Annotated in this window: 100 protein-coding genes, 2 tRNA genes and 3 pseudogenes (1 of these 105 only partly in view); 60 read left to right on the top strand and 45 right to left on the bottom strand. The window is 48.4% G+C overall.

Features of this window, described 5'->3' with window-relative positions:
- Window positions 1-11: 11 nt before the first annotated feature.
- The 4 genes from CIP100161_RS06270 to can all read right to left on the bottom strand — a co-directional run bounded on the left by CIP100161_RS06270 (window position 12) and on the right by can (window position 4613).
- Window positions 12-281 carry an ACT domain-containing protein gene (locus tag CIP100161_RS06270; protein ID WP_155872856.1) on the bottom strand — a complete coding sequence of 90 codons (270 nt, stop codon included), beginning with the start codon at window positions 279-281 and terminating at the stop codon, window positions 12-14.
- Window positions 282-369: 88 nt separating this feature from the next.
- On the bottom strand, window positions 370-1089 hold the full coding sequence (locus CIP100161_RS06265) for a glutamine amidotransferase (RefSeq protein ID WP_155872854.1): 720 nt from the start codon (window positions 1087-1089) through the stop codon (window positions 370-372).
- Window positions 1090-1123: 34 nt separating this feature from the next.
- Entirely contained in the window at window positions 1124-1696 is a 573-nt protein-coding gene (locus tag CIP100161_RS06260) for a TetR/AcrR family transcriptional regulator (protein ID WP_155872852.1), read from the bottom strand.
- A gap of 112 nt (window positions 1697-1808) precedes the next feature.
- Window positions 1809-4613 (bottom strand): aconitate hydratase, encoded by a 2805-nt coding sequence (can, locus tag CIP100161_RS06255; RefSeq protein ID WP_155872849.1) that lies wholly within the window; start codon window positions 4611-4613, stop codon window positions 1809-1811.
- A 423-nt stretch (window positions 4614-5036) separates the two neighbouring features.
- Between can and CIP100161_RS12565 the strand changes: the two are divergent.
- The 3 genes and pseudogenes from CIP100161_RS12565 to CIP100161_RS06240 all read left to right on the top strand — a co-directional run.
- A pseudogene (locus CIP100161_RS12565) lies at window positions 5037-5821 on the top strand (IS3 family transposase); the annotation flags it as partial.
- A gap of 561 nt (window positions 5822-6382) precedes the next feature.
- Entirely contained in the window at window positions 6383-8092 is a 1710-nt protein-coding gene (locus CIP100161_RS06245; protein ID WP_155872848.1) for a DIP1281 family NlpC/P60 protein, read from the top strand.
- Between the two features lie 92 nt (window positions 8093-8184).
- Entirely contained in the window at window positions 8185-9318 is a 1134-nt protein-coding gene (locus CIP100161_RS06240) for a ferrochelatase (RefSeq protein ID WP_155872846.1), read from the top strand.
- Here CIP100161_RS06240 and CIP100161_RS06235 read toward each other — a convergent pair.
- Complete coding sequence (locus CIP100161_RS06235; protein ID WP_155872844.1) at window positions 9291-10076, bottom strand: hypothetical protein; 786 nt, start codon at window positions 10074-10076, stop codon at window positions 9291-9293. The genes CIP100161_RS06240 and CIP100161_RS06235 overlap by 28 nt on opposite strands.
- Before the next feature lie 35 nt (window positions 10077-10111).
- On the opposite strand from CIP100161_RS06235, the gene CIP100161_RS06230 reads away from it, so the two are divergent.
- The 3 genes from CIP100161_RS06230 to CIP100161_RS06220 all read left to right on the top strand — a co-directional run bounded on the left by CIP100161_RS06230 (window position 10112) and on the right by CIP100161_RS06220 (window position 12585).
- Window positions 10112-10954, top strand: coding sequence for a DUF3097 domain-containing protein (locus tag CIP100161_RS06230; protein WP_155872842.1), 843 nt, complete (start codon window positions 10112-10114; stop codon window positions 10952-10954).
- Between the two features lie 66 nt (window positions 10955-11020).
- The gene (locus CIP100161_RS06225; protein ID WP_166443153.1) at window positions 11021-11455 is read left to right on the top strand and encodes an NfeD family protein; all 435 of its coding nucleotides are present in this window, start codon (window positions 11021-11023) and stop codon (window positions 11453-11455) included.
- Window positions 11452-12585: an SPFH domain-containing protein gene (locus tag CIP100161_RS06220; protein WP_155872838.1), complete on the top strand. Its 1134-nt coding sequence runs from the start codon at window positions 11452-11454 to the stop codon at window positions 12583-12585. Before CIP100161_RS06225 ends, CIP100161_RS06220 begins: the two co-directional genes overlap by 4 nt.
- 83 nt (window positions 12586-12668) lie before the next feature.
- Here CIP100161_RS06220 and CIP100161_RS06215 read toward each other — a convergent pair whose 3' ends face one another.
- Window positions 12669-13235, bottom strand: coding sequence for a MarR family transcriptional regulator (locus tag CIP100161_RS06215; protein WP_155872836.1), 567 nt, complete (start codon window positions 13233-13235; stop codon window positions 12669-12671).
- A 60-nt stretch (window positions 13236-13295) separates the two neighbouring features.
- The gene (locus CIP100161_RS06210) at window positions 13296-13997 is read right to left on the bottom strand and encodes a TVP38/TMEM64 family protein (protein ID WP_155872834.1); all 702 of its coding nucleotides are present in this window, start codon (window positions 13995-13997) and stop codon (window positions 13296-13298) included.
- 249 nt (window positions 13998-14246) lie between these two features.
- Here CIP100161_RS06210 and CIP100161_RS06205 point away from each other — a divergent pair, with 249 nt between their 5' ends.
- The 4 genes from CIP100161_RS06205 (at window position 14247) to CIP100161_RS12365 (ending at window position 20593) form a co-directional block, all read left to right on the top strand.
- Window positions 14247-16058, top strand: coding sequence for a methylmalonyl-CoA mutase subunit beta (locus CIP100161_RS06205; RefSeq protein ID WP_155872832.1), 1812 nt, complete (start codon window positions 14247-14249; stop codon window positions 16056-16058).
- A 2-nt stretch (window positions 16059-16060) separates the two neighbouring features.
- Entirely contained in the window at window positions 16061-18268 is a 2208-nt protein-coding gene (scpA, locus tag CIP100161_RS06200) for a methylmalonyl-CoA mutase (RefSeq protein ID WP_155872830.1), read from the top strand.
- A gap of 86 nt (window positions 18269-18354) precedes the next feature.
- On the top strand, window positions 18355-19458 hold the full coding sequence (gene meaB / locus CIP100161_RS06195; RefSeq protein ID WP_155872828.1) for a methylmalonyl Co-A mutase-associated GTPase MeaB: 1104 nt from the start codon (window positions 18355-18357) through the stop codon (window positions 19456-19458).
- A gap of 1009 nt (window positions 19459-20467) precedes the next feature.
- Window positions 20468-20593 (top strand): hypothetical protein, encoded by a 126-nt coding sequence (locus tag CIP100161_RS12365; protein ID WP_269472945.1) that lies wholly within the window; start codon window positions 20468-20470, stop codon window positions 20591-20593.
- Window positions 20594-20656: 63 nt separating this feature from the next.
- On the opposite strand, the gene CIP100161_RS12150 is transcribed toward CIP100161_RS12365, so the two are convergent.
- Entirely contained in the window at window positions 20657-20854 is a 198-nt protein-coding gene (locus tag CIP100161_RS12150) for a hypothetical protein (RefSeq protein ID WP_232053109.1), read from the bottom strand.
- On the opposite strand from CIP100161_RS12150, the gene CIP100161_RS12560 reads away from it, so the two are divergent.
- Together CIP100161_RS12560 and CIP100161_RS12555 are read left to right on the top strand one after the other, a co-directional pair.
- Window positions 20795-20995, top strand: a complete 201-nt coding sequence (locus CIP100161_RS12560; RefSeq protein ID WP_408609473.1) for an IS3 family transposase — start codon at window positions 20795-20797, stop codon at window positions 20993-20995. The two genes, CIP100161_RS12150 and CIP100161_RS12560, sit on opposite strands and share 60 nt — an antisense overlap.
- Window positions 20964-21167: a DDE-type integrase/transposase/recombinase gene (locus CIP100161_RS12555; RefSeq protein WP_408609472.1), complete on the top strand. Its 204-nt coding sequence runs from the start codon at window positions 20964-20966 to the stop codon at window positions 21165-21167. The genes CIP100161_RS12560 and CIP100161_RS12555 overlap by 32 nt, the downstream gene beginning before the upstream one ends.
- A 369-nt stretch (window positions 21168-21536) precedes the next feature.
- Here CIP100161_RS12555 and CIP100161_RS12140 read toward each other — a convergent pair.
- Together CIP100161_RS12140 and CIP100161_RS06170 are read right to left on the bottom strand one after the other, a co-directional pair.
- Window positions 21537-22550 (bottom strand): annotated as a pseudogene (locus CIP100161_RS12140) (SDR family NAD(P)-dependent oxidoreductase); the annotation flags it as partial.
- A 72-nt stretch (window positions 22551-22622) separates the two neighbouring features.
- A tRNA-Leu gene (locus tag CIP100161_RS06170) sits at window positions 22623-22708 on the bottom strand.
- A gap of 194 nt (window positions 22709-22902) precedes the next feature.
- On the opposite strand from CIP100161_RS06170, the gene CIP100161_RS06165 reads away from it, so the two are divergent.
- Entirely contained in the window at window positions 22903-23442 is a 540-nt protein-coding gene (locus tag CIP100161_RS06165; protein ID WP_155874546.1) for a YbhB/YbcL family Raf kinase inhibitor-like protein, read from the top strand.
- A 43-nt stretch (window positions 23443-23485) separates the two neighbouring features.
- The gene (locus tag CIP100161_RS06160; protein WP_232053108.1) at window positions 23486-23803 is read left to right on the top strand and encodes a hypothetical protein; all 318 of its coding nucleotides are present in this window, start codon (window positions 23486-23488) and stop codon (window positions 23801-23803) included.
- Between the two features lie 58 nt (window positions 23804-23861).
- On the opposite strand, the gene CIP100161_RS06155 is transcribed toward CIP100161_RS06160, so the two are convergent.
- Both CIP100161_RS06155 and CIP100161_RS06150 read right to left on the bottom strand, forming a co-directional pair.
- On the bottom strand, window positions 23862-24977 hold the full coding sequence (locus CIP100161_RS06155; RefSeq protein ID WP_155872820.1) for a quinone-dependent dihydroorotate dehydrogenase: 1116 nt from the start codon (window positions 24975-24977) through the stop codon (window positions 23862-23864).
- Between the two features lie 39 nt (window positions 24978-25016).
- Window positions 25017-26015 carry a YncE family protein gene (locus CIP100161_RS06150; protein ID WP_155872818.1) on the bottom strand — a complete coding sequence of 333 codons (999 nt, stop codon included), beginning with the start codon at window positions 26013-26015 and terminating at the stop codon, window positions 25017-25019.
- Between the two features lie 182 nt (window positions 26016-26197).
- Between CIP100161_RS06150 and CIP100161_RS06145 the strand changes: the two genes are divergently transcribed.
- The 10 genes from CIP100161_RS06145 (at window position 26198) to CIP100161_RS06100 (ending at window position 39666) form a co-directional block, all read left to right on the top strand.
- Window positions 26198-27046, top strand: coding sequence for an undecaprenyl-diphosphate phosphatase (locus CIP100161_RS06145; protein ID WP_174775788.1), 849 nt, complete (start codon window positions 26198-26200; stop codon window positions 27044-27046).
- 45 nt (window positions 27047-27091) lie between these two features.
- The gene (gene mshC / locus CIP100161_RS06140; RefSeq protein ID WP_155872814.1) at window positions 27092-28336 is read left to right on the top strand and encodes a cysteine--1-D-myo-inosityl 2-amino-2-deoxy-alpha-D-glucopyranoside ligase; all 1245 of its coding nucleotides are present in this window, start codon (window positions 27092-27094) and stop codon (window positions 28334-28336) included.
- Window positions 28337-28732, top strand: coding sequence for a hypothetical protein (locus CIP100161_RS06135; protein ID WP_155872812.1), 396 nt, complete (start codon window positions 28337-28339; stop codon window positions 28730-28732). It begins immediately after the preceding gene.
- A gap of 75 nt (window positions 28733-28807) precedes the next feature.
- A complete protein-coding gene (gene metH, locus CIP100161_RS06130; RefSeq protein ID WP_155872810.1) occupies window positions 28808-32410 on the top strand; it encodes a methionine synthase in 3603 nt (1200 codons plus the stop codon).
- Window positions 32411-32453: 43 nt separating this feature from the next.
- The gene (locus CIP100161_RS06125; RefSeq protein WP_155872807.1) at window positions 32454-33149 is read left to right on the top strand and encodes an HAD family hydrolase; all 696 of its coding nucleotides are present in this window, start codon (window positions 32454-32456) and stop codon (window positions 33147-33149) included.
- An 18-nt stretch (window positions 33150-33167) separates the two neighbouring features.
- Entirely contained in the window at window positions 33168-33431 is a 264-nt protein-coding gene (locus CIP100161_RS06120) for a phosphoribosyl-ATP diphosphatase (protein ID WP_155872805.1), read from the top strand.
- A gap of 80 nt (window positions 33432-33511) precedes the next feature.
- On the top strand, window positions 33512-34357 hold the full coding sequence (gene hisG, locus CIP100161_RS06115; protein WP_155872803.1) for an ATP phosphoribosyltransferase: 846 nt from the start codon (window positions 33512-33514) through the stop codon (window positions 34355-34357).
- 360 nt (window positions 34358-34717) lie between these two features.
- The gene (locus tag CIP100161_RS06110) at window positions 34718-36025 is read left to right on the top strand and encodes an anaerobic C4-dicarboxylate transporter (RefSeq protein ID WP_155872801.1); all 1308 of its coding nucleotides are present in this window, start codon (window positions 34718-34720) and stop codon (window positions 36023-36025) included.
- A 276-nt stretch (window positions 36026-36301) separates the two neighbouring features.
- On the top strand, window positions 36302-37876 hold the full coding sequence (aspA, locus tag CIP100161_RS06105) for an aspartate ammonia-lyase (protein ID WP_155872799.1): 1575 nt from the start codon (window positions 36302-36304) through the stop codon (window positions 37874-37876).
- Window positions 37877-38013: 137 nt separating this feature from the next.
- Window positions 38014-39666 carry a formate--tetrahydrofolate ligase gene (locus tag CIP100161_RS06100; RefSeq protein WP_155872797.1) on the top strand — a complete coding sequence of 551 codons (1653 nt, stop codon included), beginning with the start codon at window positions 38014-38016 and terminating at the stop codon, window positions 39664-39666.
- A gap of 60 nt (window positions 39667-39726) precedes the next feature.
- Here the strand turns inward: CIP100161_RS06100 and CIP100161_RS06095 are convergent, their stop codons facing one another.
- Window positions 39727-39996 (bottom strand): HigA family addiction module antitoxin, encoded by a 270-nt coding sequence (locus tag CIP100161_RS06095; protein WP_155874545.1) that lies wholly within the window; start codon window positions 39994-39996, stop codon window positions 39727-39729.
- 93 nt (window positions 39997-40089) lie between these two features.
- A complete protein-coding gene (locus CIP100161_RS06090; RefSeq protein WP_155874544.1) occupies window positions 40090-40956 on the bottom strand; it encodes a RecB family exonuclease in 867 nt (288 codons plus the stop codon).
- A 192-nt stretch (window positions 40957-41148) separates the two neighbouring features.
- Between CIP100161_RS06090 and CIP100161_RS06085 the strand changes: the two genes are divergently transcribed.
- From CIP100161_RS06085 to tatC, 10 genes are all read left to right on the top strand, one after another.
- Window positions 41149-42417, top strand: a complete 1269-nt coding sequence (locus CIP100161_RS06085) for a M18 family aminopeptidase (RefSeq protein WP_332068168.1) — start codon at window positions 41149-41151, stop codon at window positions 42415-42417.
- A 6-nt stretch (window positions 42418-42423) separates the two neighbouring features.
- Window positions 42424-43260 carry a tRNA (adenine-N1)-methyltransferase gene (locus CIP100161_RS06080; RefSeq protein ID WP_155872793.1) on the top strand — a complete coding sequence of 279 codons (837 nt, stop codon included), beginning with the start codon at window positions 42424-42426 and terminating at the stop codon, window positions 43258-43260.
- A 97-nt stretch (window positions 43261-43357) separates the two neighbouring features.
- Window positions 43358-44887, top strand: a complete 1530-nt coding sequence (arc, locus tag CIP100161_RS06075) for a proteasome ATPase (RefSeq protein ID WP_155872791.1) — start codon at window positions 43358-43360, stop codon at window positions 44885-44887.
- Window positions 44884-46410: a depupylase/deamidase Dop gene (gene dop / locus CIP100161_RS06070; RefSeq protein ID WP_155872789.1), complete on the top strand. Its 1527-nt coding sequence runs from the start codon at window positions 44884-44886 to the stop codon at window positions 46408-46410. Before arc ends, dop begins: the two co-directional genes overlap by 4 nt.
- A gap of 58 nt (window positions 46411-46468) precedes the next feature.
- Window positions 46469-46663, top strand: coding sequence for a ubiquitin-like protein Pup (locus tag CIP100161_RS06065; RefSeq protein ID WP_155872787.1), 195 nt, complete (start codon window positions 46469-46471; stop codon window positions 46661-46663).
- Window positions 46641-48107, top strand: coding sequence for a Pup--protein ligase (gene pafA / locus CIP100161_RS06060; RefSeq protein ID WP_166443150.1), 1467 nt, complete (start codon window positions 46641-46643; stop codon window positions 48105-48107). Before CIP100161_RS06065 ends, pafA begins: the two co-directional genes overlap by 23 nt.
- A gap of 24 nt (window positions 48108-48131) precedes the next feature.
- The gene (locus CIP100161_RS06055) at window positions 48132-49109 is read left to right on the top strand and encodes a helix-turn-helix transcriptional regulator (RefSeq protein ID WP_155872783.1); all 978 of its coding nucleotides are present in this window, start codon (window positions 48132-48134) and stop codon (window positions 49107-49109) included.
- Complete coding sequence (locus tag CIP100161_RS06050; protein ID WP_232053107.1) at window positions 49102-50133, top strand: helix-turn-helix transcriptional regulator; 1032 nt, start codon at window positions 49102-49104, stop codon at window positions 50131-50133. Before CIP100161_RS06055 ends, CIP100161_RS06050 begins: the two co-directional genes overlap by 8 nt.
- Before the next feature lie 34 nt (window positions 50134-50167).
- Window positions 50168-50434 (top strand): Sec-independent protein translocase subunit TatA, encoded by a 267-nt coding sequence (gene tatA / locus CIP100161_RS06045; protein WP_003851463.1) that lies wholly within the window; start codon window positions 50168-50170, stop codon window positions 50432-50434.
- A gap of 72 nt (window positions 50435-50506) precedes the next feature.
- A complete protein-coding gene (gene tatC, locus CIP100161_RS06040) occupies window positions 50507-51601 on the top strand; it encodes a twin-arginine translocase subunit TatC (protein WP_155872781.1) in 1095 nt (364 codons plus the stop codon).
- Between the two features lie 84 nt (window positions 51602-51685).
- Here tatC and CIP100161_RS06035 read toward each other — a convergent pair whose 3' ends face one another.
- Window positions 51686-52156 (bottom strand): tRNA (cytidine(34)-2'-O)-methyltransferase, encoded by a 471-nt coding sequence (locus tag CIP100161_RS06035; protein ID WP_155872779.1) that lies wholly within the window; start codon window positions 52154-52156, stop codon window positions 51686-51688.
- Window positions 52157-52255: 99 nt separating this feature from the next.
- Here CIP100161_RS06035 and CIP100161_RS06030 point away from each other — a divergent pair, with 99 nt between their 5' ends.
- Genes CIP100161_RS06030 through CIP100161_RS06005 form a run of 6 tightly spaced genes read left to right on the top strand, consistent with a single transcriptional unit; the run spans window position 52256 to window position 59833 of the window.
- The gene (locus CIP100161_RS06030) at window positions 52256-55048 is read left to right on the top strand and encodes a DEAD/DEAH box helicase (RefSeq protein WP_155872777.1); all 2793 of its coding nucleotides are present in this window, start codon (window positions 52256-52258) and stop codon (window positions 55046-55048) included.
- 50 nt (window positions 55049-55098) lie between these two features.
- Window positions 55099-56238 (top strand): M24 family metallopeptidase, encoded by a 1140-nt coding sequence (locus tag CIP100161_RS06025; RefSeq protein ID WP_155872775.1) that lies wholly within the window; start codon window positions 55099-55101, stop codon window positions 56236-56238.
- Window positions 56235-57011: an SDR family oxidoreductase gene (locus tag CIP100161_RS06020; RefSeq protein ID WP_155872773.1), complete on the top strand. Its 777-nt coding sequence runs from the start codon at window positions 56235-56237 to the stop codon at window positions 57009-57011. The genes CIP100161_RS06025 and CIP100161_RS06020 overlap by 4 nt, the downstream gene beginning before the upstream one ends.
- Before the next feature lie 21 nt (window positions 57012-57032).
- On the top strand, window positions 57033-58313 hold the full coding sequence (cbiE, locus tag CIP100161_RS06015) for a precorrin-6y C5,15-methyltransferase (decarboxylating) subunit CbiE (RefSeq protein ID WP_155872771.1): 1281 nt from the start codon (window positions 57033-57035) through the stop codon (window positions 58311-58313).
- Window positions 58314-58340: 27 nt separating this feature from the next.
- Window positions 58341-59114, top strand: a complete 774-nt coding sequence (gene cobM / locus CIP100161_RS06010; protein WP_155872769.1) for a precorrin-4 C(11)-methyltransferase — start codon at window positions 58341-58343, stop codon at window positions 59112-59114.
- Window positions 59102-59833: a cobalt-precorrin-6A reductase gene (locus tag CIP100161_RS06005; RefSeq protein WP_155872767.1), complete on the top strand. Its 732-nt coding sequence runs from the start codon at window positions 59102-59104 to the stop codon at window positions 59831-59833. Before cobM ends, CIP100161_RS06005 begins: the two co-directional genes overlap by 13 nt.
- An 81-nt stretch (window positions 59834-59914) precedes the next feature.
- Here CIP100161_RS06005 and cobJ read toward each other — a convergent pair whose 3' ends face one another.
- The 3 genes from cobJ to CIP100161_RS05990 are packed head-to-tail and all read right to left on the bottom strand — an operon-like array spanning window position 59915 to window position 63239.
- Window positions 59915-61411 (bottom strand): precorrin-3B C(17)-methyltransferase, encoded by a 1497-nt coding sequence (cobJ, locus tag CIP100161_RS06000; RefSeq protein WP_155872765.1) that lies wholly within the window; start codon window positions 61409-61411, stop codon window positions 59915-59917.
- Window positions 61408-62058 (bottom strand): precorrin-8X methylmutase, encoded by a 651-nt coding sequence (locus CIP100161_RS05995; protein ID WP_155872763.1) that lies wholly within the window; start codon window positions 62056-62058, stop codon window positions 61408-61410. Before CIP100161_RS05995 ends, cobJ begins: the two co-directional genes overlap by 4 nt.
- The gene (locus CIP100161_RS05990; RefSeq protein WP_155872761.1) at window positions 62055-63239 is read right to left on the bottom strand and encodes a precorrin-3B synthase; all 1185 of its coding nucleotides are present in this window, start codon (window positions 63237-63239) and stop codon (window positions 62055-62057) included. Before CIP100161_RS05990 ends, CIP100161_RS05995 begins: the two co-directional genes overlap by 4 nt.
- Window positions 63240-63615: 376 nt before the next feature.
- Here CIP100161_RS05990 and cobN point away from each other — a divergent pair, with 376 nt between their 5' ends.
- From cobN to CIP100161_RS05970, 4 genes are read left to right on the top strand one after another with little or no spacing between them, the layout of a single operon-like run.
- On the top strand, window positions 63616-67242 hold the full coding sequence (gene cobN / locus CIP100161_RS05985; protein WP_155872759.1) for a cobaltochelatase subunit CobN: 3627 nt from the start codon (window positions 63616-63618) through the stop codon (window positions 67240-67242).
- A 38-nt stretch (window positions 67243-67280) separates the two neighbouring features.
- Window positions 67281-67814: an FxsA family protein gene (locus CIP100161_RS05980; protein WP_155872757.1), complete on the top strand. Its 534-nt coding sequence runs from the start codon at window positions 67281-67283 to the stop codon at window positions 67812-67814.
- 9 nt (window positions 67815-67823) lie between these two features.
- Window positions 67824-69383, top strand: a complete 1560-nt coding sequence (lnt, locus tag CIP100161_RS05975; RefSeq protein ID WP_155872755.1) for an apolipoprotein N-acyltransferase — start codon at window positions 67824-67826, stop codon at window positions 69381-69383.
- 25 nt (window positions 69384-69408) lie between these two features.
- The gene (locus CIP100161_RS05970) at window positions 69409-70212 is read left to right on the top strand and encodes a polyprenol monophosphomannose synthase (protein ID WP_155872753.1); all 804 of its coding nucleotides are present in this window, start codon (window positions 69409-69411) and stop codon (window positions 70210-70212) included.
- 79 nt (window positions 70213-70291) lie between these two features.
- Here CIP100161_RS05970 and CIP100161_RS05965 read toward each other — a convergent pair whose 3' ends face one another.
- Complete coding sequence (locus CIP100161_RS05965) at window positions 70292-70681, bottom strand: RNA polymerase-binding protein RbpA (RefSeq protein ID WP_014301899.1); 390 nt, start codon at window positions 70679-70681, stop codon at window positions 70292-70294.
- Window positions 70682-70945: 264 nt separating this feature from the next.
- Between CIP100161_RS05965 and CIP100161_RS05960 the strand changes: the two genes are divergently transcribed.
- The 3 genes from CIP100161_RS05960 to CIP100161_RS05950 are packed head-to-tail and all read left to right on the top strand — an operon-like array spanning window position 70946 to window position 72198.
- A complete protein-coding gene (locus CIP100161_RS05960) occupies window positions 70946-71275 on the top strand; it encodes a hypothetical protein (protein WP_155872751.1) in 330 nt (109 codons plus the stop codon).
- 13 nt (window positions 71276-71288) lie between these two features.
- Entirely contained in the window at window positions 71289-71987 is a 699-nt protein-coding gene (locus CIP100161_RS05955; RefSeq protein WP_155872749.1) for a YceI family protein, read from the top strand.
- 16 nt (window positions 71988-72003) lie between these two features.
- Window positions 72004-72198: a hypothetical protein gene (locus tag CIP100161_RS05950; RefSeq protein ID WP_155872747.1), complete on the top strand. Its 195-nt coding sequence runs from the start codon at window positions 72004-72006 to the stop codon at window positions 72196-72198.
- Between the two features lie 379 nt (window positions 72199-72577).
- On the opposite strand, the gene CIP100161_RS05945 is transcribed toward CIP100161_RS05950, so the two are convergent.
- Complete coding sequence (locus tag CIP100161_RS05945) at window positions 72578-73552, bottom strand: bile acid:sodium symporter family protein (RefSeq protein WP_155872745.1); 975 nt, start codon at window positions 73550-73552, stop codon at window positions 72578-72580.
- Window positions 73553-73725: 173 nt separating this feature from the next.
- Between CIP100161_RS05945 and CIP100161_RS05940 the strand changes: the two genes are divergently transcribed.
- Entirely contained in the window at window positions 73726-76647 is a 2922-nt protein-coding gene (locus CIP100161_RS05940) for an FAD-binding and (Fe-S)-binding domain-containing protein (RefSeq protein WP_155872743.1), read from the top strand.
- 14 nt (window positions 76648-76661) lie between these two features.
- Here the strand turns inward: CIP100161_RS05940 and CIP100161_RS05935 are convergent, their stop codons facing one another.
- Complete coding sequence (locus CIP100161_RS05935) at window positions 76662-77957, bottom strand: SAM-dependent methyltransferase (RefSeq protein WP_155874542.1); 1296 nt, start codon at window positions 77955-77957, stop codon at window positions 76662-76664.
- 177 nt (window positions 77958-78134) lie between these two features.
- Between CIP100161_RS05935 and CIP100161_RS05930 the strand changes: the two genes are divergently transcribed.
- Complete coding sequence (locus CIP100161_RS05930) at window positions 78135-79499, top strand: NAD(P)/FAD-dependent oxidoreductase (protein WP_155872741.1); 1365 nt, start codon at window positions 78135-78137, stop codon at window positions 79497-79499.
- Window positions 79500-79575: 76 nt separating this feature from the next.
- Here CIP100161_RS05930 and CIP100161_RS05925 read toward each other — a convergent pair whose 3' ends face one another.
- Window positions 79576-80205 (bottom strand): class I SAM-dependent DNA methyltransferase, encoded by a 630-nt coding sequence (locus tag CIP100161_RS05925; protein ID WP_155872739.1) that lies wholly within the window; start codon window positions 80203-80205, stop codon window positions 79576-79578.
- 6 nt (window positions 80206-80211) lie between these two features.
- On the opposite strand from CIP100161_RS05925, the gene CIP100161_RS05920 reads away from it, so the two are divergent.
- Complete coding sequence (locus tag CIP100161_RS05920; RefSeq protein ID WP_155872737.1) at window positions 80212-81312, top strand: magnesium and cobalt transport protein CorA; 1101 nt, start codon at window positions 80212-80214, stop codon at window positions 81310-81312.
- Here CIP100161_RS05920 and CIP100161_RS05915 read toward each other — a convergent pair.
- Entirely contained in the window at window positions 81309-81794 is a 486-nt protein-coding gene (locus CIP100161_RS05915; RefSeq protein ID WP_166443149.1) for a PaaI family thioesterase, read from the bottom strand. The genes CIP100161_RS05920 and CIP100161_RS05915 overlap by 4 nt on opposite strands.
- Window positions 81795-81875: 81 nt before the next feature.
- Between CIP100161_RS05915 and gndA the strand changes: the two genes are divergently transcribed.
- The 6 genes from gndA (at window position 81876) to CIP100161_RS05885 (ending at window position 89579) form a co-directional block, all read left to right on the top strand.
- Complete coding sequence (gene gndA / locus CIP100161_RS05910) at window positions 81876-83330, top strand: NADP-dependent phosphogluconate dehydrogenase (protein WP_155872733.1); 1455 nt, start codon at window positions 81876-81878, stop codon at window positions 83328-83330.
- A gap of 103 nt (window positions 83331-83433) precedes the next feature.
- The gene (locus tag CIP100161_RS05905) at window positions 83434-84792 is read left to right on the top strand and encodes a DEAD/DEAH box helicase (protein ID WP_155872731.1); all 1359 of its coding nucleotides are present in this window, start codon (window positions 83434-83436) and stop codon (window positions 84790-84792) included.
- Window positions 84793-84816: 24 nt separating this feature from the next.
- Window positions 84817-86211: a hemolysin family protein gene (locus tag CIP100161_RS05900; RefSeq protein WP_155872729.1), complete on the top strand. Its 1395-nt coding sequence runs from the start codon at window positions 84817-84819 to the stop codon at window positions 86209-86211.
- Entirely contained in the window at window positions 86208-87260 is a 1053-nt protein-coding gene (locus tag CIP100161_RS05895; protein ID WP_155872727.1) for a hemolysin family protein, read from the top strand. Before CIP100161_RS05900 ends, CIP100161_RS05895 begins: the two co-directional genes overlap by 4 nt.
- Window positions 87257-88135, top strand: coding sequence for a 3-methyladenine DNA glycosylase (locus CIP100161_RS05890; protein ID WP_155872725.1), 879 nt, complete (start codon window positions 87257-87259; stop codon window positions 88133-88135). The genes CIP100161_RS05895 and CIP100161_RS05890 overlap by 4 nt, the downstream gene beginning before the upstream one ends.
- 31 nt (window positions 88136-88166) lie before the next feature.
- Window positions 88167-89579 (top strand): vWA domain-containing protein, encoded by a 1413-nt coding sequence (locus CIP100161_RS05885; protein WP_155872723.1) that lies wholly within the window; start codon window positions 88167-88169, stop codon window positions 89577-89579.
- A gap of 73 nt (window positions 89580-89652) precedes the next feature.
- Here the strand turns inward: CIP100161_RS05885 and CIP100161_RS05880 are convergent, their stop codons facing one another.
- The 5 genes from CIP100161_RS05880 to secA2 all read right to left on the bottom strand — a co-directional run bounded on the left by CIP100161_RS05880 (window position 89653) and on the right by secA2 (window position 94716).
- Entirely contained in the window at window positions 89653-90213 is a 561-nt protein-coding gene (locus CIP100161_RS05880; RefSeq protein ID WP_003851402.1) for a MerR family transcriptional regulator, read from the bottom strand.
- 151 nt (window positions 90214-90364) lie between these two features.
- Window positions 90365-90952: a bifunctional nuclease family protein gene (locus tag CIP100161_RS05875; protein WP_155872721.1), complete on the bottom strand. Its 588-nt coding sequence runs from the start codon at window positions 90950-90952 to the stop codon at window positions 90365-90367.
- A 22-nt stretch (window positions 90953-90974) separates the two neighbouring features.
- Window positions 90975-91745, bottom strand: a complete 771-nt coding sequence (gene ftsR / locus CIP100161_RS05870) for a transcriptional regulator FtsR (protein WP_155872719.1) — start codon at window positions 91743-91745, stop codon at window positions 90975-90977.
- A gap of 77 nt (window positions 91746-91822) precedes the next feature.
- The gene (gene odhI, locus CIP100161_RS05865; protein ID WP_088267009.1) at window positions 91823-92254 is read right to left on the bottom strand and encodes an oxoglutarate dehydrogenase inhibitor Odhl; all 432 of its coding nucleotides are present in this window, start codon (window positions 92252-92254) and stop codon (window positions 91823-91825) included.
- 167 nt (window positions 92255-92421) lie between these two features.
- Entirely contained in the window at window positions 92422-94716 is a 2295-nt protein-coding gene (gene secA2, locus CIP100161_RS05860) for an accessory Sec system translocase SecA2 (protein ID WP_155872717.1), read from the bottom strand.
- A 268-nt stretch (window positions 94717-94984) separates the two neighbouring features.
- Here secA2 and CIP100161_RS05855 point away from each other — a divergent pair, with 268 nt between their 5' ends.
- Window positions 94985-96172, top strand: a complete 1188-nt coding sequence (locus tag CIP100161_RS05855) for a bifunctional alpha/beta hydrolase/OsmC family protein (RefSeq protein WP_155872714.1) — start codon at window positions 94985-94987, stop codon at window positions 96170-96172.
- Window positions 96173-96178: 6 nt separating this feature from the next.
- The gene (locus tag CIP100161_RS05850; RefSeq protein ID WP_155872712.1) at window positions 96179-96553 is read left to right on the top strand and encodes a YchJ family protein; all 375 of its coding nucleotides are present in this window, start codon (window positions 96179-96181) and stop codon (window positions 96551-96553) included.
- Window positions 96554-96746: 193 nt separating this feature from the next.
- On the opposite strand, the gene CIP100161_RS05845 is transcribed toward CIP100161_RS05850, so the two are convergent.
- Together CIP100161_RS05845 and CIP100161_RS05840 are read right to left on the bottom strand one after the other, a co-directional pair.
- Window positions 96747-96820 (bottom strand) — tRNA-Pro (locus tag CIP100161_RS05845).
- A gap of 104 nt (window positions 96821-96924) precedes the next feature.
- Entirely contained in the window at window positions 96925-98175 is a 1251-nt protein-coding gene (locus CIP100161_RS05840; RefSeq protein ID WP_155872709.1) for an alpha/beta hydrolase, read from the bottom strand.
- Here CIP100161_RS05840 and CIP100161_RS05835 point away from each other — a divergent pair.
- Window positions 98174-99177 (top strand): annotated as a pseudogene (locus tag CIP100161_RS05835) (class I SAM-dependent methyltransferase). The gene CIP100161_RS05840 and the pseudogene CIP100161_RS05835 sit on opposite strands and share 2 nt — an antisense overlap.
- A gap of 30 nt (window positions 99178-99207) precedes the next feature.
- Here CIP100161_RS05835 and CIP100161_RS05830 read toward each other — a convergent pair.
- The 8 genes from CIP100161_RS05830 to CIP100161_RS05795 form a co-directional block, all read right to left on the bottom strand.
- Window positions 99208-100593, bottom strand: a complete 1386-nt coding sequence (locus CIP100161_RS05830; protein WP_155872707.1) for an anaerobic C4-dicarboxylate transporter — start codon at window positions 100591-100593, stop codon at window positions 99208-99210.
- A gap of 231 nt (window positions 100594-100824) precedes the next feature.
- Complete coding sequence (gene der, locus CIP100161_RS05825) at window positions 100825-102468, bottom strand: ribosome biogenesis GTPase Der (protein ID WP_155872705.1); 1644 nt, start codon at window positions 102466-102468, stop codon at window positions 100825-100827.
- Window positions 102465-103190 (bottom strand): (d)CMP kinase, encoded by a 726-nt coding sequence (gene cmk, locus CIP100161_RS05820; RefSeq protein WP_155872703.1) that lies wholly within the window; start codon window positions 103188-103190, stop codon window positions 102465-102467. The genes der and cmk overlap by 4 nt, the downstream gene beginning before the upstream one ends.
- Window position 103191: 1 nt before the next feature.
- On the bottom strand, window positions 103192-104145 hold the full coding sequence (locus tag CIP100161_RS05815; RefSeq protein WP_155872701.1) for a pseudouridine synthase: 954 nt from the start codon (window positions 104143-104145) through the stop codon (window positions 103192-103194).
- A 103-nt stretch (window positions 104146-104248) separates the two neighbouring features.
- On the bottom strand, window positions 104249-104803 hold the full coding sequence (gene scpB / locus CIP100161_RS05810) for an SMC-Scp complex subunit ScpB (RefSeq protein WP_155872699.1): 555 nt from the start codon (window positions 104801-104803) through the stop codon (window positions 104249-104251).
- 18 nt (window positions 104804-104821) lie between these two features.
- Entirely contained in the window at window positions 104822-106396 is a 1575-nt protein-coding gene (locus CIP100161_RS05805; protein ID WP_155872696.1) for a cation:proton antiporter, read from the bottom strand.
- Between the two features lie 115 nt (window positions 106397-106511).
- Window positions 106512-107180 (bottom strand): dethiobiotin synthase, encoded by a 669-nt coding sequence (gene bioD, locus CIP100161_RS05800; RefSeq protein ID WP_155872694.1) that lies wholly within the window; start codon window positions 107178-107180, stop codon window positions 106512-106514.
- A 12-nt stretch (window positions 107181-107192) separates the two neighbouring features.
- On the bottom strand, window positions 107193-108506 hold the full coding sequence (locus CIP100161_RS05795; protein WP_155872692.1) for an adenosylmethionine--8-amino-7-oxononanoate transaminase: 1314 nt from the start codon (window positions 108504-108506) through the stop codon (window positions 107193-107195).
- 59 nt (window positions 108507-108565) lie between these two features.
- Here CIP100161_RS05795 and CIP100161_RS05790 point away from each other — a divergent pair, with 59 nt between their 5' ends.
- Complete coding sequence (locus tag CIP100161_RS05790; protein WP_155872690.1) at window positions 108566-110062, top strand: peptide MFS transporter; 1497 nt, start codon at window positions 108566-108568, stop codon at window positions 110060-110062.
- On the opposite strand, the gene bioD (CIP100161_RS05785) is transcribed toward CIP100161_RS05790, so the two are convergent.
- The 7 genes from bioD (CIP100161_RS05785) to steA form a co-directional block, all read right to left on the bottom strand.
- Entirely contained in the window at window positions 110063-110668 is a 606-nt protein-coding gene (gene bioD / locus CIP100161_RS05785) for an ATP-dependent dethiobiotin synthetase BioD (protein ID WP_155872688.1), read from the bottom strand.
- A 112-nt stretch (window positions 110669-110780) separates the two neighbouring features.
- Window positions 110781-111599: a segregation and condensation protein A gene (locus CIP100161_RS05780; RefSeq protein WP_155872686.1), complete on the bottom strand. Its 819-nt coding sequence runs from the start codon at window positions 111597-111599 to the stop codon at window positions 110781-110783.
- 42 nt (window positions 111600-111641) lie between these two features.
- Complete coding sequence (locus CIP100161_RS05775) at window positions 111642-112511, bottom strand: ParA family protein (protein ID WP_014310396.1); 870 nt, start codon at window positions 112509-112511, stop codon at window positions 111642-111644.
- Between the two features lie 191 nt (window positions 112512-112702).
- On the bottom strand, window positions 112703-113638 hold the full coding sequence (gene xerD / locus CIP100161_RS05770; RefSeq protein ID WP_155872684.1) for a site-specific tyrosine recombinase XerD: 936 nt from the start codon (window positions 113636-113638) through the stop codon (window positions 112703-112705).
- A 2-nt stretch (window positions 113639-113640) separates the two neighbouring features.
- A complete protein-coding gene (locus tag CIP100161_RS05765) occupies window positions 113641-114279 on the bottom strand; it encodes an NUDIX domain-containing protein (protein ID WP_155872683.1) in 639 nt (212 codons plus the stop codon).
- 21 nt (window positions 114280-114300) lie between these two features.
- Entirely contained in the window at window positions 114301-115251 is a 951-nt protein-coding gene (locus CIP100161_RS05760; protein WP_155872681.1) for a copper transporter, read from the bottom strand.
- 24 nt (window positions 115252-115275) lie between these two features.
- On the bottom strand, window positions 115276-115343 hold the 3' end of the coding sequence (steA, locus tag CIP100161_RS05755; RefSeq protein WP_166443189.1) for a putative cytokinetic ring protein SteA. The gene runs 1126 nt beyond the window's last position; the window shows 68 of its 1194 coding nt (coding positions 1127-1194); its start codon lies beyond the right edge, outside the window; the stop codon is at window positions 115276-115278.

Raw genomic sequence — 115343 nt, 5'->3', positions numbered from 1 at the left:
TATGAATCTTCCTAGATGATATTCATTGCGTCGAAGATTGCCTGAGACTGTATTCGAATTACCAGGTTTTGGTCCTGCTCTACACCTGCCATTGATTCCTGAATTGTGGCAATATCCGTTGCCGAATCATCAAAGGATACATGCAGGATCATGGTGAAGTAACCGTCCATGATCGTTTGAGAAACGTTGTTGATGTTAACGCCTAACTCGGCGCATTTTGTAGCTACAGCAGCGATGATTCCGGTGTGGTCTGCACCGGTGACAGAGATAATGGCAAACATGGAGGTTATATTACTTCTTTCAAAAGAATTAAACAGGAAGAGGGCAATGGCTTTAATACGTCGGGTACCCCACACGGGGTAACACTATCTACCGTTTTCCTTCACATACCTCGATAAAATTACGAAGCACTCGATTGGAGTATGTGGTGTCGATGCTCGGTAGTGAAGATATGATCGCGTCATAATCTTCAGGTGAGAAGTATCCATAGTCTTTATAAAAGTCCATTCGAGTTTTCATAGCCTGCGCATCCATTTCTGCGTGAAATTGACATGCCCATGTGGTTTCGTTAGCTCTAATCATTTGAATAGGACACGAGTCTCCAGTGGCTAATAAGACTGTAGTATCTCCTAAGGAAGTTGCATTTTCCGTGTGTCCGGTCAGCGATGTGAAAGTAGTTGGAAGATCACGAGTAATACGATCAGTTAAACCTTCGGCCGTTAACGAAACCGTAGTGGCCCCAGAATCCTCTGGATGAGTAAGTCCGACTGTTCCACCAGTTAGATCGACGAGGAATGAATTTCCGTAGCAAATAAAAAATGATGGAATGGCGGAGTAGACAATGTGAGATAACTCGGTGTGGACATGTTTTTGCCAATCCGAATATGTTTCATTACTGATATTAAGCGGGCTTCCACCGACGATGATGCCATCGAAGCGGGACATATCAGGGAGGTGCTTCTCGACATCATCTATAAGTACCTGCTCTAATTGTTCGGGTGCAAGTCCAGTGGCTCGAAGTACGTCGTTACGTTCAGCGGCTGCCACATCGTGGCCAGGCCGCGGCGATACCAGCAAAATTGAAACCATATATGCCACTCTAGACTACTTTGTCTATATTGGCCTAGCTGGGTGGCGATGACCGAACAGATTCTTCAACCAAGTCCAGTACTCGTTCCAAATTCTCGGTATCACCGCCTGAGGCTAGTCGTGAAATAAAGCCATCTAAAACTGTTTCTAAGTATGTATGTAATACATCAATGGGTACGTCGTCACGCATGCGGCCCAAATGCGCATTTCTTTGAAGTCTCTCTAATACGGCGTCGTCGAGGACGCGCTGGTGCTCTATCCAACGATTTCGAAAACTTGGATCGGTGCGCAACATCTTGGTTATTTCAAGTCTTGTTGCTAACCAGTCATGCCGTTCTGGGTGGGCTAGCATATCGCGCATGACTTCCACGAGTCCGTTTTCTGCGACAACCTCAGCCATCCGTGCCGCATCTTCGCGGGCAAGCGCCAAGAAGAGATTTTCCTTGTCACTAAAGTGATGAAAAATTGCTCCACGGGATTTGCCCACAGTTTCTTCTAGTCGGCGCACAGTTGCACCTTCGTAACCATGTTCGGCAAAGCATCGACGTGCGCCTTCAAGTATCTCTTGTCGACGCATCGATAGCTCTGTGTTGCTCACAACGGGCATAGTTTGTTGGCAGCCCCTTCTCGTTAGAGAGACAATAAAAATCATGTTAGGGGGCTCCACCTCGTTTTTTGAGATAGAGCCCCCTATGGTTACGACATAATCAGCTTAGAAATTAAGCACTGATCATGTTGCGAAGCACGTACTGGAGAATACCACCGTTACGGTAGTAATCAGCTTCGCCTGGTGTATCAATACGAACGACTGCGTCGAATTCAACTTGGTCGCCGGATTCCTTAGTAGCTGTCACATGAACAGTCTTAGGGGTAACACCGTTGTTGAGTTCTTCGATGCCTTCGATATCGAAGGTTTCCGTACCGTCCAAGCCCAAAGATGCATGCGATTCACCTGCAGGGAACTGCAGTGGAATAACACCCATACCAATCAGGTTGGAGCGGTGGATACGTTCAAAGGACTCCGTGATGACGGCCTTGACGCCTAGAAGATTGGTTCCCTTCGCAGCCCAGTCGCGAGAAGAACCAGTGCCGTATTCTTTACCTGCGATTACAACAAGGGGGATTCCCGCTGCCTTGTAGTTTTGGCAGGCATCGAAGATGAATGCTTGTTCGCCATTCTTGGTGAAGTCACGAGTGTAGCCACCTGCGATGTCGACTAGCTGGTTTTGGAGTCGAATGTTCGCAAAAGTTCCGCGCATCATTACCTCGTGGTTACCACGACGAGATCCCAAGGAGTTGTAGTCGTTACGAGCAACACCGTTTTCATCCAAGTACTGTGCGGCAGGAGTACCAGGTTTGATGGATGAAGCAGGGGAGATGTGGTCGGTGGTGACGGAATCTCCCAATTTAGCCAAGACGCGTGCGCCCTTGATATCTGCCACTGGAGCAGGTTCCATCGTCATACCGTCAAAGTATGGCGCTTTGCGGATGTAGGTCGACTTCTCATCCCAGTCGAAGGTCTTGCCTTCAGGCGTAGGAAGATTCTGCCATTGTTCATCGCCCTTGAAGACATCCGCATAGTCTGCTTCATAAAGCTCGCGAGAAATTGCATCAGCGATGGTTTCTTCAATTTCTTCAGTGGAAGGCCAAATATCCTTCAAGAAGACATCGTTGCCATCAGTGTCCTGGCCAAGAGGTTGCGTTTCGAAGTCGAAATCCATAGTGCCGGCGATTGCATACGCAATAACCATGATGGGCGATGCCAAGTAATTCATCTTGACATCAGGGGAGATACGACCTTCGAAGTTACGGTTACCAGACAAAACTGCTGTTGCAGTTAAATCATTTTCATTGATTGCTGCAGAAATTTCTTCTGGCAATGGGCCCGAGTTGCCGATGCAGGTAGTGCAGCCAAAGCCGGAAAGGTAGAAGCCTAGAGCCTCGAGATCTCTCCAAAGGTCTGCGCGCTTGTAATATCCATCGACGACTTGCGAGCCAGGTGCACAAATGGTCTTAACCCATGGTTTTGCCTTGAGGCCCTTTGCCGCAGCCTTACGTGCAATCAATCCTGCGCCAATCATGACTGATGGATTAGAGGTGTTAGTGCAGGACGTGATCGAAGCAATTGCGACCATGCCATGGTCTAGAGTGTATTCGCCACCATTAGGGGAGGAAACTACAACTGGGTTGGACTGGCGGCCAGCTGCACCTTCAGCAGCGGATTCGCCGTGGCCTGCACGTGAAGAATTGTAACCGGCGATGTCTTCGCCTTTTTCTTGTGCGGCACCTTCAGCATCCATGCGCTTAGCTGGGAGCGACTCATCAACAGGTTCTGCTGAGCAGTAATCGGGAAGATCCTTACGGAATTGTTCCTTCGCTTCGGTCAGCAAGATGCGATCTTGTGGACGCTTAGGGCCAGCAATTGAAGGTACAACAGTGGATAGGTCGAGCTCGAGGTACTCAGAGTATTCTGCTTCAGGTGCGTCCTGCTCGAGCCACATGCCCTGTGCCTTGGCATATGCTTCTACGAGAGCAACCTGTTCTTCTGAACGTCCGGTCAAGTGCATGTACTTGACGGTTTCTTCGTCGATAGGGAAGATTGCGCAGGTGGAACCAAATTCAGGGGACATGTTTCCGATTGTTGCGCGGTTGGCAAGCGGAATCGACTTAACGCCATTTCCGTAGAACTCGACGAATTTTTGGACTACGCCATGTTCGCGAAGCATTTCGGTGATGGTGAGAACAACATCGGTTGCTGTTACACCAGCAGGGATTTCACCGGTCAACTTAAAGCCGACAACGCGTGGAATGAGCATCGACACGGGCTGCCCAAGCATTGCAGCTTCGGCCTCAATGCCGCCAACGCCCCACCCCAAAATGCCAAGACCGTTTTCCATGGTGGTGTGCGAGTCGGTTCCGATGCAGGTGTCAGGATATGCCAAACCATTGTTATCAAAGACAACTCGAGCCAAGTTCTCAATATTCACCTGGTGGACGATGCCGGTTCCAGGAGGAACTACGCGGAAGTTGGAAAAAGCCTTTGAGCCCCAGCGTAGGAATTGGTATCGCTCTTCATTGCGCTCGTATTCAATTTCAACGTTCTTTGCCAATGCTGAGGTTGAACCGAATGCCTCAATGATGACCGAGTGGTCAATAACCATTTCGGCGGGATTGAGTGGGTTAACTTTGTCTGGATCGCCACCGAGCGTATTGACCGCCTCACGCATGGTGGCAAGATCTACGACGCAGGGGACGCCAGTGAAGTCCTGCATCAACACGCGAGCAGGGGTGAACTGGATTTCAATGCTTGGTTCCGCTGATGGATCCCAATTTGCGATCGCATTAATGTGATCCGCAGTGATGTTTGCGCCATCTTCAGTGCGTAGAAGATTTTCGCCGAGAACCTTTAGAGAATATGGCAGCTTCTCCATGCCTTTAACAGCGCTGAGTGCGAAGTAGTCATACGACTTGTCGCCGACCTCGAGTGTTTGTTTGGCATTGAAGGAGTTCTTGCTTTCAGTCACAGTGAGCTCCACTTCGTTTTTGGGGTGATCAGTTAAATGTCTGTTCACAACTCTGCTTCATAATGGGGTAGAAGCAAAGCGTTAAAATCGCGCAGATGTAGCAGAAGACTTTTGTTGTGTAATACCGCAAGAGCAATTCCACATCGTCGCCTGACGCACATCCTAACAGTACGGGCGTAATGTTGCCTACCTTTCTGCCTGATTGGCTACTATAATCACCCCCACATGGAGTAATTGAACTGCTCCCCATTAGTTGGACTGAGAAATCAGTTTCCGACTAGTGGGGAGCATTTCTTTTGAGAGTACAAAGTTCTCTGAGCCAGTTGCAGCGAGAGTAGCTGGTTGAATTGTTTGAGCAGGGCTTAGGGTACAAGACAGTGGTCCATCGGTTAGGAGTCGGCCCTTATCCGGTAAGAAGGTGTGAGCGTCGATTCAAGCTTTATGGCAGGCTATGTCTTGTGAAAAAACCAACCAAGCAGCAGCATTCTGTCGAAGTGAAAAAGGAAATCGTCGACCGGTTTCACGCCGGCTAGTCCATGATGGAACTGGCCAGTAAATTTAGTGTGTCTTCGGATCAGTTGGTCAAAGATTGGGTTCGTGCGTGGCGTGCCGGTGGTGATAAGGCATTGCGGCCGAAGCTGCAGGGGGCGACTGAAAAGGCTGTTCATCTGCGAAAACCGTTAGCTGAGGAAGATCGGTTGCGCCGCGAGGTAGAGAAATTGCGGGACTTGAAGAATCAACGACGAGGTCATTGTCATCTGCTAAGTCAACTCATCGATTGGGTGATCTGTTGGTTGTGGCAGGTCTTGCCTCGGTCAATCCTGTTGTACAGCGTTATCTCCCTTACCCACTACAGTCTCTGCGTGGCGCCATTGCGCAGCAATCATCAGGGCAGAGACTATTTGTGCATACAGGTCAAGGGGTCCAGTACCAGCATTTCAGCTGATGTGGGCTCATCGCAAGCATCGGTGGAGTGCAGTCAATGTCAAAGAAAGGCAACTGCTATGGCAATGCGGTGATGGGAAAACTTCTTCGGGTACTTAAAGATTGAGATGTGCCACGGTGAATCTTTTAGCAGCCTGTAGGAGTTCTACAAAGCAATCGATGATGATATCTACTGGTACAACCATGAACGCATGCAGAAGCGACTCAAAGGTCTGACTCCGATGTGCTACCGGAACCAGACCCTTGAATCCTTCACCGCATAGAATAAAACCAGTCTAATTTCCGGGGCCAGTTCAAAGGCTGGGGCTATTGAATTTGAATTCTGGAGTTATGCGCCCTTCATGTAAAGGGAGAAGACTTGACTATAGTGTGCCGCAAATCAATCGCTGCACCATTGTTAACTCTGGAACGATGGATTGAAAATTGCCCATCCTATGAGATGTGAGGCATTGTTTAGCCAAGCTTCTAGACTTGATCAGCGCTTCAAATCTGTAACAACACGCGATTTTTTCCAAAAAGTGGGCCATGTCACATTAATTATTTTGGCAAGTCTTTCGGCAGGTCACATCCATGGAGGGGTATATGTGAATAATGTGATTGCATTGATAATTGCATCGTAATGGGGACGTAGGGGTCTTAGTGCACTATTGTTCTGAGAATGACTCGTGTGTCGATTCTGGTAACTTGACTTGAAGTTTGTCACGCATGTGGGGAAGCACGCGGAGATTGTTCGAGTAATAATTCGAAGATCGAGATTCGAGTCACTCAACTTTGTTATTGGTTCGTATGGAAACACCATGTGAAAGGTTTATAGGAGTAGCCCTGTGACTAAACGATCGTCTATGTCTAGGCGTACCACTACGAAAGTGATGCACGGCTTGATCGCATCTGGATTATCGATTGCATTTCTCGGGGCTACTTCTCCCGCAGTAGCACAGCCTGCAAACCCTTCAGACACTGAAATAGCCTCCGCAGATAACCAAGTAGGTGTAGCCCAAGATGAGGTGTCAAAGCTAGTAACATCGGTTTCTAATTCAGACTCTGAAATTGCAGCTTTGGAACTTGAAATGGGCGGTTTGCGCGAGGCAGTTAACAAAGCGCTGGTTGATTTACATGACGCACAAAGTTCAGCTGAGCGGGCTAGGCAAGGCGTGTCTGCGGCGCGCAAAAAACTTGACGATATTCAATCGGAGATATTAAAAGCTCAAAAAACGCTCGATGAAATATCTCGTAGTGCTTATCGGCAAGGAGCAATACCAAGTGGTGTTGCGGGTGTTTCGGGTAAGGCTACTTCAGAAGAAGCGTTGGATCGCCAAACTTATCTACGTACTAATGCTCAAAAACAACGCGAAGCGGTAGATGCTCTCGACAGACTGCGAACCGAGCAGGCCAATGAGGAGTCTCGACTTCGCGAGGCCAAGAATCTCGCAGAAAAGCGAGAATCTGAAGCCGAAAGCGCTAAGGTCTCAGCTCAACAGGCAATTGATTCTTCCAATTCAAAACTGGAAGAGAATCTCCGTAAACGTGCTGAATTAATCAGTAAGCGTGAAGAAGCCCAGCGTGGTCTCGATTCTGCTCGGGGGAATGCCGATTCATTACGTCAACAACGATCAGAATACGAAGAATACAAGCGGGCAGAAGAGGCTCGAAAGAAAGCCGAAGCAGAAGCCGCTGCAGCCGAAAAGGCGCGTCAGGAAGCTGAAGCAGCTCGCAAGGCGAAAGAAGAAGCTGCGAGGATTGCAGCGGAAGCTGCACAAAAAGCCGCTGATGAAGCTGCTCTACAGGTCGCAGCCGAAAAGGCTGAAAAAGCACGTCAAGATGCAGAAAGCGCTGCTGAAGCAGCTCAGGCGCGTGAAAGAAAGGCTTCAGAGAATCGCCGTTCTACAGCCAACGATTCTGCCCGCGCAGCTGCCGCGTTGATTGAAGCGGCAACGCCGGATCATGCGTCTTTAGATAATCCGTATGATTCGAATCATCAAGATGGAAACTACATTGCTGCTGTAGAAAACGAAGATAACGATTCTTCCATTCTTGACGACCTGGACGTAGCTCAGGTTGATTCGATGGAGGATGTATCCGAAAAAGCATCTGCGTTAGTAGGAAACGCGAGCCGTAGCGAAAAGATTGAAACAGTAATCTCAAGGGCCATGGCTTATGTCGGAACTCCTTACGCGTGGGGCGGCGGAAATGCTAGTGGCCCAACGCAAGGCATTCGAGATGGCGGTGTAGCGGATTCCTTCGGTGACTTTAACAAAGTCGGATTCGACTGTTCAGGGCTAACTTTATACGCGTTTGCTGGTGTGGGTATAGCGTTGCCTCACTACACGGGTTACCAGTATCAAAAGGGAACCAAAGTTGATCCCTCCAATATGCAGCGCGGAGATCTTATTTTCTATGGACCTAATGCTGAGTACCATGTGGCAATCTACCTAGGTGATGGCACAATGCTTGAGGCTCCGCAATCAGGATCAAGCGTTAAAGTTTCTCCAGTTCGTTGGTCTGGAATGAGTCCATACGCTGTTCGCCTTATTTAGGCAGTGAAAACTGGATAGCAAGGGTGAAAGTCTAGACCGTCAGGATAACCGTTGGTCTAAACTTTCCCCCTTTAGTGTTAAGCTCACTGCTTATGGTTGAACCTGTGCACTCTTCGCTACTATCGCTGCCTACGTGGACGTTATCGGACGTCGACGCAATATTAGTGCTCTCTTTTGGCGGCCCAGAGGGGCAACAAGATGTTATACCCTTTCTTGAAAATGTAACTCGAGGCAGAGGAATTCCTCGAGAACGTCTTGAAGAAGTCGCGGTACATTACCGACACTTTGGCGGTATAAGTCCACTTAATGCGCTTAACCGAGAAATCATTGGCAATATCATTCAAGTGTTGTCGTCGCGTGGACTAGACATTCCTGTGTATTTTGGCAACAGAAATTGGCATCCATTTGTCAATGAAACTGCTGAAAAAATGGTTCGCGATGGTATTCGGAATGTCGCAGTTTTTGCGACTTCGGCTTGGGGCGGATATTCAGGATGCCGTCAGTATGATGAAGATATCATCAAAATGAATAATCATCTGACAGAAAAGGGGCTCACGACTCTTAACTGTTTGAAGCTACGCCAGTTCTTTGATCATCCATTATTTATCGAGGAAATGTCCTCGGTTGTTTTCCAAGCGGCAAGAGAATTGGGAATTACGGCACTTGATAAGCTCCAGATGCATCAAAAGGTCGTTTTTACCGCACACTCCATACCTGTAGTTGCAAATGAAAATTCAGGACGTAAGGAAGATGGGCCGTTATACTCGCGTCAAGTGCACGAAGCGGCAGCGCTCGTCGCAAAGCATCTTGGCATACACCAAGGGCGTTACGACGTAGTCTGGCAATCTGCTTCAGGAAATGGTCAGATTCCTTGGTTAGAACCGGATATTTTAGATTATGCGACATACCAACATGAACAAGGCATTTCCGAACTTGTTGTCGCACCTATTGGTTTCATTTCAGACCATATGGAAGTTGTGTGGGACTTGGATCATGAACTCCAAGACCTAGCTTCAGACTTAGGAATGTCAATTTCTAGAGCGGCAACTGTTGGACATACAGATACCTTCGCAACCATGATCGTAGAACTAGTTGAAGAATCGTTAGGAGTAAAACCGCACCAGAATCTCGGAACTGTTCCGTCGAAAGGATGCTCCTTCAACGGTGAACCATGTGAAGTCAATTGTTGTAAGCCGGTTCAGCGACCCCATTCTGCAAAAGCGTAAGAAACCGCTGCCATTCGAGCATGGCGAACGTGTTGTGCTAGGGGAAATAGATGCGGGTCAAAAGCATGCTCCTGTAAAGATTGCGTCACGCCTTCAACAATTGACGCTACCGTGTCTGCCCGAGCGATCAGCTTTAACGCACGTGGGGCCACTTGCTCAGGTAACCCTGGGTTCTCATAAAAGTCAGTCAAACGTCCAACAGTAAGCCTTGGATTCCGAGCTGGAGTGCGGAAATTTGGATGTTTCTCGATGAAGACTGCACTGTGCCGAGTAGCTTCCGCCAAATTGAAGTCAGCTTCGCCTGGGCTTAATACCGCGGGTAGCCTCATCGGTTCGTCGGAAGTAATCCAGTTCCATTGGGTGCTGCCTTGGCTATTTGCATCTCGGGGTATAAGAAAACCGTAGATATGTGGTTGTGCCAGGGCTACGGCTATCGCAGCTTGTGGAGCAGATTTGGCTTGGCTTCTTATTTTTGCACGCACGTCTTCTGGGAAATAAATAGGATCGCCAGGACCTCCTAGGAGTAAACGAAGCAATGGTTCTTCGTTGGGTACTGATCTATGAAGCGGTCCTGTATGGTTTTTCAATATTCGGAAGATTTCATAATTACCGTTACCGAAACCAACAAGTTGGCCTTGACCAAAGAGCTCGGTAAGACTGTAATCAGCATCGTCAATACTGACATGCCCATAAAGCCATGCACCGATCCAAAGACTAGCGTTTTGCAATGGGCTGTAGAGATTGTCGCGGATATTCATAGCTTTAAAGACTTTAGCGGATAGGCTGTGATGTTATGACTTACCACGATCCATATACCGGAAATATTCTAAAAGGACATTCACGAAATGTTCCACAACAATTTCCAGAAATCCCAGCGAAACCTGGCTTGGTAGTTGAGGTACTCGCCGATGGTTTTGTTGGTGCAGTTATTAATTTTGAACGCACCTACGACGGAGATTTCATTCGTCTTGAAGATCGCTATCAACATGAGCGTCTTTTTAAGCTGAGAAAAGGAGCGTTCCTCCTTGATGGGAATCGGGTCACGTTAACGCGTTTCGTGGAAAAGAAACAGCCCGAACGATCAAATTCAGGTTCTCGAAAAGTAAAACAAGTTGAAGCGAAAGTTGCGGCACCATCGCGGATTTGGGTTGAAGGTATTCATGATGCAGCAATCGTCGAAAAAATATGGGGTCATGATCTGCGAGTTGAAGGTGTAGTCGTGGAATATCTCGAAGGACTTGATAATCTTCCACACCAGTTAGCCCAATTTAAGCCTCAACCAGGACGGCGAGTCGGAGTATTAGCAGACCACTTGGTGGAACGGTCCAAAGAAACAAAGCTGACCGAAAGCGTCGGACCAGATGTTCTTGTAACGGGCCATCCCTACATTGACATCTGGGCCGCAGTAAAACCTGAAAGACTAGGCTTGCGAGAATGGCCAGAAGTTCCATACGGCGAGGATTGGAAAAAAGGAATCTGCCGTCGAGTTGGCTGGGCTGATCCAAAAGAAGGCTGGAATCGTGTATACAATGCCGTGAATTCATTCCGCGACGTCGATTCCACTTTAATTGGGGCTGTTGAGCGACTTGTTGATTTTGTAACAACCCCAGAGATAAAGAAAGAAGATCTTTTGTAGCACGCCTCGCTCATATTAGGGGCTAGGTTTCCTCGGGGCGATTTGGTTTTCAGTAAGCTAGAGACTGTGGGATCTTTGGAATGGTTTGTAATAGGTGTGGCGCTAGTTGTCTTAGAGCTGTTTATCGGTGAACTGACATTCTTCATGCTTGGCCTTGCTGCCATTTGTGCCGCTGGGGTTGGCTTGGTTACAGACAACGTCACACTACAAGCCGCCGCTTTTTCAGTCTCTGCGATTTCTTTATTATTGTTCCTCAAACCTCTGATAAAGAAACATTTTGAACTACCGACTTCATTGGAGCTTACTCCACGGGCTCTCGTCGGAATGAGTGGGGAAGTTGTTGAAAAGATCACGGAGCATTCGGGGCAAATCAAGCTGGATGGTTCCATCTGGTCTGCTCGAAGCCTTGATCCCGCCGTTAATTTCCAGTCAGGACAATCCGTCTACGTAGTAGAAATTGACGGCCCAACTGCCGTTGTATGGAAGGAGAGTAAAACATGATAGTTCTTGCAGTTATCATGGTGTTTTTTGCAATTGTTATTGCTAAATCCATTGTAATTATTCCGCAAGGTGAAGCCGCCGTTGTCGAGCGCCTTGGCCGGTACACCAAGACTGTTGCAGGCGGGATTAGTTTGTTAGTACCATTTATCGACAGAGTACGGGCGAAAGTAGACACCCGTGAACGGGTTGTGTCCTTCCCACCACAAGCTGTTATCACTCAAGACAATCTTACTGTTGCTATTGATACTGTTGTCACTTTTCAAATCAATGATGCAGCAAAAGCAATTTATGGTGTTGACAACTACATTGTAGGCGTCGAACAAATTTCGGTTGCAACTCTCCGTGATGTAGTTGGTGGAATGACATTAGAGGAGACTCTAACTTCTCGAGAAGTAATCAATCGTCGATTGCGCGGTGAGCTCGATGCGGCTACCACAAAGTGGGGCTTAAGAATTAGCCGAGTAGAGCTCAAAGCGATTGATCCTCCTCCATCGATCCAGCAATCGATGGAAATGCAGATGAAAGCTGATCGTGAGAAACGCGCTATGATTCTGACTGCTGAGGGACGTCGCGAATCTGATATTCGAACTGCTGAAGGCGAAAAACAAGCAAAGATCCTCGCGGCTGAAGGCGAAAAGCATGCAGCAATTTTGGCGGCAGAAGCAGCAAAGGAAGCCAGGATTCTAGAAGCTGAAGGTCAACGCGCTGCGCGTTATCTTGAAGCTCAAGGTGAAGCTCGGGCGATTCAGAAAGTTAACGCCGCAATCAAGGCGTCTCGGTTGACACCTGAGGTATTGGCATATCAGTATCTCGAAAAATTGCCGCAACTCGCCGAGGGCAAAGCTTCAACAATGTGGATGATTCCATCACAGTTCGGCGACTCGTTGGAAGAATTTGCGAAGGCGCTCGCCAATAAAGGAGACGATGGTGTATTCCGTTACGAACCAAGTGAAGTTGATGAGCACAGTAGCCGATTAGTTGGCGAAGACAATCATGAAGATTGGTTCAAAACTGAGTCAAACCCAGAAATTGCTGCCGCGGTAGCAGCAGCAAATGCTGTAGCTAATAAGCCTGTTGAGGATCCTGATCTTGGCGCTGAATTAACTTCATTAACCAATAATGAAAATTAGATATTGAGAACAGGTCTCTACATTGCCTGCGATGCACAGTACGCTCGCTTTGAACGCATAGTGTATCGCAGGCAATTTGTTGGCTAATCAACATTTGCACGCTGTAGAAGATCAATGGCAAGTTGATAACCTGCAAGCTCAGCTTGCCAGCCTGCCGCTTGCAAACGCTGGCTTATAGCTTGTTTCGAGATACCTAATTCTTCAGCTGCCTCTATTTGATTTAATCCGGAACGCATCAAACTCGTTGCTTCGCGACCTTCTGCAGTTCTTTTTGAAAGTATGTAAGCGAGCATGACAAAGGTTGCTTGGATGGGGGCAGCCCACTTCTTGTCTTTCTTTACCCCAACTTTTACTGTGCCAGCTCGTGCGCGTGACCCTAGTACTTTATGGACAAAGGCAAGGGCATCTTCCGAAGCTGCTGTTGTGGTATCCATAACTGCGATAGCTACAGCCCAATCGCCTGCGGCTAAAAGAGCCAGCGCTGTATCGCAGGTAGCTTCCGCAGTATCAATTATTGACGCTATATCTTCCACGCCCACTAAAGTGAACTGCTCAACCCCCTCCAACGTCGACAACGCGGCTGCAGCCTTACTAACGTATTCGGCGCGTTTGAGTTCTCGACCTCGGTACCGAGCTTGGATAGCGTACATGCCTGAATGATCCTCTCGACTAAAGCATCATAGTGTTAGTTCAACACCCTACCTTAATGTCTATGTTGATGACTTGACTAGCAGTCTCGAATCGATAATTAATCCGCATAAACCGAGGATTGCTAAACAGATGGTTGGGATAAGAAGCATTGCATCGTAGGTTTGTGTAAGCCCATTTCCAATGAAAACTGTAACTATTGTTCCAGGTGCAGATCCGATACATGTAGCTAAACCGAAACTCGTTAAAGAGATGTTGGTCATTCCTGCTACGTAATTCAATAGCGAAAAGGGCACTGCAGCGATCATTCGCAGAGACGCTATGGCAAACCAACCCCGTTGCTCAATATGATGATTTACGCGAACGGCATTAGGCGATGTTAGCTGCGATCGAGCCCAATCGCCCAGAATGCTTCGAATGATGAGCAATGAAAGCATTGCAGACGCTGTTGTACTTAACAGAGCGATGATAATTCCAACCAGTGGGCCGAAAAGAATTCCAGAGGAAAGGGTTAGCAGTGTGCGGGGTATTGGAAACTGTGTTATTGAAATGTATAAAGCAATAAAGACCACAACAAACCATGCGCCAGTGTTGTCTGCCCAAGTGCGTAAAACAGTTAGTGGGGGTACGTCGATAAGCACAGTTGCTGCAAGAAAAATGCAGCACAGTAGTGCAAAACCAAGTTTCTTAACGGTGCTCCACCCTGAAATCGTGTTGAATCCATCACGAAAAAGCTCAAGAAAAAAAGAGAAAATCGCGCTCACGTGGGCTAACTTTAGTCCGATCGGACACATTCGGTTGGAAATGTTCATCAAATACTGATGTATCGGACTACACTTAGTAGTTGTTATGAGGCGCCTATCACCTTGGCCTGGTGTGGGAACCTTATGCCACGAAAATTTTGTTCACAACCACATAGGTGCGTAAACGCATAAAGTCGAGACGATTCATTTGTCCGATTTATATCTATGCGCTTCTCGTTCCTTCTACTGTGAGGGGAGTGGGTCCCACTCGTGACTGACACACGAATCGCCCAAACTGAAGAGCTCGAGGCTCAGCGACAGGAATGGTATAAAGCTGTTGCTAAAGTTTTCGCTCGCGTACAGAAAAAAGATGTTGCTGACGTTCCGCTTGATATTTGGCAGCGTCTAATTCGCACCACGTACGATGACATCAAAGTCAACCCTTTGTACAACCGTGCAGACGAATTAGAAGAAACTCAGATTCCAGGTGCATTCCCATATACACGTGGTTTTGCTGGCGCAGGGCAAGAGGAAGGCGTCGGCTGGGGAGTAACCGAATCGTTCGGTTCATCTTCGTCTAACAAAGACGTTCTTCATGCCCTTGACAATGGTACAACCGATATCGTTGTTTATGGAGAAGCAAACATTGAAGAACTCCTCAAAGAGGTCCTTTTCCAGTATGCGCCAGTTCGTTTGAACTCTGGTGTCGCGACAGAAGAAATGACCAATCGTCTCTTCTCAATGGTCGACGCTCAAGACGCGTCGCCGCGAAGCATCGAGCTTGGGGCATCGCCACTTAGCTCCATGATCGATGGATCAGCATCTGTCGACCTAGACACCGCAATTAATCTAGCCGTACGTGCGTCTGAGCGTGAGAATACTCGCGCGATCTTGGTCGATGCAGTTTCTTTTTCGAATCAGGGCGCTACGGATGCGCAGCAGATTGGTCTTGCGCTAGCAGCCGGCGCGGAATATCTTCGCGGTTTGGTAGCTGCAGGGCTTTCTACAGAGCAAGCTTTGCAACAGATTTCATTCCGTTATGCAATTACGGACGATCAGTTTGCCCAAATTTCTAAATTGCGATCAGGGCGAGCACTTTGGGCTCGAGTCGCAGAAATTCTTGGTGCTAAGGAACTCGGAAGCGCTCCACAACACGCATTAACGGCACCTGTCATGTTCACTCAGCGTGATCCATGGGTAAACATGCTGCGCTCCACGGTGGCAGCATTCGCTGCAGGTGTTGGTGGCGCCAAAGACGTAGAAGTTTTGTGCTTTGACTGGGCAATTGCAGGCGGAATTCCAAATGTTTCGCGCAACTTTGCTCACCGCATTGCACGTAATACAAACCTTCTTCTTCTCGAAGAGTCTCACCTAGGTCATGTCATTGACCCAGCTGGTGGATCGTATTATGTCGAAAGTCTAACGTCATCGATCATCGAAAAGGCTTGGACGGTCTTTACCGATATCGAAGCATCTGGTGGTTTCCTCGTAGCCGTTGAAAACGGTTCCATTAAACAAATGCTTGACGACGCTCATGAGCGGGTACGCCGTGATATCGCGCATCGAATTAAGAAAGTCACCGCAATCAACGAATTTCCTAATCTTGCGGAAGCACCATTGCCGGCGGAGCTTCGCGTAGAGCCAACCTGTGTACGTCGTTGGGCTGCAGAATTCGAGTCGTTCCGTAACCGCTCGGATGTTTACATGGAGGTCAACGGAAAACGGCCGCAAGCTGTGCTCATCCCACTAGGTCCACTTGCAAAGCACAATATTCGTACTGGTTTTATTACCAATCTCCTTGGTACAGGCGGAATTGAGGCTTTGAACCCAGGACAGGTTATTCCAGGAACCTCGGAGTTTGCTGAGGCTGCTGCCAGCTCCAAGATCGCAGTCATTTGTGGCACGGACGCTGAATACGATGCAACCGGTGCTGAGGCCTTGGCTGAACTGCGCAAGCTTGGTGTAGAAACCATTTTGTTGGCAGGATCGCCAGGACATGATTTCGAACCGGATGACTATTTGAACATGAAGATCGACGCAGCTACGAAGCTCGATGGTCTACTGAAGAAGTTGGGAGCTTAACCATGACTACTATCCCAAATTTTGCAGAATATCCAGCATCTCCTGAGAGCCAGAACGCTGCGGACTCAAGTGCGCTTGAGCAACAAGTTTGGACTACGCCAGAAGGCATCGATGTCAAGCGTGTTTATAAGCGCAATGATCGCAACGACAATGTGCCTGCTGAGCAGCTGGACTCGTATCCAGGTATGGCGCCGTTTATGCGTGGCCCGTACCCAACCATGTACACCAATCAGCCATGGACAATTCGGCAGTATGCAGGTTTTTCTACGGCTGCTGAGTCAAATGCCTTCTATCGTCGTAACCTCGCAGCAGGCCAGAAAGGTCTGTCAGTCGCTTTCGACTTGGCTACTCACCGTGGTTATGACTCCGACAACGAGCGCGTAGTCGGCGACGTCGGTATGGCTGGCGTAGCAATCGACTCAATTTTGGATATGCGTCAACTTTTCGAAGGCATTGACCTTGGAAAAGTTTCTGTCTCCATGACGATGAATGGCGCTGTGCTCCCAGTGCTTGCCCTGTACATCGTTGTAGCGGAAGAACAAGGTGTCGCACCTGAGCAGCTAGCCGGAACAATTCAGAATGACATTCTGAAAGAGTTCATGGTTCGTAACACCTACATCTACCCACCTAAGCCTTCCATGCGCATCATTTCGAATATTTTCGAATACACATCATTGAAGATGCCTCGGTTTAACTCGATTTCAATTTCGGGTTACCACATTCAGGAAGCCGGTGCGACAGCTGACCTCGAGCTCGCGTATACACTTGCTGATGGTATTGAATACATACGTGCTGGTAAAGGTGTTGGACTAGATGTAGACAAGTTTGCGCCTCGACTTTCCTTCTTCTGGGGTATTTCCATGAATACTTTCATGGAAATTGCAAAACTTCGCGCTGGACGTCTGCTTTGGAGCGAACTGGTCGCTAAATTCGATCCAAAGAACCCTAAGTCTCAGTCGCTGCGTACCCACTCTCAGACTTCTGGTTGGTCGCTAACTGCACAAGACGTTTACAACAATGTGGCACGTACCGCTATCGAAGCAATGGGTGCAACCCAAGGCCATACGCAGTCTTTGCACACCAATGCTCTTGACGAAGCTTTGGCACTACCAACGGATTTCTCTGCACGTATTGCACGTAATACGCAGCTGCTGCTTCAACAAGAATCTGGCACCACGGCGCCAGTTGATCCGTGGGCAGGTTCGTATTACATCGAGTGGCTTACTGAGCAGCTAGCTGAGCGAGCTCGTGCACATATCGAAGAAGTTGAAAATGCTGGCGGAATGGCTCAGGCTACGATCGAAGGTATTCCGAAACTCCGCATCGAAGAATCCGCTGCACGTACTCAGGCACGTATTGATTCAGGCCGTCAAGCCCTGATTGGTGTGAATAAGTATGTCGTCGAAGAGGACGAGCAGATCGAAGTCCTTAAGGTTGATAACACCAAGGTACGTGCAGAGCAATTAGCAAAGCTTGAGCAGTTGCGCGCTGAACGCGACCAAGCTGAGGTTGATCGTTGCCTGAAAGCACTCACCGAAGCTGCACGCATCGAAGAAAAAGAACCTGGCAACCTAGATCAGAACTTGCTCAAACTAGCTGTTGATTGCGCTCGCGCTAAGGCAACGGTGGGCGAGATTTCTGATGCACTCGAAGAAGTATTCGGCCGTCACGAAGCTGAAATTCGTACTCTCTCCGGCGTGTACAAGGACGAAGTTGGAAAGGAGGGCACCGTGGGCAATGTTTCTAAGGCAATCGCTATGGCCGATGCTTTTGAAGCCGAGGAAGGCCGTCGTCCTCGTATCTTCTTGGCCAAGATGGGTCAGGATGGTCACGACCGCGGACAAAAGGTTGTTGCATCTGCATATGCTGACCTCGGCATGGACGTCGATGTCGGACCACTGTTCCAGACCCCAGCAGAGGCAGCTCGTGCCGCAGTTGATGCGGACGTCCACGTCGTCGGCGTTTCTTCCTTGGCTGCAGGTCATCTGACTCTGGTTCCTGCACTCAAGGAGGAGCTTGCCAAGTTGGGTCGTGAGGACATCATGGTCGTTGTTGGTGGCGTTATCCCACCTGGAGATTTCCAAGAACTCTACGACGATGGTGCAGTCGCTATTTATCCTCCAGGAACTGTTATCGCAGATGCTGCGATCGATATGCTGGAAAAGTTGGCGGCTAACCTTGGTATCGACCTCAAGGTCGACGAAGCCTAATTAGTTCGTTTCAATACCATGACTATGTTCACCGGCCGCTCGTTTGAGTGGCCGGTGAACGCGTATAAGCAGGAAGGTTTCACAAAATGTCCGCAGACAACGAATACCTCGAGCATCATTTGGGTTCACTTTTAACTACCGCTGGTACTGATTTGGGGGAGGTGACTGCTGTTGCCCCTGAGATTGTGAAAAAAGCGCGGCGGCGTATTGATGTTGACGAGTTATTTGAAGGCGTCCGTCGAGGTGATCGAACGCTTATATCCCGAGCTATTACCTTGTTAGAATCTACTGCTCCGGCACACAGAATTTTGGCTCAAGAATTGCTGGTCAAGTTGTTGCCATTTAGCGGTAAAGCGCTTCGCGTAGGTATCACTGGTGTACCCGGCGTAGGAAAATCCACGTTTATTGAGGAGCTGGGGATGAAGCTGATTGGTGATGGACATAAACTAGCGGTGCTTGCCATCGATCCTTCCTCTACAAAGACACGAGGATCGATCTTGGGTGATAAAACCCGTATGGCTAAGCTAGCCCGTGAAGATAATGCCTTTATTCGTCCTTCTCCTTCCGCTGGAACTCTCGGTGGCGTTGCTAAAGCTACTCGTGAATCTATGGTGGTTTTCGAGGCTGCAGGATACGATGTGATTCTTGTTGAAACCGTTGGCGTAGGGCAATCAGAAGTTGCTGTCTCACAGATGGTTGATTGTTTTACCTTTTTGGCTCTGGCTGGTGCAGGCGATCAATTACAAGGAATCAAAAAAGGCATTCTTGAAATGGCAGATTTGGTTGCTATCAACAAAGCTGATGGTCCGAACCTGAAAAATGCGAAACGAGCGGCTCGTGAACTAGCAGCTGCAATGCGAATGGTCCGCCAAGAAAACGACCTGTGGCACCCGCCGACGATTACTATGTCAGCCGTAGAACATGAAGGCGTAGATGAATTCTGGGAACACGTTCAAAATCACAATAAGGCAATGCTGGAATCTGGCGTATTCGAGCATAACCGCAGAGAACAACAAGTTCAGTGGATGTGGTCAATGGTCCATGAGACTTTACTTCAACGATTAAACACCGATCCGAATGTTGTTGAAGTGAAAAAATTGGTGGAAGATCAGTTACGACACGCGCATATCACACCTACACTAGCTGCTGAACGAATTCTCAATGCTTTTGACCATGTCACTACTGACTAGAGAAAATCGTAGGTGAATACGCACATTCCAGCGCTTCTTAGTGTGAATGCTCTTCAACAATTATGCGAGAGCCATTCAAATGTCGTGATCTTGGATGCAAGTTTGACTATGTTTGGGGGACCTCCGAGGTAAAAATTCCGACAGCGCAGTGCTTTGACTTGGATGCTGAAATCCGCTGGTATTCGGAATGTAAGCGTAGTCGATGGCGGGCTTACTGCATGGCTTGCGGCTGGATATAGAACTGATTTTTGGCGAGATACAGCAGCTCCTCAAGCTCTGGGAAATATCACCGTATGCAGTTCTTTTGGGGCGGACAGCGTCAGCATGCAGTGGTTGCGGGCAAACGGGAGCAGCTTGGAAATACCAATTGTTGATGCACGTAGCGCTGAGCGATTTCACGGTGAGGTGGAAGAGCGATCAACCTTCCGTTTATGAGTTTGCAAGCAAATAGACAATCAGTGTCGCTCGATCAACTCCGTAGGATTTTTGGATCAGCATTTAGGCTGTGCGAATAGGCCTTTTATTGCTTACTGTGGTTCCGGAGTGACAGCCTATGTCATCCTTTCGCGGCGTCACTCATGGGACGGCACGGACTCCTTTACGATGGTTCTTGGTCGCAGTGGGGGTGTTGCTATTTAGTTAGTCAGGTCCGTGGGTGGAGTTTTCAGGGGTGATCGCGGTGTTTGACTTTGTTTGATTAACGGCACGCTGAGGGGCTGACTGGGGTTTACCCAGTTGGTTTTTGTATCTGTGGTTTTATGCTGCTGCGATTGAAGTGTCCTAGGTTTTGTTCCGTTTAAGTAGATGGGAAAATCTTCGAACATACCAAGAAAAATTTGATCAGGATGCCAAAGACCGTGTGGTCCGCCTAGTTGAGGATTGCATCCTGGCAGAAGGTATTTCCATGCAGGAAACGTGCAAGATCGTGGCACCCAAACTAGGCGTTTCCTAGCACACCGCCCGGCAATGGACCCAGCAGACACGTCGCGAAGGTACTGCTCCCGAACGCATGCCTGAGGACCTCGCTGTTGAAAATGTCAGGCTGCGCCGAGAAAACCAGGAACTACGCGACACCAATGAGTTGCTGAAAGCCGCCTCGGTTTTTTTCGTATCCGAACCAGACCCCAAACGTTAAGAAATGATCCAGTTCATCGATAAATACCGGGATCGTTTCAGTGTCGAGTTCATCTGCCAGACGTTAAACACCCACCGTGAAGGCGGTTTTCTTAGCTTGCGTGGGTACCGCCAATCCAAAGCCCGTGGCCTGAGTGCTCACAGTCTTTGTGACGCTACCCTGGTAGAGCACATTAGCGAGGTTCACGCCGCGAATTACGGTGTGTACGGCATCCGCAAGATGTGGCGCGTCCTTCGCCGCGAGGGAATCGACATGGGACATGAGCAGACTGCCCGCCTCATGCGCCTTGCAGGAGTTACTGGCAAAGGGCAAAGGTGGTGCTCCGGTTACGACCCGCAAACCCACAGGCCCGGATACACGTCCAGACTTGGTGGGCCGCGAGTTCAAAACCCTAAGCCCTAACCGGTTGTGGGTGACTGACATTACCTATGTGCGCACCAGGAAAGGGTTCGTGTACACCGCTTTTGTTACCGACGTGTTCTCGAGGAAGATCGTTGGATGGGCGTTGTCGGATTTGATGCGCACTTCAAGCCTTGCTACTGCAGGCGTTGAACCAAGTGATTGTGTGTACTAAGGAAACAACGGGTCTGATTCATCACTCAGATCACGCTGACAATATGTGAGCATTGTCTACAATGAGCGCTTGGCTGAGCACGGTATCGTAGCGTCTACTGGGATGGTGGGTGATTCCTATGACAATGCTTTGGCTGAGAATGTCAACGGCCCCTCACAAGAATGAAAATCATCCATACCCGCACATGGAACGATGTGGTCGACGTGGAAATAGCCACGTTCGCGTGGGTGAATTGGTGGAACCGAATCACGACTGCACCAGAGCCTCGGCTACCATACGCCGGCTGAGGTGGAAGCCGAGTTTTGGGAGCATCACCCAAGTCACGACATAGTAAAACACAAGGCACAAACCTATGAACAAAACCCGAGGCACTTCAGTGGCTGTTGTTCTTGTCAGCATATTAAGTGCAGCTTTGGCCATATTAGTATGCGGATGCTCAGGCCCTTTGTATCCCCTCGAAATACGCCTTCCATCGCCAGATACGTTTACTACATATTTTGGCGTGCCAGTGAGGCTTCAAAAGCAGGTCGTAACCTATTAAAGAGAATAAATGGTGTGTTGCATTGCACAGCTGAACTTCTAGCATTTCTAGCGGATCTACGGATCCAACAGTAGCGACCCATGAATTGTGATCAGTCACATCGGGGATAAGTCCACCTGCATCGATTCCTAAAGCAGCGATCGGTACTTCTTTTTCGATCCCTTGCAAGGGTTGAGATTCTTCACGAACTAATGTTGAGTATGCGCTAGGACTACGTCAGACTGTCTGTGCTGCATTATTAAGTCAGCAGAATCATTTACTGAGCTAAAACGTCGAACTGCATCCTTAGGAAACCTTGTGGTAATGGTGAGATCCGCGCCATCTCTTAGTAATTTAAGCGCAATATACATTCCGATTTTCGCGCGTCCGCCTGTTAGTAAGGCTCGTCGTCCGTGAACGATTAACGGATGCTTCTCGACGCTTCCTATTATCTGTGGCGCAACTAGGACAGAGCTGGTGATGGAATGAGTCAACTAATGTATATGGGCGTTTACAAATGTAGCAATTATGTGATTTATGTAGTCTTCCAGCGAATCCGTGGGGAGTGGCTACAGAGCCGGATTCTAAAGCGCGTGGCTGTTGCCCCGCGGCATAATGAGAAGACCTGCCGTTTCGTCGTCAACTCGATGTTCGTTAGCAGTAGCTGTAGCTCCCAGTATCGCTTGGTCGTGGGCTCTACGTCGAGCTTTAGCTGCTTTACGCCGATTTGTTTTGAGCTTTTTATACATCGCGCTCGTACTTCGTTGAAGCTGGAGAGATTGCTCATCATCTTTAGGCAAATCGCTTGCGATGCGCATTACTTTTAAAGCGATAGCTAAGTCATTTGGACCGATCGCTGTCATCGATAATTTCTCTATTTCAACAGAGTATACAAGAAGAGAGCTCCGACCATTGGTCGGAGCTCTCTAATATTGTGCCCGAGGGGGGACTTGAACCCCCACGTCCGTTAGTAGGACACTAGCACCTCAAGCTAGCGCGTCTGCCATTCCGCCACCCGGGCCGGGTGTGCCTTTCAGCTGTTCGCTGTTGACTCGCATAACTATATGGCGATCTCTTTGCGAATACAAATCAGCAGTTCAGATAGTATTTTTCAGGTACCGGAAGTTGATTGATGCTGCATTGGTAGTCTTGCCAATAATGCTGTTGCTGAAAAATCCCCGACGTTTGCTTTTCTATGTGTGTATAAATGCGGGTATGACATATTCCGATAATCCCAATCGCTTCCCAGGTGCGGACCCGTATGCATCTCTTAAGCAACTTCCAACATTCTCATTGCACTCGGAAGACTTTTCTGATGGGGAGAAATTTAGTTCGATCCATCTGGGAGGAAATGACGTTTCTCCGCATCTTGAGTGGAGTGCATTACCTGAAGGCACAAAGTCTATTGCTATCACTTGCTTCGACCCTGATGCTCCCACTGCTTCAGGCTTTTGGCACTGGGCGGTTTTCAACATTCCGGTTTCCCAAGTATCAATTGCGCAAGGTGCAGCAAACGATGGCTCGCTCGACCAGCTCGGTGCTATAAGCCTCTGTGGAGATTCTGGGAAACGGGGCTACTATGGCCCTAATCCGCCTGCTGGTCATGGCCCACATCGTTATTTGTTTGCGGTACATGCGGTTGACGTTGAAACTTTAGATGTCGACACAGGCGCTTCACCTGCAGTGTTGGGGTTTAATCTTTACTTCCATAGTTTGGGTCGTGCGATCCGCTGGGGATGGTATGAGAACCCCTAGCACTTTTCCTCTTGGTTTACGTATAGGAGGAGCATTTCTAGCTATGGCAGTTGTGCTCACCATATTTACGTTTATTCATATCTTGAAGTTTGGGTGGGCAGAGAGTTTTCATGTCACAGCACGTTTTATCCTCATAATGATTGCAGCTGCCTTGGTAGGGGCATTTGCAACAGTGAACAAAGCCTCACGTGGCTCGGTTCTTCAAATTACTGGATTAATAGTTGCTTTGTTGCTGATCTTTTTAGGGCGTGTTATACCCGATTCTCCAATAATGATCTGGCCAGCTTATCTATTGCCTTGTTATGCAGCTGTATGCTTCATAGCTAGCTTGTTAGCTCGCATGCTAACTGTTCGGAGTTAGAAATAGCGGCAGAGTCTACGTTTTTACCTCGAATCTGCCGCTGTTGAAGAGCATCAGTTTATTGAAGCGTCCATGGAAGTTTCGAACCGATGGCTTGATCAATGTTGTTGAGGCCGTGGGCTCGCAACTGGGCTGAAATTCCTAAATGAATATCTCTGATCCAATCTGCTCCACCGTAGATCATTCCTGTGTAACCCTGTAACAGGGTTGCTCCTGCGGCGATACGATCCCATGCTTGCTGTGGTGTTGAAATGCCTCCTACTCCAATGAGCACCATTTCCGTTCCTACGCGTGCATAAAGGCGTTCCAGTACTTCCAGTGATCGCTGAGCTACCGGAGCACCTGAGATGCCGCCAGCTCCCATGTCTGCAACAGTTTGCTGAGGAGTGCTCAGTTCATCGCGGGAAATGGTCGTATTAGTCGCTACGATGCCGGCAATTCCCATTTCGACAGCTAGGTCTGCTACTGCGTCTATGTCATGATCAGACAAATCTGGCGCTATTTTCACTAGCACTGGCACAGACGTTGATTCTTGAACCGCTGCGATTATCGGGCGCAGCGATTCTACTGCTTGAAGATCTCGAAGCCCCGGAGTATTTGGGGACGAAACATTAATAACGAGATAGTCTGAGAGGTTGCCGAGAAGCAGTGCTGATCGTCGATAATCATTCACGGCGTCCTCCGGAGCAACCACCTTAGTCTTACCGATATTAATGCCAATAACCGCATCAGACTTACGTCGTTTAAGATTCTTAGCTACTTCAGCAGCTCCCACATTATTGAATCCCATACGGTTCAAAATCGCTTTATCTGCAGGTAGACGGAACAGCCGAGGAGTAGGGTTGCCAGGTTGAGGTGATGCTGTCACTGTTCCCAATTCTGCATAACCAAAGCCGAATGCTGCCCACACATCCGGAGCTTCACCATTTTTATCAAATCCTGCGGCTAGTCCAAGCGGCCGGGGGAAAGTCACACCAAACACCTCTTGGCTCAAAATGGGATCGTTGACAGGAAGAATCGATCCCAGTGCGCGCCGTAAAGGTGAAATTGCTTGTACTAATTGCATACCACGAGTAATGATATGGTGAATGCGCTCAGGGGACATCGTAAACATCCCTTTTAGTGCAAGTGCGTACGCCTTTGTTCGCAAAGGATGAGATGAAAAATCCGACATGGTGGATAAGCCTTTCACTATTTTAAAGATGAGGGGGCATTAGTCTGCTTGACTCTTGAGAAGTTGGAGACCTGCTCCAGATGCGGATGCAAGCACCAACGTACCGTCGTCAAGCACGGCAATGTTGTGGACGTTTTCGATGGTGTTATATGAGCTTTTTTCGGATCCTGTTCCGGATGAAATATCGTAACCTGTTACCTTGTTATCTCCAGTGGTAGCAACCCAGGCCATGTCATGCTTGTGGTCCCAAGCAATACCCCAAGGGCTAGGTCCAGTGGGAGAGGTTTGGTGAAGCCGGATGACGTCCTTAGCACCGTACACTGCAAACTGATTCTTCTTGGCGTCTGAAGCGAGCACAACGCCTTGCTCGGCTGCAGATATCCTTCCGACACCTTTACCTACCCGCAGAATGGCACCCGGTTTTGACTCTTTCCAATTTACGTCTTGAATCAAGGTGTATTTGTTATTGATTCTGACAACTGCATCATCATGGCCTTCGATTGGAACTGAAACAAGTTGATCAGACCCGTATTCAGTTGCTGTCTCGGAGAGTTTTTCACCATGGTTGAACACCTCAACCTTGTTCGAATCGCGATGCGCAATGATAACTTCTCCGGTTGACACCTGTACTGCATAGTGGGCAGTTTCAGTTGGGTGAGCAATTACTGAATCTTTGCCCGATACTGGATCAACAGAATGCACCCCGTCCGAACAAGCAACAATGAAAGCCTTCGCGTTTGATGTCATATCAAAGCATTCAGCGTCAATAGACACTTTAGTCGTGTTATCTTTTTCGAAATCCGAAGCAGATCCGAGCTCTAGGTGAGAACCCATTTTGATTCCAATCGAATTTCCCACTGCTTGGAGCGCGTCGATTGCACTGCGCTTGAGTACAATTCCCTCGGGGTTTGTAGCCTTTGGGGAAGTTGCTGCGGTAGCGCTTCCCATGTCAGGCTGAATTTCTGCCACATTTGTTGTTTCTGCATTACCGCTACATGCGGTCAATGCAAATGCGGAGAGAGTAGAGAATGTACACATTTTAAGAGTCGTAGACAGTGCAGGTTTCACAACCAGAGAGGTTACCAGTAAGTTGCTTTCTTCCTAGTTGAAACCCGAGGAAGAGTAGGTCTATGCGTGTAGTTCTACATCACTAGCTTACTTTGGACTTTAAACAGGTATTCTTGTGCCCCGTGACTGATGTAAATGTATTAGCCCAAGCACTGACTCACGATCCATCGAGTCAAATAAGCTGGTCCCAGACAATTGTGCTGTCTATCGTTCAAGGCCTCACCGAGTTTCTTCCTATTAGTTCATCCGGACATCTGCGAATTGTCTCTGAGCTTTTTTGGGGCAAAGATGCTGGAGCAAGTTTTACTGCTGTCGTTCAACTAGGTACTGAAGCAGCGGTACTCGTTTACTTTGCTAAAGATATTGCAAAGATTCTCACTGGCTGGTTTAGAGGCCTTTTTAATAAAAACCACCGAGGTTTCGATTACCGCATGGGATGGATGGTCATTGTTGGCACATTGCCAGTGAGCGTCGTAGGACTGCTGGCCAAGGATCTTATTCGAGACAATCTCCGAAACATGTGGATTACAGCGTCAGTCTTAATCCTTTTTTCGTTTGTATTTATTGCTGCCGAAAAATGGGGTAGTAAGCGTCGCAGCTTTGATCAACTGAGAATGAAAGACGCCATAATTATGGGCTGCGCACAGTGTTTGGCATTGATACCAGGCGTTTCACGGTCAGGTGGCACCGTTTCTGCAGGTTTATTCGTCGGCCTTGATAGGGAAGTTGCGACTCGTTTTAGTTTCCTTTTGGCTATCCCTGCAGTATTAGCATCTGGCTTATTCTCGCTTCCCGACGCCTTTGCTCCCCACGCAGGACAGGCGGCTTCAGGAATGCAACTTGCTGTAGGTACCGGAATTGCTTTTGTCTTAGGCTATGCTTCCATCGCATGGCTTTTGAAATTCGTTGGCAGTCACTCGTTTAGTTGGTTTGCAGCTTATCGAATCCCCGTCGGTTTACTCGTCATGGCATTACTAGCTACCGGAATGCTAACCGCCTAACTACTGTAGTGTGTCATTGCTGCTTCAACAGGTAATGTTGATGGCATGCAATCTTGGCCCATGCCGACAATCCCTTCAGTGCCGGGTAAACCGGCTGTACTGTCCTTGTTTGATACCAGTGATCAAGTAATTAAACCTGTTGAAGTAGACACCCCAGAAGTTGGGGTTTATGTGTGCGGAATTACCCCTTATGACTCCACACATTTAGGACATGCAGCGACATACTTGACATTCGACCTTATCAATAGGCAGCTTATCGACGCCGGCCACTGCGTTCATTTCGTTCAAAACATCACTGACGTCGATGAGCCTCTTTTTGAACGTGCATTAAGAGATGGCGTCGACTGGCGAGATTTAGGTTCCAGCCAAATCGATCTTTTTAGATCAGACATGGAGGACCTTAGCGTTATTCCTCCTCGCCATTATGTTGGCGCCATGGAGTCTATTCCTGAAGTAATTTCAATGGTGGAAGCCATGCTTGCCAATGGCTCAGCCTACATCGTTGAGTCAGACTCATACCGTGATATTTATGCATCCATAACTGCGACAACTCAGTTTGGGTATGAGTCCCATTATTCTCGTGATCTAATGGAACATTTTTTTGCTGAACGTGGTGGAGACCCCGAACGTATCGGGAAAAAGGATCCGCTTGATGCTCTTATATGGAGAGCACACCGACCGGGTGAACCTTCTTGGGATGCACCATTCGGGGCGGGGCGCCCTGGATGGCACGTCGAGTGTTCCGCGATCGCAACACACCATTTGGGAAGCCATTTCGCAATTCAAGGTGGCGGATCAGATCTTATCTTCCCTCACCACGAATTCTCGGCAGCTCACGCTGAGGCAACATTTGGCGAGTCCCGAATGGCGGGTCACTATGTGCACACAGGGATGATCGGACTTGATGGCACAAAAATGAGCAAATCCTTGGGCAATTTAGTATTCGTATCGCGGCTGACCTCAGCGGGATATCATCCATCTGACATTAGACTTGGAGTTTTTGCAGGTCATTATCGTGACGATCGTGACTGGTCGACTGATCTCCTCACAGTCGCACGGGAGCGCAGACAAGCGTGGATTGCTGCAGCTGATAATGCTCGAGACGTACAACAAGTTCAAGAAATGATTCAAAAAATGCGTCTTTTATTGGCTAACGACCTAGACACCCCCGCGGTCTTTGCTGAAGTAGATAACTGGGCCAAATTAATCCCATCAAATGATTCAACTCGTACCGAGGCTGGAGTGCTCATGGCAGCGGCTTTGGATGCATTAATGGGAATAAAGATTTAAATGACCGATATGTCCAACTATTTTTCATTTATTGACGACTTCTTGCACGACCTCGAGGAGTTTGGTACCGGCGCCTACCTCCGTGCCGATGAAAAGGAGTTCTGGGATCCGCCATTCGATGTTTCGGCGTTACCTGAGTTAAAAAGGATTCTCGTTGCGTTTGTACAAAGCATGATCGATATTGCGAACTTTCGTTCGCAAGCAAATTCAGTAGCTTTGGATGTTATTGCAACAGTTGGAAATTTTTATTCGGAGCTAGCTGCTTTCAATGCAGAATATGAGTATGCGGTAATCGAACCGGAGGAAGAATCGCAGCTTATTGGCATGGTAGAGGGCATGTGTAAGAATCTGGGGCTCAGCGATGAAGAGATATCGGATTTGCCTGAATTTGAATAAAAATGCTTAATTTGGGGCTCTAAACTGGGGTGATGGTTGAGCATTATGCAAAAAGCATACTAAGCTGTCTATTTGATGAACACTGCCACGCCCCAATTTAAAACTACATTTCTTGACGCCATGAAAGATCGCGTTCTGATCGGTGATGGAGCAATGGGTACCCAGCTCCAAGGATTCGATCTTGACGTCGAAGCCGATTTTCTAGGGTTCGAGGGCTGCAACGAAATTCTTAACCACACTCGGCCAGATGTTGTTTCCGCAATCCACCGTGCCTATTTTGAAGCGGGCGCCGACTTGGTTGAAACGAATACTTTTGGTTGCAACCTACCCAATTTGGCCGATTATGACATTGCCGATCGGTGTAGAGAACTCGCGTTTAAAGGTGTAAAAATTGCCCGAGAAGTTGCTGATGAAATGGGCCCCAGCGCTGATGGCACACCACGTTTCGTTTTAGGCTCGATGGGGCCTGGAACAAAGCTGCCTTCACTTGGTCACGCACCCTATGAAGCGTTGAAAAATCATTACACCGAGGCAGCACTTGGCATGATCGAAGGCGGCGCAGATGCTATTTTGGTTGAAACCGCCCAAGATTTGCTTCAGGTTAAGGCAGCTGTACATGGTTGCCAAAGTGCATTTGAGACTTCTGGTATTCAGATTCCCATAGTTTGTCACGTTACGGTTGAAACTACTGGCACTATGCTTTTAGGGTCCGAAATCGGTGCTGCACTTACGGCAATTGAGCCACTTAATGTGGACATGATTGGTCTTAACTGTGCGACTGGTCCAGACGAAATGAGTGAGCACCTTCGATACTTGTCTCGCAATGCTCACATTCCGGTTTCAGTCATGCCTAATGCCGGTTTGCCCGTCCTAGGTAAAAATGGTGCTGTATACCCGCTAACGGAAAAAGAACTCGCAAGTGCGCTGAGAGGATTCGTTGAAGAATACGGGCTCAGCATGGTGGGAGGCTGCTGTGGTACCACGCCTGACCATATTCGTGAAGTACGTAAGGCTGTACTTGGGGATAGTGAGTATCAACCGGCACTTCAGGCTGACAGAAATCCCGATGTGGGAGATGCAGTATCGAGTCTGTACACCAGTGTGAATCTCACACAAGATACTGGCATCACCATGATCGGTGAGCGAACTAACGCCAATGGTTCTAAAGCTTTCCGCGAAGCGATGCTTGCAGGTGATCTTGAAAAATGTGTCGATATTGCTAAGCAACAAACACGCGATGGCGCCCACATGCTTGATTTATGCGTTGATTATGTGGGTCGTGACGGCACAGCTGATATGGCTCAATTAGCTTCATTGTTAGCAACTAGCTCAACTCTTCCCATCATGATTGATTCTACTGAGCCGGATGTTATCCAAGTAGGACTCGAACACTTAGGCGGTCGATGTGCAGTAAATTCTGTGAACTTTGAAGATGGTGATGGCCCAGATTCTCGCTATCAACGCATTATGCGGTTGGTCAAACGCCATGGAGCTGCAGTAGTCGCGCTTACCATCGACGAAGAAGGGCAGGCGCGCACTGCCGAAAAGAAGATTGAAATTGCCGAGCGGCTTATAGCCGACATTACGTCGACATGGGGGTTAGACGAAAGCGACATTATCGTCGATACGCTTACTTTCCCTGTCTCAACCGGCCAAGAAGAAACGCGTCGAGACGGTATCGAGACTATCGAAGCAATTCGCGAGCTAAAAAAACGTCATCCTAAAATTCACACCACCTTGGGACTATCCAACATCTCTTTTGGACTGAACCCAGCAGCACGTCAAGTTCTCAATTCCGTATTTTTGAACGAGTGCATTGAAGCAGGACTCGATTCGGCTATTGCGCATTCGTCAAAGATTGTTCCCATGAATCGTATCGATGAGGAACAGCGACGGGTTGCTCTCGACATGGTGTACGACCGAAGGTCTGAAAGTTATGATCCTCTTCAAACTTTCATGCGCTTATTTGAAGGAGTATCTGCAGCTAGCGCAAGCGATGCGCGGGCAGAAGCACTAGCAGCTATGCCGTTATTCGAGCGGATCGCTCAACGTATCATTGATGGTGAAAAGGCTGGTTTCGAGGATGACCTCGATGCAGGTATGAAAGAAAAAGAACCGCTGCAAATTATCAACGAGGATCTCCTAGAAGGAATGAAAACCGTTGGTGATCTCTTTGGTTCAGGCCAAATGCAATTGCCATTCGTCCTGCAATCTGCTGAGACGATGAAGCATGCGGTCGCTTATCTCGAGCAGTTCATGGAAGCGGATAAAGATGCTGGCGAAGGTAATGGAACAATTGTCATTGCGACAGTAAAAGGTGACGTCCATGACATTGGAAAGAACCTTGTCGACATTATTCTTTCAAATAATGGTTTTAATGTTGTCAATATTGGCATCAAGCAACCTATAGCAAACATCCTAGAGGCCGCTGAGAAACACAAAGCGGATGCTATTGGTATGTCCGGGCTATTGGTTAAATCTACGGTGATCATGAAAGAAAATCTCCAAGAAATGAACCAAGCACAAAAATCTGACTATCCTGTCATTCTTGGTGGTGCAGCGCTTACGCGCGCATATGTAGAAGATGACCTCACCGAGGTCTACGACGGTAATGTTCACTATGCAAAAGATGCATTCGAATCTCTTCGCCTAATGCAAGAATTTATGGCTGAAGCTAGGGGAGAGCGCCTCGATCCCCAGTCGTCAGAAGCTCTTGCAGCCGCTAAGAAAAAAGCTGAGAGAAAAGCACGTCGAGAACGTTCAAAGCAAATTGTTGCGCAGCGTAAAGCAAAGGAAGTTCCTATCGCGGTCCCAGAACGATCCGAAGTTGCAACTGACACGCCAATCGCAACACCGCCTTTCTGGGGAACCCGAATTGTCAAAGGCATCAATTTATCTGAGTATCTACCGCTTCTCGACGAACGCGCGCTGTTCATGGGTCGTTGGGGCTTGAAAGCGACTCGTGGCACAGAGGGACCAAGTTATGAAGAACTTGTAGAAACTGAAGGCCGACCACGACTGCGTTACTGGATCGACAGACTCAAGGCTGAAAAAATACTTGATCACGCTGCCGTGGTCTACGGATATTTCCCAGCAGTTTCTGAAGGTGATACGGTGATTCTTCTTGAAACTCCAGATCCAACTTCTGCAGAGGTAGCACGTTTCGATTTTCCTCGACAACAACGCGGAAAGTTTCTTTGCGTCGCCGACTTCATTAGGTCCCGTGATCACGCAATCAAGACAAAAACGATAGACGTATTCCCGCTTCAATTGGTGACTATGGGACAACCGATTGCGGACTTTGCCAACGTCCTTTTTGCTGATAATAATTACCGTGACTATCTCGAAGTTCATGGTGTCGGTGTGCAACTTACGGAAGCACTTGCAGAGTATTGGCATGCCCGTATCCGCCACGAATTGTCGCTTTCCGATGGCTCTCATGCGGGTGACGAAGATTCCACTGATCTGCAGGAATTTTTTAATCTTAAATATCGAGGTGCTCGTTATTCCTTTGGTTATGGTTCCTGCCCAAATCTCGAAGATCGCGAAACCTTGGTAAATTTGCTTGGCTCGCGTCGGATCGGGGTAGATATTTCAGAAGAGTTTCAGCTGCATCCAGAGCAATCAACAGATGCATTCGTGTTGTATCACCCAGAAGCAAAATACTTCAATGTGTAACTAGTAGACCGCGTAGCATAGGTCGATTGCTAGCCTAAGACTTATGCTTCGCGGAATTTTATGGGATATGGACGGCACTCTTGTCGATTCTGAAGGAATTTGGGCTCAAGCCACTTTTGCAATGAGTGCGGCAATGGGTAAACGCCTAACAGCAGTGCAGCAGCAGGAAACTGTTGGCTCTAGCTTTGATTTCACTGTTAGTCTTTGTGCCAGTAACGCTGGAATCAAATTGGATTCTGAAGCCAAAAACTCCTGGCGATCGTTTATGTCAGATTACGTCACGGAAAAATTCGATAGTTCCCTTATGCCCAATCCTGGAATTAAAGAACTACTTGAGTCATGCCGAAATGCTGAGATTCCCATGGCGATTGCAACAAACACCATTCGGTCAATCGCAAATCACTCCATACGAGCAGTGGGGATCGAATACTTTAAGGCGACGGTGTGCGGCGATGAAGTCGCTAATCCAAAACCTGCTCCTGATATGTATCTTAAAGGGGCGCAAGCACTGGGAGTGCCTCCAGAAGGGTGCATTGTCTTTGAAGATTCAAAGAGTGGAATGCTCGGTGGATTAGCAGCCGGCTGCACCGTAGTCTCTATTGTTGATCACTTGAATGACCAGCCATTACCCGAAGGCGTTGTTCCGTTATCACAGCTACACGGAACTGCAGATTTTCGTGGTGTATCTGCCGAAGAAATTATGCAATGGTACGCAACTTTGTCACCGAATGCTCAATAGGTATGTCATACTGAAGGGGTGAAAAATTTCGATACCCTTTACCATGAACTTGCCGAACGAGCAGAAAAGCGACCTGAAGGCTCCGGCACGGTTGCTGCTTTAGACTCGGGCCTCCACTCTTTAGGTAAGAAAGTGATCGAAGAGGCCGGTGAAGTATGGCTTGCCGCCGAATATCAAAGCGATGCAGAACTCGCTGAAGAGATCTCACAACTTATGTACTGGGCACAAGTCATCATGATCAAACGTGGCCTGACTCCGGAAGATATTTATAAATATCTTTAATTACTGCAGGTAAACAGATTTTTTAGCTAGGTTTTGCCGTATGCTTACCCCTATTTATTTTGATAAGGCTACACAAATATATGCTGAAAATTGCTATCCCAAATAAAGGTTCTTTGTCTGAGGCTGCAGTAGAGATTCTCGCCGAGGCGGGTTATGCCGGCCGAGGCGAGTCTAAGACTCTCAATGTTTATGACAAAACGAATGACGTAGAATTCTTTTTTCTTCGTCCTAAAGACATCGCGATTTATGTTGCTGGGGGGCAACTTGACCTCGGCATCACTGGTCGCGATCTCGCTACCGATTCCCATGCAAACGTTGAAGAAGTGATGAGTCTCGGATTTGGCAATTCATCCTTTAGATATGCAGCTCCTGCAGGTCAAAAATGGACTGTTGAGATGCTCGAAGGCAAGCGCATCGCAACCTCATACCCCAATTTAGTTCGGGATGATTTGCAAGCACGTGGCATTAACGCAACTGTTATTCGACTTGATGGCGCTGTGGAAATCTCGATTAAACTTGGCGTAGCGGATGTCATCGCTGACGTAGTTTCAACAGGCCGTACACTGCGCAAACAAGGTCTCGCTGCTTTCGGCGACGTGATTTGCCAATCCGAAGCCGTTATTGTCGGTCAAAAAGAAAATACGGTTGACAATGAGCAAAAGGTTTTCCTTCGTCGCATCGAGGGCATCCTGCATGCTCAAAATTACCTCATGCTCGATTACAACATTGATCGGGTTAATCTTGCCGCTTCTGAAAAAATCACGCCAGGCATTTCAGGCCCCACCGTCTCACCACTGGCCCGTGAAAATTGGGTAGCGGTGCGGGCAATGGTGCCACGGAAAGAAGCCAACCACATCATGGACCAACTTTCTGAGTTAGGTGCTCAAGCGATTTTGGCTTCTGAAATTCGTATTGCACGCTTGTAGTCGGCCATATCATTTTTTAAAAATAAATTAACTGCACATTAATGGTGATATCACCTAATGTGCAGTTTTATTTCTATATCTTTATAGTGTGATCAATTTGTCAATTGGCTAACTATTGTGGCGGAAATGCACTATGACCTTACAAAATGATTTATCTTGTGATATTTACCTAATCCGACGCACGCTATCCGGCTTATTTCTATTAAAGACTAGGTTGCTATAACCAGTTTCATAAGTGCACGATAGGAGAGAAGCTGATTTCTGCATTAGCGGAAATTTGTAGTGTCCCTCCAGCGACATTTCGTCGCTATTCATACCTGCATAATGCAGACCTGAGATATGTAAAGGTCGGGTGTCACAGTGGTTTTCGTCCACATTCTCATCGTACTCGCCGCAATTGTCCTCGGTGCGCGACTCGGCTCAATTGCTATCGGTTTTGCCGGTGGCATCGGAGTCCTTCTTCTCGGCGCCACTGGGGTGCCGGTAACAAAGGAAGACATTCCCTTCGATGTTATTGGTATCATCATGGCGGTTATTGCAGCGATTTCTGCTATGCAGCGTGCCGGTGGCATGGATTACTTGGTGCATTTAGCTGAGCGTGCTTTGCGTAAGAATCCTAAGCACATTACCTATGTCGCGCCTGTGGTTACCTACCTAATGACCTTGTTTGCGGGAACAGGGCATACAGCGTTTTCAACGCTTCCGGTGATCGTGGAAGTTTCTAAAGAATCTGGAGTGCGTCCTTCGCGACCACTTTCAGTTGCCGTTCCAGCATCTCAAATGGCGATTACAGCATCTCCAATTTCTGCAGCAGTCGTCTTTTTGGCCTCCGCGCTGGAGCCTTTGGGGGTAGGGTACCTGTCCCTTTTAGCAATCGTTATCCCTGCAACTTTTCTTGCTATCTTCCCGACTGCTTGGCTATGCAATCGTCTTGGAAAAGACCTATATGATGATCCGGTTTATCAACAGCGCCTTGCTGATGGCCTCGTTGCCGCCCCTGGCAAGAAACAGTCATATGTTCCAACAAGTGCAGCCAAGCTTTCGGTGGGAATTTTCCTCGTAGCCATTATTGCCGTTATGGTGTACGCCACATTGATTTCCGATCAAGTAGGACTAATTACGGATCCTGCGTTGCCTCGTAACGAAGCGATTATGTCTATGATGCTCACCGCAGCGACAATCACCGTTATGGCTTGCAAGATCCCAGCCGGCGATATTTTGAATACTCAGGTATTCCGCTCCGGAATGTCCGCGTGTGTCTGTGTTCTTGGCGTCGCATGGTTGGGAACAACCTTGATCAACCACTATATCGAAGGAATTAAGGGGTTCTCGGGTGACATTCTCGAACGCTCACCTTGGATGCTTGCGGTTGTTCTCTTCGTTGCTGCTGCACTGCTCTATTCGCAGGCTGCAACCGCTAAGGCGTTAATACCCGCTGCACTGGCTATCGGCGTCTCCCCATTGACTGTCATTGCCTCGTTTGCCGCTGTATCAGCTCTATTCGTCCTACCAACGTACCCAACCCTATTGGCTGCGGTTGAGATGGACGATACAGGTTCGACAAGAATCGGTAAAGCAGTGTTTAACCACCCATTCCTCATTCCTGGAACTGTTGGTATCGCGATATCCGTGGCATTGGGATTCCTATTTGGCGGGCTTATTCTCTAATTCACACTTCATTGCAATCCATCATCTAGTCAAAGATTGATTTCTAATCATCAAATATCGAAATATCACCTCAATCTAGGGTGACAAAAACCACCATTTTAAAAATGGTGGTTTTTGTTTTTCTCAAATGCGCTTTGACGTGGAAAAGGTTGAAATATCTAACTAACAGCAGGTAGAGCTATCAATTTCTAATTAATTATCGGGTGCATAATTCCTTATTTTGACGTACCCTTTAAATGTAAGAAATCGCCCACCCACTACAACAGGAGAGTTTGAATGGCTTCCCAAGCTAAAAACACAAAGGGCTCGAAAAACGTCGAGGTAACCAATGATGTTCTCGACGGAAAAACCGAAGGCACCGCAGAGAAAGTAAACGATGCTCCCATTGCGGCAGACGTAACGACAAAACACGCCACTAAGAAAGCTGCACCAGGCTTCCGTATCGAAGAAGATCTCTTGGGGGAGATGGAAGTTCCAGACGACGTTTATTATGGCGTCCATACTCTTCGTGCCATCGACAATTACAAGATTTCTAGCACCACAATTAATGATGTGCCAGAGTTCATTCGTGGCATGGTTCAGGTTAAGAAGGCTACCGCGCTTGCCAACCGCCGTCTCCACACGCTGCCGAAAGACAAGTGCGATGCCATTGTATGGGCTTGCGATCAAATCTTGGATCACGGTCGTTGCATGGATCAGTTCCCAATCGATGTGTTCCAAGGAGGCGCTGGCACAAGCGTCAACATGAACACTAATGAGGTTATTGCCAACCTAGCACTGGAGCATCTGGGCAAGCCCAAGGGATCCTACGACATCATTAACCCCAATGATGACGTCAACATGAGCCAATCAACTAATGATGCCTACCCAACAGGATTCCGTTTGGGCGTCTATGAAGCTATGCAGGAACTGATCACTCGTATTGACGATCTACAGTTTGCATTCCATGCCAAAGGCGATGAGTTCACCGATATTCTGAAGATGGGTCGCACACAGCTCCAAGATGCTGTGCCTATGACTTTAGGTGAGGAATTCCAAGCATTTGCTCACAACTTGGCTGAGGAGCAAGGCGTTCTGCGTATGGCCTCCGACCGGCTCAAGGAAGTTAACTTGGGCGCAACTGCCATCGGCACCGGCTTGAACACTCCAGCGGGTTACCGTTATCAGGTTGTAGCCGCATTGTCTGAGTGCACCGGCTTGGAAATTAAGTCTGCACGCGATCTTATTGAAGCTACTTCAGACACCGGTGCGTATGTCCTCGCTCATGCAGCTGTTAAGCGTACCGCAATGAAGCTCTCTAAGATCTGCAATGACCTACGACTGCTAAGCTCCGGACCACGCGCAGGTCTCAACGAGATTAATCTTCCCGCCCGAGCTGCAGGTTCATCAATCATGCCTGCAAAGGTCAACCCTGTTATCCCTGAGGTTGTTAATCAAGTTTGCTTCAAGGTTTTTGGTAACGATCTTACCGTTACCATGGCAGCAGAAGCTGGCCAGCTCCAGCTCAATGTGATGGAACCTGTTATCGGCCAAGCCCTGTTTGAGTCGATTCGAATTCTTGGTAATGCCGCAGTTACCCTTCAGCACAAGTGCGTTGAAGGCATCACTGCAAATGCTGACGTATGCCGCGCCTACGTAGATAATTCCATTGGTATCGTCACCTATCTCAACCCTTTCATCGGTCACCATATGGGTGACGTGATTGGTAAGGAAGCTGCTGAGACCGGCAAGTCCGTACGTGAGCTTGTGTTAGAAAAGGGACTCATGGATGAAGAGACGTTGAACCAAATCCTGTCCAAGGAAAATCTAATGCATCCTTCCTTTCGTGGAACCCTCTACCTAGATAACTAGTTTTTTCAGTCGAATAAGCCTCGATGCCCTAAACTGATAGTTCAAGGGTGTCGAGGCTTATTAATTTGCTCAGCCATCGATACTCCTTTGTTAGTGCTTGTCCACCAGTACCTCAACTAGAAAGCATCGAATCGCCAATGCCGACGGACGTTGAAATTGCCCAAGCTCACACCCTCGAGCCCATCACTGACATTGCCAATCGAGCTGGAGTACCTTCCGATGCTCTGATTCCTTATGGCTTTACAAAAGCGAAAATAGATATCAATCGGATTCCCCGCGAGAGCACTGGAAAACTCGTGCTCGTGACAGGAATTTCTCCGACCCCAGCCGGCGAGGGCAAATCGACTGTCCTCATTGGCCTTTCGGACGCAATGCGATTACGCGGCCATAATTCTATTGTTGCCATTCGGGAACCTTCTCTAGGCCCTGTAATGGGAATTAAGGGCGGAGCCGCAGGTGGTGGATATTCGCAGATCGTTCCTATGGAAGATATCAATCTGCATTTCACCGGAGACTTTCACGCAATCACAGCAGCCAACAACACACTGGCAGCCATGATTGATAATCATATTCACCAAGGAAATGCTCTTGGAATTGATGTCCGCAGGATTACTTGGCAACGGTGCCTTGATGTAAATGACCGCTCTTTACGCAAAGTCGTCACTGGCTTAGGCGGCAAAGCACATGGAGTACCAACTGAAACAGGATTCACGATTACAGCCGCGAGCGAAATCATGGCAATCCTATGTCTGGCAGCAGATCTCACAGATTTGGAAGCACGCTTGGCACGCATTGTCGTCGGCCAGACATTCAGCGGTGAACCTGTTACCGTTGGTCAACTTAATGCGCAAGGAGCACTTGCAGCATTGCTCCGTGATGCAATCAATCCGAATTTAGTGCAAACATTGGGTGGAACCCCAGCGTTGTGCCACGGTGGACCATTCGCAAATATTGCCCATGGTTGTAACTCTCTTATCGCTACAAAAATAGCGCTGTCGCTCGGTGATGTTGTACTGACGGAAGCTGGATTTGGGTCCGATCTTGGTGCTGAAAAGTTCTTTGATATCAAGTCGCGTGTGGGCAACCTCAATGTAGCTGCAACCGTAGTTGTCGCCACGGTAAGGTCCCTCAAATACAACGCCGGCGTTCCTAAAGATGAGCTCACAACCGAAAACCTTGGCGCTCTTGCATCTGGAGTCGTCAATCTCGAACGGCACGTTGAAAATATTCGCGCGTTTGGTATCGAACCAATTGTTGCGCTGAATAAATTTGCCTCGGACACTGATGCAGAAATCAATCAGCTCAAAGCTTGGGCTGAAACCATGTCGGTTCAATTGATTCCGGTCGAAGTTTGGGCTCATGGTGGGCGAGGGGCGTTGGAACTTGCCGACGCAGTCGCAGTCTCGATGCAAAATCAAACTTCGCATCACCTTTATGACCCCGAACAGGGAATTGAAGCATCACTTCTCACAATTGCGCAAAAAATCTACGGCGCGGCAGATGTTGAGTTGTCTAAGCAAGCGCGTCAAGATCTGGCTTATTTGCAAGAAAATGGATGGGATCGCTTGCCGGTATGTATTTCCAAGACGCAATATTCGTTTAGTGATGATCCATCTCAGCTAGGGCGCCCGGAAGGACATACTCTTCACGTTCGCAATTTATTGCCACGAATCGGTGCAGGATTTATCGTTGCCCTTACCGGCGATGTTATGACCATGCCTGGGCTTCCGAAAAAACCAGCCGCCGAAAATATCGGAGTTGAAAACGGTGAAATTAAAGGCCTTTTCTAAAAGGTAATTAAGCGGGAAGCAGTCACCATACAATGGATGCTTCCCGCTTTGATCTTTCATCTAGCGCTCTTGCTCTAAAAAAGTATCCCAATCTTGTTGTCTGCGAATCCATAATTCTGGTGACTCTCTAAAAACATGAGCAAGACCGAAAGCCAAAACATCATCTATGTCGGTTTCTCCCGCAATGAAGTGATCGAGAGAGGTTTCTGTAACATGTAGTTGTTTGGCAAGATCATAATGTGAGATCTTTTGTGGCACAAGGTACTCGTTCTCCAGCACCTTGCCAGGATGGCGGGGCACTGGATTGAACGGAGCGTGTGCACTCGACATTCTGGAATTCAGCACAATACTTTCCACCCTTTCCTGCAATAGCTGTAGTCTTATTCCATGCTATGCGTGACTAGGCTTCTAGCTCTACCTTGGTTAGCCTGTCAAACCCTTTGAGGTATTGACAGTGGAACACTGAGGAGCATCAGCTATGCCTGGCCAACCTGGATAGGCTGGCGGTGTTCCGTCAAAAGCTGGGCAAAGGTTCTGAAATGAACACCAGCCACAGAGTTTCGAAGTTTTGGGGCGAAACTGACCGGTTTGTCCGTCAGTGACAATTTTCTCCCATAGTTCTTGGATATCACGTTCGAAATATTCGAGTTCTTCGCGTGATGGAGTAAGAAACATCGAGTCGGCGACTTTGAGATACATCAACCGCAACTGATCTGGGATACGTCCGTAGATTCGCCAATACACCAGAGCATAAAAGCGCATTTGGAATTGAGCTTGCTGGCTAAAACGAGGAATTGGCTTTTTACCCGTTTTATAGTCCACGACGCGAATTTCACCCGTCGGAGCTTTATCAACTCGGTCGATGAATCCTCTGACAGGTACTCCGTTAGGCAATGTCGCATTGACGTACATTTCACATGCCAGTGCATCGAATCCTTGAGGGTTTTCCATCTCAAAGTATCCTCGAAGAAGGGAGCGGCATTCTACGAGAAAATCATAAGTATCTTCTTCTGGCACCAGCGAAACTAATTCAGAATCTTTGCTGCACATTAATGCCCAATGGGGTTTCAATCGTTTGACTGCAGCTGGGAAAAGTCGCTCATTTCGAGACCAACCATGCATTTCTTCAAGCACGGCATGTACGAGGGTGCCTTTGACTTGGGCTATGGTTTTGGGCTCTGGAAGTCTGTCAATGGCACGAAAGCGGTACAGCAATGGGCATTGCTGATAATCATTAGCACGAGAAGGCGATAATGCGAGGGGAGAAGCGGAAGAAGTTGAGGTTGTCATCAAGTCCAATATTGTATGAGGCTAGTCAGAGATTTGCATGTTGCTAGTCCCACGCTAGAAAAAGAAACACGCGTTGTTTAGGCTATGGGAAGGTTAGACTAGTTGATTATGGGTTCATCATTATCTGATCGTTGCGGTATTCCTAAAGCTGATCTGGAACACAGCGAACACGTTCGTTCACAAATCGAAGCTATGGCTTGGGAACTAGTTAGTTTCATCGCTAATTCCCCTAGTTCTTTTCATGCTGCTCAACAAGGCGCACAGTTGCTACAAGAAGCAGAATTTCATGAGGTAGATGAATCAGGCGATTGGGACAGCACCCCAGGCGGTCATTTTATGATTCGCGGTGCGGCACTGATGGCATGGTATATCCCGGCATCAGCTGATACTTCGTCGGGCTTTAGGATCATCGGTGCACATAACGATTCACCTGGTTTTAAGCTGAAATATCACCCTAATCTTGTGTCTGCGGGATGGCAACAAGCATCAGTAGAGGTCTATGGTAGCCCTATTTTAGCTTCATGGTTCGATCGTGAACTAGTTTTAGCCGGTCGAATCGGGCTTATCGACGGCTCCTCACGCACTGTCGCTACTGCTCCTGTACTAAGAATTCCGCACCTTGCTATTCATTTAGACCGAGACGCAAACACGTCGTTATCCATTGATCGTCAGCGTCATACCCAACCGATATTTGCCGTTGGCGAACCAGATTTGTCCATTATGGATGTAATCGCAACGGCAGCAGGCGTTAACAAAGAAGAGATTATTTCGCATGATTTGATTACGGCAGATGCCCAACCTGGTGAAATTTTTGGAGCAACCTCGGATTTTCTTGCTGCAGGACGATTGGATAATCTTTCCAGCGTATTTCCTGGACTTAAAGCATTTGTGGAGGCAGCTGAAGATAATGTACTCGGCCGTGCACCGATGAAGGACATTCTTGTTTTCGCCGCTTTTGACCATGAGGAAGTTGGGAGTGCCACAACAACTGGGGCTGCCGGACCTATTTTAGAAGACGTCCTAACCAGAACAGCTGCTGGATTAGGTGCAGACGCTGAAAAAACCAAGCAAATGATCACACGCTCCACATGTATTTCGGCAGATGCAGCTCACTCAATTCACCCAAATTATGCGCATCAACACGATCCATTAAATCATCCTGTTATGGGTGGTGGTCCTGCATTGAAAATCAATGCGAACCAACGATATGCATCCAATACTGAAACAGAAGCTATGTGGATGCGCGCTAGCATGAAAGCTGGGAGTAATCATCAAGTCTTCGTGGGAAATAACAGCGTCCCATGCGGTTCGACTATTGGCCCTATAACGGCAACTCGGCTGGGTATTCCTACTGTAGACGTCGGTGTTCCGTTGCTCTCCATGCACTCTGCTCGAGAATTAGCCAGCATTACAGACATCTATTGGCTATCACGGTGTCTGCATGCGTATCTGGTAGGTTAAATTCTCATGGCAAACTCTGGACCATTTCAGCCTGGTGACCGCGTACAACTCACAGATCCTAAGCGCCGGCATGCAACGATTGTTCTTGAATCAGGCGGTGCGCATCACACACATAAAGGCATGATTCATCATGACGATATCATTGGAAACGATGAGGGTACTGTCGTTAAATCTCAGCAAGGATACGAATATCTGTGTTTCAGACACTTGATGGTCGATCACGTGCTTTCTATGCCTCGCGGCGCTGCAGTGATTTATCCCAAAGATTCTGCCCAAATTTTGGTCGAAGGAGATATTTTTCCCGGCGCGCAGGTGTTAGAAGCCGGCGCAGGCTCAGGTGCTCTCTCGATGGCGCTATTGCGGGCTGTTGGCAACGAGGGACATGTCTTTTCTTATGAAATCAGAGAAGACCACCTTGAATACGCCAAAAATAACGTTGATGAGTTTTTCGGTTACCGTCCTGAAACTTGGTCCCCTCGCTTAGGCGATTTGCAGGAAGTATCGGTTGAAGATCTGGGCGGTCCAGTGGACCGCATCATCTTGGATATGCTCGCCCCTTGGGAGTGTTTGGAGACAGCGTCTCGATTGCTCATCCCCGGCGGAGTTCTCATGACGTATGTAGCGACTGTCCCTCAGCTAATGAAGGTCATGGAGGGAATTCGCGAACTTAAATGTTTTACCGAGCCTCGCGCTTGGGAATCTCTCGTCCGTGAATGGCGCGTAGAAGGGTTGGCTACGCGCCCTGAACACCGTATGAATGCTCACACTGCATTCTTGATTTGGACACGTCGACTTGCCGACGGCACCGTCCCGCCACGTCCGCAGCGACGTGCACGTAAGTAGGCTCCCAGCAGGCTTTTAAGCGGCACCTTTAAAAAAGGTGCCGCTTATTGCCGTCTAATGACAACACCAGTGTTGGGAAATTAGTAAGGTAAGGGTCATGCTTACATCTGATCCATCCGAGTCGACGGCGCATCTGCAACGAACCATTTCGGACCTGAGCGCACGTAATGCGAAATTAGCTGAATTGCTCAAGGCTTCTCGGGACAAGCTGTCTATTTTGCAGGATCAGCTGGAGGATTTAGCAGCTCCTCCGTCCACGTATGGCACGTTTCTTGAATTTTCTGGGGGTCGAGAAACTGCAGAGGTTTTTACCGCCGGTCGACACATGCGTTTACGAATATCACCTGATGTAGAAAAAGCCGAACTGGTTCCTGGTGTGCAGGTTCGCTTGGGCGAGGCAAGTCAAGTAGTAGAAGTATGCGACATAAGTACTACTGGACAACTGGCTACACTAGTAGAACTTCTCGCTGATAATCGTGGTTTAATCTGCGATCATACCGGCGAAGAGCGCGTTGTTAACCTTGCCGCAGCACTGACAGAAGGCGTCGATAAGCTGCCTAAAGCAGGTGATACGCTCCTCGTCGATCCACGCGCCGGCTATGCCTTCGAAGTAATACCCAAAACGGAAGTGTCCACATTGGCGCTGGAAGAAGTTCCTGATGTGACATATGCAGATATCGGCGGTCTAGATAGCCAGATTGAGCTTATTCATGATGCTGTAGAACTTCCGTTTACTCAGCCTGATCTTTATCGTGCTTATGATCTCAAGCCTCCCAAGGGAGTTTTGCTCTATGGTCCACCTGGTTGTGGTAAAACTTTGATCGCTAAAGCCGTGGCCAATTCTTTGGCGCAAAGAATTGGAGCGGGTAACCGTAGTTATTTCATTAATGTCAAAGGTCCCGAACTGCTGAACAAGTATGTCGGTGAAACTGAACGTCGAATTCGACTGATTTTCGAGCGAGCCCGCGAACTCGCTGAAGAGGGACGTCCTGTCATCGTATTTTTTGATGAAATGGAGTCGATTTTCCGTACCAGAGGATCTGGAGTTAGCTCTGATATGGAAACCACCGTGGTTCCGCAACTTTTAACTGAACTTGATGGCGTAGAATCCTTAAGCAATGTCATCATCATCGGTGCTACAAATCGTGAAGAATTAATTGATCCAGCTATTTTGCGTCCAGGCCGTTTAGACGTGAAGATTCGTGTAGAACGTCCTGATAAACAAGCAGCCCGTGACGTTTTCGCACGCCATTTGAAACAGAACATTCCGACTGCTGAGCCTATTGATTCACTGATAAATAATGCTGTCGATCATCTTTATGCTGATAATCCCTATGTGGAATTGTCGTTAATCGATGGCAGCACTGAAATCCTGCACTATCGGGATTTTGTTTCAGGGGCGATGATCGCCAACATTGTCGATCGTGCAAAAAAATGTGCGATCAAAGACCATATCGCAGGCCGACACTCAGGAGTTGCCTCAGAACACCTGATTGCAGCGATTGACGCTGAAAATCATGAGAGTGAAGACTTGCCGAATACATCTAATCCTGATGATTGGAGTCGTATCATCGGCCGCCATGGACTTCGAGTAGCACACGCCCGAGTACTGGGAGGACAACGATGAGCAGATTTGTTGGTACAGAGACAGAATACGGAATAGCGACCCCGTCAAACACCATACTGAGCCCTATCGTCACGTCGACTCATGCAGTGGTGGCGTTTTCGTTGGGGGAGCGGTGCGCGTCTCAAGCTCGTTGGGACTTTTCAGAAGAATCACCACTAAGAGATCTTCGTGGCTTCGATTTACGTCGTTACCGCACAGTTCCGGTCGTGGATCCTCATGCTTTGGGCGTAGCTAATTCAGTTCTCATTAACGGAGGACGGTTTTATGTTGACCACGCGCACCCAGAGTATTCATCGCCTGAAACAAGTTCTGCTTTCGAGGCGATGCTCTACGACGCCGCAGGTGACGTAATAATGAATCGTGCAGTGGAACTTGTTGCTGAAAATTCCCAGCGTAAGCATTCGGTGTTAGAACATCATGATCCATGTCCACCACTAAAAATTTATAAAAACAATGTGGACGGTAAAGGCGCCAGCTATGGTAGCCACGAAAATTACCTCTATGATCGCGCAACTCCTTTTGAAGAGATTGCTTCAGGTTTAATTCCCTTTTTCATTACTCGGCAAGTAATCATTGGAGCGGGTCGAGTCGGATTAGGGCAACATGGCGAAAAATCTGGTTTCCAGATTAGCCAACGTGCCGATTATATTGAGCAAGAAATTTCACTGGAAACAACGCTTAATCGTGGCATTATCAATACCCGCGATGAACCGCATGCAGATAGTGAGCATTTTGGTCGCCTGCATGTCATCATCGGCGATGCCAATATGTCGCAAACTTCTACCTTTTTGAAAATTGGCATGACTTCGTTAGTGCTCGGCGCGATTGAATCTGGAATTGATTTTTCCGACCTTGCGGTTGCCAATCCGGTCGCAGAGGTAAGTGCGATTTCACATGATCTCACGCTTACGCACAAAATTGTCCTTCGCGATGGAAGAACTTTGACGGCACTCGAGCTCCTCGACGAGTACCGCAAACGCGTATCTCCACAGTCAGATGACGATCTTGACGTTTTGAAGGAATGGTCTGAGATACTGGATTTGCTGCATAAGGGACCTTTCTATGCTGCCGACCGACTTGACTGGTGTGCCAAGTGGCAGCTTATTTCTTCATTCATTAAGCGTGGAGTATCGATTGATGATCCTAAGATTCAGCTCATCGATCTGCAGTACGCTGATATTGATCCGGCTAAAAGCCTTTATCATGCGCTCGTCCGCAAAGGTCGCATGAGAACTCTAGTGTCTACCGAGCAGATTAATAATGCTGCTTGGTCACCGCCAAAAGGTAGCCGTGCTTATTTACGGGGCAGCTTAATCTCACGTTTTCCTGACAGCGTTGTCCAAGCAAGTTGGGATTCCATCACACTTCAAACGTCTAGTGATCAAGCTACAAAGATCAAAATGCCAGTGGTTCAATCACTATCGACGGAAGCAATCACCACTGTCGACACTGCCTCTTCAGCCAAAGAGGCTGCCACTATTTTGTCTCAGTGGTTACCGGTCACAACTATTTCCTTGACATAAAACTTTGTTCTCATGCAAGGGTACGCTAATAACTTAGATCTTTTAAGGAGCAATCATTATGAACCAGAACGGTAGCCAAATTCATTCCGGCGGCAATGGACACTCTGACGATACTGACACTCATGGGGTTTCAGCTGGTCAAGTAAGTATCAACACTGCTGGAGTTGATGATCTTTTGGACGAAATTGACGGTCTTTTGGAATCAAACGCTGAAGAGTTCGTTCGTTCCTATGTTCAGAAAGGTGGACAGTAAATCCGTGGGCGAGCACGAACGCACAGTTTTTACACGACGAATCACGGGCATAGAGACCGAATACGGAATCACTTGTGTCGGCGTCAACAGTCGTCGGTGCTTCGGTGCGGATGAGGTAGCACGCTATATGTTCCGTCCCGTTGTGGAGGAATGGGGAGGCTCCAACGTGTTTATCCCCAACGGGGCGCGGCTATACTTGGACGTGGGTTCCCACCCCGAATATGCTTCTGCCGAATGTGATTCGCTTTCCCAGTTAATCGCCTATGACCGTGCTGGCGATAAAATTGTTGATCAATTAGCACGACGGGCGGAAACTGCACTAGCAGCGGAAGGAATTGGAGGCAGGGTTTACCTATTTAAGAACAATCTTGACTCGCTCGGAAATTCCTACGGCTGCCATGAGAATTATCTTGTAAGCAGAGACGTTGTCCTCAAAACTCTGGGAAAACAACTTCTGCCGTTTCTAATTACCCGTCAGCTTATTTGCGGAGCTGGATCGATCCAAGATGGGCAATTTCAAGTCTCTCAACGAGCTGACCACGTGTGGGAGGGCGTATCTAGCGCCACCACTAGGTCCCGTCCAATTATTAATACTCGAGATGAACCGCATGCAGATTCCCATCGTTTTCGAAGACTCCATGTCATCGTCGGCGATTCAAACATGTCCGAGACAACATGTGCGTTGAAGATAGGCTCCACACAACTGGTCCTTGAGATGATTGAAGCTGGTGTTTTAAGCCATGACCTTGAGCTGAGCAATGAAATTGCCGCCATTAGGGAAATCTCTCGAGATATTACCGGCATGGCTCCAGTGCCGCTGAAAAACGGAACATCGATGGCAGCCATTGAAATCCAGCGTCGATATGCCGAAAAAGCTCTGCGCTGGCTCGAGCAACGCGACGACGCAGAAGGAACGCCAAACACTGAAATGCACAAGGTTGTGTCATTGTGGCTCGATACTATCTCGGCTATCGAATCGAACGATCTCCAAGCTCTATCTCGGGATATCGACTGGGCTATCAAATTATCGCTATTGCGCCGAGCTCAGCGTCGCATTGGTTGCAGTGAGTCTGACTTTACTCATCCAAAATTGGCGCAATTAGATTTGGCATACCACGATATTCGCCTTGACCGAGGCATTTTTCCTGTTTTGGAATCGAAGCAGTTAGTCAATAGGTGGATCAACGATACCGATATAGAAAATGCCACACGCATTGCGCCGTCAACCACCCGCGCAGCTCTGCGCGGAGAGTTTTTAGCTGCGGCTAGACATCTTAACGCGCCCATATCTGCTGATTGGCTGCGGCTTAAAGTAAACCGACCAGAACCTCAAATTATTGAGCTTACTGATCCATTTGAAAACACGGATGACCGTGTGGATCAACTCATTAGCTACATGAGAGCTCATGCAGATTCGTACAATACAGAAACTGCCAATTCATAGGTGCGGATAACATGGAGGCTTGTCATGGGTAAAGATGTAGCGCTGGAAAGAATCGTGAATTTGACCTTTGCATTTTTGCGCGCCGAAACCCAAGGCAGACACTATATTTCAGCTGACTGGGTTATCAAACATGTTGATGGTTATGCAAAAAATTCTGCAGGTCAGATCCGCAGCGATGCTGCTGCGCATCAATTATTCAAACGTGATCGCGCAGCCCTTGACCGCGCCGGTGTTCCGATCGAAACAATCGCTACCGGTGCACAAACTCTTTATCGTTTGCGCACTGAAGATTATTCACTTCCTGAAGTGACTTTCACTCCTGAAGAAGCGACGGTTTTAGCACTGGCTGGACAAATGGGCCTAGGAGACGAATTAGCTACTTTTTCTCGATCTGGGTGGACTAAAATTGCAGCTAGCGGTGTTCAACGCGAGCTCACGAGCACTCCTCGGTACACGCCAGTAAACGACGTTAATGCTATTGCTGTCCGCGATTTTGATGCGATCTTAGCTGCCCGCACACACCGAAGTGCCATAACTTTTGATTATTACGAAACGTCTACTTCGTCGCCTCAACAACGCGTTATGGATCCGTGGTCGATTGTGAGCGAACGAGACCGAGTTTATCTAGTTGGCTACGATCATGATAGACAAGCACCTCGTTGTTTTCGCATCACGAAAGTTGCTGGGATCCGACGCGTTGATTCAGAAACTGATTTTGTAGAGCCAGATGCCAACATTGACCTTCAACAATTAGTAAAAGAACAACTTCGTCGTGGGAAGCTGCTCGTCAACTCAGTGATCGCGGTGCAGTCAGGCAAGGCACAGGAGTTGACAAGTAGGGGAGAATGGCAACAAGACGGCACATTGTTACTTCGCGATGTCGACCGTGATTGGTTGGTGCGAACGCTTGCACGATATGCGCCGCATGCACGAGCGCTCAGCCCTACCGATCTCATTACTGATGTCGTATCGCTGCTCAAACAAGCTGCAGGGGTTGATTAAAATAGAGTCTACTTATCGCAATAACGCCAATCACCGACTTGCTGATCTGGTCCGTTTGCTTAATTTGTTGCCCTACTTTCAAGCTCACCCAGGACGTTCCATGATGGAGGCTGCGGTTGATTTAGGATCGACGCCAAGCCAAATTAAAGAAGACCTCAACCGACTGTTTTGTTGTGGTCCAGGCACCTTTCCCGATGAACTAGTTGATCTTGATGCACAACTTCAATCTGTAACTATCCTTGATAGTCAAGGCATGGACGCTCCGCTTCGACTTACACGAACTGAAGCAGGTGCGTTGCTACTATCTTTGGAATATCTCGAACAATTTCCTGAATTAGTTCACATGGAAACGGTAAAAAGTGCAGCTAAAAAACTTCGAGAAATTATGGGCCCCGAATCTTCCGCTGTATTCGATTCGCAGCATTTTGAAGATACTCCTCCCGCAGAACCAGTTATTGATGTCATTCGCGACTCTATGGCTCAACGGGTGCAACTTCGATTTGTTTACTATTCCCGCGCAAAAGACACCACAACAGAACGAATAGTTAGCGCTACTCGGCTTTTTAGCGCTGATGGATCCACCTACTTAGTTGGTTGGGACCACAAAGCTCAATCACACCGAACGTTTTTGACGACTCAGATTCGCGATGTGTGGTTGAGTACAAAACCTGCCCAGCCACACGTATCTTCTTTGCACTTCGATGCCTCCGACCCGTTTGAGCTCCAAACAGCTGAACAACACATTGAAATTGAAATATGCGAATCCGCCCAATGGCTAACCACGGTATTTCCACTCGAAGACGTTCAGCCCGCACACAACGGCTGGATTCGAGCGGTCATGCCAGTATTCTCCACTTCGTGGCTCATTGATACTTTAAAACGCAATGCAGACCGCATGCGTTTAAGAGACGTCAGATCTCCTCTAGCTAATAGCGTGCGTGAGTCAGCCAAATTGGGCTTGACCGCGTATGCTAGTGAACATGCCGAGGGCAATCAGTTTGAGGGGAAAGAGTCCTTAGAATGATTGCTTACTATCGACCTTGAAAGAAAGGCTCATCATGAACCTAGGACCTACCGAAATCCTGTTAATCCTCGTCATCGTTGTACTGCTTTTTGGCGCCAAAAAGCTCCCCGATGCAGCGCGTTCTCTTGGCCGCTCTATGCGCATCTTTAAGTCTGAAGTAAAAGAAATGAGCAATGACGATCAACGCTATGAGGAGCAACAGCAGCAGCGCCAGATCGCAGCACAGGCTCAGCAACAAGTTGTCAATCCTGTAGAGATTCCACAGCCACAGCCAACTGATATTCAGCGTCCACAGCAATAACACTGGTATTTATGCGTAAGCCCCAACCATATATGGAAAGGGGTTTACGCATAATGTACTTAAGGAACTCAAATGAGCAACGTTGATGTTCAGTCCGCTACCAAGGCGACGAGGGTTCGTCGGAATCGGATTCATAATCCTTTTTCTGTGCGTCCGAAACGTCCTACCGATGGCTCGATGTCTCTTGTAGAGCATTTGCAAGAACTTCGCCGTAGAGTAATCATCTCAGTTTTGGCCTTAATTGTTGGCACCATCGTGGGGTTCATGTGGTATCAACACCCAGTCAATCTCCATTGGTTTACGCTACGTTCCCTTGGCGATATCTTGCGCGGACCATACTGTTCGCTTCCACCTGAAAACAGGGCAGTGTTAACTCTTGACGGTGAATGCAGACTCATCGCCACCAGCCCGTTTGAGATGTTTATGCTTCGCCTCAAAGTTGGCGCGCTTGCAGGTTCAGTCTTCGCTTCGCCAGTGTGGCTGCAACAGCTGTGGGCTTTTATCACGCCAGGATTGATGAAAAACGAACGCCGGTGGACGTTATTTTTTGTCACAGCGGCAGTTACCTTATTCGTTTCCGGTGCTGTTTTAGCCTATTTTGTTATCGCAGTTGGTCTGCAGTTTCTACTCACAATGGGTGGTGAGTTTCAGGTAACCGCGTTGTCTGGCGGCCAATACTTCAATTTCATCCTCACCCTGCTTGTCATGTTCGGTGTGAGCTTTGAGGTACCACTTATTATCGCAATGCTCAATCTCGCCGGAATTTTAAGCTATGAATCAATCAAAGATAAGCGACGCATCATTATCGTATCTGTCTTTATTTTTGCTGCATTCATGACGCCAGGCCAAGATCCATATTCAATGGTGGCGCTCGGCGCGTCATTATGCCTGCTTGTAGAACTCGCGATTCAATTCACTCGGTTGAACGACAAACGGCGTAAGAATACACGTCCAGATTGGATGGACGTTGATGATGAGCATGCATCTACGCTCACACCAGCATCCGATTCTCTTGACAGCAGTACACTTATTGCTTCTTCAGATCCAATCACACCAAGCAGTCCTATCGCCGCATCGGCCCCAGAATTTCCGGCAGCTGTGACTCCTTCCGCATTAGAACGACCACAACGGCTTGATACACAATCAAATTTTGATGACGTACTTTAGCTAGAAGCCATTCAGAATAGATAAGGGAGCAGCAACGCTGTATTAAGGCGTTGCTGCTCCCTTATCTATTCTGAAGCGTTGGAACTATTGTGCCCCTTCAAAGCCCAACTGGCGCCAGGCTTCATAAATCGCGATGGATGCGCAATTAGAAAGATTCATGGAACGACGTGCCGGTAACATGGGGATTCGTACCTGCTGAGTAACGCGAGGATGTTCAAGGTGTTCAATTGGTAATCCTGTCGGTTCGGTACCGAATAGGAGGACATCACCTTCTTTATATTCGATATCGGTGTACCAAGTGGTTGCATGAGAGGAAAAAGCAAAGACCCTAGAAAGCGGTAAAGCATTCATGCAGGCATCGAAAGTCGAATGAATATGGACATCAGCTAAGTCGTGGTAATCCAATCCTGCACGTTTGAGGTTCTTGTCTTCAAAGTTAAACCCCAGCGGCTCAATAAGGTGCAAACTTGCACCAGTTACGGCGGAAGTCCTAATAGCATTACCTGTGTTATTAGGAATTACTGGATTATCAAAAACGATATGAAGCTTACTCATAGTAAAAGAGTGTAGGGCTACATTATCTAAAACGTGACACCACCATGATCCATCACCCTATTTACGTTTTCTCCGCATCTAGCAAGTAGCCTTGAGAGCATGAATGCCACCGTGGAACCAGAATCACATTTAAGCTATTTTGCTGCACGTCAAAATTTTCCACTTGATGAATTTCAAATCCGAGGGTGCCAAGCGGTCGAAAGCGGCCGGGGTGTCCTCGTTTGTGCACCTACGGGAGCTGGAAAGACTATTGTCGGTGAATTTGCGGTTTCCCTAGCCCTTTCGCAACAGACTAAGTGTTTCTACACCACACCGATTAAGGCACTTAGTAATCAGAAATTCCACGACCTTGTAAAAGCTCATGGTGAAGATAAGGTCGGCCTGCTTACTGGTGATGTTTCCATCAACCGAGATGCCGACATAGTCGTCATGACTGCTGAAGTTCTTCGTAATATGATCTACGCAGATTCAGAGGCTTTAGATCGGCTCAGTCACGTCGTGATGGATGAAATTCACTTTTTGTCTGACTCCTCCCGTGGTGCAGTTTGGGAAGAAGCAATCCTTGGCCTTGACGCAGCTGTAAACGTGATCGGTTTATCCGCGACGGTGAGCAATTCAGAGGAATTCGGCCGGTGGCTTAATACTGTTCGCGGTGATACCAAAATTATTGTTTCGGAAAACCGCCCTGTGCCTCTCAACCAATGGATGCTCGTTGCCCGTCGTATGCATCCCTTATTTGAGCCCGGCACAACAGGAGAAGTCAATAGTCGTCTCGTCGAGCACATCGAGCGTCTCGAAGGAACGGCCACAGATGGCACAGAGTACGGCCGCGCCCAGCTCAAAGCTGGAGGATTTCGAAATAGATCTCGTGCGATGGACTCAGATAACCGAGTTTCTCGACGATCCCCGCACCACCGTTCGGACAAGCATCGAGCCTTATCACACCCAGATGTCCTTCATATCTTGCAAGAACAGGACATGTTACCTGCGATTACGTTTATTTTCTCTCGCGCCGGTTGTGACGCCGCGCTCCATCAATGTATGCGATCGAGCCTAGTCCTTACTACTCAAGAAGAATCACAAGAGATCTCCGATATCATCACCGCTGGAGTAGCGGGAATACCCGAAGATGATCTCCGTCTACTTGACTATCGTCGCTGGCGCCAAGCACTGATGCGTGGATTCGCGGCACATCATGCAGGTATGTTGCCTGCTTTTCGCCATGTCGTGGAAAAGCTATTTACCAAAGGACTAGTTCGAGCGGTGTTCGCCACAGAAACATTGGCACTTGGTATCAACATGCCGGCGCGCACGGTTGTTTTGGAAAAACTCGTGAAGTTTAATGGTGAAGGGCACGCCGACCTAACACCTGGACAATATACGCAGTTGACTGGACGTGCAGGCCGTCGAGGTATCGATGTCATTGGAAACGCGGTGGTGCGATGGGCACCGGCGATGGACCCAGGACAAGTTGCTGGACTTGCCTCTACTCGCACTTATCCATTGGTCTCTACCTTTGCGCCGGGTTACAACATGTCGGTGAACTTGCTGAAGACTATCGGCTTTGATCCAGCTCATCGCTTGTTAGAAAAATCTTTTGCCCAGTTCCAAGCTGATGGCAGTGTTGTCGATGATATTAAAGCAATCGAATCCTTAGAAAAATCCGTCGATCAATTAACTAAACAACTCCATGCTGCCTTTGATAGTCACGATCAAGACGGTGCAGGAGCCGTCGATAGTTTCTTGGAGTACATCCACATACGTCGTGAGCTCACCGAAGAAGAACGCAAACATAAGCGATTGGCTATTGAACAACGTGACATGGAAACGACAAGGGTATTAAGCAAGCTGCAGCTTGGTGATGTGATAGCAATGCCCGGTAAAAAGCATCCGCTACTAGCTGTAGTGGTTAATCCAGCCAATAATAAAAAAGACCCACGGGTATGGATCACGATGGAAACGGGTTGGTCTGGACGCGTAGGACCAGATGCATTTGCCATGCCTCCAGTAGCTATTGGGCATATGCGTTTGAGCAGGCAAACTATTGCACAACCACGGAAAAATTCGCGTTTTGTAGTTGACCAGTTCCGAAAAGCGAATTTCCAACGTCCTAGACGGCTGAAAACATCTCCGCGGAATCGTCCAAATGCGACTATTTCGGCGCTGAGGGAGCAGCTTCGTTCACACCCTGCACATCATTGGCGCAAGAGGGAAGATCTTGCTCGGGTGGGGGAACAGTTGGTGCGACAGCAACGCATGCTCGAGGCAGCTCAACGCAAAGTCAACGAGGCAACCGATACGCTTGGCCGTACTTTCGATCGAATTGTTAACTTGCTCGCCGAATATGATTACGTCGAATTCCGTGATGGGGTTCCTGTCATTACTGAAGAAGGCGAAAACCTCTGCCAGATTCATAACGAGTCTGATCTATTAGTGGCACAATGTCTCAAGCGGGGAATCTGGGATGACCTAGATCCTGCTGAATTAGCTGGTGTAGTTAGCATGTGTACTTTTGAAAATCGCCGAGAAACTCGTGGAGAACCTGACGCTGCAACCGAAGAAATGGCGAAAGCCATGAACAACACCGTACGGATTTGGGAGGAACTTAGCAGTGACGAGCGTCGTTATAGGCTACCCGTCACTAGGTATCCCGAAGGTGGATTCGCATTGGCGATGCATCAGTGGGCGGCCGGCGCTCCGCTCGGTTATTGTATTGCTGCTGCCGCGGAATCCGGAGCCGAGCTTACGCCTGGAGATTTTGTTCGCCAATGCCGACAGGTTGTCGATTTGCTCGAACAAGTACGATCGACTGCTTACAATAATGACACCCGGCGCGCAGCGCGCAAGGCTATCGACGCTATACGCAGAGGCGTCGTAGCGATCGGAAACTAGTTTTCATTAACTACCTCGGTGTGTGACACCGAGGTTTACTATTAATCCCTATGATCAATACATTTCCTTCAAGTGTGTATGCAAAAAGACTCCAGCAAGCTTCTCAAGGGGCAATCAATCACGGGCTTCGCGGTGTAGTAATTGGCCCAGGACCACAACTGGAATATCTCACTGGTCTACGCATAGATACCCACGAGCGTTTTAGTGCTTTGATAATCCCTGCAGATTTTTCTTCACTATCTGATGTGGTCTTTGTGGTGCCCTCAGTGGATCGAGGCGATGTAGTTCGCAGTGCCATAGCTGAAATGGGCGTTACAACCCAGTATTGGGATGATGGGGAAGACGCGCATACCCTAGCTATGAATGCCTTATCGCCGCTAAAAGACTCAGAGGTAATCGGAGTTGATGATCACCTTGAAGCGGCACATCTTATTAACCTGATGGGACTTGCAGGACAAGGGGTTTCATTTGTATTAGCAAACACTGTGATGAGCGAACTTTTTATCAATAAAGACCCTGATGAAATCGCACAACTTCGCTCTGCAGGTGAAGCAATCGACAAAGTTCATGCCGAAGTTCCCCACCTGATTACTGCAGGACGCACAGAAGCCGAAGTTGCAGAAGATCTTCATCGACTTATAGCCCAAGAGCATTCCGCAATCGATTTCATCATTGTTGGAAGTGGCCCGAATGGAGCGAATCCGCACCATGATTTTTCAGACCGTATCCTCAATACTGGTGACATCGTGGTCGTTGATATCGGAGGAACATTTGGAGCTGGATATCATTCGGATTGCACGCGCACTTTTGTCGTTGGTGGCCCGCAACACGCACCTTCCGAAGCTAAAAACCTATACGCAGTACTAGAAAAAGCCCAAGAGGCTGCAGTAGCTCACGTCCGCCCAGGGGTAACGGCCGAATCTGTAGATAATGTCGCGCGAGAGATCATCACGCAAGCAGGATATGGAGAATATTTCATTCACCGAACCGGACACGGAATCGGACTATCTACTCACGAAGAACCATTCATTATGAAAGGGAATAAGCTAGTACTTCAACCTGGAATGGCGTTTTCCATTGAGCCAGGAATCTATATTCCAGGAAAATACGGCGCCCGAATCGAGGACATAGTCGTCGTTACTGAATCAGGCTGTGAACGTTTAAATAACCAGCCGCGAACATTGCAATGAGCTACAACATGGAAAAAATAACAGAAACAGTCGTCATTGTAGGAGCTTCAAGCGAAATCGCAGGGAGGATTGCCATCAATCTTGCCTGCAACCGCGACTTTGTTCTCTTAGCGCGACAATCAGAACGTCTTACAGCCCGTGGGGGACTAGTGTCGGTGCTCAAAGAGCTAGGTGCACGTAGCGTCAAGGTCCAAGAATTCAACGCAACAGATTGTACGTCGATAAGGCCGATAATCAGCCAAATTCCACGCATTGATCACGCCGTAGTCAGTTTCGGAATCCTCGGTGACCAGAATAAAGCCGAATCAGACGAATCGCATGCAGCTGAAATCGCGACGATAGATTACACGGCACAAATTGTTGTGCTTACGGTGCTTGCCGACATCATGAAACGACAAACACATACATCTACGATCACTGTATTTTCATCTATCGCAGGATGGCGGCCTCGACGGGCCAACTACGTATACGGATCGACAAAAGCCGGACTCGATGCATTCAGCCAAGGACTTGCCGACTCTCTTCATGGCAGCTCAGTAAAAATGATCATCGCTCGACCAGGTTTCGTTATCGGACACATGACTCGAGGAATGAAACCCGCTCCTATGTCAGTTACTCCTAGCATCGTCGCCGAAGCGATTTGCTCAGCAATTACTCGATCAACAAAAGAAAAATCTACAAGCACAACGCTATGGATACCGTCGAAGCTAGCGATTCTTGCCGCAATAATGAAGCTCGTCCCACGCCGAATTTGGCGCAAAATGCCACGCTAAACGGGGTAGAATAGAGTAACTATGAGTATGGAAGCAACCGCGCGCGTTTCTGAATTAGGACGCCCCAAAAACGACGATGGCCAAGCACACACCGGTACCATTACCGTCGTCGGAATTGGAGCTGGCGGTGTAGAAGAACTCGGTGCACAAGCTCGCACCGCACTACGCCAGGCCACAATCATCATCGGGTCCAAACGCCAACTCGGACTTCTCCCCGAAGATTTCCAAGGCGACCGAATCGCATGGCCATCTCCGCTTGTTCCGGCAATCCCAGCACTCTTCGCTGAATTCATCGACAAAGAAGTCGTAGTCCTTGGATCCGGTGACCCCATGTTTCACGGTATCGGCAGCACACTCCACCGACTGCTTCCGAATCACAGCATGACTGTGATTCCACAGCCATCATCGGCATCGCTAGCATGCGCACAACTCGGTTGGGCGCTAGATACTACAAGCGTCTACAGCCTTGTTACCCACCCCATCGCACATCTCACGTTAGCGATCGAACAAGGGGACCGTTTCTTAGTATTAGGACGCAACCATGAGTCTCCACGCGAGATCTGTGAACACCTCATTGCTTTAGGACAAAGCACCGCAGAAGTAACCGTTCTGAGCGATATCGGCAGCGTTAGCGAAACAATTACTTCAGGAGTAGCTACTGACTACCCGTCGAACGATTCAGCATTGAACGTTATCGCGATACGCCCACTCGCCGCCACCCGAAGTAGAGTACCGGGACTACCAGACTCCGAGTACGTCACCGATGGTCAGCTCACAAAACAACACGTCCGAGCACTCACGATATCTGCTTTGGCACCTAAACCTCATGAAAATCTGTGGGATATCGGAGGCGGATCCGGTTCCATCGCTATCGAATGGCTGCGTTCAACACCACAAACGACAGCTGTCTGCTTCGAAATATCTGAAGAACGTCGCGAACGAATCCTCAGCAATGCAATCAACCTCGGGGTATCCGATAGGATAGCAGTGCAGCAAGGCGCCCCCAGAGCATTCGACGATGTTCCAGACAACCCCGACGTCATCTTCATCGGCGGTGGGCTTACCGCGCCGGGTGTGTTCGAGACCGCATGGAAACGCCTACCAGTAGGGGGTCGATTAGTAGCCAACGCAGTGACGGTAGAAAGCGAACAAGTGCTTTGGGCACTGCGTAAACAATTTGGTGGAACTATGAGTTCATTTGCAATTTCACGTGAACACACAGTGGGCTCATTCATCACCATGAAACCTGCATTACCGGTACACCAATGGACCGTAGTAAAAGCATTGACAAAGGAACTCTGAGTAGAAGGCAATAAGGTTTAATTCATTATGACAGTTTACTTCATTGGTGCAGGCCCCGGTGCTGCAGATCTTCTTACACTTCGTGCGCATAACATCATCAAATCGGCACAGGTGTGCATGTACGCTGGATCTATTGTTCCACCAGAAGTGTTGGAATCTGTTCCACAAAACGCTCAGGTGATTAATACAGCCCGTATGCCGCTTGACCAGATCATGGAAACAATTGTTGCTGCGCATAAGAATGGGCACGATATCGCTCGGCTGCAGTCTGGTGACCCCTCAATTTATTCGGCTGTGGCAGAGCAAGCTCGCAGGCTCACTACGTTGGGAATTGACTATCAAATTGTCCCAGGAGTACCCGCTTTTGCGGCTGTTGCCGCAGCATTGGGACATGAGCTTACCGTCCCTACTGTCGGTCAAACAGTCATCCTCACTCGAGTTTCGGGTCGTGCATCAGCTATGCCACAAGGTGAGGACCTGTCTACTTTAGGTAAGAGCGGCGCAACTTTGTGTATCCATCTCGCAGTGCATGACATTGACCGTGTCGTATCAGAGCTGCTTCCTCACTATGGTGAGCATTGTCCAGCGGCTGTGGTTGCTTACGCCTCTCGTCCAGAGGAGGCAATTGTCCGGGGAGCACTTGCTGACATTGCAGAAAAGACACGAAGCGCTGAGATTACCCGTACAGCAATTATTGTGGTTGGAAAAGTGCTCGGAGCTGAAGGATTCCCCGATTCATTCCTATACTCCGATGACCGACCTCGAGATGAGCACGGTAGGACGATTCCATGCGCGCACTAATTTTGGGAGGTACTGGGGAAGGGCGCGACGTAGCTGCAATTCTTCACGCTGCAGGTTGGCGCGTGACAAGTTCCTTAGCTGGACGTGTTTCCAATCCGAAGCTTCCTGTCGGCGAGATCAGAATCGGAGGTTTTGGAGGGCCTGCCGGACTAACACAGTGGCTTTTGCGCGAAGGAGTTGAAGTCATCATTGATGCAACCCATCCTTTTGCAGAACGTATTAGTGCTTCAGCCGCCGAAGCAAGCAGAGCTACTGGTATTCCTTTGATTGCATTACATCGCCCCGAATGGAAGCAAAGGCCCCGTGACCGGTGGATTCCAGTGCCATCAATGCAGGAAGCCGCAGAAAAAGCTACTCGTGACTATCACCATATTTTTCTAACAATTGGCCGACAACAACTAGCTCCATTTGCTCACGACGCTCATAACCTTTACGTCGTACGTGCCGTAGAGCATCCCCAAGTGACGTTACCTCTACGTCATCGGCTCATACTTTCTCGTGGTCCTTTCACACTGGAAAGCGAGAAAAAATTGATGATTGATAACCAGATAGACTGTGTTGTTACCAAAAATTCTGGTGGGCCGCTCACACACGCCAAACTTGATGCCGCCCGCGACCTAGGTATTGACGTAATAATGGTGCAACGACCTCAATTGCCCAAGGTTACTCATGTTGCCACCTCAGCTGCAGAGGTAGCTGAAATTATTGATTCCTTGTAACTCAGGATGTAAATAATCGGTGTGGCCTCGGGCTTTTCTCATCTAAAAGTTCGAGGCCACACCGATTCAATTGCTTAAAGACTAGGTGTACCACCGCGAGGTAAATACTCGGACTCCATCGCCACCTTGATAGGTTTTAGTCGTCGATGCTCCAATAATGACCATTGTTCGCATATCAACAATGCCCGGATCAAAGTCGTCAAGCGTCGTCACCGTCACTGCTTCTTGATCGGATCCTACAGCACGAGCGACGATGACAGGTGTTGATCCCGCCTGATACTCACTAACGATTTCTTTCAGGCGCGCGACTTGCCAACGTCGCTCTTTCGACGCAGGGTTATAGCAAGCAAAAGCCATATCAGCACTGGCTAATGCCCGAATTCGTTTTTCTACAATTTCAAAAGGCTTTAGACGGTTAGACAACGAAATCATGCCAAAATCGTGCCCCAAAGGTGCACCTACGCGAGAAGCAACGGCTTGAGCTGCAGTCATTCCTGGGATGATGCGTACTGGTACTTCACGCCACTGATCGTCATCAGCTGTTTCCAAGACTGCTGCTGCCATCGCAAATACTCCAGGATCACCAGAAGAAACTACAGCAACTTTGCGGCCTTGTTTTGCCATGTCCAATGCCATGGCTGCCCGTTCCGCTTCGACTTTGTTATCAGAAAGGTGTCTACGTTGTCCCGCTTGCTGCGGTACTCGTTTTACATACGTAGAGTATCCAACGATGTCGGTGGCTTGTTTAAGCTCAGCCATGACTTCGGGAGTTGTCCAACGATGAGCGCCTGGGCCGAGTCCAACAACTACTACTTCGCCTTGTTGTTTATCACCTGAGTCTCCATTGGTATCAGTTATAGAAGGAACCACAGCTACGGAGAAATAGGGAATGGCCTGTGGGTCTGCTTCCATGACAGGAACTGAGTGCTGATCGGCCATTCCGACGCGTACTACCACGTGAGCACGATCTGCTACGCCAGCTTCGATCATGGCTTTGCGGACTTTATCAAATGTTCGGCCGAGTTTCATGACGACAGCGCCATCAGAATCTGACAGCCGTGCCACGAGCTCGCTATGAGGCAATGTTCCCGGAAGGATCGTCAGTACATCGTCATCTTCGCATAGAGGTTTTCCTAGCACATCAGCAGCTGAAGTGATCGAAGGAATACCAGGAATGATTTCAGTATCAAAATCTTCAGACAACAATCGATGAATATGCTGGTATGAGCTATAAAGCATCGGATCCCCAAGTGCAAGAACTACTACGTTCTTGCCTTCGATCAGATGATCACGTAAGCGTTCGCCCACGCTGGCATAAAATGCTGCCATAGCACCAGCATACCCACCCGGATGCTCAGTGACACCGGTCGTAACGGGGTATTCCAGCAACTCGAGTACTTGGTCTTGGCGAGTATACGACTCCACAATGCGATAAGCGGCCGATTGACCATTCGGCTTCGCATGGAACGCAATAACATCTGCCGACTTAATTGCTTTTACTGCTTTAACGGTAAGCAGTTCAGGATCACCAGGGCCCACTCCGACTCCCATAAGCTTTCCTGCGGTCACAGCTGTCATGGAAGAATCTCCTTTTCCGTAGCCAGAGCATTGATCGCGGCACAGGTGATAGCTGATCCGCCACGACGCCCGTGAACAGTGACAAATTCGACGCCTAAGTCGTGGGCGACATTGGCTAATGCAGCTTTAGATTCTGCGGCACCAACGAACCCCACAGGAATACCTAAAATCGCTGCAGGTCGTGGACGTTGTGGATCCTCAGCAAGCCAATTAAGCAGGTGGAAGAGGGCCGTAGGAGCATTACCGATAGCAACAACTGCACCGGCAATATATGGTTCCCACAGCTCGACGGCGGCAGCAGATCGAGTTGTACCAAGTTCCCGAGCTAGTTCCACCGTACGAGGTTCATTGAGCAGACAGATTACTTCGTTGCCTGCAGGCAAACGTTTACGAGTCACGCCGCTTTTCACCATGTTGACATCAGTCAAGATTGGTGCGCCTCGGCGCAACGCATCACGGGCGGTATCAACAACATTCGTGGACAATTCTATGTCTTCCGCCAAATCAACTTCACCTGCTGCGTGAATCATTCGAACCGCGATTTGTGCCTGTTTGTCATCGAACCGGCTTAAATCCGACTCTTCACGAATCATGGCAAAGGATTGCCTATAGATCTCGTTACCGTCTGTGATGCACTCGAAGCTCACCGTTCTGAAACCTCATATTCTCCGTCGCCGACTGCGACGTATTCAGTGTGATGTGACAAAGGGTGACCGCACCTGCGATCACACCCTGAAAAGTGTACTAAACCATTGATCTCATCACCGGATTGGAGAAGCGTCATCGCATCTTGTTGAGTATTGGTCAGCGACTTTTGGCAGCCTGGAAGGCCGGTACAAGCTGTGACCTTGAGCCAAGGGGAGTGGGCATCAAAGATAAGACCTTGCGGCGCCAAAACCTTTGTTACTGCTTCCGCTTCATCTTCTTTCAAACCATGAATAACAAGCGAAGCCCAGGGCGTAATCGATGTTTCAGCTCCTACAGCCGCAAGAATGCGAGCAACCTTCGACGTCAGGAAACCAAACCGCAATCCTGCGCCCAAGGTCACGGTACCGTCGTCTGCTGAAATCCAGCCAATCGGACGAGCAGATCCTTGAGCACGTGGGACAGCAACCTCACGACGTCCTACGTCGAAACGCTCATGAAGCTCCTCAGCGATCCGTTGACGTGCAACAGGACTTTCGTGTAGCCGCCATTCAATTTCACGCATATTTTGCCAAATCTCCGCAGCTGCAGTGAGAATTGTGGCAACTTCATCAGAATCAGCTATAGCGACGCTCGTTGCTTTACCACCCAAAATCAACTGGTGAGCTCCGTCTACATACACCACGCCGAAATCGGGATTCTGACTCACGATATCGCCAGAACCAGCATCGAAACCAAAAAGAGTACGGCCGGAAAGGCCAGCAACCACGTCGTTTTCTTGAAGAGATTGATCCAAATCATCCGTAAGCGTCCACAGCTCAGGGCTCAGCGGTGAGCACAAAATGTTTCGGATCTTATCGTGACGACGGGAAGGCAAAAATCCTGCAGCTTCAACCACATCGGCAAATGCTGCCTCATCCGATACACCTCGGAACTGCATGTTGCCTCGAGTCGTGATGTGAATGCTGCCATCACCTAGCTCATCAGAAATCCGAGCAATGTCTTCCCATTGGGACGCACGAACACGACCACCGGGGAAGCGGACACGACCAATGGCACCATCATTGGCATGGTGAAGTTTGAGCGCCCCAGGGCACATATCGGAGCGGCTTCGGTCAGGATGTGCGATAAGTACAGCAGCAGACTTCACATCTGCGCTCTTCTGAAAAGTCATGGCGCTCATAGTAGTCACATAAAACCAACAAAACTCACTAATGTGAGGTGTTCAATGTTGGCTTTTGTCACATTAGGTCATCATAATTTTTGATTAGTGCCCGATCGAATTGAACCCGAGTGCACCAACTCAGTGCGACATGCAGTGGAAATCCTCGCGCTCAGTTAAGCTAGACCGGAACCATGACGTAGTCACAGAACACTTTCAAGGATAAAAATCACAGTCGTGAACTCGGTGAAAACCCGGACGGTCGCGCCATTGTTACAGTCAGACCACAACCGTGATGCTTTTCTTTCGAAAGACGTGCTCTGAAACAGGACATATGCCATGCAACTTTTACACCTGCGCTGGGCGCGCCTCCCACGAAAGGAATTGACGTTTTACAATGATCACATTGCTCTCCACCTCCGATACCGATTTGTTATCGGCCAAAGCAGCTACATCACAATCAGAAGTAGAATTCCAGTACTTCAATCCCAACTATGTGAATGAAGAAAAACTAGGCGAGCTCATCTCCACAACTGACATCTTTGTAGTTCGTCTACTAGGTGGAAAACGGGCTTGGGAAGCAGGCCTTGATACGCTCCTTTCTACACATATTCCTGTTATCGCAGTTTCTGGTGAACTAGCAGTCGATGCAGAACTCACTGAGTTATCGACTGCCCCCGCAGGCGTCGTCACAACGGCACACACTTACTTAGCCGAAGGTGGAGCAACAAACCTCGCCAATTTACACAACTTCTTGTCTGACACGCTGCTGTTAACTGGTCTTGGATTCGATCAACCTCAACACATGCCATCTTGGGGATTTTTGGATTCCGCCACTCACCAGAACAGCTCTGAATCATCGCTACCTAAAATCGGCATCATTTATTACCGAGCCCAACACATTGCAGGAAACACTGCATATATCACCGAGCTTGCCAACGCTATTGCAGCTCAAGGCGCAGTACCCGTACCAATCTTCTCGGCTTCCTTGCGCCAAGCATCAGAAGATCTACTCGCTGAACTTTCTACATGCGATGCCTTAATCACTACAGTTCTTGCAGCTGGTGGTACAAAACCAGCAACCGCAGGCGCAGGCGGAGATGATGAAGCATGGGACGTCGCCAAGCTAGCTGCCCTCGACATTCCTATCATCCAAGGCTTAGCTCTCACCAATTCCAAGTCCGACTGGAACGACAACGACGAAGGACTAAGTCCCCTCGACGTAGCAACCCAAATCGCCGTACCAGAATTCGATGGACGACTGATTACCGTCCCATTTTCTTTCAAGGAATATGACGAAGACGGACTCATCGCCTATGTTCCTGATACCGAACGCTGTGCTCGACTAGCTGGTATCGCAGTACGCCACGCCCAATTACGCAAAAAAGAAAACAAGGACAAAAAACTTGTCCTCATGCTTTCCGCATACCCAACAAAGCACGCTCGTATCGGCAATGCAGTCGGCCTTGATACACCACTATCTACGCTAAGAGTTCTGGAAGCGCTACACACCTCAGGCTACAACATCGGTGACCCCGCCAATATCCCCGGTTACAGCACCAAAGGAGACCACGACGGCGATGCCCTCATGCACGCCATCATTGCAGCAGGCGGACACGACCCAGAATGGCTCACCCAAGAAGTACTAGACAACAACCCCCTCAAACTTGCAAAAGACGACTACCTCGACTTCTTCGCAACCTTACCTAGTGCAATGCAAGAAGAAATGACCGAACATTGGGGTGAAGCTCCAGGAACTCACTACGTGAACCCCAAAACACACGAGCTTTACATAGCCGGACTACAGTTCGGCAACGTCGTCGTCATGGTCCAACCACCTCGCGGCTTCGGTGAAAACCCAGTAGGCATCTATCACGACCCCGATCTACCTGCTAATCACCACTACCTCGGCGTCTACTTCTGGCTCCGCGAAAAATTCCACGCTGACGCCATCGTCCATATGGGAAAACACGGCAACATGGAATGGCTACCTGGCAAAAACGCCGGCCTATCACCAGAATGCTACCCAGACCAAGCGATCGCAGATCTCCCCTTGATCTACCCATTCTTAGTTAACGACCCAGGCGAGGGGACTCAAGCAAAGCGCCGAGCACACGCCACGCTAGTTGACCATATGATTCCACCAATGGCACGAGCAGAAACCTATGGTGACATCACTCGACTCGAGCAGCTACTCGACGAACACGCAACCATTGCAGCCATGGATCCAGCTAAACTTCCCGCAATCAGGCAAGAAATCTGGACCCTCCTTCAAGCCGCAAAAATGGATCGCGACCTCGGATGGGATGAACGACCAGACGAAGACGCATTCGACGACAAAATGATGGAGATCGACGGCTGGCTCTGCGAAATCAAAGACGCAGCTATCCGTGGTGGCCTCCATATCCTCGGCGAAAACGTCACCGGAGAAATTCGCGTCGAACTCGTCCTCGCCATGCTCCGCGCACGCCAACTTTGGGGAGGAGAAGAAGCAATCCCAGGACTCCGCGAAAGCCTTGGACTCTCCGAAGCAGGCGACGAAAACCGTCATCGCGTCGACCAAATCGAAAACATCGCACACAGAATGCTCACTCGCCTCGAGGAAAACAACTGGGACCCTACAGCAGTAACCGAAATCGTCGACAATGCCGAGCTACCAGATGATGCCAACCGCGCCGGGGTTACATCGCTGCTCGTTTTCGCGTGCAACGAGATCATTCCACGTCTCGAACAAACATCCCGCGAAATCGATCAAATTCTCCGTGCTCTAGACGGACGCTTCATTGAAGCTGGCCCATCGGGTTCTCCAATGCGCGGTCTGGTCAACGTTTTGCCTACCGGACGTAACTTTTATTCAGTAGATCCGAAATCCTTGCCTTCACGCCTAGCGTGGGAAACTGGCCAATTGCTGGCAGATTCCTTAGTTCAGCGATACCGCGATGAGCACGATGGACAGTACCCTAAGTCTGTCGGACTTTCCGTATGGGGAACGTCCGCAATGCGAACTTCTGGCGATGATATCGCTGAAGTATTCGCACTGTTGGGTGTTCGTCCGGTATGGGACGAGGCTTCTCGACGCGTTGTTGATCTTGAAGTCATTTCGCTAGAGGAACTTGGGCGTCCCCGAATTGATACAACCGTTCGCATCTCGGGCTTCTTCCGTGACGCATTCCCACATGTGCTAGCCCTTATCGACGACGCAGTTCAGCTAGTTTCTCAACTGGACGAACCAGCAGAACAAAACTTCATTCGTGCGCACATGATGTCGGATCAGCACGATCACAATGTACCGGTTCGGCGAATCTTCGGATCGAAACCAGGGACCTACGGCGCTGGACTCCTAGAACTCATAGAATCTGGCAATTGGCGCGATGATCAGGATCTTGCAGAGGTATACACCAACTGGGGCGGATATGCGTATGGCCGAGGAGTCAACGGCGTAAAAGCCCACGAAGAAATGCGAAGTGCGTATCGACGCATCCAAGTGGCTGCAAAAAATGTTGATTCTAAGGAACATGACATCGCAGACTCCGATGATTATTTCCAATTCCACGGCGGAATGGTAGCTACAGTTCGTGCGCTTACCGGATCAGATCCTGAGGCATACATCGGGGATTCGACTCGCCAAGAAACGGTCAAGACACGAACGCTACATGAGGAATCTCGTCGCGTATTCAGAGCACGCGTAGTAAATCCTCGCTGGATTGAAGCGATGCGTCGCCATGGGTACAAAGGCGCTTTCGAGATGTCCGCAACTGTGGACTATCTCTTTGGATACGACGCCACCACTGGTCTCATGGACGACTGGATGTACGAAACGCTGACCGATACATACGTAAAAGACCCGAGTAATCGCGAGTTCTTTGAAAAATCAAATCCTTGGGCACTTCGTGATATCTCGGAGCGTTTGCTCGAAGCTGTCGATCGAGGCATGTGGGAAAACCCAACAGCAGAGGCACTGGATACCTTGCGTAATACTTTCCTAGAAATGGAAGGAAATCTCGAAGAAGGCACACAAAACTAGAAGCCTTGTTTCGTCTCATGAGCAGGTAGGGTAGGGGCATGCGTCTTTATTTTGCTTTGCCCTACTTCCTCATCGAGGCTATAGCTTTTTGGGGAGTATCTCGGTGGCTCGGAACTGGGGTCGCCTTGATCCTCCTTTTTGCGTGCTTATTCGGTGGACTCATTCTCGCTGCTTGGGAAATGCAAAATATTTCTCGCAAACTTAGCCGCGGGACGGCTTCCGCAGGACGTGCAGTAGGAGACCTTGGTTTGATAGGTGCCGGAGCAATGGGCGTTGCAATGCCTGGGTTTATTACCTCAATTGTTGGTCTATTGCTTATCTGCACACCCACGCGTGCTTTAGTGAGAAATCTCTTAGCGAAAAAGCTTCGGACGAAGATCGAAGAACTAGGGGCAAAAAGCTTTGAAGCTACAAATGCGTATCGACAACAAGCACACTACGGATCGTTCGCTCAACCTCATGCCTCTGAACAAGTAATCGATGAGGAAGAAATACAATCATGGACTCGAAACCTAAGGCCGGAAGATTTCGGTACCGATGGTTCAGGCTCTAACGATTCGGGCCGAAAGTAGCTCATAAGCGTGAATCGGAAAAGGTCCCGAGCAGCTCGAGTGCTTCTCACACGTTTCGCTGCAGCGGTAGTCGCAGCATTGCTCGTTTTCTCGTCTTATCAGCCTCTAGGCTGGTACAGCTGTGCACCAATCGGTATCGCATTGCTGCTATGGTCACTAGCTCCTCGGCATTCAGAATGTCTTTCTTCGCGAATGAGCACACTTATCGCGATCGCTCATTCCGTAACACTGTTTTTATTACTTCTCCCGTGGATCGGCGAATTTGTAGGGGCAATGCCTTACGTTGCTTTGTCGATATTTTTATCTTTGTATTCAATTCTGTGGGGAGCACCGTTAGCAAAACTGTTATCTACACGAAAAGGGTGGATTACAGCCCCGTTTGTACTGCTCGCAGTGGAGTGGCTGAGGTCCAACTATCCATTTGGCGGTTTTGCATGGGTTCGCCTCGCATGGGGTCAGATAGGTGGCCCTTTAGCACCCTTTGCAGCATGGGGTGGCCCTGCGTTAGTCTCATTTGCCACAATGTTGGTAGGTGCATTGATCTTCGCACTGCTCCAGCGCACAAATACACGATTGGCTCTCACAATCTCTGTCATCATGAGCGTGGTCACGGCTGGCACGTGGTTTAATCTCAGGTCTTCCGAAAGCCAAGATTTAACAGGGCAACACCAAGTCACCGTGGCTGCTGTTCAAGGCAATGTTCCTCGACTTGGACTGGATTTCAATGCTCAGCGTAGAGCTGTATTAGCGAACCATGTACAAGAAACGAAAAAAATAACTGAACCAGTTGACTTCGTAGTGTGGCCGGAAAATTCCTCGGATGTCGATCCTTTTGCAGATGTTCGCGCACGCAATCTCATCGACTCTGCGGTCGTTTCAGCACAAGCGCCCATTGTTGTCGGGACGGTTACAACCGATGAAGTAGGCGCTCGAAATGCCATGGTGGTTTTCGATCCGGAAACTGGGGAAGGAGACTGGCATGTCAAAAAGTTTTTACAACCTTTTGGCGAGTGGATGCCTTGGCGCGACTTTTTCCGAAAGTTTTCTTCGCTCGTTGATCTCGCCGGCGATTTCAAACCAGGTGAAGGTAACGGCGTTGTACGAGTTCATGCTGCTCAATTAGGAGAAACAGTCAAGCTCGGAATAAGCACTTGTTACGAAGTGGCATTCGACCAAGCAGGACGAGACGCGGTACTGGCGGGGGCACAAGTATTAGCGACCCCTACGAATAATGCCACTTTTGGGTTCACAGATATGACTTATCAGCAGCTTGCTATGAGCCGTATGCGCGCAATCGAACTCGACCGAGCAGTGGTCGTAGCAGCTACTTCAGGTGTTTCGGCTATAGTGACACCGAGTGGTGAAGTACTCCAACACTCGAAAATATTCGAATCGGCAACTCTAGTACAATCGCTTCCGTTGAAAGAAACCATCACTTTTTCCGCGCGGTATGGCACGCTATTGGAGGAAGTCTTGGTTATTATTGGAACTCTATGCGCAGTATCTGCGTTAGCTATACGCAGAAAGATGCCACAAGCATCATCTCGAGCACCACGCAAAAAGAATTGATCAATTGAGGAGCTACGAAAAACTCATGTCCATGCCCAGCGAAAAAACCTTGGTGATCATTCCAACGTATAACGAGTTGGAAAATCTCCCATTGATCACGGGCCGTGTACGTAAGACAAACCCTAACGTAGACATCCTCGTCGTGGATGACAATAGCCCAGATGGCACAGGAGAGGCAGCCGACGCCTTGGCGGCTGCAGACGCGCACATTAAAGTGCTTCACCGCGAGGGTAAAGGCGGTTTGTGTGGAGCCTACGTGGCTGGCTTCCAATGGGGCCTAGAACGCGACTACACCGTGCTATGTGAGATGGATGCCGACGGCTCACATGCACCCGAACAACTCCACCTGTTGCTTGCACAGGTGGATAACGGCGCGGATCTCGTCATTGGTTCCCGTTATGTACCAGGTGGCAAAGTTGTGAACTGGCCTAAGAATCGTTGGGTGTTATCTAAGGGCGGTAATATCTACATTTCCTTAGCCCTTGGCGCAGGACTTTCTGACATGACCGCGGGTTACCGTGCTTTCCGTCGAGAGGTACTTGAGACAGTTGATCTCAACGAGCTATCTAATGCTGGCTATATTTTCCAAGTAGATATGGCGTGGCGTGTCATTCAGCTTGGTTTCGATGTGCGCGAAGTTCCGATTACTTTCACAGAACGAGAAATCGGTGAGTCTAAGCTTGACGGTAGTTTTGTCAAGGATTCCCTCCTCGAGGTGACAAAGTGGGGTATCCAGCACCGCAAAGAACAGATCACCAATCTTTATACAGAGTCTTCACGTCTCATTCGCCATGAGGTTAGCTCTTTCCGTAAGAAGCATCTTATCTAGAGCCCATCTCGAATAGGGGGCGGTGCGCAGGAGAAATCCTGTGCACCGCCCCCTATTAGTTTCAAGTCGAAATCTGACTTTAGGAATTTTGAGCTGCGGCAGCTTCTTCCTGCTGTTGTTTCAGCAAACGCGCAGCATTGCGACGTCGTTTACGAAGCATTTCAATCCGCTCTTCCAAAAGAACATCAAGTTCTTCAAGAGAACGACGTTCACGAAGCATATCCCAGTGTGTACGTGCTGGTTTAACAGGCTTGGCTTCTACACCTTCACCTTCCATGAGGATGCCCAGCTGACCATTCTTGCACAGCCACTCACTTGGAATTTCAGCGTCATGAGCGAAAGGCACGTCAAAAATTTCACCCGTTTCAGTTTTGTAACGGACCATCTGACGTGGAGCGAGATCATGATCACGGTCAGTTTCGTAGCTCACAGCACCCATTCGACTGCCACGTAGTACGCGATCTGCCATAAGAGGAATCCCCGTCCTTTCGTTCTAGCGATTCAAGCATTGGATGTTCATAGTCTCATGTTTCTTCACGAGTAGGAGAGAAGAAGACATAACTACACAGATCTTTTACTATAACGTATGGCGGCTAGCTTTTTGTTCCCAGCATGGCCTTTATAGGAGTTTTACCGCCATAAAAATATAAAATCTATAAAATTCACCTACAAAAAGGGCCTTTGATATAAGTCGAATATACGGTAGGGAGTTTCGTTCGCTATGATATGGCGGATGCCTACGAAACGAATCCCGACCTGCGCCTGGTGCGGCAAAGAGCTAAACTCCAACGGCCGAGGTCGCCCGAAGAAATTTTGTAGCCAATCCTGCAGACAGCGCGCATATGAACAGCGACATGGATCCGGAGCAAAAACCGCACTTCCAGAAGGAGCAGTTGTTTTAGTTCCTGAAAAAGTAGACAACCTCCGCGATGCACTGTATGAACTACGATGTTCCGCCGAAGATATAGCCACCGCCGCAGACGAAGGCATCAGCGCCGAAGATATGAAAGAGCTTTGTGCAGAGCTTGTCTCATTGGCAAAGAAAATCGAGAGATTAAGGTAAAAGAGACATCACTATGGATAACAAGCAAAAGCCCATTATTATTGGCACTTTTATAGCGGTCGCGGTTCTCGCCATCGTAGCGGTAGCCATAGCCCTTATCCCATTGCTCACAAACCCGGGGGTAAAAACCGAACAGATAGACACCTCCAATGCACAGCCAGCTTCCACAGATATTGATGGAGAATGGTCCGTTACTTACGGGAAAGCCCCTAATATCAGTTCTGCAGGATTCACCTTTCATGAAGTTCTACCTGGTGACAAGAGAGTCACATCAGGGTCAACGCGGTCAGTGTCAGGAAATGTTTCCGTTAAAAATTCACGCTTAACTTCCGGAACCGTCACGATCGATATGGCGGATATCCATACCGACAATCAAAAACGCGACACAAATGTACGCTCAAAGATTTTCGAAACTGCCAAGTTTCCTGAAGCTTCCTACGAAATTTCCCAAGCAGTAGATCTTTCGGCCGTGCCAAGCGATGGAACATCTATTGAGCTTAGGATTCCCGGAAAACTCACCATTCACGGTGTAACACGTGACGTGACACCAGATTTCACAATTATTCGCGACGGCAATACGGTAAAAGTATCGACGACCATTCCGATTAATCGGCTCGATTTTAATGTACACATGCCTGAGTTTGTAGCCGCAAAAATTGACGAAAACGGAGAAATCAACGTCTTACTAAACCTCGAAAAGTCCGGATCCTAGGAAGAAGCTCGTAACGATGGCGCATAGAATGATTCCTGCGTTGTGGCTCCGGATTGTCGTGCTCATAGCGTTCATGGCGTATATGATCCAACAATCTTTGCCTTGGTTGGCTCTTATCGCCGGAGCATTTGCTTTACTTACCGGTCTACAGCTGTGGGTAGCGTACCGCTCTAAAAAAGATGATCGAAATCTTCTTAATTCAGAAATGTAGGCCAATGGAAGGACCCTACTATTATGTCACTGTGACGTAATAGTAGGGTCTCGATGTCTTACCAACTGCCACCAAAAGGAAAGTTATAGCCTTTTCTATACCCATATCCCAGACATTCAAACAGGAGCTATCATCACACATAAACTTGGACCTCAATGCCGAGCCGCTTAAATATGAATCTTCATAAAGGTTAAATGCCACAGACAACGCAGACAATGAACACTGGGCATACAAACCGCATAAACTGGCTTAGCTCTCCAGAAATTTTCAACCGACCCCAAATGTCCGATAATGTACATTATGTCATTTAAGCCTTTCCCTCGCAGGAAAGGCTGTAATGCACTTCTACATCACAGCCGATTTATTCTTGCTTCCTTTCCTACAGCGCCCTACGTCGAACTATCGCCGCATAAAACGCGCCAGAGATATTTGCATAGATTGTCGCAACCGCGCCAGGCAACGCTGCTTCCGGAGTAAAAAACTGTGTTGCCATCGAAGCTGCCAGCCCAGAGTTTTGGGCGGCAACTTCGATCGACGTAGTCCGACACGAAGCTTCTGGTTGACGCATAAAGCGAGCGCTCCAGTATCCAGCAACAAACCCAATAAGATTTTGAATCGCAACACCTAGCACAACCACGATGCCAACTGTAGCTAATTTGGCATGGGCCCCAGCCACAACCGTCATCATCACGATCCCAATCACCGCGATCGAAAGCCACGGCAATACCGGTAGTACAGCATCAACAAAGCGCTGGGCGAAAAATCTTAAAATGAGCCCAACCCCAACCGGAATCAATACAGTTTTTAGCAAACTCACCATCATTCCAGAAGCATTGACCTCAGCGCTTTCTCCAGCTAAAAGCACCATGATCAACGGTGTAGCAAACGGCGATACCAGTGTAGAAACTGAAGTCATTGCCACAGATAGCGCAACATCGCCTTTTGCTAAATACGTCAATACATTTGAGGAGGTACCCCCAGGCACGGATCCCAAGAGAATTAACCCGATGGTAAGCGACTGATCGAAGCCCAATATTGAAGATATTGCGACGGCAGACAAAGGCATGACAATAAATTGACACACCACCCCCAGTGCTATTGGCCATGGTCGCCGAGCGACCTCTTTCAAATCAGGAAGTGTGATCGTCAATCCCATCGCAAACATAATGAACATCAGCATTGGATTTAGATATGGCTTGAAGCCGACAAAAGTTTCCGGCGTTTGATACGCAATAACTGCGCCTACAATCATCAAAACCGGAAACACGAGGACGGCAATTACTGAAGACCTATCCTCGGTAGTTACTTCCCCAGCGTCTCCGCGCTGTTTTTCATGGCTATCAACCATTGACATCCTAGGCACCTCCTATGGGCCATACTCCTGCTTTGTTCTACATCACACATCATAACCACAATTCCCACATGCTGGAATTTAATTCCCGCCATACGGGTTAAATATTGAATTTAAGTAACGAAATGTGGGGGTAACTGTGCGCGAGATGACAAATAAGCACTAACGTGCAATGTATGCGCAAACTACTTCTACCCGATCCCCACGTAATAGGCCGTCCGCAAGGCACCACTAGTCAAGCCGATGCGGTAGGCCCTGAGCTGATAGACGGTGCCCCTAATGAGCTCATAGCCCAGTTGTCTAAAATAGTTGGAAGAAGCAATGTTTTGGGAACCTTGTCCGACCTCGTGCGCTATGCGTCGGACGGTTCGCCTTATCGACGTGTACCGCAAGTAGTTGTTCGGCCCCGTAATGAGCACGACCTTTCTCGGCTTATGCAATTTGCACGAAACCACGGCCGAAAGCTCACTTTCCGCGCAGCAGGATCATCGCTCAACGGACAGGCCACAAGCGACGATATTCTTGTAGACGTCAAGACACACTTTTTAGGGATGGAAGTGCGTAATGACGGTGCACAATTGTGGGCGCGTTCCGGTGTGGTCCTTGGTGACGCGCAAGCAGTACTAGGCCGACAAGGGGTCATGCTTGGACCAGATCCAGGCTCAACTGCGGTTTGTACCATTGGTGGCGTAGTTGCTGACAACTCTGGTGGCATGCGCTGTTCGGTGGACCGCGATGTCTATCACTCAATTGTTGACGCTCGCATTGTCCTTCCCAGTGGCACTATTGTGGATACATCCGCAGGCGACCTACGTTTCCAAGAACAAGAACCCGAATTACACGCAGGGCTCATAGAGCTTCGCGATCGGATTCGCTCAGATTCAGCTCTCACTGATCGGCTACGCAAGAAGTTTTCCATCAGAAATACAAATGGAATCCGTCTCGACGCTTTCCTTGACGAAGATCAACCAGTAAAGATTCTTCTTAAGCTAATGGTGAGCTCCGAAGGCATCTTTGGTGTAGTCACTGAATCGGTCATTAATACCGTTCGGTTGCCAAGAAAAAAGGCTGTCGCTTGGGTACTGCTTAGTGATCTGAGAGACGCAGCTAACTACGTAAGCCCACTAATGGGGATTGGTGCAGAAGCATGTGAGTTACTCGTCGCACCTGTACTAAAGCGATCTGTTGCAAATTTCCGAGAAGCGCCTCGTGAATGGAATAATATCCCTGATACATGCGCTGCATTGCTACTTGAAGTTGGTGGTGTTGATGACGCCGATCTCGATTCGACTATTGAAAAAGCACGCTCTGTATTGGCTGACGCCGACCTTATCGCGCCTCTAACCTTCGACAAAACTGTAGACGGACAAAGAGGCGCGTGGCATATTAGAAATGGCTTGTTCGGTGTTATTGGTTCTGACCGACCTCAAGGAACTGCCCTTATTACCGAAGACGTCTGCTTCCCACCAGCCTTAGTAGGGCAAGGTGCAGCCGATCTTCTTGATCTATTAGCTTCCTATGAGTATCCCGAAATGGTCATGGGACATGCAGCTTTTGGTAACCTGCATTTCTTTATCCTTCCCCACTTTGGAATTGAGAAGGAACGTGAAAAATATGCACAGTTTCTAGAGGACTTATCAGAACTCGTAGTTGATAAATACGATGGTTCCCTTAAAGCAGAACATGGTACTGGGCTTAATATGGCTCCATTCCTGCAACGTGAATGGGGTACCCAAGCATGGGAACTAATGTGGGAGGTGAAAAACCTTCTCGATCCTTCAGGAATCTTGGCTCCTGATGTTAAGCTCACCCGGAAGCAAGACATCCACCTTCAGAATTTTAAGAGTTTCCCCAAGATCGAGCAGGAAATAAATTCTTGTGTGGAATGCGGATTTTGTGAGCCTGTTTGCCCTTCTCGTCATGTCACGCTGACCCCACGCCAACGCATCGTCTTACGTCGAGAAATGGCTCGACAAGAAGAAGGCTCTGAAGTATTGGCAAAACTTCAAGAAGAATACCAATACAATGCTATTGACATGTGCGCAGCTGATGGCTCGTGCTCGATAGCTTGCCCAATCAGTATCGATACCGGCAAAGTGATGAAACACTTCCGCGAGAAGCAAACAAGCGCTACCTCAGGAAAAGTTGCTTTGGCAGGGGCGAAAAAATGGGAGGTCATCGAAAAATTAGTTCGAGGCGGATTGGTCAGCGCGAAACTGCTCGGCACCTCATCATTACAAAATATAACTAATGCTGGGCGTGAATTGATTAATCCAGATCTCCTACCGAGTATCCCTGGTGATCTTCCCCAAGCAGCTCAAAAACTACCCACGACACACAAGGCCGGAGCGCAAGCTGTCTACTTCTCTGCTTGCATCAATCGTATGTTTGGAAAGTCCGCCCATGCGCATCCCGCAAGTCTGTCATTACCCCAAGCCGTGGTCGAATTAGGACGAAGAAGCGGTGTACCCGTGTGGATTCCGCACGACGTTGGAGGCCGCTGTTGTGGAACACCTTGGTCATCAAAGGGCTACAAAGAAGGCTTTAAATATCATGCTTCCCAGATTGTTAACGATATGTGGCGCTGGTCCGACCAAGGTCGACTTCCAATTATCGTCGATGCATCGAGCTGTACTCACGGGATCCTCGAAAATATCCCTACAGTTTTATCTGGCACCGATAAAGAGCGATTTTCGCAACTTCGCATCTTAGATGTGGTGGAATGGCTCGCTTCTGAAGTCATAGATCATTTAACAATCACTGAAACTTTGGGAAATATTGCAGTCCATCCCACTTGTTCCATACAACATCTAGGACTCGATGCTGATCTGTTGAAAGTAGCACAAACCATGGGTTCAGCATCGGTACCAGAAGGTACTCATTGCTGCGGTTCGGCGGGCGATCGAGTACTACTTCACCCAGAACTTACCGGATCAGCCACTGAGGAAGAGCGTCGTTCGCTCAATTCTGGAGACTATGACTGCTTTGTTGCCTCTAACCGCACCTGTGAAATGGGATTAGAAATGATTGCTGACCGACCGTTCGAGCACATTGCCGTTGTTCTCGAGCGAGCCTCTCGACCAGTGATTTCCCCCTAACCCCGTAAAAGGTCTTACCTACCACCACGTCGATGCCGTGTAGTCGCAATACACTGCACGGCATCGACAGCACCTGCAACAAATAGCGCTTCGCGCATCGCTAATTGGTAGATCCATAAGCGCCGATAAACCACGTCAAAACCATCAGCCGCAGCTTGGCGAATATTGCCTTCAAACGTTTCTCTCTGCAAACGGAGACCTGCCTGATAGTGACCAGGAAAATGGGTCTGGGAGATAATTCTTAAATTGGTAAAACGGTCTACTAGTTTATGCATTTCCGACAATCGCATAGGGCTAAATGCAGGCCAAACATAGGCTTTATGCACGCTCATGGCTGCTGCAGCAATATCGGCTTTTGCCTCGTTTAAAACTACACTTTGGCATGCAAGTGCTCCGCCAACTGCAAGCATCCGATCGATGGCTTGTACATATCGTTTCTTCATCCCTGGTTGCATCAGTTCGAGTTTTTCGACGCTCGTAATCGCGTCATACTGTGTAGGCCAGGTTTTGGATACTGGGATTGGATCGTCGATAAGCTCAACATGAGCACTGCCTTCTACGTTCGCTAAATCCAATATTTCGCGAATATCAGTGGCAAAATCCAAGTCCGTGGTAAGCGCATCAACCGTAGCTCCTCGATGGCACGCATTAATAGCTAAGGCGCCGCCTGAACTTGGGAAATCCAGTAAGTGTGTTCCCGCATGAACTCCAGCTGAATCCAAAAGTGCAGTTGTAGAACGCAATTGACCTGCACCAAGGTCAGCTTTTTCCACCAAAGTTGGATCACTTAGAGTAGTTTGGTCAACAAAATGGGTAGCCGGCTCATTTGCGCGCCCCGCACCTCTTACGTAACTGCGTACTGCAATACGCTCCGTTGTGGGAACGCCAGAGGAAAACAAAGTTCCTTGAACGCTCATGCCGTCCCCAGAAAATAACTTAATAAGCTGGGTGTCGATTTCCATCCCAGAATAGTCGCCGCCGAGATCTAGCTTAGGCATCTTGGGGTGATAGCCCGCAACAATCAGTTTTGCCAAAACATCTACTAAATTTTCGGCGTACCACTCACCTGCCATATACGATTCAGCGACACCCAACCAACCAGCTGCTGCGATGCGTTTAAATAGCGAATCCTCTCGGACAATGACGTCTGGGGCATCACCAAAGAGCTGAATTCCCGCTTTTTCACATATAGCGGCAAACTCCGATTCAGCTTTACGCGCTTTGACTTCTATACGACGACCTTGCGGAACCAGTGCAATATTTGGCCATCGATCTGCATTAATTCGGGCACGTTGGTCGTTGACATTCACAGTGGTCAAGCCTACTAACTCTGCTAGATATACGGGTGGAGGCGCGCACCAACCTCACCTCAATTCATCTGTTACCACCAAATAGGTCTAATATTGTGACCATCATCGCGTTAGGTTAAATATCACACTAAAATTTAATGCGCTTTACAAAAATGTTTGAAGGAGCATTCCATCACCATGACTAGTACCCCATTTCGCCCAGAAGGTGGACGCCACCACGTCGTAGTTATTGGCTCCGGCTTCGGTGGACTATTCGCAGTTCAAAACCTCAAAGATGCAGATGTCGATATCACCCTCATCGACCGGACAAACCACCATCTTTTCCAACCACTGCTTTACCAAGTAGCAACCGGTATCCTGTCGTCTGGTGAAATCGCACCACAAACACGTCAAGTTCTTGCACAGCAAAATAATGTTCACGTTCTTAAGGCTGAAGTCACCGACATTGACACCGAATCAAAGACGGTCGTCGCAGACTTGGATGATTATTCGAAAACAATCGAATACGATTCCCTAATCGTCGCCGCTGGCGCAGGGCAGTCTTACTTTGGAAATGATCACTTCGCGGAATTCGCGCCGGGCATGAAAACAATCGATGATGCGCTCGAACTGCGTGCGCGTATCATCGGCGCTTTCGAACGCGCAGAAATGTGCGAGGATCCCAAAGAACGTGAACGTCTCTTGACTTTTGTTATCGTTGGCGCAGGACCAACCGGTGTAGAACTTGCAGGTCAGCTCGCAGAAATGGCACACCGCACGCTGTCCGGAGAGTACACACAGTTCACGCCTTCCAACGCGAAGATCATCCTGCTTGATGGAGCCCCTCAGGTGCTTCCACCATTTGGCAAGCGTTTGGGACGTACCGCACAGCGTGAATTAGAAAAGATTGGTGTAACCGTCAAGCTGAACGCAATTGTTACCGGCGTAGACGAAAACTCAGTGACGTATAAGTCCACCGTTGACGGGTCTGAGCACACGATCGACTCCTTCTGCAAGATCTGGTCGGCAGGCGTAGCTGCTTCCCCACTGGGCAAGCTTGTTGCAGAGCAACTTGGTGTTGAGGTTGATCGCGCAGGACGAGTTCCAGTCAACGAGGATCTTTCTGTTGGGGACGATAAGAACGTCTTTGTCATTGGCGACATGATGTCACTCAACAAGCTTCCAGGAGTCGCACAGGTAGCAATCCAAGGTGGTGAATACGTTGCTGAGCAGATTGCTGCTGAGGTCGAGGGCCGTTCCTCATCTGAACGCCCAGCCTTCGAATACTACGACAAGGGTTCGATGGCTACAGTGTCGCGCTTTAACGCTGTTGTAAAGCTCGGAAAAGTTGAGGTTACGGGATTTGTTGGCTGGGCCATGTGGCTTCTCGTCCACCTGATGTTCTTGGTCGGCTTCCGTAATCGAGCAACTGCAGCTTTCTCTTGGGGCATTAATGCACTTTCACGTAAGCGCTGGAATCTCGCCACCACTCGCCAGCAGCTTCACGGCCGTACTGGACTGCAAAAACTTACTGCGCTGGTTGATACTTCTGAAAAGAAGTAACTAGCCCGCCAACTGTTTAGAAACACCAGCGAACAGGATCATTTCGACGCTTCAAATTCGCTGGTGTTTCTTTCGCTCATTCAGGTTTACGCAAAAACGCTACGAGAAATTGAGACCGGTTGGTCAATGGATCTAGATCCCATGACTCGAAGTTATTTTCAATAATAAATCCTACGTTACGGGCATCTTCGAAAAATTGCGGAAACACATATCCTCTGCCAGCACCAAAGCCGATAATGCACCTGCCACTTGGTCGCAACGCTTCAAAAATATGCGCTAAAGCGGCTTCTTGTTTATCCGGCTCTATAAAAGTAATAACGTTCCCAGCGCATACAGCAATATCGAATCCCTGATCCGGAATCGATTCACTCCCTAGGTCACCTACATGCCACGTTGCGCCTGGGAATTTCTTTTCCGCCTCAGAAATCAAATAATCATCGATATCTATGCCAGTTACGATATGACCTCGTGCCGATAAGTATCCACCGACGCGTCCTTGTCCACACCCTGCATCAAGGATTTTCGATCCACGCTGAACGAGGGCGTCGATAAGCCGAGCTTCACCGTTGATATCATTACCTTCAGCTTCGAGATTTTCCCAGCGTTTTGCATAGTTGTGTGAATGCTGGGGGTTTCGTGCTTTGATGTCGTTCCAAGTTGGCATACGTTCGATAATAGACACTAAAACACTAAAAGAGGTCTGCATAAAGCTATGAAGGAAAAGAATCGCCAGCTACCAGCATTCACCCCGCGAAATCGCCGCGCGCACCCCATAAGCGCTGAGCGTAAGCAACTTGGTGTTGACGATATTGTTGATCACTGCATGATTTATGTCGATGGACGAGCAATTCAAGGGTGGTTCGATTACGAATCAGGCTTGAAACGCGTGAAGGACTTCATTGCTTCGGGCCATAAAGCTTTCATGTGGTTATCTCTCGAAGAACCCAGCGAACAACACATGATTCAGGTTGCTGATGATCTCCACATCCACGAACTTATCGTCGAAGACGCAGTAACTGCACATCAGAGGCCTAAAGTCGAACGCTACGACGATCAAATCTTCATGGTGGTCCGATCAGTTTTCTACCGTGATCACGAAACGGTAGATGACGCAAACGAAATTATTAAAACCGGTGAAGTTCAAATGCTGATTGGCGAACACTTCATCATCACAATCCGACACCGCACCCCTATGCCTGATTTAGCGATGCGTCTCGACGAACCGCAAGAAATCAGCAGCTACGGCCCGATGATCATAGCTTGGGCGTGGGCAGATTATCTTGTCGACGGATACCTGCGTATCGTCAATACACTTGCCGAAGAAGTTGATGAGCTTGAAGAAGAAGTATTTACCCCAGGTAGCAGCTTCAACATCGAGCACATCTACATGATTAAACGCGAAATTTTAGAAATGCGACACGCCATTGATCCGTTAGATCCCGCATTACGCATGCTCGTTACACAGCATAAGGATATGATCGCGAAACAACTCCGGTCGTATCTGCGAGATGTCCTTGACCATGAAATGGTAGCCAAGGACTTTGTCGCAAACTTTGACGAACGTCTTAGTTCCCTAATCGACGCTGGCGTAGCAAAGATTTCACTACAGCAAAACTCTGATATGCGTGCTATATCTGCCTATGTTGGCATGGCAGCGGTTCCTACACTTATAGCCGGAATTTACGGAATGAATTTTGAAAATATGCCGGAACTAGCAACCAACTACGGCTACTACATTGTAATTCTTGTCATGGTACTAACCGTGAGTCTCATGTGGTGGTACTTCCGAAAGATGAATTGGATTGGAAACTAAACCTTTTTATCTTTCTGGGGCTTTTCTGGTTGCGGAGCTACTAACAAAGTACGAAGTGTTGCTCGCGCCACTAGTTTGCCCCTGTGGTGCATGTCAACAGCCACCACGTGGGTAGTACGGCCACGATGGATGATCTCAGCTGAAACGTCGATTACTCCAACATGGACCATTCCCAAGAAATCGGTCGCGCAATGTACTCCTACCGCCATTGCCTCATCTGCAGCAACGACACTTGCTATTGATCCAGCTGTCTCAGCCAGAGCTGAATACACACCACCATTGACTACACCTGATACTTGAAGATGCTCAGCTACTACCGGAAGTTCCGCATGCACACCTTCAGAATTGATTTGTGTGAAACGTAGACCGAGTGTCTTAGAGAATCCTTCTAACTTTTCGTTAAATTCTTCTAGCTGTTCGATACTCAGGCCTTCGACATTGGCGCTTTTGAGCAATTCCATAATGTCATCGTTGTTACTCATGTTGCCCAATCTAGTCTTTCTCCATGTCCATTCCGCAAGCTGGGTGGGTAAAATTGTTGCTGTCAGGGTATTGTCACAGTCATGACTGATCAAACACAACTAGCGCAGATCGGCGTTGTCGGTCTCGCTGTCATGGGTTCGAACCTCGCACGCAATTTTGCTCATAAAGGCCACACGGTTGCTGTTTTTAATCGCAGCTTTGAAAAGACCCAAGCGCTCATGGATCAGCACGGAGACGAAGGCAACTTTATACCGTCAGCCACTATCGAAGAATTTGTCGGTTCGCTAGAAAAGCCTCGTCGCGCCATCATCATGGTTCAAGCAGGACCAGCAACTGACGCCGTAATCAACCAACTTGCCGATGCGATGGATGAAGGCGACATCATTATCGATGGCGGCAACGCGCTCTACACCGATACGATTCGTCGTGAAAGCGAAATTGCTCAACGAGGCCTCAACTTCGTTGGCGCCGGTATTTCCGGAGGCGAAGAAGGAGCCCTCAACGGTCCTTCTATCATGCCTGGTGGCCCTGATAAATCTTGGGAAGCACTTGGCCCACTACTCGAATCCATCGCCGCACAGGTTGACGGCACACCATGTGTTACTCACATTGGCCCTGACGGCGCTGGCCACTTCGTCAAGATGGTTCATAATGGAATCGAATATGCCGATATGCAAGTGATCGGCGAGGCATACCAATTGCTTCGATATGCCACCGAAATGCAGCCTTCTGAGATTGCAGATGTGTTTAAGATGTGGAACCAAGGCGATTTGGACTCCTACCTCATTGAGATTACATCTGAGGTGCTCGCTCAGGTCGATTCTGAAACTGGCACACCACTTATCGACCTCATCGTCGATGAAGCTGGACAAAAAGGCACTGGTCGTTGGACGGTGAAGGCTGCTCTTGACCTTGGTATTGCAACTACTGGTATCGGCGAAGCAGTATTCGCTCGCGCTCTTTCTGGCGCGACTACTCAGCGCACGGCTGCCCAAGGTAACTTACCAGCCGGCACATTGGAATCGCTGGCGTCGTTGAACATCGATAAAAACCAGTTCGTAGAAGATATTCGCCGTGCGCTTTATGCTTCAAAGCTCGTCGCTTATGCACAGGGCTTCGACGAAATTATCGCCGGATCAGCCGAGCACAACTGGGATGTCGATCCCCGCGATCTCGCTACCATCTGGCGCGGTGGCTGCATCATTCGCGCAAAGTTCCTGAACCGCATCGTTGAAGCTTACGACGCCAATCCAGAACTACCGTCCCTCCTACTGGATCCCTACTTTAAGACTGAGCTGGAATCGCTTATCGATTCATGGCGCCGCGTAGTCGTTGTAGCTACACAACTGGGATTGCCTGTTCCAGTGTTCGCTTCATCGTTGTCCTACTACGACTCTTTGCGAGCCGAACGCCTACCAGCTGCGCTTATCCAAGGCCAACGTGATTTTTTCGGTGCACACACTTACCGTCGCACGGATAAAGACGGAAGCTTCCACACCTTGTGGTCCGGTGATCGCAGCGAGGTAGAAGCTTAACGCTTCTTCTCGACGAAACATTCACCTTAGATTTTAGAAAACAGGCTGGGCATTTTCGCCCAGCCTGTCTGTTTTTCACACAGATTGCAGTAGAATTGCCCCAATGACTTCTTTTCTCGACCTCGGACTTCCTAACGGTATCGTCCAGGTTCTATCTCGCCTGGGCATTGTTGAGCCGTTCCCTATTCAAGAGGCGGCTATTCCCGATGCGATAAGCGGACGAGATATCCTCGGCCGAGGCCCCACAGGCTCAGGTAAAACTTTTACTTTCGGCCTACCCATGATTACTCGGCTGCAGGAATCTGGAGTGTCAAAGCCTGGTAAACCACGCGGCCTCATCTTAGTTCCTACCCGTGAGCTCGCCGCCCAAGTTCGCGAACGTTTGGAAGAACCTGCTTCTGCTATGGGCTTACGAGTCCTCGAGGTAGTAGGCGGAGTCAGCATCAAGCGACACATCACATCACTAGCCTCTCCAGTCGACATTCTGGTAGCAACTCCAGGACGCGCCCAAGATCTGATTAATCAAGGAAAACTTTCCCTATCTGAGGTAGAGATCTCTACGCTTGATGAAGCCGATCAGATGACAGACATGGGTTTTCTACCACAGGTAACCAAGCTACTGGAACTTACCCCGAAGACTGCTCAGCGATTGTTGTTCTCAGCAACACTCGATGGAGACGTGAATAAACTGGTCGATCGCTTCATGTCGGATCCAGTAACTCACTCGACCACCGCAGTAAAAGCAACCGTAGAGACTATGTCGCACTACCGATTCCATGTGGGCGACAGAGAAGCACGAAATTCTATAGTCGAACGTATTGCTGGTCGCGATGGCAAAACAATCATGTTCATGCGTACAAAACATGGCGTTGATCGACAAGTAAAGAAACTTCGCCGCATTGGCATTAACGCAGCTGGTTTACATGGCGATAAAGGACACAACACACGTGCTGCTGCCCTAGCTGGTTTTGCAGACGGCAGCGTTCCCGTGCTTGTTGCCACCGATATCGCAGCCCGGGGAATCGATATCGACGATGTCGATCTAGTGGTTCACGTAGATCCCCCAGCTGAGCACAAAGCTTACGTGCATAGAGCAGGCAGAACCGCCCGCGCCGGGACAGTCGGTAAAGTTGTCACACTTGTCATGGATAACCAACGTGAGGAAGTAGACAAGCTCCTCGGCAAAGCTGGAGTTTCTCCCGTTATCGTCGATGTGCATGCCGATTCAGCTGAGCTGACGAATATTACTGGGGCCCGCAAGCGTAATGGCAAAGCGTTGCAACCATTCGGTGCGCAGCAACAGACCTCACAGCGCGGAAAGAAACAAGAGACAACTACACAGGCAAATCAGCCCAAGCGCGGCAAATCTCCTTCATTCCGTACACGGCAATCCAAAAAGAAACGTCCCATCGCAACGTTTGGTGGGCACAAGAAGAAAGATGGTCAAAAGGGTCGAAGTTAATTCTTTAACCCAGCATTTCTTACGATGGACATTCTGTTAAGTATCCTCTCGCTCTTAGGTTTTGTGCTTCTCACCGCCAGCACAGGACTTTTCGTTGCCATTGAGTTTGCGCTCACCAGTTTGGAGCGCTCAACCATTGAAACCGAAGTAAATGAGCGTGGGGATAAAAAATCTCGGGCGGTACAACGCGATTATCAAAATCTCTCCTTCGTCTTGTCTGGTGCCCAATTAGGTATCACCATCACTACCCTTGCAACGGGTTATCTAGCAGAACCAGTTCTTGCAAAGTTTTTAACACCGCTTTTGGAATTGATGGGCTTGGAAGCGTCGACAAGCACAGCTGTCGCTTTAGTGTTGGCGTTGATCATCGCGACGTTCTTGTCAATGGTGTTTGGCGAACTCGTGCCCAAAAACGTTGCAATCACAAACCCAATGGGTACCGCGCGCCACGTTGTCGGACCAGTTAATGCCTTCAATACCGTATTTAAGGGCTTTATCAAGTTTTTAAATCACTCGGCTAACTGGGCAGTACGAAAAATGGGAATCGAGCCAGCCGATGAGCTCGCCACAGCTCGTTCCACTCAAGAGCTCACGGCCATCGTCAAAAGTTCTGCGGAAACTGGCGATATTGATGAAAATACAGCCCTTGTTCTTGACCGCTCACTAAAATTTGGTGAGACAACTGCCGGTGAGTTGATGACTCCTCGGTCTACAGTTGAAGTTCTCTCAGCAGAAGACACCGTTCTTGACCTCATCGCATTAGCTATAGAGACAGGACACTCACGCTTCCCAGTCATTCGTGGCGACCTAGATGATACGATCGGCGTCGTCCATTTTAAAGATGCATTTTCTGTTCCTGAAGATCAGCGCCACGTAATCCCATTAAGTTCAATAGCACGCCCTGTGCCCATTGTCCCTGAAAGTCTAGATGGTGATGCCGTCCTCAATGCGGTGCGTTCTGCTGGATCCCAAATTATCCTCGTTGCAGATGAATATGGTGGAACTTCAGGACTCATTACGATCGAAGACGTCGTGGAAGAAATTCTCGGTGAGGTTTATGACGAGCATGACGACGCAGACGCAGAACGCGACTTCAACAAATTTGGCAACAGCTGGGAAGTTTCCGGCCTAGCGCGTATCGATGAAGTTGCCGAAACAATTGGATACGTTGCCCCAGACGGCCCCTATGAGACTCTCGGGGGATTAGTAATGCAAGTCCTGGGCCGAATCCCTGAAACTAACGACGAACTACTGCTACCTGAAAGTGACAATCCAGCATTAGCTGAGTTCGAATCCGGTTACAGTTGTCGCTGGCTGGCTAAAGTCTCCGCAATGGAAGACCGAAGAGTAGACAAGGTGATTATTTCACCGCTGCAAGATAATGAGGTCGCCCAGTATGAAAAGGAACAGAATTCATGAGTCTCAGTAGCACCGTTTTACTGATTATTCTTTTGCTCCTTGCCAATGCTTATTTCGTCGCATCCGAATTTGCGCTTGTTTCTTCGCGCAAAGATCGAATTGAGAATCTGATAGCTCAAGGACAGCCACGGGCACAAAAAGTTTTGTTGTCGATGGAGCATCTTTCTATCATGCTTGCAGCATGCCAATTTGGCATTACGATATGTTCACTCATCTTGGGCAAAGTTGCTGAACCTGCTATTGCACATTTTATTGAGCAACCCTTCCACTCCCTTGGGTTACCCGCTCACCTTCTGCATCCTGTTTCTTTCGTCATCGCACTGGGAATTATTACTTTTCTTCATATTCTCGCCGGAGAAATGGTTCCGAAAAATATTGCGCTTGCCGGGCCAGAAACTCTTGCACTTTGGCTAATCCCTTCGCTGCTATGGTTCATGCGTTTGACAAGGCCGATCATTACAGTAATGAACTGGCTAGCTCGTATAAGTCTGCGTGCCGTTGGAATTGAACAAAAAGACGAACTTGATTCTGCAGTAGACCCAGATCAGCTAGTAACCATGCTCTCTGAGTCTCGATCAGAAGGCTATCTCGATGCAGAAGAACATGCACGGTTAAATAAAGCACTCCGAGTTGAAGACAGGTCTCTTCAAGAGGTCATGATTCCTCTCGACAAAGTGCGTTCCCTAAACTTTGGGGTGAGGGGGCCGCTTCTCCAAGAATTAGAAACTGCTGTTGCAGAAACTGGTTTTTCACGTTTCCCAGTGACAGGAAAAGACGGCTCATATCTTGGTTACGTGCACATCAAGGACGTACTCGATCGTTTTGATCATTCCAGCCCTGACACCATCATTCATCGCTCAGAGATTCGGCCATTAATCATCGTGGATGCAGCTGGAACTATGGATGAGGCTTTGCAATCGATGCACTCCAAGTCAGCACACATGGCCCAAGTTCGTGATCGCGGCCTCCTCCTGGGCGTTATCACCCTAGAGGATCTCATTGAGGAATACGTTGGAACCTTCTCCGACTGGACACACGAACAATCATGAGCAATTTTGATCTAATTCGTCTTTCTGAAGCTGAATGGCATGCCCATGAATCTGCTCACCAACTTCGAGCAGATCGACTTACAGCCGACCACATGAAACGTCGGCGTGCGGGTATTAGTCACCCAGTCTATGATTTTCTTTTTGAATACTATCCAGTACGCGTTGCTCACATGAAAAAATGGCATCCCGGTGTCGGTGTAGGACTCGAAGGAAATCCCCCGCATTCAAGCTGGAAGGGGTACACCACCATCAACGGTCTGACCGTAGTCGACGTTGAAGCCCTCAAAAAGAAACGAGGCTCAACGCTTAGCTACGTATCTAATCTGTTGAAACAAACGCAGCTTAACCCAACTCATTTTGATTGTTTTGGGCTTCACGAATGGGCTATGGTCTATCAAACTTCTCAGCCACGACACACTCTTCCATTGCGGCTAGGCGCGCAAGGCAGCAACAAAGTCGTAGAATCCCACAACATAAGATGCACGCACTTTGATGCATTCCGGTTTTTCACCGAACCCGCCGTACCACTCAATTTTCAGGTGCTTACACGCGAAAATCAACCGTCATGCGAACAACCAGGTTGTTTGCACGCCATGATGGACCTCTACAAATGGTCCGCCAAACTTGGCCCCCTCATACCAGGTAATCTCTGGCTTGATACCTTTGAGCTCGCTTGGGACTGCCGAGTGCTAGATATGGAAGCATCTCCATACGATTGCACCGATTATGGCTTGGGAATCGTCCCGATTGAAACCGCCGAAGGGAAAGCTGAGTATGTTCGCCGTCAACGTGAACTGTCTGAGCGTGGCCAGCTACTACGTCAACAGCTTGTCGCAGAGCTAGACCGAATCGACCGGTTTACACTTACCTCCTAGATCTATTTCCAATTCCAGAAAGGCGCCAACTATGGCTAAGCATTCGGACGGGAAAAACAACTATCGACTTTCGCCCAGTGTGATCGCGATAGCGATCGTCATCGTACTAGTAGCCGCTGGTGTTTTCTTGTGGACCCAGGCTAAACAAGAAGACTCAGCAAAATCCTCCTGTATCAATGGGAACTTAACTCTTCCTATTGCTACCAATAATAAGGATGTAGCAAGCCATATCATCGATGCCTACAACGCTTCAGGGCGTGTCACTCGCGACTACTGTGTTCGTGCTGAACTTACCAATTCTGTCGCTCAGGCTGGGGTATACCTCAGCGACGAAAGTGATCATCAGATCAACCAAGTCTTATCAGCCGAAAAACGGTCATCAGCAACTTTAGAATGGCCGACAGTAGCAACTGACAAAGTTGGTATAGCTCGTCGTGAAGATGCCGCGGAAGATGCATCCGTAACTTACCCAATGAAATCCGATGCGGTGGCTTCTGCGCTTGTTGCGGCATTTACGCACAATAATGATGCTACTGCTGCGACAACGATGCTTCATGCTTTTAGTGAAACAACGATTGATTCTGCTGTCGCTCAATCAGCGCCCAAGATTGCCGTCTCAAAGTCCCAGACTCCACATGGATATTCATTTGAAGAAATTCCAAACTTGTCTAAACCGCTACGCGCAGTGGCTCTAAACCCTACCGATTCAGTAAATGAGGAAGTCGTTCGAGCAGGAGCTGACTTTGGTACCGCAATTGCTGCAAACTCGCCTGATGCTAAAGCACCACAAAAATTGTCGAAAGAAGTCGCAACTGCAACAGAAATTTTAGCTTCACTCGCTGATAACTCACCAGCTATAGGTGCGCAATCAGATCAAAGTCCAAGGGATATCCTGATGCTTCTCGATACCTCGGAGTACATCAATGGTGTGAGCACGGATGGAATCCGTTGGTTCGATGCAGCATCACAAGGGCTCATCAATATTGCCCAAAAACAAGAAGAACGCGGCAAAGCCACAGGACTGTGGAATTATTCTTCCCCACTGACTCCCGGAATTACCCAAGGCTGGCGGTCGAACCTCAATTTCGAGACCCCTGACGCTGCTCGTCAAGTCAAAGATGTTCTCAGAAATTTTGGAACAGGTGGACAACCACAAACTCTTGCGGCTACATCAGCAGCGTTAAATTATGCCGTAGAACATGCCCAGCATTCTGGAAAAACAAGCGTGGTCATTGTGTTCACAGGAACAAATGATTCATTCAACGGTTTAGCTCAATCAGTCAGCAAAGCTCGAGAATCCCAAGTTTCACTTCATGCGATTCAAATCGGCGATGGACAAGATGATACAAATATGACGCAAGCCACGAAAGATACCAATGGCAGTTACGTGCATGTAACGTCGGCAGCAGAACTAGACAGAGCTATCGCTTCCATAACAAAGTAACCATACTGAGAGCGCCCTCGTTTCTATCAGCCAGAGAAATGATAGAAACGAGGGCGCTTTTGCATATAACGCGTTACGACGTCTTCCGAAGGCGACGTGCTGCTAACTCATCAATTCCGCCTGCAGCTGGGCTATTGGACAAAAAATCGCTGATCTTTTCTGATGGGAATGAAGAAATAGTTCCGGTAAGTTCTCTAACAATTCCAGGTACAGCAATTCCAAACACTCCTTGCCCACCGCCGAGAAGGTCGATTACTTCTTCGTTCGAACGGCACTCGTACACTGTAGTGCCATCCGAAACAAGTGTAATCTCCGCTAAATCGTCTACTCCACGATTACGCAATTTATCCACAGCGAGACGAATGTTTTGCAAGGAAATTCCAGTATCCAGAAGTCGCTTGACAATCTTCAATACTAAAATGTCTTTAAAAGAGTACAGACGTTGAGATCCCGATCCTCGTGCAGTGCGAATTGTCGGTTCCACTAATTTAGTGCGAGCCCAATAATCCAATTGACGATACGTAATTCCCGCCACTTGGCATGCAATAGGAACACGATAGCCAACTTCTTCATCAGGTCCCATATCAAAAAGCGCTTGTTGCACTGGGACGTCGTTGTCGTGCATTTCTTCCATCAGGTTGTCTCCCCTGCGATCTCTGGCTTCGCATCGAGCTTGGGCGGTAGGTATTGCTGTTAAGCAACAGGTTAGAGCACGAACGTATAGAAAACGCGCGACACGCCCGAAACCTCAACCTCAAGTTGAAATTTAGATATTTATCGAAGCTTTAGCTATCCCCCAGATCAAAAGAATCGTCCCCAAAGTCATCCGATCCCAAAAGATCCTGTTCACTTACACCTAGACTTTCCATAAGGTTGGAAAAATCGGCATCTGCTTGAGATTTGGTGGGATCCGAATCTATTTCATCATGAACATCTTTAGGAAAAACAAATCCTAAATAGGCTTCCATATCGGATTCAGAAATGAAAACGCTAGCTTGGTTAAGGACTTCATCGTCCACAGAGATTGCAACGCCAATCAATTCTGAAATCGCAATCGCATCACTTGGTCGACAATCAATTTCTTCTTGATTATCAAGCACTAATGAACAGATAAAGACACCTTCGTAGTAACTCACTACGCGGATTGCCTCGACGCTACCCCCCATACGGTTAATGGTTTCAATAAGCACATCGTGTGTCAAAGGCCTACGAGGAGCTCCATGCTCACTTCGCTCCGAAAGCCTGATACCTTCTTCAACATCGACCCAAATGGGAAGAATTCGGCGCCGTTCTGACCAGGAGAAAACTAAACAAGCATCATCTTCTGGTGGGAAAAAATGGACGCCTCTATATTCAACTTGGCGAAAAGCCATAAATTAATTTCTCCCCAAAAGTTTAACGGTTCAGCTCATCGCGCAACATCGAACGCAGCATCGTAGCGTTCAATGATACTACCAATGCGCTAAGTTGCTGTGACATTTCTTCTGCACGTTGGCGCGCGCTCTCACTCTGAGAACGAGCGACAGGCATTGTAGCGCGAGAGATTAAATCGGCATGGCGCGAAGCAAGATTACGCAGTGACTTGAGGTGCCTAACATCAAAACCAAATTCCTTCAGCTGCACCGCGACCGATACCACTTGTACATCATCCGCGGTAAAGAAACCTGAGGAATCCGGTCTAATCAATCCAGCTTCGGCAAATTCACTTACTTCTGATTCAGAAACTTGGGCTCTCGCCGCAACATCGCTATCGGAAAGTCTAGTGACCACCGAAGCGCGGAATGACTCTGGGCTAATTAGAGGGGCATTGTTACTGCCCCGCGAAATAGGCGTGACCGCACCAGAATCCATTGCCTCAAGTTGTTCCCTAATAACCTTAAGCGGCAAGTAGTTATCCCGCTGTGTGACAAGGATGTAGCGCAACCGTTCGACATCATCTTGGGTAAATCGACGATACCCGGTTGAAGTGCGCTGGGGAGTAATCAGTCCTTCGGACTCGAGGTAACGAATTTTCGACACCGTGACATCAGGAAATTCCGCAGTGATTTTTGCGAGCACGACACCAATCGACATCGTCTTTTTCGACGAAGACAGCGACGATGACTGCGGCCTAGGCTGGTAAGAACCAGCCGAACCTGAATCATTTCGTTGCGGAAGTGCACTCATAATCTTGTGAATCATTTCTTTCGATGACGTAGGCGGCTAATGTCACGGGATAATCTGAAAGCAGCAGGATTTAATGCCTACGCACGAGGCCCCTCAATGAAGACCAAACGGAACTTACCAATCTGCACTTCATCGCCACTGGAAAGCACTTCAGAGTTACGTGGCTCACGATTAACGTAGGTGCCGTTGAGGCTTCCGACGTCAACGACCTCAAATGATCCGTCTTGAAGGCGGAATTCAGCGTGACGACGAGACACTGTGACATCATCCAAGAAAATGTCACTTTCAGGATGGCGACCAGCTGTTGTTGTTGGACGGTCGAGCAAGAAACGAGCGCCGGCATTGGGCCCACGCTTGACGACCAGCATGCCTGCACCTGCAGGTGGAGTCACATCACTTCCTGATGCTGGAGCTGCCCCTGCCCCCGATTCCATTTCCTTGAGTAAATCTGCACGGAAAACGGAAGTGGTCTCGACCTGAACGTCGGGAGCACCGGTGTTGTCGCTCATTATTCAACCTCCGATAAAAGACAAGATTCGGCTTCACGCCGAACTTTCAACAATGCTTTACATCATAGCGCTAGTTTGACCGTGATGACCAAGGAGAGAGGATTATTTTCCAATATCTACCTTTGAGCTGCCATTTTAAAGCAAGTTTACACACGGCAGCACAACGGCTATCTAAAAATACTTCCTATCCCATTTATTACTGAACGATTATTATTTGAAAGCGGATTATCGCTAACCATGTAGGTCCACGTTGCAGATGGCCGCATTAGGCCAGCGTCCGCCAAATGCGCCCCGTCTTGATCAATAGTTACATCCCGAAAAGTCTCTACAGCAAGATCAACCGCACGTTGCGCTAACTGTTTAAACTCTCGTACTGCAATTCGGTGATATTCATCAAGAGGAGTTTCTCGTGCAATAGCACGTAAATGTATGGACTCACGGACATCATCCATAAGCGCTAGGTGATTACTCCAACAGCGGTCAAGGTGATAGAGCATGACCTCTCGTGCAGCCTGAACAAGAATCGCTGTATCTAATTTGTCGCTCAATTTATGAGCTTTTTCAGGCACTGCCTCGGATAGTTCCACCCACGCCTGATCCGTGTCGAGAAGTCGCGCACGACGCTCATCAATAATGACTCGTTGATCCGCCAACAATTTATTGTATTTCCATGTTTGAGAATGAATTTCCAATAACTGACCTTCGGTTACACGTTGACAGTGCGCTACAAAATCATTGATTCTCTTGGAATCAATGCGACCATCAGCATCCGGCAAGGCTTTAATTTCTTCTCCAGCACCGCCTACAACAACAACATCGTCTTCTAAAGACACGAAAAACAGAGAAAGGCCTGGGTCCCCTTGACGACCGGCACGACCACGCAGCTGATTATCCAAACGGGAACTGCGGTGACGGCTGGATCCGATAACCGCAAGTCCCCCCCTTGCTACTACTGCGTCCTTATCTTTTTCGTTTGCTCCACCGAGGCGAATATCGGTTCCACGGCCAGCCATCTGAGTAGAGACCGTCACCCGGCCAATGTCTCCCGCCTCTGCAATGATCTGCGCTTCTTCCGCGTCATTTTTAGCATTCAGTACATTGACCGTGATGCCCCTTGCCTGTAAGGCTTGCGCTAATTCTTCAGATTCTGAGACATCGCTAGTACCGATCAAAACTGGTTGTCCAGTGGTATGGAGCAGCTCAATCTCTTTCACCAGTGCACGAAATTTTTCAGCTTGGGTGGCATAAACGCGGTCAGCTTCATCAAATCGTTGGGACTGTTTGTGCGGTTCAATCACTGATACTCGAAGGTCATAAAACTGGCGCAATTGATCCGTAGCTTCGACAGCTGTTCCAGTCATACCGCAAACAATTGGATACCGCCCCATCAGCGATTGGAGCGTGAGAGTATCGAGGATTCGACCGCCTTCAGTAACGACTAATCCTTCTTTAGCCTCTACAGCTGCTTGAACTCCATCAGGCCAACGCTGCAGCTGAGCAACACGGCCTTTGGAGGCGTCAATAAGAGCAATCTTTCCATCTCGAATGATGTAATGAACATCTCTAATAAGTAATGCCTGCGCATGTAGAGCTAAATTCACTTGTACTAGCGTTGTCCCTACATGAGCATCATCGTAAAGACTTTGAATACCAAGCGCCTGTTCCACCAACGCAGCACCTTTATCATTTAGTGATACATTCCGGCGGTCTTCGTCCACGCTGTAATGCTCGTTTTCTTTTAAGCGCCGCACTATTTCGGTAATCCGACCAACCGGAGCCGTACCTGGTTCGTTTCCTGCCAATACAAGAGGCACGAGAGCTTCGTCGATAAGCACTGAGTCCGCTTCGTCAACAATTGCAACGTCTGCTCCATTTTGAACAGCGTGGCTACGCTGCGTAACCAACTGATCCCGCAATACATCAAATCCAATTTCTGTCACTGGCGCATAAACAATCGCAGACGAATACGCGGATCGGCGTTGCTCACTATTAAGAGATTCGGTCACTGCACTGACTGTGAGCCCGAAGTATCGAACCAGATCGCCCATCCACCGAGCATCACGTTCCGCCAAATAATCATTCACGGTAATGGAGTGAACCCGTTTCCCTTGCAATGCGTATCCGACAGATGCCATTGCCCCAACCAAGGTTTTACCTTCACCAGTAGCCATATGGATTACATCGCCTTCTAGAATGCGTAGCGCTGCTTGTAGCTGTACATTGAAAGGACTCATGGATAAGGAGCGCTGGGCCCCAATCGATAGCAATGCTAAAAGATCGGCCCGACTTTCATCGTCTGAACGCTGAGCACACTCATGCGCGCGCGCAACAACGTCCGCATCTGAAAGAGAAGCAAACTGCACGCAACGCCTAGTAGCTTGGGCTACGATGTTTTTACTCTTCGTTTGGTTACGGGTAGTTTTCCCGCCCATCGCATCCCAAAACCAACGAAATCCAGCCACTCTCTTGCCTTCCTTTTAGCATTTGCAATTGAATCTGCTTGTAAAACTATTTAACTCTATTTCAGAACTTCAATCTAATGGCTGAGCCTGTCAACGCCTGACAGGGATCTCACATGACTTCCATGAACAATCGTGAGTTAGCTTTCATTGACAGTAGCAACTTGATCAACAAAACACTCAGGATCTGTGCATCTGTACAACAAACACCTATAGTCTGAAACCTGGAAACACATACTCGGTACAAAGGGATAATAAAGGAGCATTAGGAATGCATTCGCGCAGCGTGAAGTTCCCCTCAAGCAAAGGGCACCAAATCGCCGGAACTATTGATTTTCCTGACGGCACTCCACGTGCATTCGCGATGTTTGCACATTGCTTCACTGGATCGCGTTTTACCCCTGGTGCAGCGAGAGTATCCAAGGAATTAGCTGAGCGTGGCATTGCATGTCTTCGTTTCGATTTCCCAGGCCTCGGGCAATCTGAAGGTATTTTCTCTGAAACTTCTTTCAGCGAAAATGTTGCCGACATCAAAGCAGCAGCAGATTGGCTTGGACAACATTATTCCGCACCTCAGCTCCTCATTGGACACTCACTCGGAGGCGCAGCATCGCTTAAAGCTGCGACCTCGCTCAAATGTCTACGCGGCGTCGCGACGATCGGTGCTCCTTTTGACCCAGCTCATGCTGTATTGCACTTTGCGGACCGTATCGGTGAGGTCGACGAAAACGGCGCCGTTACGCTAACTCTTGGCGGACGAGACATCACCATTTCCCGCGAATTCTTGGAAGATCTTGCAGATACCAATCCAGAAGCGTACCTGCCACGTTTGCGGAAGCCTCTGCTCATCCTGCACTCTCCCATTGACCAAACAGTGGGAGTAGATAATGCCCAACTTATTTTCAGAACCACGCGATATCCCAAGTCATTAGTTGCGTTAGACAAGGTTGACCATCTGTTGACTAAGCAAGGTTCTGCACAACAGGCAGCGCGAATAATTAACACATGGTTTGAGCAACATATAGTTGCTGAAAATGAAGATCCCAACGCTGACACTCTGCCTGAGGGCGTAGCAGTAGCTCAGTCTATTCCAGCAGGTAAATTCGCTGACATCGTCCATACCGGTACACATTCTTTTACCACCGATAGAGAAAAGGCTCTTGGCGGCAAGAACCTAGGATTCTCCCCAACCTCGCTGCTTATTTCTGCGCTAGCAGCTGCCACATCTCAAGAAATTCGCTTGGCAGCAAAGGAATCTCGCATTCATTCGCTTGACGATGTCAACGTAACTATCTCAAAGACCGTAGGAGATGGCGAACGCGTGCACTTACGTCGAGATATATCTCTCGTAGGCGATCTTACGGATGACGAACGCCATGAATTGCTTCTTGCTGCTCGCAATAGTGATATTGAAAAGATGCTTCAAGGAAACGTAACCATCAACGACCAGGACGTTTAGCACCTCATGATGAATTGCCCATGCGGTTCCGGCAGGAGCTATTCAGACTGCTGTCAACCGTTTCACACCAAGGCTAAAAATGCACCAACTGCTGAATCGTTGATGCGGTCACGCTATTCGGCTTTTGTACTGGGAAATGAAGAGTACCTTCTATACTCTTGGGCACCTGAAACCGCGCCTCACAGCTTGAATCTTGAAGAATTTGTTACGTGGCACGGACTCACCGTACATCAGTTTTGTCGTGGTGGTCTTTTTGATTCCACAGGGATTGTCGAGTTCACTGCTAGGTATAGCGCCGGTGGACAAATGCAATCACAACATGAAACGTCTAGGTTCAGACGCCATGATGGGCGTTGGGTCTATGTTGACGGAGATCTTTAATAGCCAAGATTAGTACAGATCACCCACCTCCTACCGAGGTGGGGCTGATTTTATTCCCAGTCCCTTTTATATAGCTATTCACCGTGTATCAAGGAGTACATAAACAAAACCGGCGCCCTCAGCCGAAGGCACCGGTTGATATCTAACACCGAGGACTGGGCATCGACCAGAAACTCGCTATCAAATTAATTTGTCGGACTAACAGGATTTGAACCTGCGACCCCTTGACCCCCAGTCAAGTGCGCTACCAAGCTGCGCCATAGTCCGTCCGCTTCCGTTAAAAGCATAAGCTCAACGTCTGCTGCTACAGGCTACAACACTCTTAACCAATATGGCTAATCGGCACGTCAAGCCGTTGTTATACGTCATGATCACAGACCGCCGAATTGGGCACTTAAAGCAAACGTTGCTCGGATTGCCTCTCGCCAAGTTCCAAAATCATGACCTCCTGGCACTTCAAGGTATTGAGTGTGCATTCCTGCGCGCTGCGCTAGATCATTCAAACGCTTCAAACCTTTCTGGGATTCAGTGTCTTGAGAGCCTGCTACAAAGACACCCGAAATAGAACCAAACCGGTTACCAGCACTATATTTCTTCAAAATCGCAGCAGGATTGGAATCGTCGTAACGCTTTTGATCGCCACCAAAAAACTTCGCTAATGTTTGTTCGTGAGTACCCGAAACTAACTCATCTTGGCCTGAAAAATCTAGGAAATGGCCATAAACACCAGGATGTTTAGTAATTACCTGAAAGCTACATGTTCCACCATAACTTAGCCCTCCAATAGTCCATTGAGACTGATCAGAATTGACTTTAAAAGCATTTTTAATCCCCGTTGGAACATCTTGGGTAAGATAAGTCATCACTTTAAACTCAGGCCCATCGACGCAAAGCGGATCACCACCCAGAGTTGCCGTAGCATCAACGCTAATCACGATCGGCGACATTCCATCATGTTTACGCTGATATTCGTCAGCAACGGCGTCTACTCGTGCAGATTCGAACCAATCCGAAGGACTCCCAGGATTTCCCGCCATGAGTACCAATACGGGTAACGAATCAGCTTGTTTCGTCCAATAACTAGGCGGAATGTAGGCAATGGCGTCACGTGCAGGAAAAGATGATTTTTCTCCTACTAGTGAAAAAGTCACCTTCGCTCCTATCTCTCTACCCTGAGCAGTCGGCGCCTTGGAAACGTGAGCAAATTCGCTATAAGACATCTCACGCGCAACTTCGACCGGGGCAAGCGAACGAAGATCTGGGTACAACTGGTACGTTACATTTGCAACTCCAGCGGATCCAACAAGAGACAAACATAGTGCAATGAACAAGAGGATACGACGGCGAATGAACGTTGTTGCCAAAAGAGCGATTACAGTCAATGCCACGCCAAAATATATAGATAATGGTATGGAATCTGGAAAAGGTCGCCAAAGTTTTTCTACGATAACTTTAGCCGCAAATGCCCCAACGATGATCGCAACTAGCGTAATAATCACACCTTTTACACGCCACGGTCGCCAAGCAGCGTAAACTATCATCAGCAATGAAACAACGCATAACCCCATGAAAAACCACATCATGAGTGGTTGCGTAAGGCTAATCGATAAAACCCGACTCATGGAGATTCATTCTTCCGCGGTTGCAGAGGTTTTTCCAGTTTGTCGTATCCTTCTAGGAAAACTGCCAGCACATTCACATAATCGTTCGGTTGCCCCACGGGCTGCGACTATTATTCCCAAATAATGAAAACTCATAATTCAAAAATGACCACTCAACACAGTTCCGATATTCGGAACTCACAAAGCATATCCGCGTCTTTTGTGGCTCCTCATGATGCACCCGTTACTTCACGCAAGTATGTTCCTAAGTTCAATTCCACTAACCATAGAATAAAAACTGCAGCAGCCTTCGAAAATGGCTCCGACATATATCACGCAGTCCGCCCCAATTATCCCAATTCGGTAATTGAACTTTTAAATCTCTCCCCTCATAGCAGTGTGCTCGATATCGGATGCGGCACCGGTAAGCTAACGGAGCAAATCGCACAACAAACGAGCTCCGTCTATGCTCTGGACCCAAGCAAAAACATGCTTGATTCGTTTCGGTCCAAACTTGAAATCCCCTCTTGGCAAGCTACTGCTGAACAAACTGCAGTTTCAGATTCTCGCTTTTCGACGCTTACTTGTGCACAAACATGGCACTGGGTAGAACCTCTTGCAGCTAGTGCTGAACTCGACAGAATTAGCACCGACGACGCACAGTTGCTCTTAGTGTGGAATACTCTTGATGTCTCCATACCGTGGGTACACCGCCTTAGCCGCATTATGCATTCAGGCGATACCCTCGCCGAAGGGTTTATTCCCCACGTCGCACAACCATGGGAACTAGTATCTGTTCTCCGCGGAAAACATGCCCAAGAGCTATACCCCGACCAGATACATACTCTCGCCCACACTCGTTCGTATTGGCTACGTGCATCCGAAAAAACAAGAGAAAAACTAACGCATAACCTCTCGTGGTATCTCACCGATCACCTCGATTTACCTAGCACATCTTTGGTGGAAATCCCTTATCGTTTCGACGCATTTTTATATAAAAAAGCGCCAGTCAAAACTCAATAAGAGCTTGACTAGCGCCTACTCACCTCTACTCTAAAGAAGTACTTGGGCTAATACAGTTCCCACAATGCAAGACACAATAACGCATATAAAGCCAGGAATAATGAACGAATGGTTCAAGACATACTTACCGATTCTGGTAGTACCAGTCTTATCAAATCCAATACAAGCCAAATCTGACGGATACGTTGGAAGAATAAAGTAGCCATACGCTGCACCAATAAAGCCGATAACCGTTGCAGGATCCAGACCAAGCTTGAGGCCCAACGGTACGATCGCTACGATCGCTGCACCTTGAGAGTTAACAAGTTTAGAAACAAGCAGCAAAACTAGCGCGTAGGCCCATGCATGACTTTGCACCACTCCGCTGAGCACATCTACGAGAGAATCTAAATGCGCTTGGAAAAATGTGTCAGCCATCCATGCAACACCGAACACGGAGAACACAGCGGTCATTCCCGCCTTGAACACAGTTGTAGAAGCAATCTTTCCAGGTTCAACCTTGCACAACAGCATCATGAGGGCACCTGCCACCAACATAATCATCTGGATAACGAGATTCATAGACAAGGGTTTCAGATCACCATTGGAATTAGGAAATGATGGGCGCAACCATTCGATCGCGCCGAGTAACACTACGATCGCAATAGCACCCAAGAAAATTCCAGTGGCACGATACGCACCCTTTTCAAATCGCTGTCCGATCAAAGAATGCGACTCACTGTATACACACTTTTTAAACTCTGGATCTTTAAGACGTTCTTGGAAGGCCTCATCTTTATCCAAGTCTTTTCCTCGATGCAGGGACCACACTGCGGCCACCAAAACACCGCATAACGATGCAGGCATTGCAACCGCCAAGATTTGCGGAATAGAATATGCGGATTGAGTTACACCAGCATGCTCCGCCAAAATAGAAGCCAATGAAACAATAGCTACCGACACTGGCGAAGCTGTGATACCCATCTGTGCAGCTGTAGAAGAGACAGCCATAGGCCTTTCTGGGCGGATATTTGTTTTAATCGCAATGTCTTCAATGATCGGAAACATTGTATAAACAACATGTCCAGTACCACACAATACGGTTAATAGCCAAGTAGTAATCGGGGCCAAAATCGTGATTCGCTCGGGATGCTTTCTTAAAATCTTTTCCGCAAATTGCATCATCACATCAAGACCACGCGCCTGCTGCAAAGTAGCTGCACAACCGATGACCGCAATAATCGTAAGCATCACTGATACCGGCGGCTCCCCCGGCTTGAGGCCAAATATAAAGGCAAGGATGAACAAACCAATACCAGAAATAAGACCTAGCCCCATTCCACCATATCTCGTGCCTAACACGAGACAGGAAAGAATTACCGTAATTTGTAGTAAAAGTGCGATACCAGATGTGGGATCGAGAATTGAAGCGAGCATACGCAGAAGCCTTTCAAATTAATGCCGCCGATTGCCTAATGTTTTAACAATCATTTCTCAATCTATTCCCGCATTATTGAAAATCCATAACTGGATCTCCGTGTCATTTTTCACATTAATAAAATGAATTAAATTCACTTTGGAGCATATGGAAATTGAATGCAAAAATCACCCACTTGCATAAACATTGCATAGCAAATGGGTGATTAACGATAAATTTTTAAAGAATTATCACTTCTTTGATCGACGTTCGCGCACACGAACTGCAATCTTGACTGGGGACCCCTCAAAACCAAAGCTTTCCCTAAACTTGCGTTCAAGGTAGCGACGATAACCAGCGTCTAAGAAACCAGTGGTAAATAGCACAATCGTAGGCGGTTGAGTAGAAGCTTGCGTGGCGAACAATACACGAGGAACACGGCCCCCCTTCATTGGTGGCGGATTCTGCGCAATAGTCGCACGCAGCCAGTTGTTTAGCTGACCTGTGGTAACACGCTTATCCCAGCTTTCCAGCGCTTCCAGCATGTACGGCTCTAGTCTTTGAAGGGCACGTCCCGTCTTAGCCGAAATATTTATACGCTTTACCCACGGAATGTGAGCAAGTTGCAGATCAATTTCACGTTCTAGTTCCCAACGGCGATCTTCTTCCATAAGATCCCATTTGTTGAAAACAAGGACGAGCGCTTTACCTGCTTCCAAGATCATGGACAACACACGTTGATCTTGCTCCGAGACTGGTTCCGAAGAATCGATCATGAAAATACATATTTCAGCAGCATCAATAACGCCACGAGTACGTAAAGACGCGTAATACTCATGCCCTTGGGCATTTTTCACTTTTTTGCGCAGTCCCGCAGTATCAATGAACTTCCAAAGGTGCTTGTCGAGTTTTACGATGGAATCCACCGGATCCACCGTTGTACCGGATACATTATCGACAACTGATCGATCTTCGCCAGACATTTTATTTAGCAAAGATGACTTGCCCACATTGGGTTTACCCACAAGGGCAACGCGACGCGGTCCTTCAACAATTGAGGTTGCACGTGGGGTTTCTGGGAATGCTGCCAAAATTTGCTCGAGAACGTCTGCGCCGCCTCGTCCATGCTGCGCAGAAACCGGCCAAGGGTCTCCCAAACCCAATGCATAAAACTCTGCCATATCGGCATACTGGCTATCAGAATCAAATTTGTTAGCCACCAAAATTACTGGAACTTCAGATTTTTGAAGTTTACGGGCCATCACCGAATCGGTTTCCGTAATACCTACCTTGGTATCGACAACCATAACGATAACGTCAGCTGTAGCCATCGCAGTTTCCGCCTGCCGGGCAATCGCCGCATGGATTCCCTTAACGTTTGGATCCCAGCCACCAGTATCTTGAACCCAGAATCGACGTCCTCCCCAATCCGCTAGATACGAGATTCGATCTCGCGTAACGCCAGGGAAATCCTCAACCACTGCTTCTCGGCGCCCTAAAAAGCGATTAACAAGCGAAGACTTGCCAACATTTGGGCGACCTACGATGGCCACCGTGCAGAGGTTCTCCGACTCAATCGCCCGAGCTTCAACACCAAATGCACGCTCGAGCTCTTCCCAATCTTCATCGGTGTAGTCCTCACCAAAGTCGGCTTCCCCAAAATCAGCTTCATCGAATACGACATTGCCTTCAGAGTCATGTTCAAAATCGAAGTCAAAGTCATTCTCATCAAAGCCGTCAGAAGCATACCCAGCCCCATCGACCACGACGTCTTCTTCTACAAATGCTTCCTGAGCATCGACTTCACCATGTGCAGTGTGATAAACGAAAACCGTTTCTTGGTCTTCATCTGAGGAGTTATTTCCGCCAAGCGGTGCATTGTGCGCATTGCTCATCGTGCGGTCCTTTCAGCAGATTTTTCAATCAGAGTCATCAAAGTATCGACGACTTGATCAAGGGTTAACGTAGAAGTATCGACAACGGTTGCGTCACTAGCTGGCGCTAATGGAGAAACAGATCGGTTACTATCGAGCTCATCACGACGCTTCACGTCGGCGAGAACGGTCGCCAAATCTGCTTGCCGTCCAGCTGCTACATCTTGGTCATACCGCCGTTGTGCGCGCACCTCAGCCGAGGCAGTCAAGAATATTTTTACAGGTGCATCTACCAGAACGGTCGATCCGATATCGCGACCATCGACAACGCACCGATGCGCAGTAGCTGCCAGTTCGCGCTGTAGAGCTACAAGATTTTCCCGAACTTCTAGGATGGCAGCAACAGCAGAAACATTTTGTGTTACTAGACGGCCACGAATTTCACTCGACACATCTTCCCCATCAAGAATCACTTCACGTGAAGCCGGATCATCATTGACGGTCAGCGGCAGTTCCTTAGTGGCTTGGACTACCACAGCGGTATCACTAGGGTTGATTCCTTGGCGTAACACATGAAGCGTCGCAACGCGGTACATAGCGCCAGTATCCAAGTACTTTGCCTCGAGCATAGAGGCAAGTCGCCGACAAACCGTAGATTTGCCTGCTCCAGAAGGGCCATCGACAGCTACAATCAGCCCGCCCTCAGGCATATTGCTCAGTACAGTGCAGTCAGATGTATTCATCTTACATCCCTACTGCTTTGTACAAGCTAGCTAATTCACTACTGTTGAGTGCGCGGATCGCTCCTGGGGTTTGTTCACCAAGCTGAATTGTGTGAATTTTGGTACGAACAAGGCGTTGAACTGGGAATCCTGCAGTTTTGAGCATACGTCGCACGATGTGCTTGCGGCCTTCGTGCAGCTCAATACGAATCAACGATTTACCTTGGAATGTATCAATGATCTGGACAAGATCTGCCTTAGCTGGACCATCATCAAGCTCGATACCATCACGCAATTGCTTAACTAGGCGCTTATCCGCCTCGCCGAGCACAGTAGCCAAATAAGTCTTTGAAACTTCATATCGAGGATGCATCAACCGATTGGCGAGTTCTCCGTCATTAGTGAGAAGCAGCAGGCCTTCGGTAGCTGCATCGAGACGACCCACGTGAAACAAACGCTGACCCGCAGAAATTCTCTCTCCCACAATGTCACCGACACACGGCCGCCCCATGTCATCGCTCATGGTCGATTGCAATCCACGAGGCTTATTGAGAACGAAGTACTGCAAGTTTTCATTAACATTGACGCGTACACCGTCAACGCGGATAACGTCGACATTTGGGTTAACCCTCATGCCCTGAGTCATCACGATTTTTCCGTTGACCTCAACGCGGCCGGCATCGATCAAAATCTCAGCGTGTCGACGAGATGCAACACCTGCTTGAGCAAGGACTTTTTGTAGACGAACACCTTCAGTGCTGCCATCTCCTGCTTCGCGACGACCCACATGTTGATGACGTGCTGGACGCGCATTCGAAATCAACATTTCCGAATCACGCTGTTTACGTTGTTTTACGGGACGGCCCGAATTTGCCGATTGCGACTTGGCATAGCTACGTTTCACTTTTCCGTGGTCTCCCTGAGAGCCTCGACGAGGCTTTTCCGGTGTGCCGTCACGGCGAGCGGTTCTATTCACGATACTTCCTATCGATCAAATTATGCGGTTATAAATTTCTGCAACTGTAACGCAGTAGAATAAAGAATTCTAGCTTATCCACCATCCATTGCCTATTTAAGCCTTAAAAATACTCATCGATACTATCTACATCCGGCAAAAGTGGAGCTAAGTCTGGCAAACGCTCAAGCGAATCGATTCCCAATAAATCGAGGAACAACTCAGTAGTCTCATAGCGATGCGCACCATTATTCGGCCCTTCCGTGCCAGGATTAAAAGCAACCTCACGTATTAGGCCACGGAGCTGGAGCGTTCGCATGACTCCATCAACATTGACGCCTCGAACTGCAGCGACCTGTGCACGAGTTGCTGGCTGGCGATACGCAACCACAGCTAGCGTCTCCAAAGCCGCTCGTGAAAGCTTGCTATGCGAACCATCCAATAAGAATTTCTCCACTACATCTGCGTTACGCTTAGCAGTATAAAGGCGCCACCCCTCTGGGGATTCTCTGACTTCAATACCACTGCCTCGATCCTCAAGCTCTTGAGCCATCGAACGTAAAACCGAGGTGACTGTTTCTGGTGCAGACTCCGTAGCTCGTGCCAATGCAATAACAGAAGCCGGTTGGTCCACGACCAACAAGATCGATTCAATTTGCGATCTCAGTGCTGTCATCATGATGAAGGAATGCCCTCTTTATCTCGTTGATTTCTCCGCGGCAATGATCTGGCTGTCGATTTCAAATAGAACTTCATCAACAATCATCGGGTCGACGTCTCGTTCACTTCGAGCTCGGAGTAGCTCAGCTTGAGAAGCATACAAGGCTTCAAGCCGTACTTTATTAAACAAAGCAAAACGGCGCTCTTGTATCTTTCGACGCTCTTCTGGCGTCATGGCATCGTCGTCATCTTCATCCGCATTAATATCATGTTCGAAGCGACGTCGTAAGGAAGCCATAAATTCTTCTGGAATGTCGTGAGAATAGGAATCCAGTACTTGTCGAGCAGCAAATCTAGCGCGAACAAATAGCTTTTCACGTGCGTAATCGCCAAAAGCATCCGGCCCTTCTTCAAGGTTTAATACCCTCATGAGAGCAGGAAGTGTCAGGCCAGGAATCACCATCGTTACAAGCAAAACAGTAAGTGCGACGATAGAAAGCTCTCGGTAAATCGCAAATCCTGTGGTCATTGGGATTGACAATACGAGCGCCAAAGTGACTAAACCGCGCATTCCACCCCAAGTTAGCAACAACACTTCTTGGAGTCGCAACGGTGCACCAGTTCGTCTACCCGCCTTTTTGTTCCCTACATAGAGCAAGTACAGCCACAGTGCCCGCACTGCGATGGCAGTCATTGCCAGCACTAGGCCGAACCACACCCCATGCCACAGGTTCGCTCCAGCAGAATGGATCGCATCACGCACCGAAATTCCAATGAGCCCGAATGCCACACCAGTAAAAAGCAGCTCAACTACCTGCCAAAAAGCCGATCCAGACAGTCTATCCTCGGCACCAGCTTGACTCTTGGAATTGAATTGGATCGCAGCAATAACGATGGCAATAACACCCGAAGCGTGCAGTTCCTCAGCAGCGATAAAAGTAGCAAACGGAATGACCCACGTGAATGCATTCCTAGCAACTGATGAAGTCATCCAAGAATGGAGTTTTGCAGATCCGGTTCCCAAGACAAAACCAATAACCACGGCGACCGTTGCTGAATATATAAACGTAGATAGCGCAGACCACCAAGTGATATCATGCCCAGACTGCACCACCGACAATGCCAAATTAAAAACTACGATCGAAGCAGCATCATTAAAGAGGCCTTCAACTTGAAGCGTATTAGATAACCGTCGTGGAACACCTGCCGGTTCTGCAACAGCATCAACAGCTACGGGGTCTGGAGGAGAAATGGCTGCGCCAATAACAACCGCTGCCGCAAATGAGAGAGTTGGTACTAATAAATACGCAACAAGGCCAACCGTGACTGCCGTAATAATAACCAATAATACGGATAGCAAAACCACAGTTCGCCACTGCCTTTTAATCGACGCCCAGCTGCTATGTCGCGCCAGTGCCCATAGCAATGGCGGAATAAAAATCGGGAGGATCATCTCTTCAGGAATCGCTACTTCGGGAAGCCACGGAAGAAAAATTCCACCGGCAGCAACCAAGGTAAGTAACGCAGGCCATGGCAGACCGGTTCGGTCTCCGACGGCCACCATGATGACCGTTGCAAAAAGCAACGCTAGCAAACCAATAAGAATCTCCATCTAACCCGATGAGCTCCTTGAATTAACCGTGTACAGTGACATAGCCAATCATAGCGATTGCACTATCTTTAAGGAGCTCACCGCGCGATCAACCAGAAGCCTCGATCTCCTTGAATTACGGCCACATAGCAGGAAGGTTTAAATCTTCTACGAGCTGACAAAAATCTTCGCGGCTCAATTGACCTGCACCCTCGGCGATAGACCCCCACAAAGGAATGCCAGTCACTTTTTCCATTTCTGCGACGTTAAGCAAAGTAGCCAAGTCAGGATTTTTTGGGATACTTCCACCAATCAGCCCTAAAACCTTCAAACCACGTCGATGTGCTGCTTCTACAGTGAGTTCTGCAACATTGAGTGAGCCCAACGCCATACTTGTTACAACAATGAGCGGTGCGTCAAGTTGCGCCGCGACATCTGCAATCGTAAATGTATCAGCCAAACGAACTAAAAGTCCTCCGGCCCCCTCGACAACAACAACTGTTTGAGGTCCATCAAGTTCACGAATTTTACTAACTATATCTTCCAGATTTAACTGCTGCATGCCAGCCCGCTGCGCAGAAAGATTAGGCGCGAGTGGTTCTGGGAATCGGGCGAAGCACTTTCCTACCATTCCGGTTAGTTTTTCAATGGTTTGTGCATCGCCTGAACCCTCTGGTTCCCCTGTTTGGACAGGCTTTACTGGAACGACACGGAATCCTTGTCGTGCATAATGCTGACATACTGCAGCGGAAGCAATTGTCTTGCCTACATCAGTGTTTGTACCAGTTACAACCACGATTGCCATGACGGTTCTCCTTTAACGTCCGAAACGTTCTTGCTCCGTATGCACAATAGAAGCAATTGCACGCGAAATCTTTTTTATTTGTTCATGAGTACACACAAATGGCGGCATCGTATATACGAGCCTGCCGAATGGACGAAGCCATACACCTGCGTTCACAGCAGCATGGGTAGCAAGTTTCATGTCGACAGGTTCTTTCATTTCGACTACACCAATTGCTCCGAGGACCCGTACGTGACGAACTGTGGGGTTGGAAGCTAGCGGAGCAAGCCCCTTTTTTAACTCGTCTTCAATTTCTGCAACCTGCTGCTTCCAATTACCTTCTGCAATAATGCTTAATGCTTCGCTAGCTACAGCGCATGCCAATGGGTTTCCCATAAAGGTTGGTCCATGCATCAGTGCTCCCCCTCCGGCAGCGGAAGAAATACTTTCTGCTACAGCATCCGTGGTGATGGTTGCAGCTAACGACATAAACCCACCAGTTAATGATTTCCCAACACAAAGAATGTCGGGAGTGACTTTTGCAGCTTGGGTGGCAAATAAGTTACCCGTTCTACCAAAACCAGTCGCAATTTCATCTGCGATAAATAAGATTCTATGTTGATCACAAAGCTGTCGAATACCTTTGAGAACCTCTGGGGCATGGAATCGCATGCCACCAGCACCTTGAACGACGGGTTCAACGATGATGCCAGCGATAGTTGAATCAATCAACGAATCAAGATGATCTATGTACGCAGAAATTTCATTGGACGAGGCGCCCCACAACGGTGGTCGAGACGCAAAAACATTGTCCATCACGCGCCCCTCCCACATTGCGTGCATTCCCCCCTCTGGATCACACAAACTCATCGTGGCAAAGGTGTCACCGTGATACCCCCCGCGCCAGGTCAGCATACGACGCCGTTCAGGATGCCCTTGACCGAGCTGGTATTGATACGCCATCTTTAGTGCCACTTCTACTGCAACGGATCCCGAATCAGAGAAGAAAACCTTGGTGAGGGGTTCATCAGTAAGGTCACACAATTGTTGAGCAAGCTTAATCGCCGGCACATGTGTCAAGCCGCCAAACATGACATGGCTCATCGTGTCTATTTGGCGATGAGCGGCCGCTTTGAGTCTCTCGTTTCCATGCCCGAAAGCGGCAGCCCACCATGAACTCATTCCGTCGATTAAGCGCGTTCCGTTGTTTAGAATAATGTCCGTGTTGTCAGTGGCAACAACCACGTAGGGAGCAACCGTCGCTGGCATTGGGCCATATGGATGCCAAATATGATCACGGTCAAATTGGGCGAATGAATTATTTTCCAACTCATCAGTATTGAACACCGTTTAATTGTACGACCAATCGACTGACAATTCCTCCCATTTTGGCGATAATGTACGGTATGCGATTAATTGAACAGCGTTCAATCGACTCTAAAAACAACCGCGCGATGTTTTGGCACCATCCTCGAATGATGGCATCCGTCGTCAGTATTGAAGCATGGGAACGCTTCAGCTTCTACGGCATGCAAGCGATACTAGGTTTCTATCTTTATTATTCAATTGCCGACGGCGGACTCGGTATAGCCCAAAAAGATGCGACAGCCTTAATCGGAGCATACGGTGCATTGGTATACCTATGCACGTTCATCGGCGGCTGGGTGGGCGACCATCTCCTTGGAGCAGAAAAAACACTTCTGAGCGGTGCCTTCTTGCTCGTTATAGGCCACATTAGCCTATCTACGTTTCCTGGATTTTACGGATTAGCGATAGGTTTACCCCTGATTGCAGCAGGATCCGGCTTACTAAAAACAGCTGCAATCACCGTCCTTGGCGCAGTTTACGATGAAAATCCGAAACAGCGCGAAACCGGCTTCCAGTTCTTTTATCTAGGAATCCAAGTTGCAGCATTTTTCGGCCCGCTCCTTACCGGCCGGTTAGCTCAACAGTATTCCTTCCACATCGGGTTTATAGCAGCAGCCTTCCTCATGATCATTGGTATAACGCTCTATGTTTTCGCACGTTCTGCTGCCATGGCGTCACTTTGCGCACAAACTCGACAACGCATCACCCAACCTCAATTGACAGCCACTACTACCCAAACAATATTCATTGTGGGGGGCAGCGCCCTCGCTTTATTTAGCGCAACATTCTGTGTCGCAACAGGCTTGGTTAAACCAGTAGCCCTTGCAACATTTCTATTAGCACTGACACTGGGAGCAGCTCTGCTTCTCTATGCTTCTATATTTCGTAGCAGTGAAGTCACGCCAGCAGAAAAAGTACAACTGCTACGCTATGTCCCTATCTTTTTAGCATCAGTAACCTTTTGGGCGATTATGAACCAAACCTACGGAGTTTTAGCAGTTTACTCCGATGTACGCCTTAACCGTTCAGTTGGCGACTTCTTAATACCAGCCGCCTGGCTACAATCGCTGAACCCTTTTTATGTGTTCGTGCTTTCACTTCCGCTTGCTTACCTATGGTTACGCCTTGGCGATCGCAGCCCCCGCCCTGCCACCAAGCTTTCGATAGGCGTTGGAATTGCTGGTTTAGGTTTTGCCATTTTAATCCCCTACGCAGGTGGCGAACCTAATTCCACACCATTTATTGTGCTTGCAATCAGTATTCTTGTAACAGCAATTGGTGAACTGTTGATTGGCCCAATCGGCATGGCAGCAACTGCTCAATATGCGCCTCGGAAATACTCCACACAATTTTCGGCGATGTTTTTCCTTACTATGGCGATAGGCACAGCGTTATCAGGTCACATTTCTCAGTACTACAACCCCGACAATGCCCAAGCAGAAGCTCGCTATTTTATAGCATGCTCGGCTACTGCAATGGTTATAGGCGTCATTAGCTATATGCTGACCAGAATAATCACGACCAAGACTCAGTAGTTACCACTCGTCGGGAATAAAAATCGTCGACAATGCTTCTGCAAAAGGCTCGCAGCCGAGCGAGCCTACGCCGTCGTTCAGACTGCCAATGAATGGTACGCCAGAGGCACGCGACGCCTCCACCAGAGTTAAGCGAGTACGTAAGTCTGCACCCGCCGGAAGTTTTCCACCCAACAACCCCGCAACATTTGCGCCACATGCTCGCGCAAAACCAACGGCATTTACTGCAAGTTCTACAGCACCGCGATTCATTCCCGAAACGACCACTAACGGAGCATCTAGTTCAGCCGCAATATCCGCGATTGTTTTCTTTCCTATTAAGGCAACACTCAATCCACCGGACCCCTCAACCACAACAGTTTTTCCGTTTTTAGAAAGATGACGCACTTGGGCCAATGGATCATCCAACTGCGAAAAGTCTTCTCCTCGGATACCAGTTAGTTTTTCAATTGTGCCAATATCTGGAGAAGCACCCTGGTTTTGCAATCGAGCAATCTTAGCTGGTACGACATTTCTACCTTTTGCTTGCAAGATTTTCACAATTGCTGCAGTTGCCGTCGTCTTACCTACTCCCGATGCTAATCCAGATACAACGACAATACCCACTTCGCTTCCCTTCCTTTTCACCCCACGCGAGGCATAACCACAATTTTACCGATGGTAGACCACTACAAGACCTTTTATATTGGACTCCCCCATATGTAGCCTTACTCCGGATCTATGCCCAGTTACTTGCTGCGACTATTTCGGGATCCACATGAATTCCCGTCCATGACACCCGCAAAACACCTAATGATTCCTCTTGTTCTAAAGAAATCGCTCGGGCTTTATACAACTCGAGCAGAGCTAGAAAACGTCCAACAACTTCTAATGAAACTCTGCAACCAGTAATCAGATCCGGAAAATCCATCCAGACTCCCTCACCGCACTCGACAAGTAGATCCAAAACCTTGCCAGCTTGTTCTGGAACAGAAACTTCTACACCATGCACATGACTTGTACCAACCGTTTCCGGAGGTTTGGGCCTAAAAACACTTGCAGCCAATTCAGCAAAGGACTTAGGAGTATGACTAATTTTAACTGGGGGAAGTAAAGAAGAAAATTGTTCTTCCATTCCTACGGCACGCGGATAACGTCGCTGCGCCGCCAATTGCCAGCGAGCAAATTGATCTGCAACCTGTTTATATGCTTTGTACTGGAGCAACCTAGCAAACAAAAGATCGCGCGACTCTAAAAGCTCAAGATCAGACAGATCATCCACTTCACCCCGTGGAAGCAATCGAGCAGCTTTAAGGTCCAATAACGTAGCTGCTACAACAAGAAACTCGGTAACTTCATCCAGCTCAGCAAATTCCCCTAGTGCACGCGTATACGTTACAAAATCATCTGTAACTTTATGCAAAGCTACATCAGTTACGTCCAGCTTTTTCGCACTAATCAGCTGAAGTAAGAGGTCAAACGGTCCTTCAAAATTATTCAGGACGATACGAAAACCCGTTATCTCAGGTTGGTTATCCGGAACAGAAGTTCTCGCCATAAATCCTCAAATTTTCAAGCCTACTATGCCTAAGCGCATGAGCTAGGCAGTGCGCTCGATCACTTCGCGTGCAAGCTGCCGATACTGCTGAGCACCTTGAGAACTCGGAGCCCACGTAGTAATAGGTTCACCGGCAACAGAAGTTTCTGGAAAACGAACTGTCCGAGTGATCACGGTATCAAAAACTCTATCTTCAAACACTTCAATAACTCGAGACATAACCTCCCGAGCATGGGTTGTCCGCCGATCGAACATCGTCACCAAGATTCCAACGATCTCAAGATCAAAATTAAGTCGATCACGAACCTTTTCAACAGTATCTGTCAACAATGCCAATCCGCGCAACGAGAAATACTCACATTCCATAGGGATAATGACACCATGAGAACAAGTCAACGCATTAACAGTAAGAAGACCCAAGGATGGCTGACAATCTAGAATAATAAAGTCATAATCCCGCATCACAGGCCGCAGCGCCCGTGCTAGAGTTTGCTCACGTCCAACCTCGTTGACAAGCTGGATCTCAGCCGCCGAAAGATCAATGTTCGCAGGCACCAAATCCAACCCATCAACCGAAGTGTGATGGATTGCTTGGTGAATCGATGTATGCCGATCAACCAAGAGATTGTAAACCGTGATTTCGAGTTCTTCGTGGGGAATATTCAAACCGGCCGACAACGCACCTTGTGGATCAAGGTCAACGAGAAGGACTTTCCTCCCCGCTTCCGCCAAGCAAGCTCCAAGGTTAATCGTCGAGGTAGTCTTTCCGACCCCACCTTTTTGGTTACACATCGAAATAATCTTCGCAGGACCATGTTTATGCAGTGGTTCAGGTTCAGGGAATTCCCGCAATGGACGCCCTGTGAGGCCGACCTTTTGATCGGGTGTATCAAACAATCCCGATTCGCCCATGTCTATCCCTCTTCCTTGATTTTCACCCTGAAAATTATTTTTATTTCACGTACCGCCAAGTCGAATTTAGCCTAACAGCACACCAATAAACTATAAATTACACGCTTCGGATTCATTCCGTATCTTTGGAGCAATTTTATGAAGAAAAAATCCATAAATCTAGCCCACTACCTTTACAAAAGGTAACCATGTCAGTGAGCTCGCGGATGCGAACGTGACCAGACCAAACGTAGATTATCTGCAGTTACATGGGTGTATATCTGTGTAGTTGTTACTGACGAATGCCCTAACAATTCTTGCACTACCCGAACATCAGCCCCGCCCTCCAAAAGATGAGTAGCAAAACTATGACGCAAAGTATGTGGAGAAATATCTTTTCCGATTCCTGCACGTTGAGCTGAGCTTTTGAGAATTTGCCAAGCGCTTTGTCTGGATAATTGTCCTCCACGTTTATTGAGGAAAAGTGCATGCGTTTTCCCTTTTGACATTGCTGGCCTGCCTCTCACGACATATCGCTCAAGCGCTAACAAGCACTGGTCACCAACAGGCACAATACGCTGTTTTTTGCCCTTTCCAGTTATTCGAACTATGCCTTCGTTTTCGACGATTGCAGCCACATCGTCCACCACAAGAGCTACCGCCTCCGATATACGAGCTCCAGTGGCATAGAGAAACTCCAGTAGAGCACAATCCCTAAGATCTTCAGGCGAAGCTGCTTCATCTATGGGTATGGCCTCTATAAGACGTTTCGCTTCTTCGGCTGAGAGAGTATCAGGCAGATGACGTCCCATTGCCGGTGGAGAAACATCAGCCGATACATCCTTCTCCACCAAGTTTTCTAACAAAGCAAACCGATGTAGACCACGAGCCACGATCAAAGCACGGGCCGCAGACGAGGCAGCTAGAGGTTTCTTTCCGGTATCACTATCCCCCTTCCGCAATTCTTGAACATACCTCTCAATATCTTGTGCAGAGATATTCTCAATATTTGCAATTCCTTGTACTTGCAGCCACCGTGTATACCGTTCGAGATCACGACGGTAATTAGACAACGTGTTATCGCTAACCCCTTTTTCCACTGCTAAGTGAGTTAGCCATTGACGGGCAATATTACTGATTGAAACCATAATTATCGACGATGTACTGCTGAATCTTGATGCCGTTGCGCCAAGGAAGTAGGTCTAAGTTCAAATTCGGTAGCTGTACTCGGTAAAGACACTCCAGTCTCAATATGCTCTCGTGCGGCAAAAATACCTGCGATCGCGATGGAATTCACGATTTTTCCCCGCATGACCATTTCAATAGCATCGTCGAGCGCAACCCATTGCGTAGTAATTTCAGCTTCTTCATCCGAAGCCACAGGTCGAGGCACTGCATAGACTCGATCAGCCAAAAAGATTCGAACTGCTTCATCGCAAAAACCAGGACTAGTAACTAAATCAATTATGCAAGACCAATGATGCGATGCGAGTCCTGCTTCTTCTTGTAATTCTCGCTGAGCAGCCTGCAAATCAGATTCAGATGGGATATCAAGCAGCCCAGCTGGAAGCTCCCACATTCGTCTGCCCACGCTATGCCTATATTGTTTTATGAGTAGAATTCGCCCAGATTCATCGCGAGCTACTATCGCAACGGCGCCATAATGCTCGACGATTTCTCGATAGCTTTCGTTCCCTTTCGGCATAAGCACCTTGTCCCGTCGCACCGCAATAATTGGAGCATCCAAAAGCAAAGCACTATCTGTCACGACAAACGAATGAGGAGTCATGATCTCAACGATAGCTGCAATCTACTCAGGATTTTTAATTCCCGGAGATGTAGCGTCGGCGTTCCCCGCTGCACCATACGCACCAGACTTGCCGTCGAGTTGTTCCTTAAGCGCTAAGATTGCAGCAATTTGTGCCCAATTCTGGTCAATCGAATCGATGGTAGAAACAGATTGTTTATCTTGTGCCGAGGACCGAATTGCTTCCAATAGACCAGTGTCACTTGCGGTATGAATTCGACCTGCAACAAGCAGGCCAGAGCCTTTGGATTTCAGAGCGGTGGCAAATGCGGCTTGATTTTTAATAGAAAATGCAGCTTTTGATCCGTCAGAATCCCCAGAAAGAAGAACGATCGCATGAGCCGGTTTTACGCTCGACTCATCAAAATCGATATAGCCGCTTTCCCTCAGTGCACCTAGTACGATTCCGCGATCTTCCTTGTTTGCCTGCTCAGAACCATCGTCTTTGTTCAATAAGAGCGCACTACCCAAGGCTTCTCCGGCATGAGTACCAGAATCCATTTTCTCAGTAGAAAGTTGGGCACCAGCTGGAAGCGTCGTAGCAATAATATTTTTTAATCCATCAGCGCCTTCTTGAGTGAAAAATTTCTCCCCCAATTTAATGGTTCCAGCATTTTCCGCTCCTGCATTCTTTAGCGCTTCAGAAAGGGCATCCGCATCGCTATCGAGCGAATCTGAGGTGCGGAACACCAATACTTTCTTTTCTTTCAGGAGATCAGTAGTAATTCCCCGACCTAGGGCCGAAACTATGCTATCAGCGCTTTTAGCTTGTGCCTTTGCAATCTGGGCTGATTCAAGTGCATCGTCACGTTCACGTTCCAAGGTCGAAGTTGTTTGATTTGGGCCACCAGGAACATTTGGAGCCAACACATACATCCCAGCCCCGATGCCTAATGCAAGACCGAAGGAAAGACCTGCAATAGTAGTTGCAGCGCGTCCAGATTTTCTAGCCATATTTTTGTTCTTCCTTCGAGGGTCTTACTTAAACCAACTTTGCACTGTCAAAGCAAAGTTATTCCATGTGTCAATTAGATTCTGACTAAATG

This window comes from Corynebacterium rouxii, assembly GCF_902702935.1.
GTDB classification, from domain to species: Bacteria; Actinomycetota; Actinomycetes; order Mycobacteriales; family Mycobacteriaceae; genus Corynebacterium; species Corynebacterium rouxii.
Note: the sequence above shows the minus strand (reverse complement) of the source record. Positions and strands in the feature narration are given on the sequence as shown.

Excerpts from the sequence above, each read along its gene's own strand:
- CIP100161_RS06270 (WP_155872856.1), bottom strand. The coding sequence starts at position 281 with ATGTTTGCCATTATCTCTGTCACCGGTGCAGACCACACCGGAATCATC.
- CIP100161_RS06265 (WP_155872854.1), bottom strand. The coding sequence starts at position 1,089 with ATGGTTTCAATTTTGCTGGTATCGCCGCGGCCTGGCCACGATGTGGCA.
- CIP100161_RS06260 (WP_155872852.1), bottom strand. The coding sequence starts at position 1,696 with ATGCCCGTTGTGAGCAACACAGAGCTATCGATGCGTCGACAAGAGATA.
- CIP100161_RS06240 (WP_155872846.1), top strand. The coding sequence starts at position 8,185 with ATGGTTGAACCTGTGCACTCTTCGCTACTATCGCTGCCTACGTGGACG.
- CIP100161_RS06235 (WP_155872844.1), bottom strand. The coding sequence starts at position 10,076 with ATGAATATCCGCGACAATCTCTACAGCCCATTGCAAAACGCTAGTCTT.
- CIP100161_RS06230 (WP_155872842.1), top strand. The coding sequence starts at position 10,112 with ATGACTTACCACGATCCATATACCGGAAATATTCTAAAAGGACATTCA.
- CIP100161_RS06220 (WP_155872838.1), top strand. The coding sequence starts at position 11,452 with ATGATAGTTCTTGCAGTTATCATGGTGTTTTTTGCAATTGTTATTGCT.
- CIP100161_RS06215 (WP_155872836.1), bottom strand. The coding sequence starts at position 13,235 with ATGTACGCTATCCAAGCTCGGTACCGAGGTCGAGAACTCAAACGCGCC.
- scpA (WP_155872830.1), top strand. The coding sequence starts at position 16,061 with ATGACTACTATCCCAAATTTTGCAGAATATCCAGCATCTCCTGAGAGC.
- meaB (WP_155872828.1), top strand. The coding sequence starts at position 18,355 with ATGTCCGCAGACAACGAATACCTCGAGCATCATTTGGGTTCACTTTTA.
- CIP100161_RS12365 (WP_269472945.1), top strand. The coding sequence starts at position 20,468 with ATGCCTGAGGACCTCGCTGTTGAAAATGTCAGGCTGCGCCGAGAAAAC.
- CIP100161_RS12150 (WP_232053109.1), bottom strand. The coding sequence starts at position 20,854 with ATGTCCCATGTCGATTCCCTCGCGGCGAAGGACGCGCCACATCTTGCG.
- CIP100161_RS06165 (WP_155874546.1), top strand. The coding sequence starts at position 22,903 with ATGACATATTCCGATAATCCCAATCGCTTCCCAGGTGCGGACCCGTAT.
- CIP100161_RS06160 (WP_232053108.1), top strand. The coding sequence starts at position 23,486 with ATGGCAGTTGTGCTCACCATATTTACGTTTATTCATATCTTGAAGTTT.
- CIP100161_RS06155 (WP_155872820.1), bottom strand. The coding sequence starts at position 24,977 with ATGTCGGATTTTTCATCTCATCCTTTGCGAACAAAGGCGTACGCACTT.
- CIP100161_RS06150 (WP_155872818.1), bottom strand. The coding sequence starts at position 26,015 with ATGTGTACATTCTCTACTCTCTCCGCATTTGCATTGACCGCATGTAGC.
- mshC (WP_155872814.1), top strand. The coding sequence starts at position 27,092 with ATGCAATCTTGGCCCATGCCGACAATCCCTTCAGTGCCGGGTAAACCG.
- CIP100161_RS06135 (WP_155872812.1), top strand. The coding sequence starts at position 28,337 with ATGACCGATATGTCCAACTATTTTTCATTTATTGACGACTTCTTGCAC.
- metH (WP_155872810.1), top strand. The coding sequence starts at position 28,808 with ATGAACACTGCCACGCCCCAATTTAAAACTACATTTCTTGACGCCATG.
- CIP100161_RS06125 (WP_155872807.1), top strand. The coding sequence starts at position 32,454 with ATGCTTCGCGGAATTTTATGGGATATGGACGGCACTCTTGTCGATTCT.
- hisG (WP_155872803.1), top strand. The coding sequence starts at position 33,512 with ATGCTGAAAATTGCTATCCCAAATAAAGGTTCTTTGTCTGAGGCTGCA.
- aspA (WP_155872799.1), top strand. The coding sequence starts at position 36,302 with ATGGCTTCCCAAGCTAAAAACACAAAGGGCTCGAAAAACGTCGAGGTA.
- CIP100161_RS06100 (WP_155872797.1), top strand. The coding sequence starts at position 38,014 with ATGCCGACGGACGTTGAAATTGCCCAAGCTCACACCCTCGAGCCCATC.
- CIP100161_RS06095 (WP_155874545.1), bottom strand. The coding sequence starts at position 39,996 with ATGTCGAGTGCACACGCTCCGTTCAATCCAGTGCCCCGCCATCCTGGC.
- CIP100161_RS06090 (WP_155874544.1), bottom strand. The coding sequence starts at position 40,956 with ATGACAACCTCAACTTCTTCCGCTTCTCCCCTCGCATTATCGCCTTCT.
- CIP100161_RS06085 (WP_332068168.1), top strand. The coding sequence starts at position 41,149 with ATGGCTTGGGAACTAGTTAGTTTCATCGCTAATTCCCCTAGTTCTTTT.
- CIP100161_RS06080 (WP_155872793.1), top strand. The coding sequence starts at position 42,424 with ATGGCAAACTCTGGACCATTTCAGCCTGGTGACCGCGTACAACTCACA.
- arc (WP_155872791.1), top strand. The coding sequence starts at position 43,358 with ATGCTTACATCTGATCCATCCGAGTCGACGGCGCATCTGCAACGAACC.
- dop (WP_155872789.1), top strand. The coding sequence starts at position 44,884 with ATGAGCAGATTTGTTGGTACAGAGACAGAATACGGAATAGCGACCCCG.
- CIP100161_RS06065 (WP_155872787.1), top strand. The coding sequence starts at position 46,469 with ATGAACCAGAACGGTAGCCAAATTCATTCCGGCGGCAATGGACACTCT.
- pafA (WP_166443150.1), top strand. The coding sequence starts at position 46,641 with ATGTTCAGAAAGGTGGACAGTAAATCCGTGGGCGAGCACGAACGCACA.
- CIP100161_RS06055 (WP_155872783.1), top strand. The coding sequence starts at position 48,132 with ATGGGTAAAGATGTAGCGCTGGAAAGAATCGTGAATTTGACCTTTGCA.
- tatA (WP_003851463.1), top strand. The coding sequence starts at position 50,168 with ATGAACCTAGGACCTACCGAAATCCTGTTAATCCTCGTCATCGTTGTA.
- tatC (WP_155872781.1), top strand. The coding sequence starts at position 50,507 with ATGAGCAACGTTGATGTTCAGTCCGCTACCAAGGCGACGAGGGTTCGT.
- CIP100161_RS06035 (WP_155872779.1), bottom strand. The coding sequence starts at position 52,156 with ATGAGTAAGCTTCATATCGTTTTTGATAATCCAGTAATTCCTAATAAC.
- CIP100161_RS06030 (WP_155872777.1), top strand. The coding sequence starts at position 52,256 with ATGAATGCCACCGTGGAACCAGAATCACATTTAAGCTATTTTGCTGCA.
- CIP100161_RS06025 (WP_155872775.1), top strand. The coding sequence starts at position 55,099 with ATGATCAATACATTTCCTTCAAGTGTGTATGCAAAAAGACTCCAGCAA.
- CIP100161_RS06020 (WP_155872773.1), top strand. The coding sequence starts at position 56,235 with ATGAGCTACAACATGGAAAAAATAACAGAAACAGTCGTCATTGTAGGA.
- cbiE (WP_155872771.1), top strand. The coding sequence starts at position 57,033 with ATGAGTATGGAAGCAACCGCGCGCGTTTCTGAATTAGGACGCCCCAAA.
- cobM (WP_155872769.1), top strand. The coding sequence starts at position 58,341 with ATGACAGTTTACTTCATTGGTGCAGGCCCCGGTGCTGCAGATCTTCTT.
- CIP100161_RS06005 (WP_155872767.1), top strand. The coding sequence starts at position 59,102 with ATGCGCGCACTAATTTTGGGAGGTACTGGGGAAGGGCGCGACGTAGCT.
- cobJ (WP_155872765.1), bottom strand. The coding sequence starts at position 61,411 with ATGACAGCTGTGACCGCAGGAAAGCTTATGGGAGTCGGAGTGGGCCCT.
- CIP100161_RS05990 (WP_155872761.1), bottom strand. The coding sequence starts at position 63,239 with ATGAGCGCCATGACTTTTCAGAAGAGCGCAGATGTGAAGTCTGCTGCT.
- cobN (WP_155872759.1), top strand. The coding sequence starts at position 63,616 with ATGATCACATTGCTCTCCACCTCCGATACCGATTTGTTATCGGCCAAA.
- CIP100161_RS05980 (WP_155872757.1), top strand. The coding sequence starts at position 67,281 with ATGCGTCTTTATTTTGCTTTGCCCTACTTCCTCATCGAGGCTATAGCT.
- CIP100161_RS05970 (WP_155872753.1), top strand. The coding sequence starts at position 69,409 with ATGTCCATGCCCAGCGAAAAAACCTTGGTGATCATTCCAACGTATAAC.
- CIP100161_RS05965 (WP_014301899.1), bottom strand. The coding sequence starts at position 70,681 with ATGGCAGATCGCGTACTACGTGGCAGTCGAATGGGTGCTGTGAGCTAC.
- CIP100161_RS05960 (WP_155872751.1), top strand. The coding sequence starts at position 70,946 with ATGCCTACGAAACGAATCCCGACCTGCGCCTGGTGCGGCAAAGAGCTA.
- CIP100161_RS05955 (WP_155872749.1), top strand. The coding sequence starts at position 71,289 with ATGGATAACAAGCAAAAGCCCATTATTATTGGCACTTTTATAGCGGTC.
- CIP100161_RS05950 (WP_155872747.1), top strand. The coding sequence starts at position 72,004 with ATGGCGCATAGAATGATTCCTGCGTTGTGGCTCCGGATTGTCGTGCTC.
- CIP100161_RS05945 (WP_155872745.1), bottom strand. The coding sequence starts at position 73,552 with ATGTCAATGGTTGATAGCCATGAAAAACAGCGCGGAGACGCTGGGGAA.
- CIP100161_RS05940 (WP_155872743.1), top strand. The coding sequence starts at position 73,726 with ATGCGCAAACTACTTCTACCCGATCCCCACGTAATAGGCCGTCCGCAA.
- CIP100161_RS05930 (WP_155872741.1), top strand. The coding sequence starts at position 78,135 with ATGACTAGTACCCCATTTCGCCCAGAAGGTGGACGCCACCACGTCGTA.
- CIP100161_RS05925 (WP_155872739.1), bottom strand. The coding sequence starts at position 80,205 with ATGCAGACCTCTTTTAGTGTTTTAGTGTCTATTATCGAACGTATGCCA.
- CIP100161_RS05920 (WP_155872737.1), top strand. The coding sequence starts at position 80,212 with ATGAAGGAAAAGAATCGCCAGCTACCAGCATTCACCCCGCGAAATCGC.
- CIP100161_RS05915 (WP_166443149.1), bottom strand. The coding sequence starts at position 81,794 with ATGAGTAACAACGATGACATTATGGAATTGCTCAAAAGCGCCAATGTC.
- gndA (WP_155872733.1), top strand. The coding sequence starts at position 81,876 with ATGACTGATCAAACACAACTAGCGCAGATCGGCGTTGTCGGTCTCGCT.
- CIP100161_RS05905 (WP_155872731.1), top strand. The coding sequence starts at position 83,434 with ATGACTTCTTTTCTCGACCTCGGACTTCCTAACGGTATCGTCCAGGTT.
- CIP100161_RS05900 (WP_155872729.1), top strand. The coding sequence starts at position 84,817 with ATGGACATTCTGTTAAGTATCCTCTCGCTCTTAGGTTTTGTGCTTCTC.
- CIP100161_RS05895 (WP_155872727.1), top strand. The coding sequence starts at position 86,208 with ATGAGTCTCAGTAGCACCGTTTTACTGATTATTCTTTTGCTCCTTGCC.
- CIP100161_RS05890 (WP_155872725.1), top strand. The coding sequence starts at position 87,257 with ATGAGCAATTTTGATCTAATTCGTCTTTCTGAAGCTGAATGGCATGCC.
- CIP100161_RS05885 (WP_155872723.1), top strand. The coding sequence starts at position 88,167 with ATGGCTAAGCATTCGGACGGGAAAAACAACTATCGACTTTCGCCCAGT.
- CIP100161_RS05880 (WP_003851402.1), bottom strand. The coding sequence starts at position 90,213 with ATGGAAGAAATGCACGACAACGACGTCCCAGTGCAACAAGCGCTTTTT.
- CIP100161_RS05875 (WP_155872721.1), bottom strand. The coding sequence starts at position 90,952 with ATGGCTTTTCGCCAAGTTGAATATAGAGGCGTCCATTTTTTCCCACCA.
- ftsR (WP_155872719.1), bottom strand. The coding sequence starts at position 91,745 with ATGAGTGCACTTCCGCAACGAAATGATTCAGGTTCGGCTGGTTCTTAC.
- odhI (WP_088267009.1), bottom strand. The coding sequence starts at position 92,254 with ATGAGCGACAACACCGGTGCTCCCGACGTTCAGGTCGAGACCACTTCC.
- CIP100161_RS05855 (WP_155872714.1), top strand. The coding sequence starts at position 94,985 with ATGCATTCGCGCAGCGTGAAGTTCCCCTCAAGCAAAGGGCACCAAATC.
- CIP100161_RS05850 (WP_155872712.1), top strand. The coding sequence starts at position 96,179 with ATGATGAATTGCCCATGCGGTTCCGGCAGGAGCTATTCAGACTGCTGT.
- CIP100161_RS05840 (WP_155872709.1), bottom strand. The coding sequence starts at position 98,175 with ATGAGTCGGGTTTTATCGATTAGCCTTACGCAACCACTCATGATGTGG.
- CIP100161_RS05830 (WP_155872707.1), bottom strand. The coding sequence starts at position 100,593 with ATGCTCGCTTCAATTCTCGATCCCACATCTGGTATCGCACTTTTACTA.
- der (WP_155872705.1), bottom strand. The coding sequence starts at position 102,468 with ATGAGCAATGCGCACAATGCACCGCTTGGCGGAAATAACTCCTCAGAT.
- cmk (WP_155872703.1), bottom strand. The coding sequence starts at position 103,190 with ATGAATACATCTGACTGCACTGTACTGAGCAATATGCCTGAGGGCGGG.
- scpB (WP_155872699.1), bottom strand. The coding sequence starts at position 104,803 with ATGATGACAGCACTGAGATCGCAAATTGAATCGATCTTGTTGGTCGTG.
- CIP100161_RS05805 (WP_155872696.1), bottom strand. The coding sequence starts at position 106,396 with ATGGAGATTCTTATTGGTTTGCTAGCGTTGCTTTTTGCAACGGTCATC.
- bioD (WP_155872694.1), bottom strand. The coding sequence starts at position 107,180 with ATGGCAATCGTGGTTGTAACTGGTACAAACACTGATGTAGGCAAGACA.
- CIP100161_RS05790 (WP_155872690.1), top strand. The coding sequence starts at position 108,566 with ATGCGATTAATTGAACAGCGTTCAATCGACTCTAAAAACAACCGCGCG.
- CIP100161_RS05780 (WP_155872686.1), bottom strand. The coding sequence starts at position 111,599 with ATGGCGAGAACTTCTGTTCCGGATAACCAACCTGAGATAACGGGTTTT.
- CIP100161_RS05775 (WP_014310396.1), bottom strand. The coding sequence starts at position 112,511 with ATGGGCGAATCGGGATTGTTTGATACACCCGATCAAAAGGTCGGCCTC.
- xerD (WP_155872684.1), bottom strand. The coding sequence starts at position 113,638 with ATGGTTTCAATCAGTAATATTGCCCGTCAATGGCTAACTCACTTAGCA.
- CIP100161_RS05765 (WP_155872683.1), bottom strand. The coding sequence starts at position 114,279 with ATGACTCCTCATTCGTTTGTCGTGACAGATAGTGCTTTGCTTTTGGAT.
- CIP100161_RS05760 (WP_155872681.1), bottom strand. The coding sequence starts at position 115,251 with ATGGCTAGAAAATCTGGACGCGCTGCAACTACTATTGCAGGTCTTTCC.